This window comes from Amycolatopsis sp. NPDC045836 (assembly GCF_056431745.1).
The window spans coordinates 113,950-229,292 of sequence record NZ_JBWKKF010000012.1 but is presented as its reverse complement, the minus strand read 5'-3'; the positions used below and the strand labels follow the sequence as shown (position 1 = coordinate 229,292).

The 115,343-nt window shown below is 71.4% G+C and carries 76 protein-coding genes and 2 pseudogenes (1 of these 78 running past the window's edge); 37 read left to right on the top strand and 41 right to left on the bottom strand.

Annotation, left to right across the window (positions count from 1 at the left end; genetic code table 11):
- Window positions 1-180 precede the first annotated feature (180 nt).
- On the top strand, window positions 181-2,955 hold the full coding sequence (locus AC07EG_RS23885; protein WP_478255380.1) for a helix-turn-helix transcriptional regulator: 2,775 nt from the start codon (window positions 181-183) through the stop codon (window positions 2,953-2,955).
- Between the two features lie 180 nt (window positions 2,956-3,135).
- On the opposite strand, the gene AC07EG_RS23880 is transcribed toward AC07EG_RS23885, so the two are convergent.
- Genes AC07EG_RS23880 through AC07EG_RS23860 form a run of 5 tightly spaced genes read right to left on the bottom strand, consistent with a single transcriptional unit; the run spans window position 3,136 to window position 8,212 of the window.
- Window positions 3,136-4,350 carry a cytochrome P450 gene (locus AC07EG_RS23880; RefSeq protein WP_478255379.1) on the bottom strand — a complete coding sequence of 405 codons (1,215 nt, stop codon included), beginning with the start codon at window positions 4,348-4,350 and terminating at the stop codon, window positions 3,136-3,138.
- A 16-nt stretch (window positions 4,351-4,366) separates the two neighbouring features.
- Complete coding sequence (locus AC07EG_RS23875; RefSeq protein ID WP_478255378.1) at window positions 4,367-5,122, bottom strand: 2-oxo acid dehydrogenase subunit E2; 756 nt, start codon at window positions 5,120-5,122, stop codon at window positions 4,367-4,369.
- The gene (locus tag AC07EG_RS23870) at window positions 5,119-5,343 is read right to left on the bottom strand and encodes an acyl carrier protein (protein ID WP_478255377.1); all 225 of its coding nucleotides are present in this window, start codon (window positions 5,341-5,343) and stop codon (window positions 5,119-5,121) included. Before AC07EG_RS23870 ends, AC07EG_RS23875 begins: the two co-directional genes overlap by 4 nt.
- Window positions 5,340-7,181: an HAD-IIIC family phosphatase gene (locus AC07EG_RS23865; protein WP_478255376.1), complete on the bottom strand. Its 1,842-nt coding sequence runs from the start codon at window positions 7,179-7,181 to the stop codon at window positions 5,340-5,342. Before AC07EG_RS23865 ends, AC07EG_RS23870 begins: the two co-directional genes overlap by 4 nt.
- Window positions 7,181-8,212 (bottom strand): 3-oxoacyl-ACP synthase III family protein, encoded by a 1,032-nt coding sequence (locus tag AC07EG_RS23860; protein ID WP_478255375.1) that lies wholly within the window; start codon window positions 8,210-8,212, stop codon window positions 7,181-7,183. The genes AC07EG_RS23865 and AC07EG_RS23860 overlap by 1 nt, the downstream gene beginning before the upstream one ends.
- Window positions 8,213-8,360: 148 nt before the next feature.
- Here AC07EG_RS23860 and AC07EG_RS23855 point away from each other — a divergent pair, with 148 nt between their 5' ends.
- The 8 genes from AC07EG_RS23855 to AC07EG_RS23820 all read left to right on the top strand — a co-directional run bounded on the left by AC07EG_RS23855 (window position 8,361) and on the right by AC07EG_RS23820 (window position 15,507).
- The gene (locus AC07EG_RS23855; protein ID WP_478255374.1) at window positions 8,361-9,026 is read left to right on the top strand and encodes a response regulator transcription factor; all 666 of its coding nucleotides are present in this window, start codon (window positions 8,361-8,363) and stop codon (window positions 9,024-9,026) included.
- Window positions 9,019-10,365 (top strand): sensor histidine kinase, encoded by a 1,347-nt coding sequence (locus tag AC07EG_RS23850; protein WP_478255373.1) that lies wholly within the window; start codon window positions 9,019-9,021, stop codon window positions 10,363-10,365. The genes AC07EG_RS23855 and AC07EG_RS23850 overlap by 8 nt, the downstream gene beginning before the upstream one ends.
- Window positions 10,366-10,468: 103 nt before the next feature.
- Entirely contained in the window at window positions 10,469-10,927 is a 459-nt protein-coding gene (locus AC07EG_RS23845; protein ID WP_478255372.1) for a hypothetical protein, read from the top strand.
- 11 nt (window positions 10,928-10,938) lie between these two features.
- On the top strand, window positions 10,939-11,994 hold the full coding sequence (locus tag AC07EG_RS23840; protein ID WP_478255371.1) for a peptidoglycan-binding protein: 1,056 nt from the start codon (window positions 10,939-10,941) through the stop codon (window positions 11,992-11,994).
- Window positions 11,991-12,674: an ABC transporter ATP-binding protein gene (locus AC07EG_RS23835; RefSeq protein ID WP_478255370.1), complete on the top strand. Its 684-nt coding sequence runs from the start codon at window positions 11,991-11,993 to the stop codon at window positions 12,672-12,674. Before AC07EG_RS23840 ends, AC07EG_RS23835 begins: the two co-directional genes overlap by 4 nt.
- On the top strand, window positions 12,671-13,888 hold the full coding sequence (locus tag AC07EG_RS23830; RefSeq protein WP_478255369.1) for an ABC transporter permease: 1,218 nt from the start codon (window positions 12,671-12,673) through the stop codon (window positions 13,886-13,888). Before AC07EG_RS23835 ends, AC07EG_RS23830 begins: the two co-directional genes overlap by 4 nt.
- A gap of 87 nt (window positions 13,889-13,975) precedes the next feature.
- On the top strand, window positions 13,976-14,449 hold the full coding sequence (locus AC07EG_RS23825) for a hypothetical protein (protein WP_478255368.1): 474 nt from the start codon (window positions 13,976-13,978) through the stop codon (window positions 14,447-14,449).
- A gap of 5 nt (window positions 14,450-14,454) precedes the next feature.
- The gene (locus AC07EG_RS23820; protein ID WP_478255367.1) at window positions 14,455-15,507 is read left to right on the top strand and encodes an efflux RND transporter periplasmic adaptor subunit; all 1,053 of its coding nucleotides are present in this window, start codon (window positions 14,455-14,457) and stop codon (window positions 15,505-15,507) included.
- Window positions 15,508-15,540: 33 nt separating this feature from the next.
- Here AC07EG_RS23820 and AC07EG_RS23815 read toward each other — a convergent pair whose 3' ends face one another.
- Window positions 15,541-16,665 carry an allene oxide cyclase barrel-like domain-containing protein gene (locus tag AC07EG_RS23815; RefSeq protein WP_478255366.1) on the bottom strand — a complete coding sequence of 375 codons (1,125 nt, stop codon included), beginning with the start codon at window positions 16,663-16,665 and terminating at the stop codon, window positions 15,541-15,543.
- Between the two features lie 171 nt (window positions 16,666-16,836).
- Here AC07EG_RS23815 and AC07EG_RS23810 point away from each other — a divergent pair, with 171 nt between their 5' ends.
- Window positions 16,837-18,435: an outer membrane protein assembly factor BamB family protein gene (locus tag AC07EG_RS23810; RefSeq protein ID WP_478255365.1), complete on the top strand. Its 1,599-nt coding sequence runs from the start codon at window positions 16,837-16,839 to the stop codon at window positions 18,433-18,435.
- A gap of 48 nt (window positions 18,436-18,483) precedes the next feature.
- Here AC07EG_RS23810 and AC07EG_RS23805 read toward each other — a convergent pair whose 3' ends face one another.
- Window positions 18,484-18,702, bottom strand: coding sequence for a DUF5988 family protein (locus tag AC07EG_RS23805; RefSeq protein WP_478255364.1), 219 nt, complete (start codon window positions 18,700-18,702; stop codon window positions 18,484-18,486).
- 246 nt (window positions 18,703-18,948) lie between these two features.
- Here AC07EG_RS23805 and AC07EG_RS23800 point away from each other — a divergent pair, with 246 nt between their 5' ends.
- Window positions 18,949-19,716 carry an AfsR/SARP family transcriptional regulator gene (locus AC07EG_RS23800; protein ID WP_478255363.1) on the top strand — a complete coding sequence of 256 codons (768 nt, stop codon included), beginning with the start codon at window positions 18,949-18,951 and terminating at the stop codon, window positions 19,714-19,716.
- Here the strand turns inward: AC07EG_RS23800 and AC07EG_RS23795 are convergent.
- Together AC07EG_RS23795 and AC07EG_RS23790 are read right to left on the bottom strand one after the other, a co-directional pair.
- Window positions 19,713-20,888 (bottom strand): cysteine desulfurase-like protein, encoded by a 1,176-nt coding sequence (locus AC07EG_RS23795; RefSeq protein ID WP_478255362.1) that lies wholly within the window; start codon window positions 20,886-20,888, stop codon window positions 19,713-19,715. The two genes, AC07EG_RS23800 and AC07EG_RS23795, sit on opposite strands and share 4 nt — an antisense overlap.
- Window positions 20,885-22,027: a serine hydrolase domain-containing protein gene (locus AC07EG_RS23790; RefSeq protein ID WP_478255361.1), complete on the bottom strand. Its 1,143-nt coding sequence runs from the start codon at window positions 22,025-22,027 to the stop codon at window positions 20,885-20,887. The genes AC07EG_RS23795 and AC07EG_RS23790 overlap by 4 nt, the downstream gene beginning before the upstream one ends.
- Before the next feature lie 900 nt (window positions 22,028-22,927).
- Between AC07EG_RS23790 and AC07EG_RS23785 the strand changes: the two genes are divergently transcribed.
- The gene (locus tag AC07EG_RS23785) at window positions 22,928-23,227 is read left to right on the top strand and encodes a hypothetical protein (RefSeq protein ID WP_478255360.1); all 300 of its coding nucleotides are present in this window, start codon (window positions 22,928-22,930) and stop codon (window positions 23,225-23,227) included.
- On the opposite strand, the pseudogene AC07EG_RS23780 reads toward AC07EG_RS23785, so the two are convergent.
- The 5 genes and pseudogenes from AC07EG_RS23780 to AC07EG_RS23760 all read right to left on the bottom strand — a co-directional run.
- Window positions 23,198-27,076, bottom strand: a pseudogene (locus AC07EG_RS23780) (type I polyketide synthase); the annotation flags it as partial. The gene AC07EG_RS23785 and the pseudogene AC07EG_RS23780 sit on opposite strands and share 30 nt — an antisense overlap.
- A 14-nt stretch (window positions 27,077-27,090) precedes the next feature.
- A pseudogene (locus AC07EG_RS23775) lies at window positions 27,091-32,403 on the bottom strand (SDR family NAD(P)-dependent oxidoreductase); the annotation flags it as partial.
- An 8-nt stretch (window positions 32,404-32,411) separates the two neighbouring features.
- Window positions 32,412-50,099 (bottom strand): SDR family NAD(P)-dependent oxidoreductase, encoded by a 17,688-nt coding sequence (locus AC07EG_RS23770; RefSeq protein ID WP_478255359.1) that lies wholly within the window; start codon window positions 50,097-50,099, stop codon window positions 32,412-32,414.
- Window positions 50,096-51,055 (bottom strand): alpha/beta hydrolase family protein, encoded by a 960-nt coding sequence (locus AC07EG_RS23765; RefSeq protein WP_478255358.1) that lies wholly within the window; start codon window positions 51,053-51,055, stop codon window positions 50,096-50,098. The genes AC07EG_RS23770 and AC07EG_RS23765 overlap by 4 nt, the downstream gene beginning before the upstream one ends.
- Window positions 51,056-51,088: 33 nt before the next feature.
- A complete protein-coding gene (locus AC07EG_RS23760) occupies window positions 51,089-51,787 on the bottom strand; it encodes a TioE family transcriptional regulator (protein ID WP_478255357.1) in 699 nt (232 codons plus the stop codon).
- Between the two features lie 81 nt (window positions 51,788-51,868).
- Between AC07EG_RS23760 and AC07EG_RS23755 the strand changes: the two genes are divergently transcribed.
- Window positions 51,869-52,990, top strand: coding sequence for an erythromycin esterase family protein (locus AC07EG_RS23755; RefSeq protein WP_478255356.1), 1,122 nt, complete (start codon window positions 51,869-51,871; stop codon window positions 52,988-52,990).
- A 67-nt stretch (window positions 52,991-53,057) separates the two neighbouring features.
- Here the strand turns inward: AC07EG_RS23755 and AC07EG_RS23750 are convergent, their stop codons facing one another.
- Together AC07EG_RS23750 and AC07EG_RS23745 are read right to left on the bottom strand one after the other, a co-directional pair.
- Window positions 53,058-53,810: a thioesterase II family protein gene (locus AC07EG_RS23750; RefSeq protein WP_478255355.1), complete on the bottom strand. Its 753-nt coding sequence runs from the start codon at window positions 53,808-53,810 to the stop codon at window positions 53,058-53,060.
- A 22-nt stretch (window positions 53,811-53,832) separates the two neighbouring features.
- Window positions 53,833-55,248, bottom strand: a complete 1,416-nt coding sequence (locus tag AC07EG_RS23745; RefSeq protein ID WP_478255354.1) for an acyl-CoA carboxylase subunit beta — start codon at window positions 55,246-55,248, stop codon at window positions 53,833-53,835.
- Window positions 55,249-55,507: 259 nt separating this feature from the next.
- Here AC07EG_RS23745 and AC07EG_RS23740 point away from each other — a divergent pair, with 259 nt between their 5' ends.
- The 3 genes from AC07EG_RS23740 to AC07EG_RS23730 all read left to right on the top strand — a co-directional run bounded on the left by AC07EG_RS23740 (window position 55,508) and on the right by AC07EG_RS23730 (window position 58,828).
- Window positions 55,508-56,434: a proteasome assembly chaperone family protein gene (locus AC07EG_RS23740; protein WP_478255353.1), complete on the top strand. Its 927-nt coding sequence runs from the start codon at window positions 55,508-55,510 to the stop codon at window positions 56,432-56,434.
- A gap of 84 nt (window positions 56,435-56,518) precedes the next feature.
- The gene (locus AC07EG_RS23735) at window positions 56,519-58,066 is read left to right on the top strand and encodes an alpha/beta hydrolase (protein WP_478255352.1); all 1,548 of its coding nucleotides are present in this window, start codon (window positions 56,519-56,521) and stop codon (window positions 58,064-58,066) included.
- Window positions 58,067-58,084: 18 nt separating this feature from the next.
- Entirely contained in the window at window positions 58,085-58,828 is a 744-nt protein-coding gene (locus AC07EG_RS23730; protein ID WP_478255351.1) for an SDR family NAD(P)-dependent oxidoreductase, read from the top strand.
- Between the two features lie 41 nt (window positions 58,829-58,869).
- On the opposite strand, the gene AC07EG_RS23725 is transcribed toward AC07EG_RS23730, so the two are convergent.
- Window positions 58,870-59,613: a FadR/GntR family transcriptional regulator gene (locus AC07EG_RS23725; protein ID WP_478255350.1), complete on the bottom strand. Its 744-nt coding sequence runs from the start codon at window positions 59,611-59,613 to the stop codon at window positions 58,870-58,872.
- A 164-nt stretch (window positions 59,614-59,777) separates the two neighbouring features.
- Between AC07EG_RS23725 and AC07EG_RS23720 the strand changes: the two genes are divergently transcribed.
- Genes AC07EG_RS23720 through AC07EG_RS23710 form a run of 3 tightly spaced genes read left to right on the top strand, consistent with a single transcriptional unit; the run spans window position 59,778 to window position 64,081 of the window.
- On the top strand, window positions 59,778-60,680 hold the full coding sequence (locus AC07EG_RS23720; protein ID WP_478255349.1) for a M23 family metallopeptidase: 903 nt from the start codon (window positions 59,778-59,780) through the stop codon (window positions 60,678-60,680).
- A gap of 6 nt (window positions 60,681-60,686) precedes the next feature.
- Window positions 60,687-62,555 (top strand): exo-alpha-sialidase, encoded by a 1,869-nt coding sequence (locus AC07EG_RS23715; protein WP_478255348.1) that lies wholly within the window; start codon window positions 60,687-60,689, stop codon window positions 62,553-62,555.
- Window positions 62,556-62,608: 53 nt separating this feature from the next.
- A complete protein-coding gene (locus tag AC07EG_RS23710) occupies window positions 62,609-64,081 on the top strand; it encodes an alpha/beta hydrolase (protein ID WP_478255347.1) in 1,473 nt (490 codons plus the stop codon).
- Between the two features lie 50 nt (window positions 64,082-64,131).
- Here AC07EG_RS23710 and AC07EG_RS23705 read toward each other — a convergent pair whose 3' ends face one another.
- Both AC07EG_RS23705 and AC07EG_RS23700 read right to left on the bottom strand, forming a co-directional pair.
- A complete protein-coding gene (locus AC07EG_RS23705; protein WP_478255346.1) occupies window positions 64,132-65,367 on the bottom strand; it encodes a hypothetical protein in 1,236 nt (411 codons plus the stop codon).
- A gap of 76 nt (window positions 65,368-65,443) precedes the next feature.
- On the bottom strand, window positions 65,444-68,401 hold the full coding sequence (locus AC07EG_RS23700; RefSeq protein WP_478255345.1) for an AfsR/SARP family transcriptional regulator: 2,958 nt from the start codon (window positions 68,399-68,401) through the stop codon (window positions 65,444-65,446).
- 152 nt (window positions 68,402-68,553) lie between these two features.
- Here AC07EG_RS23700 and AC07EG_RS23695 point away from each other — a divergent pair, with 152 nt between their 5' ends.
- On the top strand, window positions 68,554-69,456 hold the full coding sequence (locus AC07EG_RS23695) for a hypothetical protein (protein ID WP_478255344.1): 903 nt from the start codon (window positions 68,554-68,556) through the stop codon (window positions 69,454-69,456).
- Between the two features lies 1 nt (window position 69,457).
- Here AC07EG_RS23695 and AC07EG_RS23690 read toward each other — a convergent pair whose 3' ends face one another.
- The gene (locus AC07EG_RS23690) at window positions 69,458-69,880 is read right to left on the bottom strand and encodes a cold-shock protein (protein ID WP_478255343.1); all 423 of its coding nucleotides are present in this window, start codon (window positions 69,878-69,880) and stop codon (window positions 69,458-69,460) included.
- Window positions 69,881-70,885: 1,005 nt separating this feature from the next.
- The gene (locus AC07EG_RS23685; protein WP_478255342.1) at window positions 70,886-71,830 is read right to left on the bottom strand and encodes a methionyl-tRNA formyltransferase; all 945 of its coding nucleotides are present in this window, start codon (window positions 71,828-71,830) and stop codon (window positions 70,886-70,888) included.
- A 207-nt stretch (window positions 71,831-72,037) separates the two neighbouring features.
- Here AC07EG_RS23685 and AC07EG_RS23680 point away from each other — a divergent pair, with 207 nt between their 5' ends.
- Window positions 72,038-73,381: a lysine N(6)-hydroxylase/L-ornithine N(5)-oxygenase family protein gene (locus AC07EG_RS23680; protein WP_478255341.1), complete on the top strand. Its 1,344-nt coding sequence runs from the start codon at window positions 72,038-72,040 to the stop codon at window positions 73,379-73,381.
- A gap of 19 nt (window positions 73,382-73,400) precedes the next feature.
- Window positions 73,401-73,595: an MbtH family protein gene (locus tag AC07EG_RS23675; protein ID WP_478255340.1), complete on the top strand. Its 195-nt coding sequence runs from the start codon at window positions 73,401-73,403 to the stop codon at window positions 73,593-73,595.
- 66 nt (window positions 73,596-73,661) lie between these two features.
- Here AC07EG_RS23675 and AC07EG_RS23670 read toward each other — a convergent pair whose 3' ends face one another.
- The 3 genes from AC07EG_RS23670 to AC07EG_RS23660 all read right to left on the bottom strand — a co-directional run bounded on the left by AC07EG_RS23670 (window position 73,662) and on the right by AC07EG_RS23660 (window position 78,232).
- Window positions 73,662-74,720 (bottom strand): iron-siderophore ABC transporter substrate-binding protein, encoded by a 1,059-nt coding sequence (locus tag AC07EG_RS23670; RefSeq protein WP_478255339.1) that lies wholly within the window; start codon window positions 74,718-74,720, stop codon window positions 73,662-73,664.
- A gap of 99 nt (window positions 74,721-74,819) precedes the next feature.
- Window positions 74,820-76,577: an ABC transporter ATP-binding protein gene (locus AC07EG_RS23665; protein ID WP_478255338.1), complete on the bottom strand. Its 1,758-nt coding sequence runs from the start codon at window positions 76,575-76,577 to the stop codon at window positions 74,820-74,822.
- Window positions 76,574-78,232 carry an ABC transporter ATP-binding protein gene (locus tag AC07EG_RS23660; protein WP_478255337.1) on the bottom strand — a complete coding sequence of 553 codons (1,659 nt, stop codon included), beginning with the start codon at window positions 78,230-78,232 and terminating at the stop codon, window positions 76,574-76,576. Before AC07EG_RS23660 ends, AC07EG_RS23665 begins: the two co-directional genes overlap by 4 nt.
- A 96-nt stretch (window positions 78,233-78,328) precedes the next feature.
- Here AC07EG_RS23660 and AC07EG_RS23655 point away from each other — a divergent pair, with 96 nt between their 5' ends.
- Both AC07EG_RS23655 and AC07EG_RS23650 read left to right on the top strand, forming a co-directional pair.
- Complete coding sequence (locus tag AC07EG_RS23655) at window positions 78,329-79,372, top strand: FecCD family ABC transporter permease (protein ID WP_478255445.1); 1,044 nt, start codon at window positions 78,329-78,331, stop codon at window positions 79,370-79,372.
- Window positions 79,369-80,424, top strand: coding sequence for a FecCD family ABC transporter permease (locus AC07EG_RS23650; RefSeq protein ID WP_478255336.1), 1,056 nt, complete (start codon window positions 79,369-79,371; stop codon window positions 80,422-80,424). Before AC07EG_RS23655 ends, AC07EG_RS23650 begins: the two co-directional genes overlap by 4 nt.
- A gap of 8 nt (window positions 80,425-80,432) precedes the next feature.
- On the opposite strand, the gene AC07EG_RS23645 is transcribed toward AC07EG_RS23650, so the two are convergent.
- Window positions 80,433-81,290: a COG1361 family protein gene (locus AC07EG_RS23645; protein WP_478255335.1), complete on the bottom strand. Its 858-nt coding sequence runs from the start codon at window positions 81,288-81,290 to the stop codon at window positions 80,433-80,435.
- A 614-nt stretch (window positions 81,291-81,904) separates the two neighbouring features.
- Here AC07EG_RS23645 and AC07EG_RS23640 point away from each other — a divergent pair.
- Entirely contained in the window at window positions 81,905-83,140 is a 1,236-nt protein-coding gene (locus AC07EG_RS23640) for an HNH endonuclease signature motif containing protein (RefSeq protein WP_478255334.1), read from the top strand.
- A 44-nt stretch (window positions 83,141-83,184) separates the two neighbouring features.
- Window positions 83,185-83,931: an SDR family oxidoreductase gene (locus AC07EG_RS23635; RefSeq protein WP_478255333.1), complete on the top strand. Its 747-nt coding sequence runs from the start codon at window positions 83,185-83,187 to the stop codon at window positions 83,929-83,931.
- Window positions 83,932-84,021: 90 nt separating this feature from the next.
- Here AC07EG_RS23635 and AC07EG_RS23630 read toward each other — a convergent pair whose 3' ends face one another.
- Together AC07EG_RS23630 and gltB are read right to left on the bottom strand one after the other, a co-directional pair.
- Window positions 84,022-85,473 carry a glutamate synthase subunit beta gene (locus AC07EG_RS23630; RefSeq protein ID WP_478255332.1) on the bottom strand — a complete coding sequence of 484 codons (1,452 nt, stop codon included), beginning with the start codon at window positions 85,471-85,473 and terminating at the stop codon, window positions 84,022-84,024.
- Window positions 85,466-90,001, bottom strand: a complete 4,536-nt coding sequence (gltB, locus tag AC07EG_RS23625; RefSeq protein WP_478255331.1) for a glutamate synthase large subunit — start codon at window positions 89,999-90,001, stop codon at window positions 85,466-85,468. The genes AC07EG_RS23630 and gltB overlap by 8 nt, the downstream gene beginning before the upstream one ends.
- Window positions 90,002-91,165: 1,164 nt before the next feature.
- Here gltB and AC07EG_RS23620 point away from each other — a divergent pair.
- On the top strand, window positions 91,166-93,925 hold the full coding sequence (locus AC07EG_RS23620) for an FAD-binding and (Fe-S)-binding domain-containing protein (protein ID WP_478255444.1): 2,760 nt from the start codon (window positions 91,166-91,168) through the stop codon (window positions 93,923-93,925).
- Here AC07EG_RS23620 and AC07EG_RS23615 read toward each other — a convergent pair.
- A complete protein-coding gene (locus AC07EG_RS23615) occupies window positions 93,922-94,812 on the bottom strand; it encodes an aminoglycoside phosphotransferase family protein (RefSeq protein ID WP_478255330.1) in 891 nt (296 codons plus the stop codon). The genes AC07EG_RS23620 and AC07EG_RS23615 overlap by 4 nt on opposite strands.
- A 54-nt stretch (window positions 94,813-94,866) precedes the next feature.
- Here AC07EG_RS23615 and AC07EG_RS23610 point away from each other — a divergent pair, with 54 nt between their 5' ends.
- A complete protein-coding gene (locus tag AC07EG_RS23610; RefSeq protein ID WP_478255329.1) occupies window positions 94,867-96,075 on the top strand; it encodes a kynureninase in 1,209 nt (402 codons plus the stop codon).
- Here the strand turns inward: AC07EG_RS23610 and mtnA are convergent.
- Complete coding sequence (gene mtnA / locus AC07EG_RS23605; RefSeq protein ID WP_478255328.1) at window positions 96,053-97,024, bottom strand: S-methyl-5-thioribose-1-phosphate isomerase; 972 nt, start codon at window positions 97,022-97,024, stop codon at window positions 96,053-96,055. The two genes, AC07EG_RS23610 and mtnA, sit on opposite strands and share 23 nt — an antisense overlap.
- A gap of 14 nt (window positions 97,025-97,038) precedes the next feature.
- Window positions 97,039-97,698 (bottom strand): SLC13 family permease, encoded by a 660-nt coding sequence (locus AC07EG_RS23600; protein WP_478255443.1) that lies wholly within the window; start codon window positions 97,696-97,698, stop codon window positions 97,039-97,041.
- Window positions 97,699-97,743: 45 nt separating this feature from the next.
- Here AC07EG_RS23600 and AC07EG_RS23595 point away from each other — a divergent pair, with 45 nt between their 5' ends.
- Both AC07EG_RS23595 and AC07EG_RS23590 read left to right on the top strand, forming a co-directional pair.
- Complete coding sequence (locus AC07EG_RS23595) at window positions 97,744-98,199, top strand: isocitrate/isopropylmalate family dehydrogenase (RefSeq protein WP_478255327.1); 456 nt, start codon at window positions 97,744-97,746, stop codon at window positions 98,197-98,199.
- Between the two features lie 6 nt (window positions 98,200-98,205).
- On the top strand, window positions 98,206-98,619 hold the full coding sequence (locus AC07EG_RS23590) for a RidA family protein (RefSeq protein WP_478255326.1): 414 nt from the start codon (window positions 98,206-98,208) through the stop codon (window positions 98,617-98,619).
- Here the strand turns inward: AC07EG_RS23590 and AC07EG_RS23585 are convergent.
- From AC07EG_RS23585 to AC07EG_RS23550, 8 genes are read right to left on the bottom strand one after another with little or no spacing between them, the layout of a single operon-like run.
- Window positions 98,585-99,688: an acyl-CoA dehydrogenase family protein gene (locus AC07EG_RS23585; protein ID WP_478255325.1), complete on the bottom strand. Its 1,104-nt coding sequence runs from the start codon at window positions 99,686-99,688 to the stop codon at window positions 98,585-98,587. The genes AC07EG_RS23590 and AC07EG_RS23585 overlap by 35 nt on opposite strands.
- Window positions 99,681-100,100: a RidA family protein gene (locus tag AC07EG_RS23580; protein WP_478255324.1), complete on the bottom strand. Its 420-nt coding sequence runs from the start codon at window positions 100,098-100,100 to the stop codon at window positions 99,681-99,683. The genes AC07EG_RS23585 and AC07EG_RS23580 overlap by 8 nt, the downstream gene beginning before the upstream one ends.
- On the bottom strand, window positions 100,085-100,912 hold the full coding sequence (locus AC07EG_RS23575) for an enoyl-CoA hydratase family protein (RefSeq protein WP_478255323.1): 828 nt from the start codon (window positions 100,910-100,912) through the stop codon (window positions 100,085-100,087). Before AC07EG_RS23575 ends, AC07EG_RS23580 begins: the two co-directional genes overlap by 16 nt.
- The gene (locus AC07EG_RS23570) at window positions 100,909-101,601 is read right to left on the bottom strand and encodes an SDR family NAD(P)-dependent oxidoreductase (RefSeq protein ID WP_478255322.1); all 693 of its coding nucleotides are present in this window, start codon (window positions 101,599-101,601) and stop codon (window positions 100,909-100,911) included. The genes AC07EG_RS23575 and AC07EG_RS23570 overlap by 4 nt, the downstream gene beginning before the upstream one ends.
- A complete protein-coding gene (locus tag AC07EG_RS23565; protein ID WP_478255321.1) occupies window positions 101,598-103,097 on the bottom strand; it encodes a benzoate-CoA ligase family protein in 1,500 nt (499 codons plus the stop codon). The genes AC07EG_RS23570 and AC07EG_RS23565 overlap by 4 nt, the downstream gene beginning before the upstream one ends.
- On the bottom strand, window positions 103,097-103,837 hold the full coding sequence (locus tag AC07EG_RS23560) for a creatininase family protein (protein ID WP_478255320.1): 741 nt from the start codon (window positions 103,835-103,837) through the stop codon (window positions 103,097-103,099). The genes AC07EG_RS23565 and AC07EG_RS23560 overlap by 1 nt, the downstream gene beginning before the upstream one ends.
- Window position 103,838: 1 nt before the next feature.
- Window positions 103,839-105,860, bottom strand: coding sequence for an FAD-dependent monooxygenase (locus tag AC07EG_RS23555; RefSeq protein WP_478255319.1), 2,022 nt, complete (start codon window positions 105,858-105,860; stop codon window positions 103,839-103,841).
- The gene (locus AC07EG_RS23550) at window positions 105,857-106,657 is read right to left on the bottom strand and encodes an LLM class flavin-dependent oxidoreductase (RefSeq protein WP_478255318.1); all 801 of its coding nucleotides are present in this window, start codon (window positions 106,655-106,657) and stop codon (window positions 105,857-105,859) included. Before AC07EG_RS23550 ends, AC07EG_RS23555 begins: the two co-directional genes overlap by 4 nt.
- A 48-nt stretch (window positions 106,658-106,705) precedes the next feature.
- Between AC07EG_RS23550 and AC07EG_RS23545 the strand changes: the two genes are divergently transcribed.
- Genes AC07EG_RS23545 through AC07EG_RS23535 form a run of 3 tightly spaced genes read left to right on the top strand, consistent with a single transcriptional unit; the run spans window position 106,706 to window position 109,484 of the window.
- Complete coding sequence (locus AC07EG_RS23545) at window positions 106,706-107,530, top strand: PaaX family transcriptional regulator (protein WP_478255317.1); 825 nt, start codon at window positions 106,706-106,708, stop codon at window positions 107,528-107,530.
- The gene (locus AC07EG_RS23540; protein ID WP_478255316.1) at window positions 107,527-108,318 is read left to right on the top strand and encodes a tryptophan 2,3-dioxygenase; all 792 of its coding nucleotides are present in this window, start codon (window positions 107,527-107,529) and stop codon (window positions 108,316-108,318) included. Before AC07EG_RS23545 ends, AC07EG_RS23540 begins: the two co-directional genes overlap by 4 nt.
- A complete protein-coding gene (locus AC07EG_RS23535; RefSeq protein ID WP_478255315.1) occupies window positions 108,315-109,484 on the top strand; it encodes an aminotransferase class V-fold PLP-dependent enzyme in 1,170 nt (389 codons plus the stop codon). Before AC07EG_RS23540 ends, AC07EG_RS23535 begins: the two co-directional genes overlap by 4 nt.
- Here the strand turns inward: AC07EG_RS23535 and AC07EG_RS23530 are convergent.
- Window positions 109,477-110,067 (bottom strand): GGDEF domain-containing protein, encoded by a 591-nt coding sequence (locus AC07EG_RS23530; RefSeq protein ID WP_478255314.1) that lies wholly within the window; start codon window positions 110,065-110,067, stop codon window positions 109,477-109,479. The two genes, AC07EG_RS23535 and AC07EG_RS23530, sit on opposite strands and share 8 nt — an antisense overlap.
- Before the next feature lie 184 nt (window positions 110,068-110,251).
- Here AC07EG_RS23530 and AC07EG_RS23525 point away from each other — a divergent pair, with 184 nt between their 5' ends.
- From AC07EG_RS23525 to AC07EG_RS23510, 4 genes are read left to right on the top strand one after another with little or no spacing between them, the layout of a single operon-like run.
- On the top strand, window positions 110,252-110,701 hold the full coding sequence (locus tag AC07EG_RS23525; protein ID WP_209664671.1) for a helix-turn-helix domain-containing protein: 450 nt from the start codon (window positions 110,252-110,254) through the stop codon (window positions 110,699-110,701).
- 4 nt (window positions 110,702-110,705) lie between these two features.
- The gene (locus AC07EG_RS23520) at window positions 110,706-111,254 is read left to right on the top strand and encodes a hypothetical protein (RefSeq protein WP_478255313.1); all 549 of its coding nucleotides are present in this window, start codon (window positions 110,706-110,708) and stop codon (window positions 111,252-111,254) included.
- Complete coding sequence (locus tag AC07EG_RS23515) at window positions 111,251-112,381, top strand: MAB_1171c family putative transporter (protein ID WP_478255312.1); 1,131 nt, start codon at window positions 111,251-111,253, stop codon at window positions 112,379-112,381. The genes AC07EG_RS23520 and AC07EG_RS23515 overlap by 4 nt, the downstream gene beginning before the upstream one ends.
- Entirely contained in the window at window positions 112,378-113,583 is a 1,206-nt protein-coding gene (locus AC07EG_RS23510; protein WP_478255311.1) for an FAD-dependent oxidoreductase, read from the top strand. The genes AC07EG_RS23515 and AC07EG_RS23510 overlap by 4 nt, the downstream gene beginning before the upstream one ends.
- Here AC07EG_RS23510 and AC07EG_RS23505 read toward each other — a convergent pair.
- Together AC07EG_RS23505 and AC07EG_RS23500 are read right to left on the bottom strand one after the other, a co-directional pair.
- Complete coding sequence (locus AC07EG_RS23505; protein WP_478255310.1) at window positions 113,580-114,305, bottom strand: alpha/beta fold hydrolase; 726 nt, start codon at window positions 114,303-114,305, stop codon at window positions 113,580-113,582. The two genes, AC07EG_RS23510 and AC07EG_RS23505, sit on opposite strands and share 4 nt — an antisense overlap.
- Window positions 114,306-114,321: 16 nt before the next feature.
- Window positions 114,322-115,343, bottom strand: the 3' portion of a protein-coding gene (locus AC07EG_RS23500; RefSeq protein WP_478255309.1) for an FAD-dependent oxidoreductase. It continues 127 nt past the right edge of the window; only the last 1,022 of its 1,149 coding nucleotides appear in the window; the start codon falls outside the window, past its right edge — the gene reads right to left on this strand; it ends in the stop codon at window positions 114,322-114,324.

Sequence of the window (115,343 nt, the reverse complement as noted above, 5' to 3'; positions counted from 1 at the left end):
ATCCTCATCAGATCGCAGGTCGGCGCCGCTTCGATGTGCGCCGAATTTCCGGCCAATGGGTCGGTTTTCGCGACTTTCCTACGAAAGTTGCTAGTTTGGCCAACAGTGCAACGGGGCGCTGCTGGTCGGCAAGGAAAGCAGCACCGTCGCCACGGTGCCGAGCGATCCGGGGGGATGGCAATGGAACTGGTGGAACGAGGGGAGCAGTTGCGCGCACTCGGCCTGCTGCTCAACGAAACGCTGGTCAGGAAAGGTCAGGTCGCGTTGCTGGACGGTCCGGCGGCGAGCGGCAAAACGGAACTGCTGCGGGTGTTCGCCGAACGCGCGCAGAAATCGGGGGTGCTATTCCTGAGCGCGCTGGGCTCGCGGTCGGAGCGGGCGCTGCCGTTCGGCGTGATCAGCCAGCTGGTGCACAGCGCGGTGCTGCCGCCGGACCTGCAGACCCGGCTGGTGCGGCTGGTCGAGCAGGGGGTGGCGACGGCGCTGGCCGCCCGCTCCCGCGGTGAGCCCGCCGAGCTGGCGCCGGTCTTCCACGGCATCTCGCTGGCGCTGCTGGAACTGGCCGCGCTCGACCCGCTGCTGATCGGCGTGGACGACCTGCGGCACGTGGACACGCTCTCGCTGCAGTGCCTGCTGTACCTGATCCGGCGGCTGCGGTCGGCGCGGATCCTGGCCGTGCTGGTCGACGACGTCGACCCGGCGCCGTCCCAGCGCCCGTTCAGCGGGGAACTGCTGCGCCAGCCGCACTTCCAGCGGATCAGGGTGGCACCGCTGTCCGAGGCCGGGGTGGCCGAACTGCTCGCGCGCGGTGAACTGCCCACCGGGCTGGCGCCGGAGTTCCACGCCGCCACCGGCGGCAACCCGCTGCTGCTGGCGTCGCTGGCCGAAGACCACCGCGAACTGGGGACCGCGCGGCCGGAGGGCTACGGCCTGGCCGTGCTGAGCTGCCTCCACCGCGGGGACCCGGTCCGGGCGCGGGTGGCCAGGGCGGTGGCCGTGCTCGGCGGGCAGGGCTCACCCGAGGCGCTGGCCGCGCTGGCCGGTGCCGATCCGGAGGTGGTGCGGCAGAGCCGTGCCGCGCTGACCGCGGCCGGCCTGCTCGGCGGCGGGGTGTTCCGGCACCCGGTGGGCAGGCGGGCGGTGCTCGACGACCTCGGCCCGGACGACCGGATCGACCTGCACCGGCGGGCGGCGCGCCTGCTGCACGAGGAGGGCGCACTGGCGCTGACCGTGGCCGGTCACCTGATCGAGGCCGCCGACGTGGAGCCCCCGTGGGCGGTGACGGTGCTGCTGGAGGCCGCCGAGCAGGCCCTGCTGTCCGACCGGATGGAGCTGGCCGCCGACTCGCTGCGGCTGGCCCACCGCGCCAGCCTCGGCGACGCCGACCGGGCCGCCATCCGCGCGCGCCTGGCCTACGCCGAATGGCAGGTCAACCCGGCCGCCGCGGCCGAGCACCTCGGGCCGCTCATCGCGGCCGTGCGGGCCGACCAGCTCAACCGGGGCGACTGCATCTTGCTGATCCGGCAGCTGCTCTGGCACGGCCGGGCCGACGAGGCGATGGACCTGCTCGACCGGCTGCGCGGCTCGGTGGCCGAGCAGCACCCCGAGGCGGCGGCCGAACTGCGGCACACCGAGCTGTGGCTGACCAGCGTGCACCCGCCGCTGGCCCGCCGCGGCCGCCCGTTCGTCCGGCAGGTGGAACCGGCACCCGCGCTGGTCACCCCGCAGGCCGACCCCGGGCTCCAGGCCACCGCGATGCTCGCCGACGCGCTCGCACGCGGCCGCAGCCACGAGACCGTCGACCGGGCGGAACGGGTGCTGCGGGACATCGACCTCAACCGCAGCACCTCGTGGGCCGAGGAATCGGCCATGCTGGCGCTGCTGGTGCTGATCAGCGCGGGCCGGGCGAAGAACGCCGCGGAGTGGTGCGACCGGCTGCTCGGGGCCGACGAGACCCGGCGGGCGCCGGTCTGGCGGGCCATGTTCGCCAGCGCCCGCGCCACCATCGCGGTGCGCCAGGGTGAACTGGCCGCCGCGGCCGAGCACGCCGAGCTGGCGCTGACCCAGATGGCGCGCAAGTCGTGGGGTGTGGCGATCGGCCTGCCGCTGGGCAGCCTGATCCTGGCGAAGACCCGGATGGGCCGGTTCGAAGAGGCCGCGCAACTGGTCACCTACACCGTGCCCGACGCCATGTTCGGCAGCCGGTACGGCCTGCCGTACCTGTACGCGCGCGGCAACTACCACCTGGCCACCAACCACCACCACGCCGCGCTGGCGGACTTCCTGTCCTGCGGGGAACTGATGCAGGGCTGGCGGCTGGAGGTCTCCGGCCTGGTGCCGTGGCGGACGTCGGCGGCCGAAGCGTGGCTGCGGCTGGGCAATCTGGAGCAGGCCCGGTTGCTCGTGCACGACCAGCTGGCGCAGCCGGGTACCGACGGCTTCCGCACCCGCGGTGCGTCACTGCGCCTGCTCGCCGCGCTGAGCCCGTTCCCGCGGCGGCTGGCGTTGCTCACCGAAGCACTGGAACTGTTCGAATCGGCCGGTGACTGCTACGAACAGGCGCGGGTGCTGGTGGACCTGAGCCGGGTGCACTACGAGGCCGACGACAAGCGCCGCGCGCGGAAGGTGTTCCGGCGGGCGTGGCACCTGGCGAAGGTGTGCGACGCGCAACCGCTGTGCGCGGAGCTGCTTTCGGCGAGCAGCGATCTGTCCACAGGGGCCAGTGCCGGTGAGGACACCGCCGGCATCACCTCACTGACCAGTTCGGAACGCCGGGTGGCGGCCCTGGCCGTGATCGGCTACACGAACCGGGAGATCGCCGGGAAGCTGCACATCACCGCGAGCACGGTGGAACAGCACCTGACGCGGGTCTACCGCAAGCTCAACGTGAAACGCCGCAACGACCTGCCGCTGGACCTGCGGGCCGAGCCGGCGCCGCGGATCCGCCTGGCATAACAGGGGTTATGGGGACGGGCAGTAGAAAGCCCCCGGCGCTCGAGGGGGAGGTGGCGCCGGGGGCTCGTGGTCGGCCGAGGGGGGTGGCCGACGGGGCAAGCGTACCGCGTGGTCTGGCTCCGTGGGGGGCGAAGGCCGGAATTCTCGATTTCGGCGGCCAGGTTCACCCGGGAGGCGTCCCTACCAGGCCACCGGGAGCGCGTGCAGGCCGTAGACCGCGCCCTGCCGCTTGTACGGCAGGTCCTCCACCGGCGCGGCCAGCCGCAACGTGGGGATTCGCGAGATCAGCTGGGAGAACAGGATTTCCAGTTCCAGCCGGGCGAGGTTCTGCCCGACGCACTGGTGCACCCCGTAACCGAAGGCGATGTGATGCCGCGCACCCCGGTGGACGTCGAACACCTCGGGGCTCGGGAAGACCCCGGGATCCCAGTCCGCGGCCCCGAGCAGGGCGATGATGCCCTCACCCGCCTTGATCACCGTTCCACCGACTTCGAGGTCCTCGGTGGCGATGCGGGCCGGCACGATGTCGCCGATGCTCAGGTACCGCAGCATTTCTTCGACGGCCGGGCCGACCAGCGCGGGATCGGCGCGCACCGCCGCCAGCTGGTCGGGGTTCTCCAGCAGGGCCAGCGTGCCCAGCGAAATCATGTTCGCGGTGGTCTCGTGGCCGGCGTTGAGCAGCAGCAGGATGGTGGCCAGCAGGTTCTCCCCGGTCACCTCCCCCTTCTCCAGGTGGTTGTGCACCAGGCTGCTGACCAGGTCGTCGTCCGGGTGGCGCTGCTTCTCGGTGATCAGGTCCCCGAGGAAGGCCCTGATCTCGGTCATCGCCTTGGCCACCTGCTCCGGTGTGCTGTCGAAGGAGAGCAGGATGCTGGTTTTGTCCTGGAAGAACTCGTGGTCGGTGTAGGGCACGCCGAGGGTGCGGCAGATCACCAGTGACGGCACCGGGAGCGCCAGGTGGGTGACCAGGTCGGCGGGCTGGTCCTGGGCCAGCAGGTGGTCGAGCTGCTCGGCCACGATCCGCTCGATGGCCGGGCGCAGCACCTTCATCCGCCGCACGGTGAACTCCGGGATGAGCATCCGGCGGTAGAGCGTGTGCTCCGGCGGGTCCTGCCGCATGAACGGCGGTTTGTGCCCCTGCTTGACGATGTCCTTCTGGATCGGGATCAGCGGCGGGAAACCGGGTTTGGTGATGTCCGCGCTGACCGTCGGGTGGGCGAGCACGGTACGGGCGTCGGCGTAGCGGGTGAGCAGCCAGGCGGGGGTGCCGTCGGGCAGCTGCGCGCGGACCACCGGTTCGCTCTCCCGCAGCTTCGCGTACTCGGACGGCGGGTCGAACGGGCACCTGCGGGCCATCGGGAACTCCGGGATCTCCGCCGCCGGGTCCTGGGTCATCGGGGTGCTCCTTCATCTAGTGGGGGGAGGGGGTGAACTGCTCCAGCGCCTGCTTGAGGTCGGTGAGGACGTCGGCGGCTTCGGCGCCGTCGATGACGCGGTGGTCGAACGCCAGGTTCAGCCGCATCACCGGGGCCACGGTGACGGCGCCGTCGCGGACCACCGGGCGGTCGGTGATCCGCCCGAGGCCGAGGGTCACCGTGGTGCCGCCGACGGAGTGGAAGCCGTCCACCGGCCGGTGCCCCAGCGAGGTCACGGCGAAGGTGCCGAACCGGGCGGCCCGCACGCCGAGCGGCCGCACCGCCATGGCGAACAGCACCCGCCCGAGCCACGGCGGCAGCCGGTGCAGCTTCCGCGCGCCCTCGAACTCCGGCATGGTGTCGGGGTCGCCGTCGCGGAAGTGGTCCACTCTGGACTGGATCTCGGCGAGACCGGCCTCGTGCACGCCGCCGAGCACGGTGGACAGCACCACCCGCCGTCCGTTGACGTGCTTGTCCAGCGTCACCTTCGCGGCCACCCCGCCGAACCTGGCCACCTTGCCGCCGTTGACCGCCGCGTTCGCCTCGGGGTGCTTGGTGAGCACGCGGGCGGCGGCGTGCACCACGTAGGTGAGCACGGAGTACCGGTGGCCTGCCGCCTTCGCGCGCTCGCGGTGGGCGACCACTTCGGACATGTCGACCTCGGTGTCCAGGAACACCGGGGAGAAGCGGCGGATCTCGCGCAGGAAGTAGAGCGTGTGCCGCCGTTCACGGGGGATCGCCGGGAAGCTCATGCCGCCACCAGCGAGTACACGTCGGCGAGGCTGCCCGCTTCGAGCAGGTCCGGCAGCGAGACCGCCCGCCCGGTGCGCTTCTCCACCGCGGTCAGCAGCCACAGCAGGTGCACCGAATCCCAGCCGGGCAACTCGTCCAGGCTGCGGCCGGCGTCGGCGGTGGTCACCGGCAGGCCCAGTTCGTCGCGGACCAGTGCCAGCAGGTCGTCCACGTTGTTCATCGCAGTGGCCCTTCGAAGTGCAGGTCGACGTGGGTGGGGACCTCGGGCACCCGGCCGAGGTCGTGCCGGAACCGGGTGGCCGGCCCCTCGGGGTCCGGCAGGGGGGTGAAACCGTAGCGGGGGTAGAAGCCGGCGACCTTGCCGTTCTTCGCGGTGGGCCGGTAGCTGCCGAACACCTCGGTGATGCCGTGCTCACGGGCGTGGGCCAGCAGCGCGGCGAGGCAGGCCTGCTCGATGCCGCGGGAGAACACGCGGCAGCTGAGGACGAAGTTCTCCAGGTGCAGCGCGTGGTGGTCCTGCCGGGCGAAGACCACGCCGACCAGGCCGTTCTCGCCGAAGCGGTCGCTGGACCGGATGGCCAGCACGTGCCGCGCCGGGTGTTCGGCCAGTTCCCGCACCTCGGGCAGTTGCAACCGGCGTGTCGTCAGGTTGAACTGGTTGGTGCGCAGGGAAAGCTGTGAAACGCGCGGGAGTTCCTTCTCGGTGGCCGGGGCGAAGCGCACCCGGACTCCGAGCTCGGCGAGGTACTGTTCGATGGAGTCGAAGCTGTCCAGGAAGTCCTTCCTGGACAGGTCTTCGCGGTACTTGTCCACCCGGGCCCGGTCCTCGGTGGTCAGTTCGAGCACGTCGAACCAGCCGTCGGTGAGCAGGGTGCCCACGTGCGACGCCGGGTCCCCGGTCACCGGGAGCACCGCCACCCCGGGCAGCGACTCGCGGACCAGCCCGCATTCCAGCGGGTTGTCGTCGACGAAGGCGAAGGCGTCCACGCCGAGGTCGAGGTCGGCGGCCAATTGCTCCAGGTTGTCGTGCTTGGGCCGCCAATTCGCGATGACCCGCACGAAGTCCTTTTCGCCCAGGGTCATCCGCGGGTTCTCGGTGAGCGCCTTCCGGACCGGTTCGAGATCGTTCTTGCTCACCACCGCGAGCAGCACCCCCTGCGCGCCGATCTGCTTGACCACCCGCTGGAACGCGCCGAACGCCTCACCGCGGTGGGTTTCCGCGACCTCGACGCCGTCGTACCCGTCCTCACCGAGGACGCCGCCCCACACCGTGCCGTCGAGGTCGAGCACCAGGCACTTCTTGGTGCGACCGGCGGTGTTCCGGGCCAGGTGGCCGATTTCACGGGCGTACCGGGCGAGCAGTTCGGCGGACAGGTGCATCTTCGCGTAGACCGACATCCGCGGGTCGGCCACCGGGATTCCTTCGGCCAGCAACGGGTCCAGGTCCACGGTGAGCACACCCGGGTGTTGTTCGCCGAAGCGCAGCAGCCGGGCGTTGGCCTCCCGCCACAGCGCGCCGAGTTCGGCCCGCGAGCGGTGGTCGACCAGTTGCGCGGTGAACCGGTGGGGCAGCGGCAGGGTGTTCAGCACCAGGGTGCCCTTGCTGTTCGCCTCGAAGATCGACGCCAGCTTGCCCAGCACGGCCAGCTTCTCGTCGAGCACCGCACGCACGTCGGCGGGACGCCACGGCACCGGGACCTCGTCGAAGACCACCTCGGCGTCGAGCACGCACAACGTCAGTTCGGCCCCGGCGCGGTAGATGGCACTGTCCGGATCGGACAGTTCGGCCAGGTAACCGCCGAAGTCGCCCACCGTGGGGCGGAGCAGCAAGCCGTGCCGGGCGGTCTCGGCGGTCAGCGACGGAACCAGCGGCGCCAGCGTGCCGTGGCCGGTGATCGCCACCCGCACCACGGTCGCCTCGTCCTCGCCGACCGCCAGCTGCGAGAGCAGCCGCCCGGCCCGCGCGAGTTCGGCCGGACCCAGGCCGGTGAGCAGTTCGGGCACGCGGTGGTAGGCACCGGCGAGCCGGCCGTCGCGGTAGGCGGTGAAGAAGTCCATCAGTTCTTCTCCACCGCGAACCCGGACTTGATCCACTTGCTGGATTCGATGGCGATCCCGGCCACCCGATCGCCCCGCGTCAGCCACGGCAGTACTCTTTCCAGTTGCACGAAGGGCATCGCATTGCCGATGTTGCCGGTTTCGGCCACGCAGCTGACTTCGTGGGCGTCCGGTGCGCCGAGCCGTTCGACGATGTTCGCGGTCATCTTCCCCGACAGCTGCGGCGGCAGCAGGTAGTCGAGTTCGGTGGTGGACCAGTCCAGTTCGCCGAGGATTTCGTCCAGCGCTTCGGCGGCCAAACCGGGCACCGACTCCTCGATCGCCTTGTAGTCCTCCAGCACCGGCGCCCGGTCGTCGTCGCGGTCGGCCACGCCGAACCACTCGACCACCTGCCCCGGCGGGCGGCCGAGCCCCACCAGCCGGACGAACACGTGCCGCAGTTCCACCGCTTCCGGTCCCGGCTCGGTGCTCAGCACGGTCGCACCGGCACCGTCACCGAAAAGGATGAAGTTGACCTGCTGCGCGGGGGTCAGCGCGGTGAAGTCGGTGTCGAAGTCGAGGTGCTTGACGCACACGTCACCGCCGAGCACCAGCGCGTTGCGGTGGCGCCCGGTGGAGAGCAGCTGGCGCGCCAGGTCGAGCGCCTGCACGGCCCCGGTGCAGCCGGACTGCAGCTGGTAGGTGGGCACCTCGTTGATGCCGAGCCGGTCGGCGACCAGGTTCACCGTGGCCGGCATCAGCTGGTCGGGGGTGGCGCTGCCCATCACCACCAGGTCGATCTCACCCGCCGCCAGCCCGGCCCCGGCCAGCGCCTTGCGGCCCGCCTCCTCGCCGAGGTCGGCCAGCGTCGCGTGCGACTTGCCGGTTTCCGGGTCGACCGCCAGGTGGCGGGTCCGGGTGCCGATGAAGGTGTCCACCCACTGCTGCCACGCACCGGTGGTGCCGAACCGGGCGGCCAGCGCCGCGTTGTCCACCAGCGGCCCGGGAAAGGCCGTACCGGCGGCCAGGACGTACGTTTGACGGGCGCCCATCACTTTCCTCTCTGCCGAGAATTCGCTTCATGTTCGGCCGGTTGGCTAAAACCCTGCTTTGCTGGGGCTAGTGCGCCCGGAGACTCAGCCGCTTCTAATCCGGTTGTGCGATCGTGTTTCCATCGGTGATTAGGACAGGGGCGACGCTATGCGGGTTCTGGTGGTCGAGGACGACGTCCGCCTCGCCGAGGTGCTCTCGTCCGGGCTCACGGCCGAAGGGTTCGACGTGGACGTGGTCCACGACGGGTTCGACGGTTACTGGCAGGCCCGCGAAGGGGCGCACGACGTGGTCGTGCTGGACGTGCTGCTGCCCTCGATCAGCGGGTACACCGTCGCCAAGCGGCTGCGGGCCGAGGAGGTCTGGACGCCGGTGCTGATGCTCACCGCGAAGGACGGGGAATACGACGAGGCCGACGGGCTCGACGTCGGCGCCGACGACTACCTCCGCAAACCGTTCTCGTTCGTGGTGCTGGTGGCCCGGCTGCGGGCGCTGGCCCGCCGCGGGGCGACCCCGCGGCCTCGGCTGCTCAGCCACGGCGGGCTCTCGCTCGACCCGGAGTCCGGCGAGTGCATGGTCAACGGCAAGCCGCTGACGCTGCAGCCGAGGGAGCGCGCGCTGCTGGAGGCGCTGCTGCGCAACCGCAACCGGGTGATGTCGAAGGACCGGCTGCTCAACGCGGTCTGGGGGCTGGACTCGGCGGGGGACACGAACCTGGTCGAGGTGTACGTGTCCTACCTGCGCCGCAAGATCGGCGCGGCCCGCATCGAGACGATCCGCAGCCTGGGGTACCGCCTGGTGGACCCGGATGCCTGAGGTGCGGCCGCGCTCGCTGCGGCTGCGGCTGACCCTGGTGGTCACCCTGGCGGTCGGCCTCGCGCTGACCGTCGCCTCGTTCATCCTGGTCAACAGCATGTCCAACACCCTGTTCGGCAGCCTCGCCGACGCCGCCGCGGGGCAGGTGGACAAGGTGGCGGAGGCACTCGAACGCGGGCAGCCGCTGCCGCCGGACGACCCGGCGGCAGCCACCATGATCACCGTCGAGGACGCCTCCGGGAAGGTGGTCGCGTCGGTGCCGGAGACCGGCGCCAAGGCCATCGAAGGCCGCCCGGTGCCCGCCGAGCGCTCGCGCGCGACCGAGGCGCAGACCGGGGGCAAACCGCCGGCGGAGGACTTCGAGATCGTGCCCGCGCGCACGGTGTCCACCCCGCAGGGCGACACGCGCACGGTGCGGGCGATCTCGCGGTCCGGGCAGGTCACCCAGAGCATCGACCTGGTGGTGAACACGCTGCTGGTGGCCGCGCCGGTGCTGACCGCCTTCGTCGGCTGGCTGACCTGGTTCGCGGTGGACCGGGCGCTGCGCCCGATCGAGCTGGTGCGGCGGCGGGCCGAGGCGATCAGCCACTCCACTTTGGACGAGCGGCTGCCGGAGCAGGACACCGGCGACGAGGTCGGCAGGCTGACGGAAACGCTGAACCGGATGCTCGACCGCATCGCCTCCGGCGCCCGGCGGCAACGCGAGTTCGTTTCGGACGCCTCCCACGAACTGCGCACGCCGCTGGCGGCCATGCGGGCGGAGCTGGAGGTCTCGCTGGCGCACCGGGACAGCGCCGATTGGCGGAACGTGGCCACGCGCCTGCTCGACGACCACCGGCGGCTCGAACGGCTGACCGGTGACCTGCTCACGCTCGCCCGCCTGGACGAGGCGGCGGTGTCCCGGCGGGCGGAACCCGTGCGGCTGGACGAGATCGTGGCGGGGGAGATCAACGCCGTGCGGCACGCCGAGGTGCGGCCCGCCCTGACCCCGGTGCGGGTCACCGGCGTGGTCCCCGAACTCGTGCGGCTGGTGCGCAATCTGCTGGACAACGCCGACAAGCACGCCGCCGGGGTGGTCGCCGTCGCGTTGTACCAAGAGAGCGGCCACGTCGTTTTCGCCGTCGACGACGACGGCCCGGGTGTGCCCCCGGACCAGCGAGAACGCGTCTTCGACCGCTTCTTCCGCGTCGACGGCAGCCGGGACCGCGCCAGCGGCGGCGTCGGCCTCGGTCTCGCCCTGGTCCGCCGGATCGCGCGCAGCCACGGCGGCGAGGTCACCGTGACCACCTCGCCCACCCTCCACGGCGCCCGTTTCCAGGTCCACCTCCCCACCGGCTGAAACCCGCGCCCTTCGCGTATCAGCATTCGCTCAGCTCGGCTAAGTCGCGTCCAAGGCCGGATCGGCACAGTGAGTCGCACAACGGAAAGAAGGGGTGCGACGAATGGTCCGGTTGCCGATGGTGGTCCTGGCGCTCGGCGCGGTGGTGGCGGTCAGCGCCTGCTCGCCGGCCGAGCAGCCGCCGCCACCCACCCAGCAGGCGAGCGTGTACCTGCAATACGCCCAGTGCATGCGTGACAACGGCGTCCAGCTCCCCGACCCGCGGGCCGACGACCCCGGCGCGATGTACGAGGGCGTCGACACCGCCTCACCCGCCTTCGAGAACGCCGATCGCACCTGCGGCGCGATCCTGGCGAACGTCGTGCAGGAGCGCCAGGAGCAGGACCCCGAGCAGCTCGAGCACCAGCAGGAGGAACTGCTCGCCCTCGCCGGGTGCCTCCGGGAACACGGCATCGAGGTGCCCGACCCGGTACCGGGACAGGCCGGTGGTGCCTTCGGCCCCGGCCTCGACCGCCACGACCCCGCGACGGCCGAAGCACTCAAAGCCTGCGCTGAAAGGTAAAGGACGAGCCCATGAAAAAGCGCACGATCGCCGTCATCGCGGTCCCGGTGGTGGTCGCCGGGGCGGTGGCCGCGGTGCTGCTGAGCACCACCCGCCCCGCGCCGCCCGCCGGGGCCGGGCAGCAGGCCACCAACACCGCCCAGGTCGCCGTCCGCGACCTCAGCCGGACCGAGACCATGAACGGGGTCATCGCCTACCGCGACGAGCGCGAGTTGCCCGCGGCCAAGGGCGGCATCGCCACCACCCTGCCGAACGCCGGTGACGCGGTGAAGTCCGGCGGGGTGCTGATGCGCGTGGACGAACGGCCGGTGGTCCTGTTCAACGGGACCATCCCCGCCTACCGCGACCTCGGCCCCGGCACCACCGACGGCCCCGACGTCGCCCAGCTCGAAGAGGCGCTGGTGAACCTCGGCTACGGCAAGAAGTCGAGCACCTATCCCGACGCGCACTGGAATTCGGTGACCACCACCGCGTTGAAGGCCTACCAGGAGGACGTCGGCGCGGTGATCGACGGCACCGCCGCCCTCGGCGACATCGTCTTCACCCCCGGCGACGTCCGGATCGCCAAGCGGAACACCACGGTCGGCGCACCGGTGGTGCCGGGGCAGGCCGTGCTCACCGTCTCCAGCACCGAACGCCTGGTCACCGTCGACCTCGATCCGGTGAACCGCGACCTGGTCACCGTCGGTGCCGCGGTCAAGGTCGAACCACCCAGCGGCGACAAGATCGACGGCACCATCGAGGAAGTCGGCACCGCGCTCGAAGCGAACGCCGAAGGCAAGCAGGTCCACCAGCTCAAGGTGAAACTGGCCGACGCCGCGGCGGGGGAGGACTTCGCCCTCGCGCCGGTGACCGTGCGCTACACGACGGTGGTCGCGCAGCAGGCGCTGACCGTGCCGGTGGCCGCGGTGGTCGGGGTGCCCGGCGGGGGTTACGCGGTGGACGTGCTGCCACCGCAGGGCGGCCCCAGCGTCCGCACCCCGGTCGAACTGGGTGCCTGGGGTGACGGCTTCGTGGTGGTCAGCGGTGGCGTGCAGGCGGGCGACAAGGTGGAGGTGCCGAAATGACCAGGCCGGTGCTCGAAATCACCGACGCGGTCCGCGAATACCCCGGCACCCCACCGGTTCGCGCGCTCGACGGGGTCAACCTGACCGTCATGCCCGGGGAATGGGTGGCCATCGTCGGGCCGTCGGGCTCGGGCAAGTCGACCCTGCTGAACCTGATGGGCGCACTGGACAAGCCGACGTCGGGTTCGGTCCGGATCGACGGGCACGAAGTGGGCGAGCTCAACGACGAGAAGCTCTCCGCCCTGCGCGGTCGCTCGCTCGGCTTCGTGTTCCAGTCGTTCCACCTGCTGCAGAGCCTGAGCGCGCTGGACAACGTCGGCACCGCGCTGATGTACCGCGGCGTCCCGGCCGGTGACCGCCGCCGCCGCGCCGAATCGGCGCTGACCAGGGTCGGGCTGGGGCACCGGCTCGGGCACCGCCCGTCGCAGCTGTCGGGTGGGGAGAGCCAGCGGGTGGCGATCGCCAGGGCGCTGGTCGGGGATCCGGCGCTGGTGCTGGCCGACGAGCCGACCGGCAACCTGGATTCCCGCAACGGCGAGGAGATCCTGCGGCTGTTCGGGGAACTGCACGCCGACGGCGCGACGCTGGTGCTGATCACGCACGACGACGAGATCGCCCGCGCCGCTCCCCGCCGGGTGCACATCCGCGACGGCCAGATCACCCAGGGGGCACTGGTATGACCACCACCGAAGAGCCACCGCGGCTGGAGAAGTCCGTGCTGCGCTTCCGGGACGCGATCGCGCTGGGCAAGCTCGGCGTGCTCGGCCGCCGGGGCCGGGCGATGCTGACCGCGGTGGGCATCTCCATCGGCATCGCCGCGATCGTCGCGGTGGTCGGCATCTCCGCCTCCTCGCAGGCGAACCTGCTGCAGGTGCTGGACGACCTCGGCACGAACTACCTGACGGTGAAGCCGGGGCAGTCGTTCAGCAGCGACGAAGAGGTGCAGCTGCCCGCCGAAGCCGCCGGCCGGCTGTCCATCCTGGACCAGGTGCAGGCGGTGGCCACGGTGGCGCAGTTGGACGTCACCGTGCGCCGCACCGACCAGATGCCCGCCACCGACACCCGCGGTGTGGTGGTGCTGGCCGCCGAAGCCGATCTGCTGTCCACGCTGAACGGGAAGCTGGCCTCCGGCAGGTGGCTGGACGCCGGGCTCTCCGGTTACCCGACCGTGGTGCTCGGCACCACCGCCGCGCAACGCCACGGGGTGGACCTCAGCGAAGGCGGGCAGCTGGTCTGGCTGGGGGAGCAGTGGTTCGCCGTGGTCGGGGTCCTGCAGCCGATGCCGCTGGCGCCGGAACTGGACAGCGCGGCGCTCATCGGCACCGGCATCGCCACGCAGAAGTTCGGCTACCAGGGCTCGCCGACCACGGTGTACGTGCGGGCCGAGCCGGACGACATCAACGCCGTCCGCGACGTGGCCGGTGCGACGGCGAACCCGCAGAGCCCGCAGGAGGTGGAGGTGACCCGGCCGTCGGACGCGCTGGAGGCGCGGGCCGCCGCCGACACCGCCTTCACCACGCTGCTGCTCGGCCTCGGCGGGGTCGCGCTGCTGGTCGGCGGGGTGGGCATCGCCAACGTCATGGTGATCTCGGTGCTGGAACGCCGCAACGAGATCGGCGTGCGGCGGGCGCTGGGCGCCACCCGGCGGCACGTGCGCTCGCAGTTCCTGGTCGAAGCCCTGGTCCAGGCCGGGCTCGGCGGCTTCGCCGGGGTGCTGCTCGGAGCCGGCGTGACGATCGTCTACGCGCTGGTGATGGGCTGGCCGGTCGTGCTCCCGGTGACCGGCCTGGCGGGCGGGGTGCTGGCCGCGTTGCTGGTCGGCGGCCTGGCCGGGCTGTACCCGGCGAGCCGGGCGGCCCGGCTCGAACCGGCGGAAGCGGTGCGGCCCGCCTGAGCGGTTCAGCGCCCGCCAAGGCGGGTTAAGGCCGCTCCAAGGCTGGATCGGCACAGTTCTTCCCAAACCCAATGGAGGTGGACGGCCATGTCGAAGCGGTTGCTCAAGGGCGGCGTGCCGGTGCTGGCCCTGCTGTTCGCGTTGACCGCCTGTGGCGGCAGCGACGCGGGGGAACCGGCGCCGGAGAACAAGACCCAGGACAGCCTGCTGCAGTACGCCCAGTGCATGCGGGACAACGGGGTGCAGCTGGCGGACCCGCAGCCGGGCAGCCCCGGCGCGATGTACGAGGGCGTGGACAAGGAGTCGGCCGCGTTCGTCACGGCGAACAAGACCTGCGGGCACTTCCTCGAAGGCGTGGTGCAGGACCGGCAGGACCAGGACTCCGGTGACCAGGCCCAGCAGGACGAGGAGATGCTCGCGCTGGCGAAGTGCCTGCGGGGCAAGGGCATCGACGTGCCGGACCCGGTGCCCGGCTCGGACACCCCGTTCGGCGACAAGCTGGACCGCACCGACCCGGCCACTTCGAAGGCGCTCAAGGAGTGCCAGCAGCCCCAGGGGTGAGGTCGATGAGGAGGAAGGTCGCGGTGCCGGTGGCGCTGGGCTCGGTGCTCGTCGCCGGGGCCGGGGTCTGGTTCGTGCTGGACCGCGGCATCGGCGACGAGCCCGTCCCGGCCGCGAACCCGGGGCAGACCGCCGACGTCGCGGTCCGCGACCTGACCCGGACGGAGAAGCTGAGCGGGGTGGTCGCCTACCAGGACCTGCGGGACCTCTCCACGGCGCAGAGCGGGGTGATCACCGAACTGCCCGCCCCCGGCACGGACCTGACCAGCGGCGACGTGCTGATGCGGGTGAACGACAAGCCGGTGGTGCTGCTCAACGGCGTGGTCCCGGCCTGGCGGGACCTCGGCCCCGCGGTGTCCGACGGCCCGGACGTGCACCAGCTGGAGACGGCGCTGGTGGCGCTGGACCTGGCCGAGGCGGGTGCCGGTTTCCCCGACGACGACTGGAGCCAGAAGACCACGAACGCGGTCAAGCAGCTGCAGAAGAAGGTCGGCGCCGCGGACGACGGGGTGCTGTCGCTGGGCGAGGTGGTGTTCACCGAGGGCGACGTGCACATCGCCAAGCTCAACGCGCACGAAGGCGGGATGACCTCACCGTCGGCACCGGTGCTGACCGTGCAGAGCACCGACCGGGTGGTCAGCGTGGACCTCGACCCGCTCGACCGGGACCTGGTCGAGCTGGGCGAACCGGTCCAGGTCGAACTGCCCAGCGGTGACAAGGCGGCGGGCAAGATCGAGTCGGTCGGCACCACGCTGGAGACGAACTCCGACAACAAGGGCGTCTTCAAGGTGACCATCACGCTCGACGACCCGGGGCAGGTGAGCGGACTGGCGCTGGCGCCGGTGACCGTGCACCACGTGGCGACCGTGGCGCAGCAGGCGCTTTCGGTGCCGGTGTCCTCGGTGATCGGCGTGGCCGGTGGCGGGAACGCCGTCGTGGTGGTCGCGCCGGACGGCACCACGAAGCAGGTGCCGGTCGAACTCGGCGAATGGGGCGACGGCTTCGTGCAGGTCACCGGGGACCTCCCGGTGGGGACCAAGGTCGAGGTGCCGCTCTGACCCCGTGGACGCGGGGTCAGAGCGGGTGGCCTGCTAGGTGGTGGGCGGGTCCCACTCCCAGTGTTCGACCAGGTCCTTGCACATGAACACCTGGCCGTCGAGATCGGCCTGGCCGGTGACCTTGAACAGCCGGCTGCCGATCATCCCGGCGTAGCGGCCGCTCACGCCGTCGGCCCACATCGCGTGCCACTCGTAGACGTTGCTCAGGGTCAGGTTGTAGACACCGGAGGTGCGGATGGTGCCGTCGCGGAAGGTGATCGTCTGCTGCACGAACTTCAGCCCGATGTCGTTCGCCGGGTCCTTGAACGGGGTGTACGAGTACCCCTTCGAAATGGCGACGAGCCTGCCGTCCTTGCGGAACTCGGATTTGTAGTGCATCGACGAACCGGCCCCCGGTGGCCATTCCCCGCCGTCACCCGGCGCGGGCCCGTATTCCTCGGTCAGCACCTCGCGCAGGCCGACGTGCACCTCGCAGTCGTTCGGGGGGACCGGGCTGTCGGCGGGGTCCTTACCGGCCTCCTCGAGCGCGGCCAGTGCGCTGGACTGCTTCTCCGCCAGGGTTTCCTCGGCCTTCGGCTTCTTCGGGTTCCAGTCCCAGTTCTCCTCCAGCCCGCCGCACAGGTACAACCCCGCGTTCAGGCTCAGCCCCAGCTGGGTGATCTGGAAGGTGCGCGCCCCGACCATGCCCGCGTACCGGCCGCTGACGCCTTCCGCCGAGATGTAGTTCCACTCGTTGTAGTTGTTGGGGGTCACGCTGTAGACGCCGGAGGTCCGGATGACCCCGTCGGCCAGTTCGATGGTCTCCTGCGCGTACTGCAGGATCACGTCTTCCTCGTCGTCGCGGTAGGGGACGTAGGAGTAGCCCTTCGAAGTGGCCACCCAGTTGCCCGCCTGGTCGCGCAGCTCGGCCTTGAAGTAGACCTGGTGGCCCACCTGGAGCCTGCTGCCCACCGGCGGATTGCTCGGATCGGGAAAAATCGGGTACTTCTCCACGATCAGTTCACTCAGGTTGTTGTGGTTGACGCAGTTGTGCGGCACGCCGGTGGCACCGGCCGCGCCCGCGGTCGCCGGAACGGCCGGCGAAGCCAGGGCGAACAACGCCACCACCAGCGCGATCGGGCTTCTGCGCCGACGTGCTTTCCTGCGGGAAATGTGCATGGTTCTCCTTTCGGCGGCTAGAGGCTAGGAGCGCGCGCTAAACCGTGCCTTAGGCCGGAATATTCCGGCTCGGCCGGTCCATAGGGGAGTAAGAGGGGGCTTGGGAGCCGGGGGGAACGGCTGGCATGGTCGAGCGGACCCGCACGCGTTCGCGTGAGAGAAAGGGAGACCATGACCCGATCCAGAACGGCTCGATGGCGCCCGGTCGGCTGGGCGATCGCGGTGCTCTGCGTCCTGCTCGCGGTGGCGCCCGTGCCCGCGGTGAGCACCCCGATCGCCGGCGGGGACTGGCCCACGTGGACCAGGGACGCCCGCGGCAGCAGGCACAACGCCACCGAACGCCGGATCAACGCGGCCAATGTGGACGATCTGCAGCTCAAGTGGGCGCACGCCTTCCCGCGTGGTTCGGGGCAGACCCTGCGCAGCCAGCCCGCCGTGGTCGGCGGCCGGATGTACTTCGGTGGCCCGGACGGGCTCTTCTACGCGCTGGACGCGAAAACCGGTAAGACACTGTGGACGTTCGACCTGAGCGCGGTCGATCCGGCGGTGGGCGCGGCGAAGGTGGTGCGCGACAGCCCATCTGTCGCGAATGGACGGATCTACTTCGGTGACGGCCGTGGTTACCTGTACGCGCTGAACCAGCAGACCGGGGCGCTCGACTGGGCCGAGCGGCTCGACCACAACCCCACCGCGCGGCTGACCAGTTCACCGCTCCACTTCGACGGGCGGGTGTACGTCGGGGTCGCCAGCGCCGACAACGCCGGCGGGGTGGATTCGGCGTGCTGCACCTTCCGCGGGCACGTGGACGCGCTCGACGCGGCGACCGGTGCCCTGGTCTGGCGCCACTACACGGTTCCGGCGCCCGAGGCGGTCGGCACCTGGCCCAGCGGCGCCGTCCACTGGGCGCCGTCGGGTGCCGGGGTGTGGAGTTCCCCGGTGATCGACCCGGTCACGCGCACGCTCTACGTCGGCACCGGCCAGAACTACACCGGCACCGAGGGCGACGCCGACTCGGTGCTCGCGCTGGACGCGGGCACGGGTTCCGTTCGCTGGAAGAACCAGCTGACCCACCCCGACACCTGGCGGGTGCTGTGCGCCGATCCGAAGGCCCCACCCGGTTACTGCCCGGGGTTGTCCGACGGCACCGCGCTCGACTTCGACATCGGCACCGCGCCCAACGTGTTCACCGTCAAGGGCCGCACCTACGTCGGCGTCGGGCAGAAGAGCGGGGTCTACCACGTGCTCGACACCGAGACCGGTGCGATCGCCTGGCAGCGGCAGCTCTCCTCCGGCGACACCACCTACGCCGAATCGGGCATCCAGTGGGGCGCCAGTTTCGACGGTGAACACCTCTACGTGGCCACGAACCAGGGCAATCCGGGGGCGCTGCACGCGCTCGACCCGGAAACCGGGGCGCTGGTGTGGAAAACGCCGAACCCGCCCGACGGCTGCGCCTGGGGTGGGGCCGCGCTGGCGCCGGCCAGCTGCCTGCTGGCGCACGCCCCCGCGGTGAGCAGCAGCCCCGGGGTGGTCTACGAAGGCAGTTCCGACGGCAAGATCCGCGCCTACCGGGCCAGGGACGGCAAGGTGCTCTGGCAGTTCGACACGATCCAGGACTTCCAGGGGGTGAACGGGCTGGTCGGCCGCGGTGGCGGGCTGGCGGCGGCCGGTGGTGCGGTGGTGGCCGGCGGAATGCTCTACGTGATGTCGGGGTTCCGCCCGCTCTACCCGAGCGACAAGGGATTCGTGCTGCTGGCATTCGGGCGCTGAACGCGGAAGGGGGCGGTGAGCGCCGTGGCTCACCGCCCCCTCCGCCCGTCATTCGGCGACGTAGGTCCGCCCGGTCCATTCGAAGACCCGCAGTTCCCGCCCGCCGTGCAGTTCGGTCTCGGTGGTCGGGCGGAAGTGCTCATAGCGATTCCCGTTCACCAGCTTCAACGGGAGGTCTTCGTCGGGCACGCGGTGGAAGCGCGCGTTTCCGCCAGGTAACGCGGGCGGTCCGCCACGCAGCACCACGTTGGGGCCGCTATCACTCATGGCACCGTCCTTTCCCCGGATGGTTTCGCTGGGTGACCGATTCATCGTCCGGAAGGCCGCTAAAGCGCACCTCAACCCGGACTTGCCCTTCGCGCGCGGGTGTGCGCAGGGGAGGGCCGGTCGGTGCGTAGGGGCGATTTCGCGGGCCGGTTAGGGGCTTGGGTGAACCTTCGAACAGTGGTTAAGTCGCGTTCACCGGCACCGAAGAGGACCCGGTCGGGGGAAGACGAGTCACCGGAGGGCAAGTTGAGATACGAGATCCTGGGCAGACTCAGAGTGGTCGACGACAACGGCACGACTTCGTTGACCGCTCGCAAGATGGAAACGCTGCTGGCCGTGCTGCTGGGCCGGGCGGACCAGGTGGTGACCACCGATCAGCTCATCGCGGAGATCTGGGGGGACCGTCCGCCGCAGCGGGTGAACGCCGCGTTGCACGTCTACATCTCGCAGTTGCGCAAGTTCCTGGATCGGCCGGGCCGCACGGCCAGCCCGATCGTCACCCGCCAGCAGGGGTACCTGCTGCACCTCGGTGCGGACACGCTGGACGTCAACGACTTCCAGCGCCTGGTGCACCGCGGCCGCGAGGCGGCGCAGCGCGGGCAGTACGAGGAGGCGGCCGTCCAGTTCGAGTCGGCGTTGTCGCTGTGGCGCGGGCGGGCGCTCAACGACGTGCAGGACGGGCCGATCCTGTACTGGTACGTGACCTGGCTGGAGGAAGCCAGGCTGGAGTGCGTGGAGATGCTCAACGAGGCGTACCTGAAGTTGAGCAGGCACCGCGAGGTGGTCGGCAGGCTGTACGTGCTGACCGGGGAGCACCCGCTGCGGGAGTCGTTCTACCGCCAGCTGATGCTCGCGTTGTTCCGCTCGGAACGGCAGGCCGACGCGCTGAAGGTCTACCAGCACGCCCGCGAGCGGCTCAACGCCGAACTGGGCCTGGAGCCGTGCCGTCCGCTGCGGGAGCTGCAGGGCGCGATCCTGCGCGGCGACGAACTGCTCAAGCACACCGTCGCTTAGGTCCGGAGTAGACAGTCGAGGAGCCGGTCCACGTCGGAGTTGTCGTTGTAGTGGACGAGGCTGGCGCGGACCGCGCTGCCGGTGTCGCGGATGCCGAGCGCTCCGGTGAGTTCCCAGGCGTAGTTGTGCCCGTTCCACACGTTGACCTTGGCGGCGGCGAGGCGTTCCGCGGTTTCCCGCGGGGTCTGGCCGTCGATGGTGAAGTAGGCGACCGCGGTCCGGCGCTCGGGCGAGCCGTGGAGGGTGATCCCGTGGATCTGGCGCAGGCCGTCGAGCAGGCGGGTGAACAGCCGCAACTCGTGGGCTTCGGCGGCGGTCATCGAGGCGATGAGGCGTTCGCGGCGGGTGCCGGTGGCGTCGGTGAGCCCGGCGAGGTGGTCGACGGCGGCGGTCACCCCGGCGAGATCGGCGAACGGCAGCGTCCCGGTTTCGAAGCGGTTGGGCACTTCGTCGCTGGAGGAGGCGAGCTTGTCGGGACGCAGCTGCGCCAGCAGGGCCGGGTCGGCGACGACCGCGCCGACGTGCGGGCCGCACCACTTGTAGGCGCTGGTGGCGTAGAAGTCGGCGCCGAGCGCGGTCCGGTCGGTGGGGCCGTGGGGGGTGGCGTGCACGCCGTCGACGTAGGTGAGCGCACCGGCCTGGTGGGCGGCGGCGGTGATCGAGGCGACGTCCGGCCGGGTGCCGAGCACGTTGCTGGCGGCGGTGACGGCGACCAGCCGGGTGCGGTCGCCGAACTCGAACTGCTCGGTGGGCAGTTCACCGGTGGCGCGGTCGACCTCGGCCCACCTGACCGTGGCACCGGCCCGTTCGGCGGCCTGCACCCAGGGGCGGACGTTGGCGTCGTGGTCCAGCCGGGTGACGACGACCTCGTCCCCCGGCTGCCACCCGGCCGCCAGGGTGTTCGCCAGCCGGTAGGTCAGCGTGGTCATGCTGGCCCCGAAGATCACCCCGTCCGGGACACCGCCGACCAGGTCGGCCACCGCGGCGCGGGCGTTGGCCACGATCTCGTCGGCGCGGTGGCTGGCCGGGAAGGCACCGCCGACGTTGCCGATGCCGCGGCGGTAGGTGTCCGCGATCGCGTCGATCACCGAGGTCGGGACCTGCGTGCCGGCGGCGCCGTCGAGGTAGGCGTAGCCGTCTTGGAGCGCGGGGAACCGGTCGCGGGCGTTCATGCCAGCGCCTGGTAGGCCGAGGTCCAGAAGTCCAGGTAGGGCTTGCTGAACTGCGGGAAGTCGGCGCGCTGGGTGAGCAGGACGCCGACGAGGTCCTCGGCCGGGTCGATGGCCAGCGAGGTGCCGAGGCCGCCGTCCCAGCCGAAGCGGCCGGGGGTCTGGTAGATGCTGTCGCGCCGCGTGTCGATGGCGACGCCGAAGCCCCAGCCGAGGTTGTCGAAGTAACCGGGGAAGAAGCCGGATCCGGCCTTCTGCTGCGGGGTCAGGTGGTCCGTGGTCATCGTGGTGATGGTGGCGCGGGAGAGGACCTTGTTGCCGAAGAAGAGGCGTCCGAAGGCGAGCATGTCCTCGGCGGTGGAAACCAGCCCGGCGGCTGCGGACGGGAACACGGGTGGTTTGCTCCAGGCGCCGTCGATTTCGTCGTAGACCTCGAGTTCGCCGGTTTCCTGGTTGGGCAGGTAGCTCACGGTGAAGCGGTCGAGCTTCTCGGCGGGCACGCTGAAGGCGGTGTCGATCATGCCGAGCGGTTCGAAGACGCGTTCGGTGAGGAAGGTTTCGAGGTCCTGGCCCGAGGCGCGGGTGAGCAGGGCGCCGAGGATGTCGGAGCCGGTGTTGTACAGCCAGCGGGTGCCGGGCTGGTGCACGAGCGGGAGTTCGCCGAGCTTGGCCAGCCACCGGTCGATGGGGAGCTCGGTCAACGGCTTGGGCGCCCCCAGCGTGCGCAGTTCGGCGGCGGCTTCGTCGATGGGACGGCCACCGGGGAAGGTGATGCCGAAGCCGTTGCGGAAGGTGAGCAGGTCACGCAGGGTGATCTCGCGGTGGGCGGGCACGGTGTCGTCGAGCGGGCCCGCCGGGTCGGTGAGCACGCGGCGGTTGGCCAGCTCGGGCAGGAAGTCGGCGATGGGGTCGTCGAGGCGGAGCACGCACTCCTCGACCAGCACCATCGCCCCGACCGCGGAGACGGGTTTTGTCATGGAGCTGATGCGGAAGATGGTGCCGGGTTCGGTGGCGTGGGCGTCGATGTGCACTTCGCCGCCGCGGCTGAGCGCGGTGACCGCGAGGGGGAGGGTGCCGGTGTCCACGTGCCTCGAAATGGCGTCGTGGACGCGGGTGAGGCGGTGCTCGACGAACCTGCTCATGGGCGGAGCTTAGGGGGTGCGGGTTTTGTTGGGCCAGTGCTGATTTTCTTCGATCCGGGGTGGCGGAATGTGGTGCCACCCCGCTTTTTCAGTGTGACGATGGCGGGGATGGCTTTGTCAAGGCGGGAAAGATGCCTTGACAAAGCCATCCCCGCCGTGTTTTGGCTGCGGAGCGGGGTGGGGCGGGGGAGTGTGGGTGGTCCCGTTGGGTGCATAGGTTCTGTTGGGCTGGTGTTGTGGGTTTGCTGGTGCTGTTGGCCTCGCTGGTGCTGTGGGTTTGCTGGTGCTGTTGGCCTCGCTGGTGCTGTTGGGTGGGGCGGTGCTGTTGGCTGGTCCGGTGCTGTTGGCTGGGTCGGGCTGTTGGGTGGTCGTTCTGTTGGGTGGTCGGTTCGGTGGTGGGGCCTGTCCGGTGCGGGGGGTTCCGTTGGGTGCATCGGTCCGGTCGGGGCGTCGGTGCTGCTGGGTGCTTCCGCTTCCGGTTGGCCCGCCCGGGCGAACGCGCCGATCCGGATCGGGTGGTGGGGCGGTTCGGGTGGGAGGGGTCCCGGATCGCGGAGTTAACGTCGGTGCATGGGTGACAAGTGGGCGGAGCGGCGGCAGGCCCGCCGCCGCGTTGTGGCGGGTGAGTCACCGGGGGCGGCGGGGCGGGTGGGTCGTCCTGCGGCTGGTGGGGCGGGCCACGCTGCGGCGGGTGAGGTGGGGCGTGTTGCGGCGGGCGAGTCACTAGGGGCGGCGGGCGAGGTGGGGCGTCCCGTGGCGGGTGAAGCCGCCCGTGCCGGGGAGGCGCGGGCGGTGGGGGTGGGCGTGTCCAGGGGTGGAAGGCGCAGGGTGGAGGTGGTGTGGGGGCCCGAGCGGCCGGCCAGTCTTCGGTGGGCGTTCGGGTTGTGGGTGGGGGCGGGGGTGCCGATGGTGCTGGGGGGCATCGGCATCCTGATCCTGCTGGCGGCGTTCAACCTCCGCGCGGGGTTCCACGCGGCGCGCGTGTGGTTGACGGTGTTCGGGGCGTTGGCGACCCTGCATTTCCTCGGCGTCCTCGGGGTGGTGCTGGCGCTCGCCGTCCGGGGGGAGGCCGGCTCCTTCCTGCCCCTGCTCACCCTCATCCCCGCCACCGTGGCGATCGTCGCCACGGTGGCGATGTGGCACCCCGACACCACCGCTTACCTCAACGAGTTACGAGCGCTCCGCAAGCGCGTCGCCTAGGTGGGCGATGACGGCGCCCAGGGTCGGCTGGTCGTAGATCGCGACCGGCGGGATCTGCACCCCCGAAGCCAGCTGCAGCCGGTTGCTCAACTCCAGCGCCGCGAACGACGAGAAGCCGTGCTCCAGCAGGCTGTCCTCCACCCCGATCGCCTCCGGGCCGGTGTGCCCCAGCACGTCCGAAGCGTGGAACCGCACCAGTTCCGTCAGCAGCTGTTCCCGCTCGGCACCGGTCGCCGCCAGCAGCCGGTTGTCCGGTTCCGCGACCACCGCCAGCTCGGCGACGACGTCCGGGGCCGAAGCGCCCTGCCGCAACACCAGCCCGATCGCCGCCGGATCGATTCCCTCCCAGGCGATCGCCACCGAAGGCGCCGGTCGCGAGCGCGCCCACGCCGCCGCATAGGACTGAGCGGGTGAAGGCTTCCGCGTGGTGAGCACGAAGGTGGTGTTCGCCTCGGGTAGCCGGGCGCGTATCGAGGCGACCGTCTCCGCGGGGCCGACGACGACCACGGCGGTGGTCACCTCCGGTCCGGGCTCGCGAACCACCGGCAAGCCTTGGCCTCGGAACCAGTCGGCTGCCCGGGTGCTCAGGGGGTCGTCGCCGGGAATCAGCACTGGGCCGTCCGGGCGCCAGCCCGCCACGGCCAGCTCCGCCCGCTCCAGCCCCTCGGCGAACACCTCCCCGCCGCGAATGGCCAGCCGCGGCTCCGCCACCCCCGAGCCGAGCAGTTCCGCCAGCCGCGTCCACGTCCGGTCGTCCGGGACCGGTGGCAGGTCGACGAAGTGGTCCGCGGGCAACCCCCGGAACTGGGCTTGCTCGGGCGAAGGCGGGCCGTCGACCTCGGTGCCGCCGTAGGTCAGGAGCCAGACCGGCACCGGGTGGTCGCCCCCGGGATCGCCGACGGACAGCACACCGGTCACCGCCTCGGTCAGCTCGTCGACGACGTGGACACCACGCGAACGGAGCAGTTCCCGGACCTCCGCGGAACCGTGCACCACCCAGGTCCCCGGTGCACCACCGGAAATCCTCAGCGGACGCCAGACGGTCCGGTGGGCCCAGGTGTGCCGCTGGTCCCACAGCGCCAGCCGGGCACGCTGCTCAGGGGTGAGGTCGAGCACGCCGAGCAGGTCGTTCGGGGCCGTCGGTGTCGACGGGTCCAGCCAGTACCGCGACCGCTGGAAGGCGTAGGTCGGCAGGTCGACCCGCCGCGCGCCGGTGAACCCGGCGGACCAGGTCACCGGAACACCCCGGACGTGCGCCCTGGCCAGCGCGTTGACGAAGGTGCGCGGCTCCGGGCGGCGGGAGGTCAGCGCCGGGATGATCGCGCTGGAACCGGCCTCCGGCACGCACGCCTGCACCGCGGGCGTCAGCACCGCGTCCGGCCCGATCTCGACGAACGTGCGCACGCCCGCCGCGTGCAGCGTCCGCATGGCGTCGTGGAAGCGCACCGGCTGCCGCACCTGCCGCACCCAGTACTCCGGTGAGGTCAGCTCGTCGGCCGGTTGCCCGGTCACCGTGGAGATCACCGGGATCCGCGGCGGGGAATAGGCCAGGCCACGGGCGACGCGCCGGTATTCGCCGAGCATGGGGTCCAGGTGCGCGGAGTGGAAGGCGTGGCTGACGGAAAGGCGCTTGGTCCGGACCCCGTTCGCCTTGAACTCCGCGGCGATGGCCAGCACCGGCTCCGGGTCACCGGCGAGCACCACCGCGTTCGGGCCGTTCACCGCCGCCAGGCTCACCGAAGCGTCCAGCAGCCCGGCGACCGCCGACTCCGGCGCCTCGATCGCGACCATGGCGCCGTCGTCGCGCACCCCCTCCATCAGCCGGCCGCGGGCCGCCACCAGGGTGCAGGCGTCCTCCAGGGACAGCACCCCGGAAACGTGGGCGGCGGTCAGTTCACCGATCGAATGACCGGCCACAAAGGACGGAACCACACCGTAGGACTCGACCAGCCGGTACAGAGCGGTTTCCAGGGCGAACAACGCGACTTGGGTGTAACCGGTCCGGTCCAGCAGCGCGGCTTCCGGCGTGCGTGGCTCGGCGAACGCGATCGGCAGCAGCGGCCGGTCCAGCAGCCCGTCGAGCAGCGCGCAGACCCGGTCCAGCTCGGCGGTGAACACCGGGTAGGTCTCGTACAGCTGACGCCCCATGCCCGGACGCTGGCTGCCCTGACCGGTGAACAGGAACGCCGTCCGGCCGCCCGCGGCCCGCCCCTGCGCCAGGTTCGTCGCCGGGGTGCCGTGCGCCAGCCCGGCCAGCCCCCTGGCCAATTCCTCCTGCCGGTCGCCGAAAACCACGGCGCGACAGGCGAAATCGGTGCGCGTGGTGGTCAGCGAATGGCCGACGTCGGCGAGGTCGAGGCCCGGGTTCGCGGTGAGGTGGTCCAGCAGGCGCGCGGCCTGCCCCTTGAGCGCGCCGGGTGACTTCGCCGAGAGCACCCACGGCACCGGGCCGGGTGCGGCACACGGTTCACCGGCGGGTTCGACCGGCGGTGCCTGCTCCAGGATGACGTGGGCGTTGGTGCCGCTGATGCCGAACGACGACACCCCGGCCCGGCGCGGGTGCCCGTGCTGCGGCCACTTCGCCGGTTCGGTGAGCAGGGACACCGCCCCCGCCGACCAGTCCACCAGCGGGTTCGGCTGCTCGGCGTGCAGGGTGCGCGGGAGTTCGCCGTGGCGCATGGCCAGCAGCATCTTGATCACCCCGGCCACCCCGGCCGCGGCCTGCGTGTGCCCGAGGTTCGACTTGACCGACCCCAGGTGCAGCGGTTCCCCGCGCGACTTGCCGTAGGTGGCCAGCAGTGCCTGCGCCTCGATCGGGTCCCCGAGGGTGGTCCCCGTGCCGTGCGCCTCCACCGCGTCCACTTCGGACGGTGACACCCGGGCGTTCTCCAGCGCCTGCTTGATCACCCGCTGCTGGGCGCTGCCGTTGGGCGCGGTCAGCCCGTTCGAAGCGCCGTCGGAGTTGACCGCCGTGCCGCGCACCAGGCCGAGCACCGGGTGCCCGTTCCGGCGGGCGTCGGAAAGCCGTTCCAGCAGCAGCAAGCCCGCGCCCTCGGCGAAGCCGGTGCCGTCGGCGGCGGCGGAGAACGACCTGCACCGGCCGTCGGCGGACAGCCCGCGCTGCCGGTCGAACTCGGTGAACACCATCGGCGTGGCCATCACGGTGACCCCGCCGGCCAGCGCCAGCGTGCAGTCGCCGTGGCGCAGGGACTGCACCGCCAGGTGCAGGGCGACCAGCGAGGACGAGCACGCGGTGTCGATGGTGACGGCCGGGCCCTCCAGGCCGAAGGTGTAGGCGACCCGGCCGGACGCGATGCTGCCCGCGCTGCCGTTGCCGAGGAAGCTCTCGTAACCCGCCGGCTCCCGCCCCTGCAACCGGCTGCCGTAGTCGCTGTACATCACGCCGGTGAACACGCCGGTCCCGCTGCCGCGCAACGCTTCCGCGTCGATCCCGGCCCGCTCGAACGCCTCCCAGGCGAGCTCCAGCAGCAACCGCTGCTGCGGGTCGATCGCCGGGGCCTCCCGGGGTGAGATGCCGAAGAAGCCGGGGTCGAAGTCGGCGGCGTCGTAGAGGAAACCGCCGGCGTGCGGCCGGTCCCGCCGCTCCGGGTCGGCGTCGTAGACGTCGGCGGGCCAGCCGCGGTCGTCCGGGAACGCCGAAATGGCGTCCCGGCCGGAAGCGACCAGCTCCCACAGGTCCTCCGGTGACCGCACACCCCCGGGGTAGCGGCAGCTCATCGCCACCACGGCGATCGGCTCGCCGGCCCGCTCCTCCACCTCGAGCAGCTGACCGCGGGTCCGCTCCAGATCGGTGGTCACCCACTTCAGGTAGTCGAGCAGCTTCTGCTCGGTCGGGCCGGTGCTCATGCGGTTTCCACCTTCCTGCCGAGTTTGCGGTCGATGAAGTCGAACAGCTCGTCCGCGCCGGCCGCGCCGAGGCCGGATCCCGTGCCGCCGGCGACCGCGAGCAGTTCCCGCAGCCGGTCGGTGACCCGCGGGTCGGACAACCCGATCAACGCCTCCTCCAGGCCGCCGAGCCGGTCCAGCACGGCGTCGGCTGGATCGGGTTCTTCGGTGCGCGGGGCCAGTTCCGCCCGCATGTACCCGGCCAGCCCGGCCAGCGTCGGGTGGTCGAACACCAGCGTGGCGGGCAGCCGCAGGCCGGTGGCCGCGGTGAGGCGGTTGCGCAGTTCCACCGCGGTCAGCGAGTCGAAACCCAGTTCCTTGAACGCCTTCTCGGTCGGGATGGTGTCCGGGTCGGTGTGCCCGAGCACGGTGGCCACGTGCCCGCGGACCACGTCGATCAGCAGTGCCTGCTGCTCGGACTCGGTCAGGTCGGCCAGCCGCTGCGCCAGGTCGGCCAGCCCGCCACCGGCGCGCTTGGCCGGAGCCTTGACCAGGTTCCGGAACAACCGCGGCAGGGTGCCGGCGGTGGCCTGGTTCCGCAGGGCCGCGGTGTCCAGCTTGGCCGGGACCACCACCGCGCGGCCGGTGGTCAGCGCCGCGTCGAACAGGGCGAACCCCTGTTCGGTGCCCAGCGGCACGATGCCGGCGCGGGCCATCCGGGTGTGGTCGGCGTGGTCGAGGTGACCGGTCATGCCGGTGGTCTCGGCCCAGTACCCCCAGGCCAGGCTGAGCGCGGGCTGCCCGTGTGCACGGCGGTGCTCGGCGAGCGCGTCGAGGTGGGCGTTGGCCGCGGCGTAGTTCGCCTGGCCGGGGGTGCCGATGGTGGCGGCGATCGAGGAGAACAACACGAACGCGCTCAGCTCACCGGTCAGTTCGTGCAGGTTGCGGGCCGCGTCCACCTTGGGGCGCCACACGTTTTCCAGCTGCTCCGGGGTCAACGCGGTGATCGTGGCGTCGTCGAGCACCCCGGCCGCGTGCACCACGGCGGTCAGCGGGCGGGTCACGGTGCCCAGCAGCGACTCCAGCGCGCCGCGGTCCGCCGCGTCGCAGGCCGCGATGCTCACCTCGGCGCCGAGGTCGGCCAGGTCGGCGGCCAGCCCGGTGGCCCCGGGCGCGTCGAGGCCGCGGCGGGAGGTGAGCAGCAGGTGCCGCGCGCCGTGGTGGCGCACCAGGTGCCGGGCGAGGTGGCCGCCGAGCACGCCGGTGCCGCCGGTGATCAGCACGGTGCCCGCCGGGTCGAGCGTGAGCTGCTCCCCCTCGGCGGTGCCGGGCCTGGTGCGGGTGAGCCGGGGGACCAGCGCCTTGCCACCGCGGACGGCGACCTGCGGTTCCCCGGTGGCCAGCGCGGCGGGCACGGACTGCGGGGCATCGGTGTCCACCAGGGTGAACCGGTCGGGGTGCTCGGACTGCGCCGAGCGCACCAGACCCCACACCGCCGCCCCGGCCAGGTCGGTGACGTCCTCGCCGGGCTCGGTGGACACGGCACCACGCGTGACGAACGCCAGCCGCCGGTCCTCCGCGATCGCCGACTGGACCAGCTCCAGCGCCGTCGTGACGTCGTTGACCTCGACCGGTTCCGGCACGGCTTCCGAGGCCGGTTCGGGGTCCCGCAGCGGTGACCATTCGACGTGGAAGAGCATCGAGCGGTGGCCGCCGGAGCCGAGCACCGCCGGATTGACCCGGCGGGCGGTGAGCGCGTCGATCGAGGCGACCGGCGCGCCCACGTTGTCGGCCAGGGTCACGCGGTAGCTGTCGGGGCCCAGCGGGGTCAGGCGCACCCGCAGCGCGGTGGTGCCGCTGGTGCGCAGGCTGACGCCGGTCCAGGAGAACGGCAGGCTGATGCCGTCACCGCCGAGGGATTCGCGGGCGAGCGGGTGCAGGACCGCGTCGAGCAACGCCGGGTGCAGCGCGCACCGCTCGCCGTCGGCGTGCTGTTCCTCCGGCAGCACCACGTGCGCGTAGATCTCCTCACCCAGCTTCCAGACACCACGCAGGCCGCGGAAGGCGGGGCCGTAACCGTAGCCTTCGTCCTGCAGGCGGTCGTAGAACTCGTCCATGGCGACCGGTAGCGCACCCGGTGGCGGCCAGGCGCCGGACAGGTCACCGGACACCCCGGGGGCCGGTGCCCCCAGCGAACCGGTGGCGTGCAGCGTCCACGGCTCGTCCGGTTCGGCGTCCTCGGGTCGCGAGTGGACGGTCAGCGAGCGGTGGCCCCGCTCCAGCGGGCCCGCCGACACCTGCAACCGCAGCGTGCCCTGGTCCGGCAGGACCAGCGGTGCCTGCAGCAGGAGTTCCGCCAGCCGCCCGCACCCGGTCCGCCCGGCGACGAACAAGGCCATGTCGACAAAGGCACTTCCCGGCAGCAACGCGGTGCCCAGCACGGTGTGGTCGGCGAGCCACGGCTGGGCGTGCGGGGACAGGCGCCCGGTGAACACCGTGCTCTCCCCGTCGGCCAGGTCGAGCGCGCCGCTGAGCAGCGGGTGGTCGGCGGCGTCGAGCCCGGCCGCGGTCGGATCGGTGGCCCCGGCGGGGGCGTCGAGCCAGTACCGCTTGCGCTGGAACGGATACGTCGGCAGGTCCACCCGCTTCGGCGTGCCGGGCGCGAACACCGCGGTCCAGTCGAGGCCGACCCCGTTGACGTGGGCCTGCGCGGCGGCGGCGAGGAACTGCTTCCAGTCGCCGTTGTCGCGGCGCAGGGTGCCGGAAACCGTGCTGACGCCCTCTTCGCGCGTTTCGTCGAGGGTCTGCTGGATGCCGATGGTGAGCACCGGGTGCGGGCTGGTCTCCACGAACGACCGGTGGCCGTCGCGGCGCAGGGCCCGCACCGCGCTGTCGAGCTGCACGGTCTCCCGCAGGTTCCGGTACCAGTACGCGGCGTCCAGTTCGGTGGTGTCGATCGGTTCCCCGGTGACGGTGGAGTAGAACGGGATTTCCGCCCGCTGCGGCTTGACTTCGGCGAGCATGTCCAGCAGCGCTTCCCGCAGGGTGTCGACGTGCGGGGAGTGCGAGGCGTAGTCGACCGCGATCCGCCGCGCCCGCACGCCTTCGGCTTCGCAACCGGCGAGCAGTTCGTCGATCGCCTGCTTCGCCCCGGAGACCACGGTGGACTCCGGGCCGTTGATCGCGGCGATGCCGAGCCTGCCGTCCACCAGCGCCGGGTGCTCGCGGATGCGGGACGCGGGCAGCGGCACCGAGGCCATGCCACCGCGGCCGCTGAGCGCGGAAACGGCCTGGCTCCGCCGTGCCACGATCAACGCGGCGTCGTCCAGGGTGAGCGCACCGGCGATGTGCGCGGCGGCGATCTCCCCCTGCGAGTGGCCGATCACCGCGCTCGCCCTGGCACCGATCGACTGCCACAGCCGGGCCAGCGAAACCATCACCGCGAACAACGCGGGCTGCACCACGTCGACCCGCTCCAGCGGCGGTGAGCCGGGGGTGCCCTCCAGCACCTCGCGCAGCGACCAGTCCACGTGCGGGGCGAGCGCGTCCGCGCAGAGCTGGATGTGCTCGCGGAACACCGTGGAGGTGCCGAGCAGCGGCACGGCCATCCTGGCCCACTGCGAACTCTGGCCGGGGAAGACGAAAACCGGCTCGCGGGCGCCGGGCACCGGGTGCTGCGCGCCGTGCGGGGTGGTGATCAGCCCGGTCGCCGATTCGCCCCGCGAAAGCCGGTCGAGGCCGTGCAGGAAGTCCTCGCGGTTGTCGGCGACCACCACGGCGCGGTGGGCGAACGTCGACCGGGTGGTGGCCAGCGAATAACCGATCGTCGCCGGGTCCTCTGTGGACGAAACGATGTGGCGGCGCAGTTGCTGGGCCTGGGCGTGCAGGGCGCGCTCGCTGTGCGCGGAGAGCAGCCACGGCACCGGCCGGTCGTCGGCGGGCACCTCGGCGGGCGGTTCGGCCTCCGGTGCCTCCTCCAGGATCAGGTGCGCGTTGGTGCCGCTGATGCCGAACGAGGAGATCCCGGCGCGGCGCGGGGTGCCGTTGCGCGGCCACGGCACCGGTTCGCCGAGCAGCGAAACCGAACCGGCCGCCCAGTCGATGTGCGGGCTCGGCTGGTCGGCGTGCAGGGTGCGGGGCAGCGTGCCGTGCCGCAGCGCGAGCACCATCTTGATCACCCCGGCCACCCCCGCGGCGGCCTGGGTGTGGCCGATGTTCGACTTGATCGAACCCAGCCACAGCGGGGTGTCCCGGTCGCGGCCGAGCGTTTCGATCAGCGCCTGCGCCTCGATCGGGTCACCGAGCGTGGTACCGGTGCTGTGCGCCTCCACCGCGTCCACTTCGGACGGTTCGAGCCCGGCACCGGCCAGCGCCTGCTGGATGACCCTGGCCTGCGACGGCCCGTTGGGCGCGGAGAGCTGGCTGCTGGCGCCGTCCTGGTTGACCGCGCTGCCCCGGATCACCGCCAGCACCGGGTGCCCGTTGCGCTGGGCGTCCGAGAGCCGCTCCAGCAGGATCAGCCCGGCGCCCTCGGCGAACCCGGTGCCGTCGGCGGAGGCGGAGAACGACTTGCACCGGCCGTCGGGGGACAGCCCGCGCTGGCGGCTGAACTCGACGAACGTGCTGGGCGTGGCCATCACGGTGACCCCGCCGGCCAGCGCGAGCGTGCACTCCGACTGGCGCAGCGACTGCGCCGCCAGGTGGATGGCCACCAGCGAGGACGAGCACGCGGTGTCGATGGTGACGGCCGGGCCCTCCAGCCCGAAGGTGTAGGCGACCCGGCCGGACGCGATGCTGGGTGCGCTGCCGTTGCCGAGGTAGCCCTCGAACCCGGCGGGTGCGCGGTGCAGGCGTGAGGCGTAGTCGTCGTACATCACCCCCGCGAACACGCCGGTCCGGCTGCCGCGCAGGGAAACCGGGTCGAGGCCGGCGTGCTCCAGCGCCTCCCACGCGGTTTCCAGCAGCAGCCGCTGCTGCGGGTCGATGGCCAGCGCCTCGCGCGGGCTGATGCCGAAGAAGTCGGCGTCGAAGTGGTCGGCGTCGGCCAGGAACCCGCCCTGGCGGGTGTAGCTGGTGCCGACGCGCTCGGGATCGGGGTCGTAGAGGTGCTCGACGTCCCAGCCGCGGTCGGCGGGGAAGTCCGAGATGGCGTCGGTGCCCTCGGCGACCAGCCGCCACAGGTCTTCCGGCGACCGCACGTCCCCCGGGTAGCGGCAGCTCATCGCCACGATCGCGATCGGTTCGGTGGCGCGCCCGGAGAGTTCGGCCACGCGCTCGCGAGCCTGGCGGAGTTCGGCCGTCGCGCGCTTGAGGTAGTCCCGCAGCTTGTCTTCGGTCGTCATCTTCTCCCGTTGCCCCTCTGTCCCAGTTCTTCGTCGAGAGCGTCGAAGAGTTCGTCGTCGCTCAGCGAATCGAGGTCGGCCGAGGCACCGTTGCCCGTACCGTTCTTGCCCCACTTCTGCACCAGTTCCGCCAGCCGCGCGGTCACCTCGGCCTGGCGTGCCGGGTCCATCGCGGCCAGTTCCGCCGCCAGCCGGTCGACCTCGTCCGCCGGCGCCAGTTCGGCCCGCAGGTATTCGGCGATCGCGCCGGGGGTCGGGTGGTTGAACACCAGGGTGGACGGCAGCCGCAGCCCGGTTTCGGCGGCGAGGCGGTTGCGGAGCTCCACCGCGGTCAGCGAGTCGAAGCCCATCGCGAGCAGGCCGCGGTCGGCGTCGATGCCGTCCGTTCCGGCGTGCCCGAGCACCTCGGCCACCGTGGTGGTGACCAGGTCCAGCAGCCGCCTGCGCTGTTCGGGCCCGGACAGCCCGGACAGCGCCGGTGCTTCCGCCGCGGCCCGGCGCACCGGCCGGCGCGGCACACCGCGGTAGAGCGGGTGGTCGGCGGTGAAGTCCAGCTTCGCCGCCACCAGCGCCGGGTGCTCACCGCCCAGCGCCGCGTCGAACAAGGCGAGCGCGTCACCGGGCAGCAGGGGCGCGACGCCGAGCTTGGCCAGCCGTGCGACGCCCACCGCGGACAGCGATTCGGTCATGCCGCCGCTGCCCGCCCACAGGCCCCAGGCCAGCGACACCGCGGGCAGCCCGGCCGCCTGCCGGTGGCGGGCCAGTTCGTCGAGGTAGGCGTTCGCCGCGGCGTAGGCGGCCTGGCCCGCGCTGCCCAGCGTGCCCGCGATCGAGGAGAACAACACGAAGGCGTCGAGGCCCAGGCCGCGGGTCAGCTCGTGCAGGTTCGCCGCGGCGGTGATCTTGGGCCGGGCGACCGCGTGCCACTGCGCTTCGGTGAGCGAGGTCAGCACGGCGTCGTCGAGCACCCCGGCGGCGTGGACCACGGCGGTGAGCGGGTGTTCGGCGGGGATGTCCGCGAGCACGCGGGCGAGCGCGTCCCGGTCGGCGGCGTCGCAGGCGACCACCCGCGCGTCCGGCCCGAGGTCGGCCGGTGCCTGCCCACCGCGGCGGCTGACCAGCAGCAGGTGCCGGATCCCGTGGCGGGTCACCAGGTGCCGGGCGAGGTGCTGGCCGAGGGCACCGGTGCCACCGGTGAGCAGGACGGTGCCTTCGGGATCGAGCGCGCGCCCGTTCGCGGTGGCCCGGACCAGGCGGGGCACCTGCACCTCACCCCGGCGCACCCGCAGTTCGGGGGCCCCGCTCGGCGGGGTGGCGGCCGGGTCGTCGGTGTCGATCAGGCAGAACCGGTCGCCGTGCTCGCGCTGGGCGGCCCGGACCAGGCCGCGGACGGCTGCGCCGGCCAGTTCACCCGCGCTGGTGACCACGGTCAGCTTGCGGCCGGTGTCCTCGGCCAGGTGCTGCTGGAGCGCGGTGGCGACCCGCCAGGTGGCCTGGTGCACGTCGGTGCCCTCGGCCCGCAGCACGTCGGTGTCCTCGGTGGGCAGCTGCGGGGCCGGTGCCCAGTCGACCCGGAACAGGTCCAGGCGCTTCGACGTCCGAACCGGACGGGTTTCCAGCGCGCCGACCGTGAGCACCGGCTGCCCGGCCGGGTCGGCCGCGCTGAGCTCGTACGCGCCGTCACCCGTGGGCCGCAGCCGGATGCGCAGTGAGCTCGCCCCGGTCGCGTGCAGGGCGACGTCGCGCCAGGCGAACGGCACCCGGGTTTCCGTGGTGTCCAGCGCCAGCAGGTGGAACGCGGAGTCGAGCAGCGCCGGGTGGATGCCGTGCCCGGCGGGATCGGCGTCGAGGTGCAACTCGGCGAACCGCTCGCCGTCGAATTCCCACACCGGGCCGAGGCACTGGAAGGCCGGGCCGTACTCGTAACCCTGCGCGGCGAGGCGGCCGTAGACGTCGCCGAGCTCGACCTCGGTGGCGCCGGCGGGCATCTCCCACGTCGCCGGTGTGGTGACCGGGGCGCGGAGGGTGCCTTCGGCGTGCTGGGTCCAGTCGCCGGCCGTGCGCGAGTGGATGGTGACGGTCTGGTCGTGCACCGCGACCTGGAGCTGCACGGCACCGGTCTCCGGGAGCACCAGCGGCGCCTGGACGGTCAGTTCCGCCAGTTCGGGCAGGCCCGCTTGCTCACCGGCGTGCAGCGCCAGTTCGACCAGCGCGGTCCCCGGCAGCAGCACGGTGCCGTCGATGGTGTGCTCGGCCAGCCACGACCGGCGGGCCAGCCGCCCGGTGCAGAGCAGGCCCCGGCCGCCGGCCAGGGTGACCGCCGCACCCAGCAGCGGGTGCTCGCTGGTGCCCAGTCCGGCGGCGGTCACGTCAGCGCCGCCGTCCGGCTGGTCCAGCCAGTACCGCTGCCGCTGGAAGGCGTAGGTCGGCAGGTCGACCCGCCGCCCGGTGAACAACGCGCTCCAGTCGACGGCGGTGCCCCGCAGGTGCACCCGGCCGAGTGCGGCCAGGAAGGCGCGTTCCTCGGCGCGGTCGGAGCGCAGGGTGGCGAACAGCTCGCCGTCCGGCACGCAGTCGGCGCCCATCGCGGTGAGCGTGTGCTGCGGTCCCAGTTCGACGAAGGTGCGCACGCCGAGTTCGTGCAGCCGCCGCATGCCGTCGGCGAACCGGACCGCGTGCCGCACGTGCCGCACCCAGTACCCGGGGTCGCGGAGTTCGGCCGCGGCCAGGTCACCGGTGAGGTTCGAGACCACCGGGAGCCGCGGTTCGTGGTAGGTCAGGGTTTCCGCGACCCGCCGGAACTCGTCGAGCATGCCGTCCATGTGGGGCGAGTGGAAGGCGTGGCTCACCCGCAGGCGGGTGCTCCGGCGGCCCTGTGCCTTCCAGGTGGCGGCGAGGTCGAGCACGGCGTCGCGGTCCCCGCTGATCACCGTGGCGGACGGCCCGTTCAGCGCGGCGATCGACACGTTGCCCCGCAGCGACGCGAGCACTTCGGCTTCGGTGGCCTCGATCGCCGCCATGCCGCCGTCGTCCCGGAGCCCCTGCATCAGGCGCCCGCGGGCGGCGACCAGGCGGCAGGCGTCGGCCAGCGACAGCACCCCGGCGACGTGGGCCGCCGCCAGCTCGCCGATGGAGTGGCCCACCACGTGCGACGGCTGGACGCCGAGCGATTCGTACAACCGGTAGAGCGCCACTTCCACGGCGAACAACGCGGGCTGGGTGTAGCCGGTGCGATCCAGTTCGTCGCCGGTGAACATGACCGTCTTCAGTGGACGGCCGAGTTCGGCGTCCAGGTGGGCGCAGGCGGCGTCCAGCGCTTCGGCGAACCGCGGGAAGTGCTCGTACAGGTCGCGGCCCATGCCCGGCCGCTGGGCGCCCTGACCGGTGAACAGGAACGCCATCCCGCCCTCGTCCGCCCTGGCCACGGTCGCGCCGAGCTCGGCCAGGCCGGCTCGCAGTTCCTCGCGGTCGGCGGCCACCACCACGGCACCCCGGTCGAGCCGCGGGCGGGTGGTGAGCAGCGAATGCGCGACGTCGGTGAGCGACTTGCCGTCCAGGTCGCCCGCGAGACGGGCGGCCTGTTCACGCACGGCGGCGTCGGTTCTGGCGGTGACCACGAACGGCAGCGGGCCGTCGTGTTCCGCCGCCGGTGGTTCCGGGGTTTCCGGGGCCTGTTCGAGGATCAGGTGCGCGTTGGTGCCGCTGATGCCGAACGACGACACCCCGGCGCGGCGTGGCCGGTCGCGGTCCCAGCCGACGGGCTCGGTCAGCAGCTCGACGGCTCCGGTGGACCAGTCGACGTGCGGGGACGGTGCGTCCACGTGCAGGGATCGCGGCAGGACGCCGTGGCGCATGGCCTGCACCATCTTGATGATCCCGGCGACCCCGGCGGCGGCCTGGGTGTGGCCGATGTTCGACTTGATCGAGCCGAGCCGCAGCGGTTCCTCCCGGTCCTGCCCGTAGGTCGCGAGCAGGGCTTGCGCTTCGATGGGATCGCCGAGGGTGGTGCCGGTGCCGTGGGCTTCCACGGCGTCCACTTCGGCCGGTTCCAGTCCGGCGTTCGCCAGTGCCTGCCGGATCACGCGTTCCTGGGACGGGCCGTTGGGCGCGGTGAGACCGTTGCTCGTGCCGTCCTGGTTGACCGCGCTGCCCCGGATCACCCCGAGCACCTGGTGCCCGTTGCGCTGGGCGCCGGAGAGCCGTTCGAGCAGGAGCAACCCGGCGCCTTCGCTCCACGCGGCACCGTTCGCGCCCGCGGCGAACGACTTGCACCGGCCGTCGGCCGAGAGCCCGCGCTGGCGGCTGAACTCGACGAACACCGCCGGGGTCGCCATCACGGTCACGCCACCGGCGAGCGCCAGCGAGCATTCGCCGTTGCGCAGCGCCTGCGCCGCGAGGTGGACGGCGACCAGCGACGAGGAGCACGCGGTGTCGACGGTGACCGCCGGACCCTCCAGCCCGAAGGTGTAGGCGACGCGGCCCGATGCCACGCTGCCCGCGCTGCCGCTGACCAGGTAACCCTCGACGTCCTTCGGCGGGTTCTCCAGCAGCCGGGAGGCGTAGTCGTCGTACATGATCCCGGCGAACACCCCCGTGTCGCTGCCCCGCAGCGCGGCCGGGTCGAGGCCGGCGCGTTCGAAGGTCTCCCACGCGGTCTCCAGCAGCAGCCGCTGCTGGGGGTCGGTGGCGGACGCCTCACGCGGGCTGATGCCGAAGAACTCGGGGTCGAACTCGTCGGCGTCGTGCAGGAAGCCGCCGTGCCGCACGTACGAGGTGCCCTGCGCGTCCGGGTCGGGGTCGTACAACCGGTCCAGGTCCCAGCCGCGGTTGACCGGGAACTCGGAGATCGCGTCGGTGCCCGCGTCGACCAGCCGCCACAGGTCCTCGGGGGAACGCACCCCGCCGGGGAAGCGGCAGCCCATCGCGACGATGGCGATCGGCTCGTCGTGGCCGGTGCTCGCCTTGACCCGGGTACGGCCGGCGCGGGTGCCGCCGAGGTGGTCGCGCAGGAATCCGGCGACGGCCTGCGGGGTCGGGTGGTCGAACACCAGCGTCGCGGGCAGGCGCGTGCCCGCCGCCTCGCCGAGCCGGTTGCGGAGTTCGACCGAGGTGAGCGAGTCGAAGCCGAGGTCCTTGAACGCCCGGTCGGCCGGGACCTGCTGGGCACCGGCGTGCCCGAGCACGGCGGCCGCGTGCGTGCGGACCAGTTCGGTCAGCAGCTTGAGCCGCTCGGCGGGCTCGGCCTCGGCCAGGCGCTGGGCCAGTCCGGTGGTGACCCGGCGGGCCGGGGCGCGGACGAGACCGGCGAACAGCGGTGGCAGCGAGCCCGCCGCGGCCCGGCCACGCAGGGCGGCGAGGTCGAGCCGGGCGGGCACCCGCACGCCGTGCCGCACCGAGTCGAACAACGCCAGGCCCTCGGCGGTGGTCATCGGGGCGAAGCCGCTCTGGGCGAGGCGGCGGCGGTCGGCGTCGGTGAGGTGCCCGGTCATGCCGGTCTCCTCGGCCCAGTACCCCCAGGCGAGGCTGCTGCCGGGCAGGCCGAGGTCCCGGCGGTGGGCGGCGAGCGCGTCGAGGAAGGCGTTCGCGGCGGCGTAGGCGGCCTGCCCGGCGGTGCCCGCCACCCCGGCCACCGAGGAGAACAGGACGAACGCCGACAGCTCGCGGTCCTGGGTCAGTTCGTGCAGGTGCCAGGCGGCGTCCACCTTCGGCGGCAACACCGTGAACAGGTGCTCTGAATCGAGAGCAGTGATCACGGAATCGTCCAGCGCGCCCGCCGCGTGCACCACGGCGGTCAGTCCGGGCAGGCCGTCGAGCAGGTCCTCGAGCGCCTGCCGGTCGGCGGCGTCGCAGCGGACGACCTCGACTTCGGCGCCGAGCGCGGTGAGTTCGGCCCGCAGTTCGGCCGCCCCGGGTGCGTCCGGGCCGCGACGGCTGGTCAGCACCAGGTGCCGCACGCCGTGGGTGCTCACCAGGTGCCGGGCGAGCAGGCTGCCGAGCACCCCGGTGCCGCCGGTGAGCAGCACCGTGCTGCCCAGCTCCGGCCGTTCCGGTGGTGCCTTGACCAGCCGCGGCACGTATGCGGTGTCCCCGCGCACGAGGAGCTGGGGTTCCCCGGAGGCGACGGCGGCGTTCAGCGCGTCCGTGGTGGCGTCCTGCACGTCGGCGAGCACGAACCGGCCCGGGTGCTCGGTCTGCGCGGAGCGCACCAGGCCCCACGCCGCTGCGCCCGCCAGGTCCTCCACGGCCTCACCGGGCAGGGTGACCGCACCCCGGGTGCGGACGACCAGCTTCGCGGTGTGCTCGGCGGCCAGCCATTCCCGCAGCTCGACGACCAGGTTCTCCAGGACCTCGTGCGTGTTGGCCGGCACGCCGTGCGCACCGGGCAGGCAGTCGACGACCTCGTACTCGGGTGCGGGCTCGGTGCCCGGCGACAGCCGCGACCACTCGACCGCATACAGCTCCTGCTCGGCGCGCTGGAGCTTGCTCGCGTCGATCGGCCTGGTCACCAGTGCGTCGACGCGGAGCACCGGAATGTCGTCCGGAGTGGACATCCGCAGCGTGAAGGTGTCCCGCTGCCGGGTGACGTGGACCCGCAGCGCGGTGGCGCCGGTGGTGAACCGGGACACACCCGACCACGAGAACGGCAGCATCACCTGTCCCGCCTCGGTGTCGTCGGCGGCCAGCGCGACGGTGTGCAGTGCGGCGTCGAGCAGCGCCGGGTGGAGGCCGAACGCTTGCGCCTGCAGTGCCTCCGGCAGCTGCACCTCGGCGAACAACTCGTCACCGGCGCGCCAGGCGGCGACCACGCCCTGGAAGGCGGGACCGTAGTCGTAACCCCGCAGCGCGAGCTTCTCGTACAGCTCGACGGCCTCGATCGGTTCGGCGTGCTCCGGCGGCCAGGCCGGCAGGGACCCGGGCTCGGCCGGTTCGCCCGCGAGCTGCCCGGAGGCGTGCCGGGTCCACGGCTCGCCGTCTGCCCGCGAGTGGATCTCGACCGCCCGCCCGCCGTCTTCGTCCGGCGAGCCGACGGTGACCCGCAACTGCCGGGCGTGCTCGGTGAGCACCAGCGGCGCGTGCAGGGTCAGTTCGGCGAGCTGCTCGCATTCGGCGAGCCTGCCCGCTTCGAGCGCGAGCTCGGCGAACGCGGCACCCGGCAGCAACACGGTGCCGAACACCCGGTGGTCGGCGAGCCACGGCAGGGACCGCGGGTCCGGCCGCCCGGTGAGCACCAGCGCGCCGTCGGTGAGCTCCACGGTGGCGCCGAGCAGCGGGTGCGCGGTGGCGTCGAGCCCGGCTGCGGTCACGTCGCCGGTGCGGCCGGGGTCGTCCAGCCAGTACCGCTGCCGCTGGAAGGCGTAGGTGGGCACCTCGGCCGGGCGGACGCCGTCGAAGTCCCAGCGCACGGTGGTGCCGCGGACGTGCACGCGGGCAGCCGAGTCCAGGAAGCGGGCCCAGCCCTCGTCCCGGCGCAGCGTGCCGGTCACCACGGCGTCGGTCTCCAGCGCGTCGAGCGTGCCCTGGACACCGACGGTCAGCACCGGGTGCGCGCTCGCTTCGACGAACACGCGGTGGCCGTGCTCGGCGAGCTTGCGGGTCGCCGGTTCGAACAGCACCGGCTGGCGCAGGTTGCGGTACCAGTAGGCGGCGTCCAGTTCGGCGGTGTCGATCGGCTCACCGGTGACGGTCGAGTAGAACGCGATGTCGGCGGTGCGCGGGGTGATGGGCGCCAAGTCGGCGAGCACCTGTTCGCGGATCGCCTCGACGTGCACCGAATGTGAGGCGTAGTCCACCGGGATGCGGCGGGCCCGGATGTTCCGGATGTCCCGGGTGTCCCGGGTGTCCCGGGTGTCACTGCCTTCGCAGTCGGCGAGCAACTGGTCGAGTGCGGCGGCGTCGCCGGAGACCACGGTGGACGACGGGCCGTTGACCGCGGCGATGCCGAGACCGTCGCGGCCCCTCAGCAGCGCTTCGGTGGCGTCGGCGGCCAGCGGCACCGAAACCATGCCGCCCAGTCCGGAGATCTCCCGGATCGCCTTGCTCCGCAGTGCCACGATGCGGGCGGAGTCCTCGAGGGACAGCGCTCCGGCGACGTGGGCGGCGGCGATCTCACCCTGCGAATGCCCGGCGACGGCGTCCGGTTCGACGCCGATCGACCGCCACAGCGCCGCCAGCGAGACCATCACCGCCCACAACACCGGCTGCACCACGTCGACCCGGTCGAAGCCCTCACCCCGAAGCGCTTCTTCGAGGGACCAGTCGATGTGGGGTGCCAGCGCGTCGGCGCAGGCGGTCAGCTGGTCGCGGAACACCGGCGAGCGCTCCAGCAGGCCGAGCGCCATGCCCGCCCACTGCGACCCCTGTCCGGGGAACACGAAGACGGTCTTGCCGGGGGTGGCCGAGCCCAGCGCCGCGTTCGACGCGGGCTCCCCGGCGGCGATCGAATCCAGCCCGAGCAGGAAGTCCTCGCGGTCCGCGGCGAGCACCACCGCCCGGTGCGGCAGCACCGCCCGCCGGGCCAGCGCCGCGCCGATCCCGTTCAGGTCCGGCTCGGCCAGTTCGGCCACGTGCGCCCGCACCTGCCGCACCTGCTCGCGCAACGACTGCTCGTTGACCGCCGACACCGCCCACGGCACCAGGCCCGGCGGCGCGGGGGTGTGGTCGTCGGCCGGGGCCTGTTCGAGGATGACGTGCGCGTTGGTGCCGCTGATGCCGAACGCGGACACCGCCGCCCGGCGTGGCCGGTCGCGGTCCCAGCCGACGGGCTCGGTCAGCAGCTCGACGGCGCCCGCCGACCAGTCGACGTGCGGGGACGGTGCGTCCACGTGCAGGGATCGCGGCAGGACGCCGTGGCGCATGGCCTGCACCATCTTGATGACCCCGGCGACCCCGGCGGCGGCCTGGGTGTGGCCGATGTTCGACTTGATCGAGCCGAGCCGCAGCGGTTCCTCCCGGTCCTGCCCGTAGGTCGCGAGCAGGGCTTGCGCCTCGATCGGGTCGCCGAGGGTGGTGCCGGTGCCGTGGGCTTCCACGGCGTCCACCTCGGCCGGTTCGAGCCCGGCGTTGGCCAGCGCCTGCCGGATGACCCGCTGCTGCGACGGCCCGTTCGGCGAGGTCAGCCCGTTCGACGCACCGTCCTGGTTGACCGCCGAGCCCCGCAGCACACCGAGGATGCGGCGGCCGTGGCGCCGGGCGTCGGAGAGGCGTTCGAGCAGGACCAGCCCGGCGCCTTCGGACCACCCCGTGCCGTCGGCGGCCGCGGCGAACGGCTTGCACCGGCCGTCGGCGGACAGCCCGCGCTGGCGGCTGAACTCGACGAAGACGTTCGGCGTGGCCATCACGGTGACCCCGCCGGCCAGCGCCAGCGAGCACTCGCCGCTGCGCAGGGCCTGGCTCGCCAGGTGCATGGCCACCAGCGAGGAGGAGCAGGCGGTGTCGATGGTGACCGCCGGGCCCTCCAGCCCGAAGGTGTAGGCGATGCGGCCGGACGCCACGCTGGTGGTGTTGCCGGTGAGCAGGTGACCTTCGTAACCGTCGGGCGCACTGCCCAGCCGGGTGCCGTAGTCGTCGTACATCACCCCGGCGAACACGCCGGTGTCACTGCCGCGGAGTGCTTCCGGCGAGATCCCGGCCCGTTCGAACGCTTCCCACGCGGTCTCCAGCAGCAGGCGCTGCTGCGGATCGGTCGCGGTCGCCTCGCGCGGGCTGATGCCGAAGAACTCGGCGTCGAACTCGGCGGCGTCGTAGAGGAAGCCGCCGTGCTCGGCGTACGTGGTGCCGTGGTGCTCGGGGTCGGGGTGGTGGAGGTGGTCGAGGTCCCAGCCGCGGTCGGCGGGGAACTCGGCGATCGCGTCCACGCCGTCGGCGACCAGCCGCCACAGGTCCTCGGGGGTGCGCACGCCGCCGGGGTAGCGGCAGGCCATCGCGACGATGGCGATCGGCTCACCGGTGTCCGCCGTGGTGCCCGCGGGTGCTCCGGTCTTCGCCGGGCCGCCGAACCCGGTGTGCAGGAACTCGATCAGCGCCGCCGGGCTGGGGTGGTCGAAGACCATCGTGGTCGGCAGGCGCAGCCCGGTCGCGGTGTTGAGGCGGTTGCGCAGTTCGACCGCGGTGAGCGAGTCGAAGCCCAGTTCCTTGAACGCCCGTCCGGGTTCGATGGTGGCGTTCGCGTCCAGCCCGAGCACCACGGCGACCTGCGTGCGGACCAGTTCGGTCACCGCGCGGGTGCGTTCGGCGGCCGGGAGGGCCCGCATGCGCTCGGTCCACGAGCCACCGGTCTCCGGCTGGTCCTCGACACGACGGCGCACGGGACGGCGGAGGCCGTGGAACAGCGGCGGCAGGGTGGTGGAACTCAGGTCCAGCTTCGCCGGGACGAGGGCGGGGCGGTCGCTGCCGAGCGCGGCGTCGAGCAGCGCCAGCCCCTCTTCGGTGGGCAGCGGCGCGATGCCGGTGCGGGCCATCCTGGCGCGGTCGCCGGCGCTCATCGCGCTGGTCAGGCCGCTGCTCTCGGCCCACAGGCCCCAGGCGAGGCTGGTCGCGGGCAGGCCGCGGGCGTGGCGGTGGTGAGCCAGGCCGTCGAGGAAGGCGTTGGCCGCGGCGTAGTTCGCCTGACCGGGGCTGCCGATGGTGGCGGTGACCGAGGAGAACAACACGAACGCGTCCAGGTCCCCGGTCAGTTCGTGCAGGTGGAGCGCGGCGTCCACCTTGGGCCGCAACACCGAGGACAGGTGCTCCGGATCGAGAGCGGTGATCACGGAATCGTCCAGCACGCCCGCCGCGTGGAAGACCGCGGTGAGCGACGGGATGCCGTCGAGCAACTCCTCCAGCGCCTCCCGATCGGCGGCGTCGCAGGCGGTGACGGTCACGTCGGCACCGGCCGCGCGGAGTTCGTCCTGCAGCTCGGGGGCGTGCCCGCGGCGGCTGGTCAGCACCAGGCGGCGCACCCCGTGCCGGTGCACCAGGTGCCGGGCGACCAGGGCGCCGAGCACCCCGGTCCCGCCGGTGATCAGCACCGTGCCGTCCGGGTCGAGCACCCGGTCCGCCGGCGCGGCCCCGGTGCGGGCGAGCCGGGGCGCGAACACGCGACCACCGCGCACGGCGACCTGCGGCTCACCGGTGACCAGCACCGGCCCGTCCGTGTCCACCAGCACGAAGCGGCCGGGGTGCTCGGTCTGGGCGGACCGGACCAGGCCCCACACCGCGGCCGCGCCCAGGTCGTCGACGCCCTCACCGGGCCGGGTCGAGACGGCCCCGCTGGTCGCGATCACCAGCGGGTCGCCGGTGTCCGCCCGCAGGTGCGCCTGGACCGCCGCCAGGGCAGCCGCGGTCACGGTGTGCACGTCGGCACCGCCGAAGGTGACCGCCTCCGCGGGCCGTCCACCGGTGACCTCCACCCAGTCCACCGCGTACAGCGAGTCGAGGTGGGTGGCACCCGCACTGGCGAGCAGCTCGGCCGGCACCGGCCGCAGCAGCAGGGAATCGGCCGACGCCACCGGGAGTCCCGAGGAGTCCGCCAGTGCGAGTGCCACCCGGTCCGCGCCGTGGGGGGCGACGCGGACACGCAGCGCGGCGGCTCCCGCCGCGCCGAGCCGGACACCGTCCCAGGAGAAGGGGAGCGGGATCTCCCCGTCGCCGTGGGACAGCGGCACCAGCCCGACCACCGCGTGCAGCGCGGCGTCGAGCAGGGCCGGGTGGAGGCCGAAGCCGGCCGCGCCCGCGGGGTCGGGCAGCCGGACCTCGGCGTAGACCTCGGTACCGAGCCGCCAGGCCGACCGCAGGCCGCGGAAGGCCGGGCCGTAGTCGTAACCGCGTTCGGCGAGCCGGTCGTAGCTGCCGCCGAGGTCGACCGGCTCCGCCCCGGCGGGCGGCCACGGCCCGGTCAGCTCGGCGACCCCGTCCGCCTCCGCACCGAGCACCCCGGTCGCGTGCAGGGTCCACCGCGCACCGGTGCGGGAGAAGATCCGGACCTCCTCGCCGTGCACCACCACCTGGACCCGGACGCCGTCTTCTGCGGGCAGAAGCAGGGGCGCGCGCAGGGTCAGTTCGGTCAGCGAGGGGTATCCGGCCTGCTCACCGGCGTGCAGGGCGAGTTCGACGAAGGCGGTGCCCGGCAGCACGACGGTGCCGCGCACGGCGTGGTCGGCCAGCCACGGGTGGGTGCGCAGCGACAGCCGCCCGGTCAGCACCAGCCGGTCCTCCTCGGCGAACGCGACCGCGGCGCCGAGCAGCGGGTGCCCGGCCGGGTCCAGTCCGGCGGCGGCCGGGTCGGCGGTGGTGGCCGGGGTGTCCAGCCAGTACCGCTGCCGCTGGAAGGCGTAGGTGGGCAGCTCGATGGTGCGGGTCCCGGGGTCGAACACCGCGGCCCAGTCGATCCGGGCGCCCGCCACGTGCAGGTGCGCGGCCGACTTGAGGAAGCGGTCCCAGCCGCCGTCGTCGCGGCGGAGGGTGCCGGTGACCGTGCCGGTGTCGTCGAGCGTCTCGCCGATGCCGTTGGTCAGCACCGGGTGCGCGCTCGATTCGACGAACACCCGGTGGCCGTCGGCGGCGAGCCGCCGGATCGCCGGTTCGAACAGCACCGGGCGGCGCAGGTTGCGGTACCAGTAGGCGGCGTCCAGTTCGGCGGTGTCGATCGGCTCACCGGTGACGGTCGAGTAGAACGCGATGTCGGCGGTGCGCGGGGTGATCCCGGCGAGCGCGTCGAGCAGCTCCTCGCGGATGGCTTCGACGTGCGGGGTGTGGGAGGCGTAGTCCACCGGGATGCGGCGGGCGCGCACGCCCTCGTCGGCGAGCAGTTCGCCGAGCGCGGCCGGTTCCCCGGCGACCACCGTCGAGCCGGGCCCGTTGATCGCGGCCACGTGGATGCGGTCCGGCCAGCGGCGCAGCAGCCGTTCGGTGTCGGCGGCGGGCAGTGGCACCGAGACCATGCCGCCGGTCCCGGCCAGCGCGACGATCGCCTTGCTGCGCAGCGCGGCGATGCGGGCCGAGTCCTGGAGGGACAGCGCCCCGGCGACGTGGGCGGCGGCGATCTCACCCTGCGAATGGCCGACCACCGCGTCCGGCTCGACGCCGATCGAGCGCCAGAGCGCGGCCAGCGAGATCATCACCGCCCAGAGCACGGGCTGGACCAGGTCCACGCGGTCGATGGGCGCGCCCCCACGCAGGACGTCCAGCAGGGAGAAGCCGGTGTGCGGGGCCAGTGCCTCGGCGCAGGCTTCCAGCTGGGTGCGGAACACCGGGGAGGTGTCGAGCAACGCGGTGGCCATGCCGGCCCACTGCGAGCCCTGACCCGGGAAGACGAACACCGTGCGCCCGGCCGGCCGGGTGCTCCCGAGCACCGTCAGCGGGTTCTCGGTCCCGTTCGCCAGTGCCGTCAGGTTCGCCCTCAGTTCCTGCTCACCGTCGCCGAGCACCACGGCGCGGTGGTCGAACGACGGCCGGGTGGTGGCCAGTGAGAAGCCGAGCTCGGCGGGGCCGCCGGGGTGCTCGGCCAGCCGCGCGGCCTGCTCCCGGAGCGCACCTTCGGTCTTGGCCGAGAGCAGCCACGGAATCGTGCGAGCCACCGGTGCGGGCTCGGCGGGGGCGGTCTCGGGGGCCTGTTCGAGGATGAGGTGGGCGTTCGTGCCGCTGATGCCGAACGACGACACCCCGGCGCGGCGCGGGCGGTCCCGCTGCCACTCGACCGGCTCGGTCAGCAGCTCCACGGCCCCCGACGACCAGTTCACGTGCGGCGAAGGCGCGTCGACGTGCAGGGTTTTCGGCAGCACCCCGTGCCGCATGGCCATGACCATCTTGATCACACCGCCGACCCCGGCCGCCGCCTGGGTGTGGCCGATGTTCGACTTGAACGAGCCCAGTTGCAGCGGTTCCGCCCGGTCCTGCCCGTAGGTGGCGAGCAGCGCGTCGGCTTCGATCGGGTCACCGAGGGTGGTGCCGGTGCCGTGGGCTTCCACGGCGTCCACCTCGGCCGGTTCCAGTCCGGCCACGGCCAGCGCCGCCCGGATGACGCGTTCCTGCGACGGGCCGTTGGGCGCGGTCAGCCCGTTGGACGCGCCGTCCTGGTTGATCGCCGAGCCGCGGATCAGGCCGAGCACCGGGTGCCCGTTCCGCCGCGCGTCCGAAAGGCGTTCGAGCAGCAGCACCCCGGCGCCCTCGGCCCAGCCCGTGCCGTCCGCGCCCGCGGCGAACGCCTTGCACCGGCCGTCGGCGGACAGCCCGCGCTGACGGCTGAACTCGACGAACATGCCCGGCGTCGCCATCACCGCCGCGCCGCCGGCCAGCGCCAGCGAGCACTCGCCGTGCCGCAGCGCCTGCGCCGCCAGGTGCAGTGCCACCAGTGACGAAGAGCACGCGGTGTCCACGGTGACCGCCGGGCCACCGAAGCCGAAGGTGTAGGCGATGCGCCCGGACGCGACGCTGGTGGTGTTCCCGGTGAGCAGGTAACCGCCGCCCTCGGTGCCTTCGTGCAGCCGCGGCCCGTAGTCCTGCGCCATCGCGCCGATGAACACCCCGGTGCCGCTGCCGTGCAGCGAAGCCGGGTCGATGCCCGCGCGCTCGATCGCCTCCCACGAGGTCTCCAGCAGCAGCCGCTGCTGCGGGTCCATCGCGGCGGCCTCGCGGGCGTTGATGCCGAAGAACGCCGGGTCGAAGGCGTCGGCGTCGTGCAGGAAACCGCCGTGCCGGGTGTAGGAGCGGCCGGGCTGGTCGGGGTCCGGGTCGTACAGACCGCCGAGGTCCCAGCCGCGGTTGCCGGGGAACTCGGTGATCGCGTCCACGCCGTCGGCGACCAGCCGCCACAGCTCGTCGGGTGTGGTGATGCCGCCGGGGTAGCGGCAGCCCATCGCGACGATGGCGATCGGCTCGCCGGACACCGCGGCCGGGACCTCCTCCACCGGCTCCGGCGCGTCCTGCGCCGCCGTCCGCAGGTGGCGGGCGAGCGCGGCCGGGGTGGGGTGGTGGTAGATCAACGCGGCGGGCAGGTCCAGGCCGGTCGCGGTGCTGAGGTGGTCACGCAGTTCGACGGCGGTCAGCGAATCGAAGCCGAGTTCCTTGAAGGTGTGGCCGGCCTCGACCGAGTCCGTCGTGCTGTGCCCGAGAACGGCGGCGATGGCGGTGCGGACCAGGTCGAGCGGATCCTGCTCGGCCGAGGTCTCGGCACGCTCGATCGCCGGCCGGGTGGTCTCGCCGAACCAGTGGCGTTCCCGCTGGAAGGCGTAGGTGGGCAGGCTGATGCGACGGGCGTTGCCGAACGCCTGCGACCAGTCGACCGCGGCCCCCGAATTGTGCGCGGAAGCGAGCGCGTTGAGGAAGGTGCGCTCCTCGCGGCGACCGTCACGCAGCATCGACGCCGTGGTGATCCGGGAATCGGTGTCCCGGGCCATGCCGCACAGCACCGGGTCCGGGCCCAGTTCGACAAAATTGGTGACCCCGGCGCCGGCCAGGAACCGCACGCCGTCGGCGAAGCGCACGGCGTGCCGGATGTGGTCGGCCCAGTAACCGGGTGAGCACAACTGCTCGTCGGTGGCGAGTTCACCGGTCAGATTGGAAACGATCGGCAGCCGGGACGACGCGAAACTGAGTCCGCCCGCCAATTCGCGGAATTCGTCCAGCACAGCTTCCATCTGCGGCGAGTGGAACGCGTGGCTCACCCGCAGTTGCTTGGCTTTCCGGCCGCCGGCCCGCCAGGTGCGGGCCAGTTCGAGCAGGGTGTCGTGGTCGCCGGACAGGACCACCGAATCGGGGCCGTTGATCGCCGCGACGTCCACCCCGCCGGTGAGCAGCGCCCGCACCTCGGCTTCGGTGCCCTTGAACGAAACCATCGCGCCGCGGGCGGACACCGACTGCATCAGCCGGCCGCGGGCGGCGACCAGCGAGCACGCGCCCGGCAGGGTGAGCACCCCGGCGGCGTGGGCCGCGGCCAGTTCGCCGATCGAATGCCCGAGCAGCAGCTCCGGGCGCAGTCCCCAGGACTCCGCCAGCCGGAACAACGCGACACCGAGGGTGAACAACGCGGGCTGCGTGTACCGGGTCTGCCCGAGCGCCGCCGCGTCGGTGAACATGATGTCCCGCAGCGGCCGATCCAGGTGGTGGTCGAACCGCGCGCAGATCTCGTCGACGGCCGTCGCGAACACCGGATACCGGTCGTAGAGTTCCCGTCCGGCACCCGCCCGCTGGCTGCCCTGGCCGGGGAAGAGGAACGCGACTTTCGCTTCCCCGGCCACACCCGGCCGCAGCACCTTCAGGTTCTCGCGCAATTCCTCGACGGATTCCGCGAGCACCACAGCCCGGTGTTCGTGGTGCGTACGAGTGTGTGCCAGCGAGAAACCGAGATCCGCGATGTTCTGGTCGTCGACGAAATCACCGAGCCGATCCGCCTGCGCCCGCAGCGCCGGAGCGGATTTTGCCGAAAGCAACACCGGAACCACACCGGTGGCGGGCGAAGAAGCCGCCACGCGCTCCGGTCCTTCGGAAAGCACCAGGTGGCAGTTGGTGCCGCCCATGCCGAACGAACTCACCCCGGCCACGCGCGGCCCGTGCCACGGCTCGAGTTCCTGTTGCACGGCGAGGCGGTCGAAGTCGATCGCCGGATTGGGTTCGGCGAAGTTCAAGCTCGGCGGCAACGCCCGGTGGTGGATGCTCAACGCCACCTTGAGCAGGCCGACGATGCCCGCCGCGCCCTCCAGGTGCCCGACGTTGGTCTTGGCCGAACCCACCCGCAGCCGGTGCTCCCCGAACGCGGCGGTCAGCGCCCGCGCCTCGATCGGATCACCGACCCGGGTGCCGGTGCCGTGCAGCTCGATGTAGGACGGCAGCCCCGCCGACACCTGGTACGCCTTGCGCAGCAACGCTTCCTGGGCGAGCGCGTTCGGCACGGTGAGGCCGTCGGTGGCACCGTCGTTGTTGACCGCGCCACCGCGGATGACCGCGTAGACCCGGTCGCCGTCCTCGATGGCCCGCGCCAGCGGCTTGAGCACCACCAGCCCGCCGCCCTCACCGCGGACGTAACCGTCGGCACGGGCGTCGAAGGTGTAAGCCCGGCCACTCGGGGAGAGCCCGCCGAACTGGGCCGCGGTCAGCGTGCTCTCCGGTGCCAGGTTCAGGTTCACCCCACCGGCGAGCGCGAGCGTGGCTTCGCCGTTGCGCAGGCTCTCGACCGCCAGGTGCACGGCGACCAGCGAAGACGACTGCGCGGAGTCGACGGTCACCGAAGGCCCGCGCAGGCCGAGGGTGTAGGAGACGCGGTTGGCGATGATGCCCCGGTTCGTGCCGGTCAGGGTGTGCTGGTTGATCAGCCCCGCGCGCTGCATGAGCGTGCCGTAGTCACCGCCGATGGCACCGAGGAACACGCTCGCGTCGGTGCCGCGCACGTCGCCGGGCACGATGCCGGCGTCCTCCAGCGCCTCCCACGCCAGCTCCAGCACCAGCCGCTGCTGCGGGTCCATGATCGCCGCTTCGCGGGGGGAGATGCCGAAGAAGGCGGCGTCGAAATCGGCCACCCCGTCCAGGAACCCGCCGCGGTCGGCCCCCGGCGGCACCGGGGTGCCCTGGTCCCAGCGATCGGCGGGCACGGTGGTGATCGCGTCCACGCCGTCCCGCAGCAGCGCCCAGAAGCGCTGGGGGTCCGGCGCCTGCGGCAGGCGGCAGGAAAGTCCGACGATCGCGATCTCGTTCACGGACGCCCTTTCAGTCATTTGGCGGTCATCGCCCGGAGGGACCGGGTCAGCCACGCCCCGGTCTGCGCGGTGTGGGCGGGGGAGCCGTGCACGTCGTCGTGCTCCAGCAGGCCGAACCGCCGCACGTGCGTGGAAAGCAGCTCGATGTCCCGCGGCGGGATGATTTCGTCGCGCTTGCTGGCGACGTAGGCGACCGGCACGTCGATCGAGGCGAGTTCGCCGGGCGTCAGCGCCCAGTCGGCCAGGCCCTCGGGCTTCTCGCCGGTCAGGTGCACGATCGTGTCGACGGTGACGCGCGGCAGCGCCTGCTGCCAGGCGGTGTCGGTGAAGAACCCGTGCACCGGGGCACCGACGGTGAGGATGCCCGCGATGCGCGGGTCGTGCGCCGCGCAGCGCAGGGCGAGGTGACCGCTGAAGCTCATCATCATCGCGTACGCCTCGTCCGCGCCGAGCGCGTCGAGGATCGCCGGGATCATCCGCCAGCTGCCGTCGTCGTAGGGCAGCGAGTTGCCGCCGGTCCGGGGGAGTTCGGTGACCACCCCGGACAACCCGGCCTGGATCAGCTGGAGCAGCAGGCCCGCCCACTGCTCCTTGATGCTGACGATGCCCCCGGAGATCAGCACGAGCGGCCCGATGCCGCCGCGCCAGCAGCGGATCACCCCGGCTGGGGTGTCCACTTGGAACGGTTCGAGGCCGTGGCCGGACCGGGCGAAGGTGTCCACGGCCCGGTCGAGCGCCTGCTGCCGCGCGGGCCCGTCGACGAACGGGAACCGCGCCATCGTGTAGAGCCGGCTCGCTTCGGTCAGCGATTCGCTGGCTTCGGCCGCACGGGACCATTCTCCGGTCCACGAACCGGGAGCGTCCCCGTCGTCACTGGTGATCCGGCCGAGCACCGCTTCGGTCAGCTCGGGCGCGATGCCCTGCGTCCTGGCGTGCACGAGGGCGAACTGCTTCAGCTCCTCGACATCGTTCATGCCAACATGGTTGGGTCTTCACCCAAAGCTGCCCTAAACCGCTGCTAGCCGCAGGTAGCCGTGCACCCGCGTGGCGGCCTCCAGCATCGCGACGCCCTGCGCGGTCAGCTTCCGCTGCCAGTCCGCCAGTGCGCGGGAAAGCTCGTCCGTGCCACCGGCCGTCCGGATCTGCCGCACCACGGCGGCGATGTGCTCCAGCGGATAACCCCCGCGCCGCAACAGGTGCGCGAGTTCGGCGTCGCGCAGGTCGCCCGCGCGGTAGACGCGGTAGCCGGTGGCCGGGTCCCGGACGGGGGTGAGGATGCCGGCCTGCTCCCAGTTGCGCAGGGTCGCCCGGGTGACGCGGAGCCGGTGCGCGAGTTCGCCGATGTTCCACGTACCGGTTCGCGGCGGGACCCCGGCATCGGTGAGGTGGCCGATGGCCGTGCTGACCGCGTCGAGGGTTTCGCGGTCCTTCAGCAGCTGGGCGTGCCCGCGGTCGATGGCGGTGAGCGCGTCGTCGAGGGCGCCGCGGTGCAGTGCCCGCATGATCTCGCCGGCGGTCGCGTGCCCGTGGGCGCGGATGAGCGCGAGGTAGGCGCGGAGCGCGGCGGCGTGCACCTCGGTGTAGACGCGGTAGCCGCTGGCGGTGCGTTCGGCGGGCGGGAGGCAGCCGTCCTGCTCGTAGTTGCGCACCGCCTGGGTCGAAAGGCCGTGCTCGCGGGCTAGGTCGGCGGGTCGCAGGTTTCTCACTGGTTTGAGACTTTACCCCGATTTCGTCGGCTGTTCTGTCTTGGAGTCTCAACTGAGTTTTCAGCGATACGCTTGACGCTCATGACTCAGCAGATCCACAACTTCCTCACCCCGTCCTGCCGCCTGCTCGCCTTCGGGGAACCGACGCACCAGGAACCGGCGTTCGGCCGGGTCCGCAACGAACTGCTCGCCCAGCTGACCGGGCACGGTTTCCGGTCGATCGCCGTCGAGTCCGACCGGGTCGCCGGGCTCCTGGTGAACGACTACGTCCAAGGCGGAGAAGGCGACCTCGACGCGGTGCTGCGCGACGGCTTCTCGCACGGGCTGGGAGAACTCGAACCCAATCGGCAGCTGGTCACGTGGATGCGCGAGTACAACGCGGACCGGTCACCGGCCGACCGCCTGACCTTCCACGGTTTCGACGCCCCGACCGAGATGATGAGCGCGCCCAGCCCGCGGACCTACCTCGAACACGCCCGCGACTACCTCGGGCTCGACCTCGACCTGACGAGCCTGGCCGGGGACGACGACCGGTGGAGCCGCACCGAAGCGATCCTGGACCCGGCCGAGTCGGTCGGCGCCACCGCCGAAGCCGCCCGGCTGACCACCATCGCCGACGACCTGCTCACCGCGCTCCACGCGCGGGCACCGGAACTCATCACCACCACGTCCCGCGACGCGTGGAACCGCGCCAGGACCCACCTCACCGCGGGACTCGCGCTGCTGCGCTACCACCGGGAGTCCGCCCGGCCGAACCCCGACCAGGGCGACCGGATCTCGCGGCTGTCGGGTGTCCGGGACGCCATCATGGCCCAGAACCTGCTCGACGTGCGTGACCTCGAAACCGGCCGCGGCGGGACCCTGGTGTTCGCGCACAACCAGCACCTGCAGCGGAACCAGAGCATCTGGCAGCTGGCGGAGATGGCGGTGAGCTGGTCGTGCGCCGGTGCGGTGGTGTCGGCGCTGCTCGGTGCGGAGTACACCTTCGTCGCCGGCAGCCTGGGCCGCAGCGACGCCATCGGCTTGGGCGACCCCGCCGCGGACACCTACGAAGGCACCCTGCGGTTCACGGAGTGGGGCCTGCTCCCGGCCACCTCCGTCGCCCCGGCCCGCACCCGCACCGACACCACTCCGCCGCAGGGCTACTTCCCACTGGACCAGGCACTGGTGGACAGCGCGGACGCCATCCTGCACATCCCCTGAGTTCCCGGCTCCGGCGCAGGACAGCGCCAACGCTGTCCTGCGCTTTCCCCGAACGCGGACGCAGCCGCTAGATGCGGCTCGAACTCAGCTGCTTCGAGATGGTGTCGATGACCGCCGGGGAGTGCTCGTTCAGGTAGAAGTGGCCACCGGGGAAGACCTTCAGCTCGAACGGCCCACTGGTGTGCCGTTCCCACCCGGCGGCCTCCTCCACCGTCGCCTTGGGGTCGTCGTCGCCGACCATGGCGAACACCGGGCAGCTCAGGTCCGGGCCCTCGGCGTAGCGGTAGGTCTCGGCGGCGCGGTAGTCGGCGCGGATGGCGGGCAGCACCATCTTCACGATCTCGTCGTCCCCGAGCAGCGCCTGCTCCGTGCCCGCCAGGCTGCGCACGTTGGCCAGCAGCTCGGCGTCCGAACCCTCGTGGAACCGCTCGTCCCGGTGGGTGGACGGGGCGCGGCGCCCCGAGGCGAACAACGCCGACGGCACCACACCGCGCTTCTCCAGCCGCCGCGCCACCTCGAAGCCGAGCGTGGCGCCCATGCTGTGGCCGAAGATGGCCAGCGGCCGGTCGGTCCAGCCGTCGATCGCCTCGGTCACCCGGTCGGCGAGCACCTCGATGCGGTCGATCAGCGGTTCCGTGCGCCGGTCCTGCCTGCCGGGGTACTGCACGGCGAGCACCTCGATGCCCGGTGACAGCGATCGCGAGACCGGGAAGAAGTAGCTGGCCGAGCCACCCGCGTGCGGCAGGCACAGCAGCCGTTGCGGGGCGGCAGGCGCGGGGTGGAACCGGCGTACCCAGTCCTCGGCGGCACTCGCGGTCATGCTCCGTCCCTTCGGTCGAGTCTCAGAGCGGGATGTTCCCGTGGTGTCCCCGTCCGGCGGGCGCGGCGGCCAGCGCCTGGACGAGCCTGGCTCGAGTATTCGACGGATCGATGACTTCGTCCACCACCCCGATCGCCATCGCCCGGCCCACGCCACCGGCGATCCGCTGCTGTTCGGCCACCAGCCCGGCCTTCAGCTCCTCGCGTTCGTGCTCGGCCGCGGCGGCCAGCTTCTTGCGGTGCAGGATGCCCACCGCGGCCTCCGCGCCCATCACCGCCACTTCGGCATCCGGCCAGGCGAACACCGCCGTGGCACCGAGAGAGCGCGAGTTCATCGCGATGTAGGCACCGCCGTAGGACTTCCGCGTGATGAGCGTGACGCGCGGGATGACGGCCTCGGCGAAGGCGTGCAGCAGCTTCGCGCCACGCCGCACGACGCCGTCCCACTCCTGCCCGACACCCGGCAGGTAACCGGGGACGTCGACGAGCACGATTAGGGGAATCCCTAGGGCGTCACACAGCCGCACGAACCGCGAAGCCTTCTCCGCGGACAGCGAATCGAGACAGCCGCCCTTGCGCAGCGGGTTGTTCGCGATGACCCCGATCGACCGCCCGCCGAGGCGCCCGAAGCCGATCACCACGTTCGGCGCCCACTTCGCCTGCAACTCGGTGAAGTCGTTGTCGTCGAGCAGCCCGCGGATCAGCGGGTGCACCGGGTACGCCCGCCGCGGCGACTCCGGCAGGAACGCCTTGAGGTCGCGTGGTTCCTGAACCTTGGCCAGGTCGAACAACCCGGGCCGGGTGAAGTAACCGGTGAGCTTGCGCGCGCTGGCATAGGCGTCCTCCTCGGTGGGCACGGTCACGTGCACCACCCCGGAGCGCTTGCCGTGGGCCTCCGGACCGCCGAGCCCCGCCATGTCGATCTGCTCGCCGGTGACGCTGCGCACCACGTCCGGCCCGGTCACGAAGACCCGCCCGGATTCGGCCATCACGATCACGTCGGTCAGCGCCGGCCCGTAGGCGGCGGCTCCGGCGGCGGGCCCGAGCACCACGGACAGCTGCGGGACCTTGCCCGACGCCCTGGTCATCGCGGCGAACATGCGCCCGACGCCGTCCATCGACTCCACGCCGTCGGCCAGCTTCGCGCCACCGGAGTGCCACAGCCCGAGCACCGGCCGCCGTTCGCGCACCGCGGTCTCGATGGCGGCGATGATGTGGTCCGCGCCCGCCGCCCCCAGCGAACCGCCCATCCGGGTCGCGTCGGTGCAGTAGACGATCACCGTGGCGCCGTCGATGCGCCCGCGCACGGAGAACACGCCGCTGTCGTCGGCGGGCTGCAACGGGGTGATCGAGTCCTCGTCCAGCAGCTTCGCCAGGCGGACGGTGGGGTGCCGGTGGTCGGTGGTTGCGGTTTCGCCGGGTGTGGCCGTCAGTGACATCGGTGTTTTCTCCGCCCGCGAAATCGGTGGACTGGCTGGCCAAGGGGGATACTGTGACCAGGCTTCAAAGTGGCAGGCGGGGTCGAGGCGGACAACCCCCTACCCACGCCGTGCGGGCGGCGTAGGGGCCGGTTCGGGGGGTGCGGGCGACCTGGCAGGCTGGACGCCGCCGGGTGCGGTTGGAGCCCGGGTGGGATGAACCGGCCACCGTTCGGCGTTGTAGCCGGAACGGGCGGCAGACGAGTTGCAGGAGGCGGTAGTGGCGCTGGATCCGGACGAACTGTACGAGGTGGACTCCGATGTCCCGGACCTGTCCGGGACCGTGCTCCTGCACCACTTCGACGGGTTCGTCGACGCCGGCTCGGCCGGCGGGCTGGTGGCCGAGCAGCTGCTGGGCGAGTTCGCGCACCGGGTGGTCGCGCGGTTCGACGTGGACCGCCTGATCGACTACCGCGCCCGCCGCCCGCCGATGATCTACGTCACCGACCACTGGGCGGAGTACCGGGCGCCGGAACTGGTGGTCAACCTGCTGCACGACCACGACGGCACCCCGTTCCTGCTGCTCACCGGCCCCGAACCGGACCGGGAGTGGGAGCTGTTCTGCACCGCGGTGCGCCGGCTGGTGCAGCGCTGGGGCGTGCGGCTGAGCGTGGGCTTCCACGGCATCCCGATGGGCGTGCCGCACACCCGGCCGCTCGGGCTGACCGCGCACGCGACCCGGCCGGAACTGGTCGGCGGGTACCAGCCGCTCTCGGACCGGCTCAAGGTGCCGGGCAGCATCGCCGGGCTGCTGGAGCTGCGCCTCGGTGAGCACGGTCACGACGCGATGGGTTTCGCCGCGCACGTGCCGCACTACCTCGCGCAAGCCTCCTACGCCGCCGCCGGGCTCACCCTGCTCGAAGCCGTCGCCGACGCGACCGGGCTGGCGCTGCCCGCGGACGCCATGCGCGAATCGGCCCGCACCACCGACGCCGAGATCGACCGCCAGGTCCAGGAGTCCGAAGAGGTGGCCGACGTGGTGCGCGCGCTGGAACGCCAGTACGACACCTTCGCCGACGCGGAAGCCGAGAAGGACAGCCTGCTCGCCGAGACCGTGGAGCACATGCCCACCGCCGACGAACTGGGCTCGGCCTTCGAGCAGTTCCTCGCCGACCAGCAGGGCCCGCCGCGCCCGGAATCCCCCTAGCTTTCAGCCCTCCGTTAAACCCCCGACGGATGCCCGCGCGCTGGTTAGCATCCGGCTGTTCGGCTGATGAATTTTGGGGGTTCGATGAGGAAGCTGCGCACCGTCGTGCTGACGGTGGCGTTGACGGCCGGGGTGGTGACCGGGTTCGCCGCACCCGCCGGTGCCAAGCCGGGGCTGGCCTTCGGGGCCTGCCCGGCCGACCTGGCCACCGCCTACCCGGCGATGACCTGCACCACGGTGCAGGTGCCGCTGGACTACGGCAAGCCGTTCGGGCAGCAGGTGTCGCTGCTGGTGTCGAAGGTCCCGGCCAAGGACCCGGCGAAGCGGCGGGGTTCGCTGTTCGTCAACCCGGGCGGTCCCGGTGGTGGCGCGGCGGAGTACGTCGGCAGGCTGGCCAAACCGGACGCCGCGGGAGCCACGCGGCTGCCGCGGGAGGTGCTCGAGACCTACGACCTGATCGGCATGGACCCGCGCGGGGTCGAGCACAGCTCGCCGATCAGCTGCGTGCCACCGGACTACTTCCAGGCCCCGCAGCCCGATCCGGACGCCGCCGCCTCGCGCACGGAGTACTGGAAGGTGTGGGGCGGGTACGCGCGGGAGTGCGGCGAGCAGCTGAAGAACGTGCTGCCGCACCTGGGCACCCGGAACGTGGCCAGGGACATGGACCGCGTGCGCGCCGGGCTCGGTGAGGAGCAGATCTCGTTCCTCGGCTTCTCCTACGGTTCCTACCTCGGCCCGGTCTACGGCGAGCTGTTCCCCGGCCGCATCGACCGGATCGTGCTCGACGGCCTGATGAACCCGGAACCGGAGCAGCTGTTCTACGAGGCCGGTTTCGCGCAGTCGCCCGCCATGCAGCAGCGCGTCGAGGACTGGCTGGCCTGGATCGCGAAGTACGACCAGGTGTTCGGGCTCGGCGGCACCGTCGAGCAGACGCGGGCGGCGTGGAACCGGACGCTGGCCGAGTTCCGCGCGAACCCGCACGGCCAGGTGGGTGCGTCCGAACTGCTCGGCGCCGTGTTCGGCACGATGTACGCCGAAGCGGGCTGGGAAGGGCTCGCGCACGCGCTGAGCGACTACGTCAACGACGGCGACGACCGGGCCCTGCTCGACTGGGCCACACCGGTGCCGTCCGAAGCCGGTGAACAGGCCACCGCCATCTTCAACGCGGTCAGCTGCGTCGACTCGCCGTGGCCCGCCGACCGGGCGGTGTGGGAGGCGCGGGCCGCCGAGGTCGCCAAGACCTCGCAGTTCGCCTGGTACAACATGTGGTCGAGCACCGCGTGCCAGAGCTGGCCGGCGCCCGCCGAGCCGCGGGTGAAGATCACCGGCAAGGGGCTGCCGAAGGCGCTGCTGTTCCAGACCGAGAAGGACCCGGCCACGCCGTACGCCGGGGCGCTGAAGCTGCACCAGGCCCTGCCGGGCTCGGTGCTGGTGACCGAACGGGACTCCGGCAAGCACTGCGTGTTCGCCAACCCGCTCTCAGCCACCAACGCCGACGCGCAGCGGATCGGCGCGGACTACCTGGTGCGCGGCATCCTGCCGGGTGCGGACACCAGCATCCCCGGGCACGCGCTGCCGGTGCCGACCGGCACCCCGGCGCTGACCACCGCGCCCGTGGCCGCCGTCGCCTGATCCGGCACACTGCTCCGCGTGAGCGGAACAGTGGTGGTCCTCGGCGGGCGCAGTGAGATCGGCCTCGCGGTCGCCGAACGGCTGGTCGCGGGCGGCGCCCGCACGGTGGTACTGGCGGCGCGGCGCAGTGCGGACCTCGATGAGCAGGAGGCCGCGCTGCGCCGTGCCGGTGCCACCACCGTCGACCGCGTCGAGTTCGACGCCGACGACGTGGCCCGGCACCGCGAAGTGCTCGACGGCATCGTCGAACGGCACGGCGAACTGGACGTGGTGGTCACCGCCTTCGGCGTCCTCGGCGACCAGGCCCGCGCGGAGGCTCAAGCCGAGCACGCGCTCGCCGTGCTCCACACCGACTACGTGGCTCACGTCTCGGTGCTGACCGAACTGGCGAACCTGCTGCGGGCGCAGCGCAGCGGCAGCCTGGTGGTGTTCTCCTCGGTGGCCGGGGTGCGCGTGCGCCGGGCGAACTACGTCTACGGCTCGGCGAAGGCCGGTCTCGACGGCTTCGCGAGCGGCTTGGCCGATGCGCTGACCGGCAGCGGGGTGCGGTTGCTGCTGGTGCGGCCGGGTTTTGTGATCGGCAGGATGACCGAGGGCATGAGCCCGGCACCGTTCTCGAGCACGCCGGATCAGGTGGCCGATGCGACGGTCCGGGCCCTGCGCCGTGGTCGTGGTGAGGTGTGGGTGCCCGGTGTGCTGCGCCCGATCTTCGCGATCATGCGTCACCTGCCGCGAGCCGTCTGGCGCCGGCTGCCCAGGTAGGCCGCGCGCGCAGCGCTCCTTTGCCGGCGGTGGCGGGTGGGCTAGGCGAGTCGGCGCCGCAAGGAGATCAGGCGGGCGATGCCCAGGTTCACGTGTGCTTCGGCACGTGAGCGCGCCACATTCCCCTCACCGTTTTCGATGGCGGTCAGGATGCCGCTGTGCTGCTCGACCGACGCGCCGAGGTCGGGGCTGTCACCGCACGCCGGCAGCCACAGCAGCTCACCGACCTCACCCTGCAGCGCGATCTCGTCCCGGGTCAGCCGGTTCGACTGCGCCGCCGCCGCGATGCCGACGTGGAACCGGGCGTCCGCCCGCCGCCGCTCCCCGATGGTCCTGGCCCCCGCCAGGTGCCCGACCAGCTTCCCGAGCAGCTGCAGCTGATCGGGACCCGCCCGTTCCGCGGCCAGCCGGGCCGCCGCACCCGACACCGCCGCGTGGTGGTCACCGATCTCCCGCAGGTCGCGCGGTCCCAGTTCCCCGAGCAGGGCCCGCATCCGCGCCGCCGACGGCTCCACCGGGGTGCGCACGAAACTGCCGCCGCCGCGCCCGCGCCGCGTCTCCAGCAACCCCTGCTCCCGCAGCGACGACAACGCCTCGCGCAGCGTCACCGTGGACACCTTCAGCGAGCAGGCCAGCGCCGACTCGCTGGGCAGCTGCTCGCCGTCGGTGATCAGGCCGAGGCCGATCGCCCGGCTGATCCGCTGCGCCACCACGTCCACCCGGCCGCCCTCGCGCAGCGGCCCGAAGATCGCCTGCCGCGGTGCCCCGGTCAACCCTCCGCTCACCCGCCTGTCTCCTTCCCGGCCGGGCCGAAGGTAACCAGCCGGGCTTAGAAACACCTTGGGCGCGCTCCACCGGCGGCAAAACCCCAGCTCCACGGCTTGTACGCGATTTATGCGCCGGTCGAAGAAGCTGAGCGGGCAGGTAGCCGCCGGAGAAGGGACCCTCGATGAGAGCCAGACGCGTGCTCGCCGCCGGTTTCGGGTTGCTGGCGGGACTGGCGGGCGTGGTCGCCACCGCGTCGCCGGCCGCGGCCGCCGGACCCCAGCCCGGCTTCCAGCTGCCCTTCCCGTGCAACCAGTCCTGGAACGGCGACAACGACAACTCCAGCGCGCACCGCGCCCACGAGATCGACTTCAACCGCGGCAGCACCCCCAACGCCGACCTCGGCGACACCGTCGTGGCCGCCGCCGCGGGCAAGGTGGTCACCTCCGCGCACCAGGGCTCGGCCAACGGCTACGGCAACCTGGTCAAGATCGACCACGGTGGCGGCTGGTCCACCTACTACGCGCACCTGCAGACCCGTTCGGTCAGCGCCGGCGCGCAGGTGGCCCAGGGCCAGAAGATCGGCACCCTCGGCAACACCAGCAAGCCGGGCAACAACATCAGCCCCCACCTGCACTACGAGGTCCGCACCACCGACAGCGCCTACCCGGCCAACATCAAGAAGGCCTACTTCGACGGCGTCGCCTTCGGTTACCCGAACCAGACGCTGACCTCGAAGAACACCTGCAGCGGCGGCGGGAACCCCAACCCGTACGAGCCGGCCGAGGTCTGCGGCAGCGGGTACCGGGTGATCGACCAGGCGGAACTGGGCAGCGCGGGCACCGCCTACCTGCTCTACAACGGCACCTCGAACTGCGTCACCACGATCAAGAAGACCGGCGTCGGCACCGCCGGCGCGACCTCGGCCTTCCTGGAGGTCGAGGGCTCGGCACGCAAGTCCGACAGCGGCGGTTTCGAGTACTACGCCGGACCGGTCACCGCTTCGGCGCCGGGCCAGTGCGTCAAGTGGGGCGGTTCCGCCGGGACCGCGTCCTACGAGAGCCCGTTCGAGCACTGCGGAGCCTGAGCCGCCATGTCCGTGCAGAAGACCCGCTCCGCGTTGCTGACCGAGCTGACGTTGTTGCCGGCGCTCATCATGGGTTCGCTGGTGGCCACCCCGGCGAGCACCGCTTCGGCGGAGGCCCAGGTGGCCAGCACGCCGGTGTACCAGGAGCGGTCCGAGGGCTACGACTGCTTCCGGATCCCGGCGGTGGTGCGGGCGGGCAACGGCGACCTGCTCGCCTTCGCCGAGGGCCGCAACGGCGGCGCGGAGTTCTGCGACGACTCCGGCGACATCGACCTGGTGTACAAGCGCTCGGCCGACGGCGGGAAGACGTGGGGCCCGCTGACCGTGGTGATCGAGGGCCACGGCGACACCAAGGGCAACCCGGTGCCGATCGCCGTTCCCGGCACCGGCCGGATCGTGCTGCTGTCCACCCACGAATGCGTGAAGGCACCCGCCTGCGGCCGCAAACCCCGGGTGTCGATCAGCGACGACAACGGCGTCCACTGGTCAAATCCCCGCGAAATCACCCAGGAACTGGGGTTCAGCGCGCCACCGGCGTGGCTGGCGACCGGACCTTCGCACGGCATCGTGCTCACCCGGGGGGAGCACGAGGGCAGGCTGGTCGCCGGGCTGAACTACTCGATCGGTTCCGCGCATTCGGGCGCCCTGGTCTACAGCGACGACCAGGGCGCCACGTGGCGGCGGGGCGCGGTGGACACCCCGGCCGCTTCGCGGGAGCTGAAACCGCAGGAGATCAGCCCGGTGGAGCTGGCGGACGGCCGCCTCTACGCCGCCGCCCGCAACGACTGGAACAGCGACGGCGACCGGTGCGCCAACCAGGGCAGGGACAACCGGGCGTACGCGATCAGCTCCGACGGCGGCGGCAGCTTCTCGAAGGGGTTCACCTTCGAACCGGACCTGGTCACCCCACCGGTGCAGGGCGCCACGGTGCGCCTGCGTGCGGCCGACCAGGGTTCGCGGTACAACCGCATCCTCTTCGCCGGGCCGTCGACCTGCGACCGCCGCAAGGAACTGCGGGTCCGCACCAGCTACGACGAGGGCGCGAACTGGCAGGCGCCCGGGGTGCTGGTGTGGGGCCAGGACGCGGCGTACACCGACCTGGTGCCGTTGAGCGCGACCAGCACCGGCCTGCTGTTCGAAGCCGGGCCGGAGATGAACGCCAACGCCTCCATCCGCTGGGCCGTGCTGCCGGAGGCTTCGCTCGGCCTGCCGGACGGCGACACCGCCGGCCTCCCGACCACCCCCGACCAGGCCGGGACCAACGACGCCTACCTGCGGGGCGGCGCGGCTCCGGGCCCCGGGCGGTTCGGCAGGGCGCTGACGCTGGACGGCAAGGACGACTACCTGCAACTGCCGTTCGCCGAGGCGCTGGCCACCGGTGCCGGCGACTTCACCTGGTCCGGCTGGTTCAGCTACGGCACTTCGGCGGCGAGCCAATCCCTGTTGTGGGCCTACAACCTCGGTGAGGGCTTCAGCCAGGTGTGGTTGCGGGCCGAACCCGGCAGCAACCGCATCCGCGCGCACCTGGAGAACGGGCCGACCGGGCACGTCAACCTGGACGCACCGGCCGCGCTGAACGACAAGGAGTGGCACCACTTCGCGTTGACGCGCACCGGGGGCACGGCATCGCTGCACCTCGACGGAAAGCTCGTCGCCTCGGCGTCCGGGCTGACCGGTTCGGTGAGCCCCGGCCGCCCGTTCTCGATCCACCTCGGGCAGCGGCTGGACGGCCGGTTCCGGCTGCAGGGCTCGCTCGACGAGATCCGGCTGTACGGCCGCGCGCTGACGACCGCGGAAATCGCTGCGCTGGCAACGGGTTCCGGTCCGGCTTCGGGACTGCGGCTGCATCTGCCGCTCGAGGTGACCGGGCGATAAGCTGCTCCCAGACGTTCACGGCGCTCCCCGGAAAGCGCCGTCTGGGAGGAACTTTGCGTAGTGCAGTCAAAATCGGTGTGCTCGCCGGGGTGCTGGCGCTGCTGCCGATGGCGGGCGTGGCCACCGCGGCACCGCCGGTCGAATGGGAAACCTGCGCCGGTGCGGTCACCGGCGAATGCGCCACGCTGGAAGTGCCGATCGACTGGGCCGACCCCGCGGACGGCACCTTCGGCCTGGCCATCGGCCGGCTGCCCGCGCGGGACCGGGCCAACCGCATCGGCGTGCTGTTCGTCGCCCCCGGCGGCCCCGGTTCCTCCGGCATCGACCGGTACACGCTCAACCCGGGCATCCCGGAGAACAGCGTGCTCCGCGACCGGTTCGACATCGTCACCTTCGACCAGCGCGGGGTCAAGCGCAGCAACGAGATCCGCTGCACGCAGGAGCTGCTCGACCAGCGACCGGCGGAATACCCGGACACCGAAGCCGAATACCAGCAGCTGCTCGACTACAACCGCCGCCTCGGCGAGGACTGCCGCGAGCTGACCGGCGCGGTGTTCGACCACGTGGACACCGAAAGCGTGGTCCGCGACATCGACGCCATCCGCGTCGCGCTCGGGGAGCAGAAGCTCAGCTTCTACGGCGCCTCCTACGGCACGCAGGTCGGCCAGCAGTACGCCGAACTGTTCGGCGAGCACGTCCGCGCGATGACCATCGATTCCAACATGGACCACAGCATCACCTCCGGCGCCCGGTACATCGAAACGGCCAGCGCCGACCTCGAAGGCTCGTTCCTCGCCTTCGCCGACTGGTGCGCCAGGACACCGGACTGCGCGCTGCACGGCCAGAACGTGCGCAAGGTGTGGGACCAGCTGCACACCAGGGCCGAGGCCGGGCAGTTGCCGGTGACCGCGGAGCAGCTGCGCGGTGAGCTGATGGGCAGCATGTACTCACCGGCGGTCCAGTGGTTCCCGCTGGCCACCCGGCTCCGCGAACTGGCCGGGGGCACCGGAGCCGCGGCCGGGCCGGGCGAGCCGAAGGGGGAGACCGGGCAGAACTCCTACCAGGCCATCTGGTGCCAGGACTGGCGGTGGAACGTCAGCGGCGCCGGTGAACTGGCCCGCTACGCCGAGCGCGCGGCCAGGGTCGCACCGCACACCCGCCTCTCCCCGTTCTGGAGCGACGTCACCAACTGCCTCGGCTGGCCGTCGGAGGTGCGCAACCCGCAGCACCGCCTCGAAGTCCGCGACGCACCCCGCATCCTGATCACCAAGGCGAAGTTCGACGTGGCCACGCCCCGCGCGTGGAACTACGAGGTGGCGCGGCAGCTGCGGAACTCCGCGCTGCTGGAGTACGACGGCATCGGGCACGGGCAGTTCGGGCGGAGCACCTGCGTCCGCGAGCACGTGGAGACCTACCTGGTGTCGCTGAGGACCCCGGCCTTCGGCACGCGCTGCGCCGCGGTCTGGCCGAAGACCTCGGAAGCGGCGGAAACCTCGGCCGTGCCGGATCCGCGTCCCACCCACTAGAAAAGTGCGCAGGGCCGCCACCGCGGCGGCCCTGCGCACTTTTCGTCGGCTCAAGCACACTTCGGGGCGACGGGGTTGTCGGACCCGGTGTAGACGTAGGTGTCGGAGAGGTAGTGGCCGGGGCCGATGCGGTTCCAGATGTTGCTGGTGCCGTAGGTCCCGGTGACCGTCTCACCCTCGACGTAGCATTCGATGAGCACCTTGGCGCGGTTCGCCGCGAGCCCCTTGACCGCGGCCGTGGTGCTGCCGCCCGCCCGCACGTTCATCGGGTCACCCGCGGTCTTCACCGTGCCGCTGGGCCCGGACCCGGTCCACAGGTACGAGACGTTGACCCAGGAGTTGTCGGTCAGCTTGAGCCCGTCCCAGAAGGTGCCGTCGGCCAGGTCGATGCCCGCCGGATTGGCCGGCTTGCGGCCGAACTCGTCCTTGCCGCCGTGGTAGCCGTCCTGGTAGGCGGCCTGCGCTTCGGGTTTGCCCTGCGGCAGGTCCTTCCACATCTGCCGCTGCGACGACGGGTTCCAGTAGTCGTCCATGGTGTTCCACGGGCCGACGTCCCACACCGGCGCGTACTCGCAGCGGCTGCCGTCGGTCTTGCACACGCGCACGGTGTAGTCGCCGGCGTTCTCCGGCGCCAGTCCCCGGCGGGACGGCAGCGCGACGAAGTGGTCGCGCGACTTGATCACGTGCCCGTTGGCCGTGGTCCCGCCGACCAGGCCCTCCCGGGTGGCGAACACCCGGTAGGTCCGGGGAGCGGCCAGTTCGGCCCGCACCCGCGGTACCTCGTCCGCGGTCAGCTCGACGCTCGACACCGACGGCGCCGCGGCGGAATCCCTGGTGTAGAGGCCGATCCGGACCTGGACGGTGGTCACCGGCTCGCTCAGCACCGCCGGCTCGGCCGCGGCGGGAGTCCACTCGGTCCAGTCCTCCCCGCCGAGGTGCCCGCGCACGTCCACGTCGACCGCCGCCCCCGCGGGCACGTGCGCCGCCAGCTCGGCGGTGACCCGGTTCGCCGGCTTCGCCAGCACGTGCTCGCCGACGACCAGGTAGCCCTCGCTGATCGGCAGGTCCGGGGTGCGCTTCCAAGCCGGGTCGGCCAGCGCCAGCGCGTCACCGGCGTACCGCACGTTCAGGTCGTTGTCATCCACAGTGGACAGCGGAACGGCCCACCGGCCGGCGGGCGGCTCCGCCGCGTGCAGCGGGGTGGCCGCCAGCACCAGCGCGACCGGAGCGGCCAGCGCCACCGCGATCCGCGTCCCGCGGCCGCCGATTCTCGAGGTCCGGACCATGCCGGCCTCCCTTCCACCAGGTGGTTTCGGTCACCCGGAGTCTGCGGAGGGCTCGTACACGATCGATACAAAGAAATCACGCGGAAGCGATGTGCCTGCGCTTGCGCGCAGCCGGTCCGCCGGGCAGCTCCCGCATCCGCGCGGTCACCGCGGCCGCCTCGGTTCCAGCGGACAACTCGTGCCAGATGAACAGCGAGCGCTCGAAGTAGGCCCTGGCCCGTTCCGGCTGCCCGAGCGAGCGGTGCAGGCGGCCGAGCAGATCGGTGACCTCCGCCTCGGACCGGCGGTCGCCGTTGCGCCGGTGCACGCTCCACGAGTTCACCAGCAGCAGCTGCGCGTAGGCCAGGTCGCCGCTCTGCAGGCACAGTTCGCCGAGGTTCTGGTTCGCGTACCCGACGCAGTGGTCGTCCCCGAGCTCCTCGAAGATCGCGATCGCCCTGGTCACCTGCTCCCGGGCGGCGGAGAGGTCACCGCGCCGCTGGTGCAGCATCGCGATCCGCTTGAGCGCGTGCGCCTCGCGGTGCCGGTCCCCGATGAGCGCCGAGAGCTCGTACGCCTCACCGAACCAGCGCTCGGCTTCGTCGAACGCGTCCACCGCCAGCCAGCAGGCACCGATGGCGATCTTCGCCACCGCCTCGCCGTGCGGATCACCGGCGCGCTGGAACAACCGCAACGCCTCCACGCTGGGGTTCAACGCCTGCTCGCGCTGCCCGCTGATGCGCAGCGCACTGCCCAGCCCGGCCAGCGCGATCGCCGCGCCCCGGTCGTCCGGCACCTGGCGGCAGAGCCGGTAGGACTCCTGGAACCCGGCCACCGCTTCGGCGTAGCTGTCCTGGTACAGGTGGATCTGCCCGAGGTTGCGGTGCACGATGGCCTGCCCGAGCAGGTCACCGGTGCGCCGCGCGGCGGCCAGCGCGATGGCGTGCGTGTGCTGCCAGTCCGCCTGGTGCCCGCGCATGTCGAAGTACGGGGTGAAGGCCGCGGTCAGCCGCCACGCCAGGTCGTCCAGTCCCCACTCCGCGGCCAGCGCCACCGCCGCCACCCCGGTGCGCCGCTCGGCTTCGAACCAGGCGAGCGGTTCCCCGAGCACCGCCCCCGGATCCGGCACGCGCCAGCCATCGGGACCGCTCACCGTGTGCAGGCCGAGGAAGTGCAGCGGCAGCCGCTCGACCGCGCTGGTCGCCAGCGACAGGTAACCCTCCAGCACCCGCCGCACCACGGCCCGCCGATCCGGTTCGCTGTCGTCCACCTCGCCCTGCCTGGCCGCGTACACCCGCAGCAGGTCGTGCAGCCGGTAGTGCGGCTGGCCGTTGGTGTCGGAGCTGACCAGCTCCACCAGGTGCGCGTCGACCAGCACGTCGAGCACCCCGTCGGCCTCCTCGCGGTCGAGCACCGCGGCCACCGCCCAGCCGGGGAACAGCACCGGGCCCAGCAGGCCGAGCCCGCGGAACGCCTGCGCCGCACCCCGCTGCAGCATGTCGTAGCTCAGGGTCACGCTCGCGTGCACGGCGAGATCACCCACCTGCAGTTCGTCCAGCCTGCGCCGTTCGTTGCGCAACCGGTCGGCGAGCATCCGCAGCGTCCACGACGGCCGGTGGGTCAGCTTCGCCCCGACGATCCGGATCGCCAGCGGCAGGTAACCGCAGGCCTTGAGGATCGCCGCCGCGCTGTTCGGCTCGGCCCGCACCCGGTCGCCACCGATGATGCCGGCGAGCAACCGGATCGCGTCCTCCTCGGAGAGCACCTCGACGTCGATCGGCCGCGCCCCGTCCAGGTCCGGCAACCGCACGCGGCTGGTGACCAGCACCGCGCACGCCCCCGCCCCCGGCAGCAGCGGCCGGAGCTGCGCGGCACTGCCGGCGTCGTCGAGCACCAGGCACATCCGCCGCCGCGACAACCGCGAACGCAGCAACGCCGAGCGTTCCGCCAGCGTGCGCGGCATCACCGGATCCGGCACCCCCAGCGCCCGCAGCAACTCCGGCAGCACCTCCATCGGGGTGCGCGGCGACGGCGACGTGCCACCGAGGTCGAGGTGCAACTGCCCGTCGGGGAAGTCACCGCGGACCTCGTGCGCCACCCGCACGGCCATGCTCGACTTGCCCACCCCCGGCGCCCCCGAGAGCACCACCACGGTCGGGTCACCACCGGCCCGCTGGCGCCGCAGCAGGTCGACCAGCTCACCGATCACCTCGTCGCGGCCGGTGAAGTCGGGCAGGTCCAGCGGCAGCTGGCAGATCGGGAACGCACCGGGGGCGGGGGCCGCCGGTCTGGTCCCGGGCCTGGCACCGTGCCGGTTGGCCGCGACCAGCTTGCTGTGCAGGCCCTGCAGCCGCGGCCCCGGCTCGGTGTCGAGTTCGTCCAGCAGCACCTGCTCGACCTGGGCGTAGGCCTGGAACGCCTCGGCGTTGCGGCCGTCGGCGTCCAGCGCGATGATCAACTGCTCCCACAGCTCCTCGCGCAGCGGGTGGTCGGCGAGCAGGCCCCGCAGCTCCACGATCGCCTCGGTGTGCTGCCCCAGCTCGACCCGGGTCTTCAGCCGCTGCTCCTGGGTGGACAACCGCAGTTCGTTGAGCCGCGCCACGGTCGACCCCCAGGTGTGGCTGTGCGGCAGGTCCTCGAGCACCGCACCACGCCAGAGCGAATCGGCCTCGGTCAGCAGCGCCAGCGCCTGCTCGGGAGGCAGCTTCTGGGCACGGGCGGCGAGTTCCTGGAACCGGGTGGCGTCCAGCTCACCCGCGTCGGCGGTGAGGGTGTAGCCCGCCGACCGGCTCTGGATGCGTTCCGCGACATCCGGGGAACCCTCGGCCAGCCGCCGCCGCAACGCGTGCACGTAGGTGCGGATGTTCGCAGCCGCCGACCGCGGCGCCTTCTCCGGCCACAGCACGCCGATCAGCGCGTCCGCGGAAACCGCCACGTTCGGCTGGAGCAGCAGGGTGGCCAGCAGCAGGCGCGGCTTCGGCCCGCCCAGCGGCAGCACCTGCCCGGACACGGCGACCTCGAGCGGCCCCAGTACGCGAAACGAGATCGCAGTCAACAGCACCGCCCGCCTGGAGTAGAACAAACCGGATCGTATGGCGGTCCGTGATCTGTTGACTAGTGCCATTTGCGGGTATTTGCACCGGCGCCCGGAGTAGTGCGCTGCGAGCTTTGTACGGATCGTGTACAACCCGCTCGCTCGCTGAGCCGATGACCCCGTCCTCGATCCGCAGATCGGCGGCCGTGCTCACCGCCGCCACCGCGTTGACGCTGGTCGGTGCGGTCCCGGCGCTGGCGGCGGCACCCGGCACCGTGCAGACCGCGGGCGACCCGCTCAACGTCCGGCGCGCCCCCACCACCGCCGCCACCGTGGTCCGCACCGTGGCCAACGGCACCGCGGTCAGCATCGACTGCCAGACCACCGGCCCCCCGGTCACCGGCCCGCTCGGCACCTCCACCCTGTGGGACTACGTCCCGGCACTCGGCGGCTACCTCTCCGACACCTACGTGAAAACCGGCTCGGACGGGCGCGTCGCCCCCGACTGCGGGGTCGGCAGCGGCAGCGCCGAATGCTCCACCGGCAGCTGCGCCGCCGAAGCCCTCTTCCGCTCGTCGGACGCCCGCTTCTCGGTCTGGGACCGCGACGCCGACGGCAAGTCCGCGGTGGTGGCCTACTGGCTCAAGGGCGGCGCCGGCCCGTTCTACATCTGGAACTCCGGCGGCAACGGCACCCGGGTGGACAAGGTGGTCGGCGTGCCGGACGGCGGCTGGGTCCACTACCAGACCTGCGTCGCGGACCACTCGGCCACCGCCCCCGAGCTGGAGGCCTGCAGCGACGGCCTCACGGACTTCTCCGAACTGGTGACCACCTCGGTGACCAGCAACAGCGTCGGCTCCACCCCGCCGAGTTCGACGTGGCTGTCGCACAACCCGCACGTGAAGTACTGCCTCGGCGAACGCGGCTACGTGCGGGTGAGCACCACCCCGGCGCAACTGCGAGCCGACTTCATGCGGGTGCCCAGCGCACTGGAACTCGACCCGGCGAAGGTGCAGATCACCGCGGACCGCAGTTACGCGGTGCCGGCCGGAAGCCGGGGACTGCAGCGGGTGTGAGCTAGCGTTCCACCCAGTTGTGCGCCTGGGCCAGCTGCACCAGCTTGCGGCGGAGCAGCACGATCTGCGAGCCGGTGAGGGTGGGCGCGGTCTCCAGCATGGCCTCGGTCAGCTCCTGGCGGAACTCGGTCTGCGTGAGCAGGTCGGCCAGCCCGTCTTCGACCACCCGCGGAGCGCGGACGAGCTGGTCACCGTGGCGCGTGACGGCCGCGGCGGCATCGCGGTCGGCGAGGTGCACGTTGGACGCCTTGAGCCCGCGCCCCCCGTCCTCGACTTCGAAGGTGACCGTCATTCCAGGCTGGAACAGATGTTTTTCATCGCGAAGGTCATTCGCATGCATGAATACATCCTCGCCACCGTCATCCGGCGCGATGAAGCCGTAGCCACGCACTTCGTCGAACCGGAGGATCTTCCCTGACGTCACCCAGACCACCTCAACCCCATGCAGCGGTATGCCCTGTTCTCGAGCCGAGAACGCGGGGAAGCATACCGTCGCCGGATCACCGCGGCCATCGGAACGACCCCACCGAGTAAACGTCAGAATTAGTGCCCGGTTATGCAACATGCAATCCGAAATTTCATCGATTCGCCGGTGCCGGAAGGCTGGCGCACCAATAGAACCGCCGATGCCCTCAGTGCCGAACGGCTGCCGCGCTCACTCAACCGCCGAACTCAACCGGCCGCCACAACCGCCACACAACCAACGGCAACGGCCATCCCGCAACGGCTGCCACGCAGTCAACCGGGCCGCCACACGCAAACGGCCGCTGCACACTCAACCGGGTCGCTACACGCAACGGCTGCTACACACACTCAACCCAGCCGTCGCGCTCAACCGGCTGCCACGCCGCAACCGGCCGCCGCGCCGTAACCGGCTGCCACGCCGCAACCGCCCGCCACGCCCACACAGCGATCCCGCAATGGACTGCCGCCCTCAACCGACGAAACGCCCTCCGACCATCGCGCCCAACCACCCGCCGACTCAACCGGCCGCCCCAACCACGCAATCGAGCGCTCGACCGGCCGCCGCCTTCAATCGACTACCGCACGAACCAGCTACCGCATCCACCCGCCGACCGCGCCGAACCAGCTACCGCACCAAATTCGCTACCGCGTCGAACCGGCATCCGCACCCAGCAGGCCACCTCGCCCCGTCCTCAGGGCAGACCAGCACGCTCAATCAGCTGCCGCGCCAACGAAGCCATCAAACCAAGGCGACTCAACCACCCAAACAGCGCCACCGCCCCAATCCAAGCCGCCCAACCCCGACCGCCAACACAGGCGCCCAATCCAAGCCACCCAATTCAAGACGGCCCCCCACCCTCCCTGGGGGCGGCCCCTGCAACCACTCTACCCCGCCCCGTCCCCGGAAACGCAGGTCAAAGGCATTCTGTGGACAACCGATGCACCTGTGGACAACCCCCCGCGATCAAGGTTGCCCGGTGAGGTATCCGCCCATCGTCCGGAAGTAGTCCGTGGCCGCGAGTTCCCGATCGTCTTCGGTGCGCACCCGCTCGACCAGCAGCCCGTGGTTCCGCCCCGTCCGCGCATCCGCCCCGGCGACGATCACCACGCCATCGCCCTCCGGGATGAAGATGCGCCCCGGCGTGCCCCCGTACCGCCCCGCCGAAACCGAAGCCCGCACGATCCGCAGCCGCTCCCCGCGGTGGTAGGTGAACGCGTTCGGGTACGGGTCCGACTGGGCCCGCACCAGGCGCTCGATGTCCGCCGCCGGCCACGTCCAGTCGATCCGGCTGTCCTCGATCGCGCGCTTGTGGAAGAAGCTCGCCTTCGACCGGTCCTGCTTGACCGGCTGCACGGTCCCCGCCTCGATCTGCGCCAGCGCCTCGGTGACGATCGGGCCGATCAGGTCCACCGTGCGGTGGAACAGGTCCGTCGTGGTGTCCTTCGGCCCCACCGGGATCGCCCGCTGCAGCACGATCTCCCCGGCGTCCAGGTCCGCGTCCATCATGTGCGCGGTCACCCCGACCTCCGGCTCACCGTTGATCAACGCCCAGATCAGCGGCGAGAAACCGGCGTACGCGGGCAACAGCGAGTCGTGCACGTTGAGCGTGCCGTGCCGCGGCAGGTCGAAGATCTCCGGCGGCAGCCAGGTGCGCCAGTTGTTCGCCACGATCAGGTCCGGCGCGGCCTCGGTCAGCCTGCGCACGACCTCCTCGTCCGGCCGGTTCCGCAGGATCGTCGGGATGCCGTTCGCCTCGGCGAGATCGGCCACCGAGTCGGACCAGATCTTCTCGTAGGCGTGCTCGCTCTTCGGATGCGTCACCACCAGCACCACCTCGTGCCCGCCGTCGAGCAGGGCTTCGAGGGTGCGATGCCCCCAGGTCTGGTACCCGAACATCGCTACACGCATGAGGCTCCTCAGGGTGGACGGCTGCGCAAACCGGGGCAGTTAAGCAAGCCTTGCCTAAAGCGGGCAAGCTTGTCGAGCGGAGAGGTACATCACCCACGAACGTACTAGTAGAGGGTCGCCTAAGTTAGGTTAGGGTCCCCTGGGTAAGCGCAGGACCACGTCACCAACCCGAGGTCGCGGCCACCCCGCCGCCGGAAGAGGACAGGTATGTCAGAGACGGGAACTACGCAAGCCGAACCGCAGATCCCGGTCTACGACCTCGTCGGGGTCGGCTTCGGCCCGTCGAACCTCGCGCTCGCGATCGCCCTCGCCGAGTACAACGCGGGGCCGGGGGAGCCGGTGACGGCGCAGTTCCTCGAACGCCAGCCCCGCTTCGGCTGGCACCGCGGCATGCTCATCGAGGACGCGACCATGCAGGTCTCCTTCCTCAAGGACCTGGCCACCATGCGCAATCCGACCAGCGAGTTCAGCTTCCTCAACTACCTGCACGCCAAGGGCAGGCTGGTCGACTTCATCAACCACAAGAACCTGTTCCCGCTGCGGATCGAGTTCCACGACTACTTCGAGTGGTGCGCGGCGAAGGTCGACGACCTGGTCGCCTACGACCACGACGTGGTCGCCATCGAACCGGTCACCACCGGCGGCGACATCGACCACTTCGACGTGCGCGTGCACACCCCGTCCGGTGAGGAATCCGTATTCCGCGCCAGGAACCTGGCCATCGGCACCGGCCTGCGGCCCAACCTGCCCGAGGGCGTGGTGCCGAGCGAGCGGATCTGGCACAACCACGAACTGCTGTACCGGGTGGAGAAGCTCGAAGCCGCCGATCCCACGCGGTTCGTCGTGGTCGGCGCCGGGCAGAGCGCCGCCGAAGTGACCGCCTTCCTGCACGAACGCTTCCCGCGCGCCGAGGTGTGCTCGGTGTTCGCGCGCTACGGCTACAGCCCGGCCGACGACAGCTCGTTCGCCAACCGCATCTTCGACCCCGAGGCGGTCGACCACTTCTACGACTCGCCGGAGGCGTTCAAGCAGCGCCTCGTCGGCTACCACGCCAACACCAACTACTCCGCCGTCGACCTGGACCTGATCGACGCGCTGTACCGCCGGGTGTACCGGGAGAAGGTGCTCGGCATCGAGCGCCTGCGCATGTTCAACGTGTCCCGCCCGATCGAGGTGATCGAGACCCCGGACGGCGTGCGCGCCACGATCGCCAACCTGACCACCGGCGAGCAGACCGTGCTCGACGCGGACGCGGTCGTCTACTCCACCGGTTACCAGCCCGCCGACCCGTCGCCGCTGCTCGGGGAACTGGCCGTGTTCTGCCGCCGGGACCAGGAGGGCAGGCTGCTCATCGAGCGCGACTACCGGCTGTGCACCGGCGACGAGGTCCGTGGCGGCATCTACGTGCAGGGCGGCACCGAGCACTCGCACGGCATCACTTCGTCCCTGCTGTCCAACACCGCCATTCGCGTTGGCGAGATCCTGGACTCGCTGCTCGCGCGCCGGACGGCCAAGCCGCAGCCGGCTTACGCGGCGGCCGGGACCAGGTGAACCCCGTCAAGGAGAAACGATGAGCAACCCCTTCGACAACCCCGACGGCACGTTCTCGGTGCTGGTCAACCACGAGCAGCAGCACAGCCTGTGGCCGGAGTTCGCCGAGGTGCCGTCCGGCTGGACCGTCGCGTTTGGACCCGCCTCGCGGCAGGAGTGCCTGGACTACGTCGAGACCAACTGGACCGACCTGCGCCCGGCCTCCCTGCGCTGACCTTCCGGCACGACGAAGCGGGGCACCACACGCGTGGTGCCCCGCTTCACTCTGCCGCGCCCGGGCTCAGGAAGTGACCGGCTTGACCTCGGTGGCCGGGTTGCCGTCCACCGCCGCGGTCAGCTGCGGCACCAGCCGCTCGACCACCCACGGCACCGACAGCGGCGACACGAAGGAGATGCCGGCGCCGTACTCACTGCCCTCGTCGATCAGCACCTCGCGCTTCTCCTGCGCCACCCGCATACCCGAGTAGAGCGTGTCCTTGCTCAAGGTCGCCTGTCCCTCGGCCACCCCGGCGACGATCCACGAAAGCACGTCCACGTTGAGCAGATCGGTGCGCTCCGGGCTGATGTTCGCGCCGAACTTGTCCCCGATGACCTGGTCGAGGTTCGGCGGCAGCACAAAGCCGAGCGAAGTCAGCACCCGCGAACGCGGGTCCTCGCTGCCGTAGATGAAGTAACCCTGGTAGGTGGTCGCCATCAGGGCGCTCTTGCCCGCGAACTCCGGGTGCTCCTGCTTCACCCGGCTGAGCGTCGCCTCGACACTGGAGATGACCTCCTCACCCGCGGGGCCCCGCCCGACGGCCTTGGTGATCCGGCGGGTGCTCTCCTGCCACGGCACGCCGTAGTCCTTGTACTCCTTGGGCTGCGCCACGGTCGGCGCGATCTGCGCCAGCTTGTCGTAGTGCTCCTGGGTCAGTCCGGAGTAGAGACCGAGGATGAGGTCGGGCCGCAGCGAGGCGATCTTCTCGAACTGCGGGTCGGCGGTGCCCTTCATCACCTCGGGCAGCGGCGCGCCGTTCAGCTTCGCCGACGCCCACGGCCCGATCGCACCGGGGAACTCGCCGACGAACTCGCTGGTGGCCACCGGAACCACCCCGACCGCGAGCAGCGCGTCCTGATCGGTGTACCCGACCGTGACGATGCGCTTCGGCTCCGCCTTGATCTCCGTGGACCCGTACTTGTGCTCGATCGTCACCGGGAAGGCGGCGGCTTCGACCGGGGCGGCACCCGGGATGGTGGGCGCCGAGGGGGCTTCCTCGCTGCCGCAACCGGCGAGCGTGGCGGCGGCCACCAGCGCCGTGGTCAGCAACCCGGCGAAGCGCCGGGCCGGGGATCGATCCATCATCAGGTCCTTAGCGGTCGAACGGGCTGAGCAACTCAGGTTTGCCTAACCAAATATGTACGTCAAGCTTCGAGTGGCACCCCTCGCAGCACAGCTTGATCACTGTCGCTGGCCGGACCACGCCGCCCACAGGCGCGCATACCGCCCGCCGGCCGCGACCAGTTCCTCGTGCGTGCCCGACTCGGCGACCCGCCCGTCGTCGAGCACCACGATCCGGTCGGCGGCCGCCGCCTGGCTGAGCCGGTGCGCCACCACCAACCCGGTCCGGTCCCGCAACGCCGCGGCCGCCGACGCCTCCAGCACGCGTGCCCCCGCGCTACCCGCCTCCGCGGTCGCCTCGTCGAGGATGACGATCGGCGGATCGGCGAGGACCAGCCGCGCCAAGGCCAACTGCTGCGCCTGCGTGACGGTGAGCCGGTGCCCGCCGTCGCCGACCACGGTCGCCAACCCGTTCGGCAGCGCCATCGCCCAGTCCAGGGCTCCGACGTCGGTGAGCGCCGCGTGCAGCTCCTCCTCGGTGGCCGACGGTTTCGCCAGGCGCAGGTCGTCGGCCAGTGGGCCGGCGAACACGTGCACTTCCTGGCTGATCAACGCGACCGTGCGCCGCGTCGCGGACGGCCCCAACTCCGCGAGTGGCACGCCGCCCAGCGAAATCGAGCCGCTCGACGGCGGGTGGATCCCGGCGATCAGCTTGGCCAACGTGGTCTTGCCCGCCCCGCTGGCACCGACGAGCGCGACCCGCTCCCCGCTGGCGATCTGCACGCTCACCTCGTGCAGCACGTCGTGCCCGGATACGTAGGCGTGCCCCACCTCGGCGGTCTTCACCGAGGCGTCCACCGGAACCGGGGAGCGCTCGGGCTCCGGAGTGGACGGCAGGTCGGCGACCCCGACCAGGCGGGAGAGGCTCGCGGTCGCGGCCTGGGCGTCGTCGACCAACGCCAGCGCGGTCATGATCGGCCCGAAGAGGTTGTGGAAGTACAGCGCCGCGGCCGTCGCCGTGCCGAGCGTCACGCCACCGCCGCGCACCAGCAGGAACCCGGCGACCAGCACGGTGGCCAGCCCGATGAACTCGGCGTAGTTCAGCCGGGCGAAGAACGTGGTGACCAGCCGGATCCCCCGCAGGGACAGGGTGACCGCCGCATCGGAACGCTCGCGCACCCGCCGGACGTGCTCGTCCGCGAGCCGGAACTCCCGGACCGTGCGCGCGCCGCCGACCGTGTCGAGCAACTGCTGGTGCTGGGCGCCCGCCGCCACGCGCTGCTCCGCGTACAACGGAACGGCGCGGCGCGTGTACCGCCGGACGGCGAACACCTGGATCGGCGCCGCGAGCACCGCCGCGAGCAGGAACCGCCAGTCCAGGAACGCGAGCGCCCCGAAGGTGAGCACGATGGTCAGCGTCGCTCTGGCCAACTCCGGAAGCGCCTCCCGGACGGCTTTCGCGATCACCGACACGTCGCTGGTCACCCGGGAGGTGAGGTCGCCGGAACCCGCGTGCTCCACTTCGGACAACGGCAGGTTCAGCGCTCGCTCGACGAAGCTCTCCCGCAACGACGCGAGCATGGTCTCGCCCAGCTTCGCCACCATGGAGATCCCGAGCGCCATCGCGGCCCCCTGGGCCAGGGCAACGACCACGAGCGCGACCACCGGCACCGTCAACGCGTCGGCGGACTCCTTGTCCACCACGAGGTCGACGATCGTGCCGAGCAGCGGTGCGATCGCCAGCCCGATCGAGGTCGCCGCGAACAGCAGGGCGAACGTGCCCAGCGCCCGCCCACGCTGTGCGCGCAACAACCCGGCGACCACCGCCCAGGTCCGCGAGCCGGAGGCGATCGGCAGCAGCGGTCGATCCGTGCTCACGAAAGCACCGCCGCACGGTAGGCAGCCAGGTCGCGGACCAACTCGGCGTGCTGCCCGGCGGCGCTGACCACGCCGGCCTCGAGCAGCACCACCCGATCCGCCTCGGCGAGCAACGCGGGACTGGTCGTGACCAGCACCGTCGTGCGTCCCCGCCGGAACCGCGCCAGCCCAGCGGCGATCCGCGCTTCGGTGACCGTGTCGACGGCCGTCGTCGGATCGTGGACCACCAGCACCGGAGCCTCCGCCGCGAGCGCACGAGCCAGCGCGACCCGCTGCCGCTGACCTCCGGACAGTGAATGCCCGCGTTCGGTGATGGCGGTGTGCACACCGTCAGGCAGCGCCCTGGCCACCTCGTCCGCGGCAGCCGCGGCCAGCACCTCTTCGGCTCCGACGTTCTCCAGCAAGCTGCCTTCGAACAGATCGGCGTCATGCGCCGCGACCAGGACTGCTCGGCGAACCTCATCCGGTTCCAGCGACGACAACGGCGTCCCGTCCAGGAACACCGCGCCCTCCGCCGGATCCACGTCACGCCCGAGGCACGCCAGCAAACTCGTTGCCGCAGCCGGATCCGCTGTCACCACACCCACCAGTTCCCCGGGCTCGATCTCCAGGTCCACACCGTCGAGCGCGCCATGCCGAACCCCAGCGAGCCGCACCCCGCCGGCCACCTCCTCGAGCCGAACCGCCCCAGCGCCCCCTTCGACCGCCCGCGGTGCAGCCAGCACTTCAGCCACCCGAGCCGCTGATGCCCGCCCCTGCGCCAGCTCCGCGTTCACCCAGCCGAGCACGCTCAACGGTCCGAGCAGGTACTGCGCCAGCCCGACCGCGGCGACCAGGTCGCCCACGCTGATCTCCCCGTTGATCGCCAGATTCCCGCCGACCAGTGCGATCAGGGCGATGAAGATGCCGGTCAGCGTGAGCACCGCACCGCTGTGCCAGGCCTGCGCCCGGGCCGCCCGCAGCGTCGCGCCCAGCGAGTCCTGACTGGTCCGGCGATACCGATCGATCGCCGCGGGCTCGGCGCCGATGCCCTTGAGCACACGCAGCCCAGCCACCAGGTCCGCGGCGATGCCCGACGCATGCGCCGCGCGCTCCTGCTCCACCCCGCTGCGCCGCTCCAGCGGCTTGCCGATCAAGTGCCCCAGCCACAGCAGCGGCGGAATGCCCAGCAGCACCAGCAAGCCGAGCGGCACGCTGACCACCAGCAGGAACACGGCGCTGACCACGATCCCGGCCGCGGATGCGATGCCGAACGGCAGCATCCCGTTCACCGCCCCCACGCGCCGAGCGTCCTCGGTAGCGATGTTGACCAGCGCACCCGGCAGATGCCCCGCTTCCGCGCCACCACGCGGATGCAGGATCCGCTCGCTCAGCTCCAACCGGATCCGGTGCGCGGTGTACTCGGCGGCACGCTCGGCCAGCCGCAACGCGTGCCGATAGCTGTTCGACAGCGCAGCGAACAACGCCAGCAGCACGCCCAGCCAGATCAACAGGCCGCTCGCCGACCCGGGCGCGATCGCCTGGTCGACCACCACCCCGATCAACACCGGCACCAGCGCCTCACAAGCCTGGTGCCCGGCGGCGAGTACGGAAGCCGCGGTGAGGCGCCCCCTGTGCCCGCCGATCGCGCGTCGGAGCACGTCCCGGCCGGTCAACGTCGCCTCCCTGACTCACCTGGGGGATTAGCTAGGTAAGGCTACCCTATAAGCTGCCGACGACATGCTCATCAGAGGCTGGAGGCCGGGTTGGTAGTGGCACCTGCCGAGGAAGCCGGGCAGCTCAAGCCGGCCGGCGCCCGCACGAACCTGCTCCGCCTCGTCGGAATCCTGGCCGTCTTCGGCGTGCTCGGTTTTGTCTTCGTGCTCAGCATCGCGATCGGCACCAAGGACATTCCACTCGCGACCGCGTGGCACGTGCTGTGGCACAACGACGGCTCCAGCGAGGCCGTGATCATCCACGAGCTGCGCATCCCGCGCACCCTGCTCGGCATCGTCATGGGCGCCGCGATCGGCCTGGCCGGCTCGCTCATGCAGGCCCTGACCCGCAACCCGCTCGCCGACCCCGGCCTGTTCGGCGTCAATCTCGGCGCCGCGGCCTCGATCGTCATCGGCATCGCGTTCCTCGGCGTCACCTCGATCTTCGGCTACGTCTGGTTCGCCTTCGCCGGCGCCGCGGTTGCTTCGGTGGTCGTCTACGTGCTCGGCTCGGCCGGCCGCAGTGGCTCCTCGCCCGACCGCTTGGTGCTCGCCGGCGCGGCCGTGACCGCCATCCTGTTCGCGTTCATCAGCGCCGTGGTGCTGCTCAACGTCGAGGTGTTCAACAAGTTCCGCTTCTGGAACGTCGGCTCGCTGGTCGGCCGCGGCACCGACACCCTGCTCCAAGTGCTGCCGTTCATCGTCCTCGGCGTGGTGGTCGCCCTCGTGCTCGCCCGGCCCCTGAACGCGCTGGCCCTCGGCGACCAGGCGGCCAGCGCACTCGGCGCGCACGTCACCGCGACCCGCGTGGCGGGCGCCATCGCGGTCACCCTGCTGTGCGGCGGCGCCACCGCGGCGATCGGCCCGATCGGCTTCGTCGGCCTCGCCGTGCCACACGCCGCCCGCCTGATCGTCGGCCCCGATCACCGCTGGGGCCTGCCGTATTCGATGGTGCTCGCGGCCATCCTCCTCCTCGGTGCCGACGTGCTCGGCCGGACCTTCGACGACACGGAAGAGGTGCAGGTCGGAATCATGACCGCGATCGTGGGCGCACCGGTGTTCATCGCGCTGTGCCGCCGCCGGAAGCCGGCGCGACTGTGAACGCCACCAAGACCACCGGCGCCAGCCGGGTACTGCGCGGCCCCGGGGGCCACATCTCGCTGCGGGTTCCTGCCCGAGCGATCGTCGTCTGCGTTGTACTGACGATTGCCGTCATCGTGGTTTCGGTAGTCAGCCTGACCACCGGCGACTACAAGCTCTCCGTGCCGGAGGTGGTGGCCACCCTCTTCGGCCAAGGTCCCCCCGGCGCCGACTTCATCGTCACCACCCTGCGCCTGCCCCGCCTGCTGGCCGCCCTGCTGGTCGGCGCGGCATTGGCGGTGAGTGGCGCGATCCTGCAAAGCCTCTCCGGCAACGCGCTCGGCAGCCCCGACATCATCGGCTTCACCCACGGCTCCGCTACCGGTGCGCTGATCGTCATCATCACCACCACGGGCGGCATGTTGCAAACCGCCCTGGGGGCCCTGCTCGGCGGCATGATCACCGCGGTCGTGGTCTACCTGCTGGCCCTCAAACGGGGCATGCACGGCCTGCGCATGGTCCTCATCGGCGTCGGTGTGAGCTCGATGCTGCTTTCCGCGAACTCCTACCTGATCACCAGAGCCAGCCTGCAGGACGCTGTTTCCGCACAAGCGTGGCAGGTCGGCGGCCTGAACGGCCGCGGGTGGGAACACGTCCAGCCGGTCGCCATCGCGCTGGCCGTGCTGCTCCCGATCGCCGCCTACTACGGCCGGCGACTCTCCATGCTCGAGATGGGCGACGACGCCGCCAAGGGCCTGGGCGTGCCGGTGGAACGCAGCAGACTGGTCCTGTTCGGCGTCAGCGTGACTCTCTGCGCAGTGGCGACTGCCGCCGCCGGTCCGATCACCTTCCTCGCCTTGGCCGGCCCGCAACTCGCCCGCAAGCTAACCCGAGCCGCAGGCCCCGGCCTGCTGGCTTCGGCCCTGATGGGAGCCTTCCTCCTGGTCACCAGCGACCTCGCCATCCAGCGTCTTTTCCCTTCCCAGCAACTCCCCGTCGGAATCGCCACCGGCATCCTCGGCGGTGGATACTTGGCCTGGTTGCTAGCCGTGCGCTGGCGCTCCCGCAGCTGAACGGTCAACTACCCGCAATTCGCCAACAGTGGCGTGATCACCGTGCAAGTGACCGACGACCTGTCGTTCGCGGCATTGAGATCCTCGGGCACCGCATCGGTCCGATTCGCGGTGAAGCTGAACGGCAGGCCGATGGTCAGCAGACCATAAGGCACCGAGAACGCGGCGGTGCCTTCGGCGCCGTTCGCCAACGCGCCCACAGAACAAGTCACTTCGCCACCCGAAGACGAGCACCCGGCTCCAGGATTCACCTTCAATCCCGTCGGCAGAGTGGTGGTGACCGTCGTACTCGTAGCCGGATCGGGCCCCTTGTTCGTGACACGTACCGTGAAGTCAACCCGTCCGCCCAGCAACCCGGGCTTCGGCGTGCCGGTGAGCTTGATCGTCCGGTCAGCCGTCGCGTCCACGGCGACGACCGGCCCGGCAATCAGCTCACTCCCGTAGTTGCTCCCGAACAGCTGTCCCTGCAGGGTGTGCGTGAAGTCGGGTGCGTCAGCCGCAATCTTCAGGGTGAAGCTGACTTCCGCGGACTCGCCCGCGGACAGGGCCTCAGGCAGAGTGCCCTGGTATCCGATCGGACCACCCGGCCCGTTCACAGTGGAGCAGACAACTCCTGAGCATCCGACCAGCGTCGCGTAGGAAGTGAGAACCACCGGCGTACTGAACAGCCGAGCAGCTGGCTGCAGAACGGTGAAGCCGTTGGTGCTCCTGACCTTCTCCGTGACGACCACCGTACCGCCAGGGTGAACGGTGGCCGCCGAGACGGAGAGCTGAACTTCAGCTGACTCGGCGCTCGCCGGAGTGCCCGCCAAGGCCGCGGCTGCACTCAGGAGCACCACAGCGAGCATTCGTCGGTTTCGGCGCATGGTCGCACCCTCTCGCCAGGGCAAGCCAGGACTGGCCAGCCGCTACCCATGATTCGTACTGCCGACCGAAGCCGTTACACCATCTGCCAGATACTCGGTCCACACTGCCCGGCCACCTGCGGGCATGAGCTTGCCGCGCAGAGGCACCACCGAGGTCGAAGTCGATCTGTTGAGCATCGGCTGCCTGAATAGATCGACACAGCCCGTGGCGTACTTCGACCTTGTCGTCGGCGTGTCGATACAGGCGCCCGCCAGGGTTCGCTCGAGTCGACCTTGTCTGATTCGTTTAGGGTACTTCGGCGACCCGAATTCAACCTGCCTGTACATCGAACGTCGCAACTTGGAGCGCGACCGAAGTGCCAACTACAGCCTAGGCTGATGCGCAGGTCCAACCAATCTACGTGGCGCGCCGAGTGAGGCTGTCCAGGTGACTTTCGCGAGGCGCTGGGCAGAAGCGCATCGACCAACCCTTCATACACGAGGGGCGATCAGCCGTCGAATCTCAACTACGCGAACGGACACTTTCCAGGCTTAAACCGTTGATCTGCTCCGTTCGATCGCCTATTTCGGCCCCGCGGTCGACAGGCGCCAGTCTCGGTGCTTACCGTGAATGCGTGTCCGATCACTCCGGGAAACTCTCCGACCAAGAACTCACGGCGAGCCACCTCGACGCTGTGCGTAGGCTCGACATGGCCTACGCGGAGTTGCTCCGTGGCATCGCTGAGATGCAGAGCCGTGGACTTTGCCACGGCTTCAGCAGCTTCACCCGCTTCCAGACGGAGACCGACCACATCACCAAAGGTGAAGCATTGGCGCGAGAGCGGGCGGCTGAGTTGCTCTACCGGCAACGAGGTTCGGATCCGCCGACATTGGCCGCAGTGGGCGAGGCCTTGGCCAAGGGTGAGATCAACAGAGAACACGTCGCAGAGATCTGCAAGGTTACGAATGTACTGTCGGACAAAGTATCCGCTGATGACATGGCGACGCATCAGCGGACCTTGCTCGCCCTGGCCCAGCAGGCACGGCCGCACGAGGTGCGACGAGTCGGCAGGCGGATCGTGGACTTCGTCGAGCAGAGCGGCAAGGCTCCTGAAGACGACGATCGCGAACAAACTCGTCCTGGCTGTTCACTGCACATGTGGCAGGGGAAGAACGACCGCTGGCAGTTCCGGGGCGTTCTGGACGGGATGACCGCACAGACTCTGCAGGGGCTACTGGGTGTGCTGGCGAAACCGAAGCCCAAGGATCCGGCGACCGGCGCCTTCGATCCGCGCTCTACGGAGGAACGACAGGGCGACGCGCTGGTTGAGATCCTTGAGTTGGCCGCTCGCTGTGACGACCTGCCGGTGCAAGGCGGCGAGTCGGCAACCTTGACGTTGAACGTCAATCTGGACGAGATGACAACGAACCAGCCGGTCCTGGTCAACGACTCGACCTATGTCTCGATGAACACTGCTCGTCGGATCTGCTGCAGTGGCGCAGCTGTCACGCCGGCCATCTTCCAGGGCGACGGTGAGGACCTGGTGCTCGGCAGAACGACTCGCACGGCTACCAGAGCCCAACGGAAGGCACTGGCCGTTCGAGACCACGGCTGCGCCTTCCCGGGCTGCACCCGGTCTCCCAAGTGGACCGAGCCGCACCACGTCGTCTACTGGACGCACAGTGGGAAGACCGACCTGAACAACCTGGTCCTGCTGTGTGCCCACCACCATCGGGTCATCCACCACACGGAGTGGCACATCCGCATGATCGGCGGTCGTCCGGCCTTCTACGCTCCGCGATGGCTCGATCCAGCGCAGACACCGCAGTACAACCTCGCCCACCAAACTCCGACACGGGCTACCGCGTAGATTCTCGGGTGGCTCGATGATCGGCCTGGGAAGGAGACGGCGGAATGGTTTCGACGGAGAAGGTCGCGGTGGTGACCGGTGCGGGTTCCGGCATCGGCAAGGTGGTGGCACAGGCGTTGCTGGAGGACGGGTACCAGGTCGCGCTGGCCGGGCGACGGCCAGGTCCGCTGGCCGAGACCGCTGCCGGGTTCGACGGGGCCGAGGTGATCCCGACCGACGTGGCGTCGGCGGATTCCGTGGCCGCACTGTTCGACGCCGTCCAGAGCAAGTGGGGGCGGGTAGACCTGCTCTTCAACAACGCCGGGACGTCGGGGCCTGCGGGAGATGTCGACGAAATCTCGCCCGAGGACTGGGCGAGCACGGTGGCGATCAACCTGACCGGTTCGTTCCTTTGTGCGCATCACGCTGTGCGCCTGATGAAGGAACAACGGCCACGCGGTGGTCGGATCATCAACAACGGTTCGATCTCGGCGCACTCACCGCGTCCGCAGCGGGCGGCCTACACCGCCACGAAGCATGCGATCACCGGGTTGACCAAGCAGATCTCTCTGGACGGGCGTGCCTACGACATCGCATGCGGGCAGATCGACATCGGCAACGCCGCCACCGACCTTGCTTCGGCGTTCGCGGACGGAGTGCCGCAGGCCAACGGGACGATCATGGCGGAGCCGACTTTCGACCCCGTACACGTGGCGAGTGCCGTGCTCTACATGGCGAACTTGCCGCTCAACACGAATGTCCAGTTCATGACCATCGCCGCGACGAACATGCCGTTCATCGGTCGAGGTTGAGCAGCCCCGGGCGTCCGGGCGACTTTGGGACTAGGTGGAGAAGCGGAGGAGACCCGGCGACGACGCTGGCACCGGGACTCCTCCGCTGGCTCAGGAGATCGGCCGGTCCGTTGGCGCGATCGGGGCTGGGAGGATGGCCCGGCCGGTGAGCTGGGCGTCCACCGCGGCGGCGGCGGAACGGCCCTCGGCGATCGCCCATACGATGAGCGACTGCCCACGACCCATGTCGCCGGCGACGAAGACGTCGTCGAGGCTGGTCCGGAACTGCTTGTTGCGGGCGACGTTGCCACGCTGGTCCAGTTCGACGCCGAGGTTCTCGAGCAGGCCGGTGCGTTCCGGGCCGACGAAGCCCATGGCAAGCAGCACCAATTCGGCGGGGAGTTCCCGCTCGGTGCCTTCCACCGGCACGAACTTACCGCTCTCGGAGCGCACCTCTACCAGGCTCAGCGCGCGGACCCGGCCGGAACCGTCGTCGAGGAACTCCTGCGTGTTGACCGAGTAGAGCCGCTCGCCGCCCTCCTCGTGGGCCGAGGAGACGCGGTAGATCATCGGGTAGGTCGGCCACGGGTGCGCGTCGGAGCGGATCTCCGGTGGGCGGGGCATGATCTCCACCTGGGTCACCGAAGCGGCGCCCTGGCGGTGCGCGGTGCCGACGCAGTCCGCGCCGGTGTCGCCGCCGCCGATCACCACGACGTTCTTGCCCTTGGCGTTGATCGGCGACTCCGTGAGCTGTCCGGCGGCGACTCGGTTCGCCGGGGGCAGGTACTCCATCGCCTGGTGGATACCGTCCAGTTCACGTCCCGGGATGGGGAGGTCGCGCCAGGCCGTCGCGCCGCCTGCGAGTACCACGGCGTCGTGGTTGGCTCGCAGGTCTTCGACCGACAGGTCCTTGCCGACGTTCACGCCGGTGCGGAACTCGGTGCCCTCGGCGCGCATCTGGTCCAGGCGCCGGTCCAGGCGGTGCTTTTCCATCTTGAACTCGGGGATGCCGTAGCGGAGGAGGCCGCCGATGGCGTCGGCGCGTTCGTAGACCACCACGGTGTGGCCGGCGCGGGTGAGTTGTTGTGCCGCGGCGAGGCCGGACGGGCCGGAGCCGACCACGGCGACCTTCTTCCCGGTTCGCTTCTCCGGGGGTCGCGGGGTGACCCAGCCTTCTTCGAAGGCACGGTCGATGATGGAGATTTCCACGCGCTTGATGGTGACCGGGTCGTTGTTGATCCCGAGCACGCAGGCGGTTTCGCACGGCGCCGGGCACAGGGTGCCGGTGAACTCCGGGAAGTTGTTGGTCGCGTGCAGGCGTTCGCTCGCAGCGCGCCAGTCCTCCTTCCACACCAGGGTGTTCCACTCCGGGATGAGGTTTCCGAGTGGGCAGCCCTGGTGGCAGAACGGGATGCCGCAGTCCATACAGCGGCCCGCCTGCTTCTCCAGCTTGGTGGTCGCGAAGTCCTCGTAGACCTCCCGCCAGTCCAGCAGCCGCAGGTCGACCGGACGCCGTTGCGGCAGTTCGCGTTCGGTGGTCAGAAAGCCCTTGGGGTCAGCCATGTGCGGCCTCCATGATCGCCTCGTTCACGTCGCGGCCGTCGCGCTCGGCGGCGGCCTGCGCGAGCAGCACTCGCTTGTAGTCCTTCGGCATCACCTTGCCGAACCTGGTGACCGCGGTGTCCCAGTCGGCGAGCAGCTCGTGCGCGACGGCCGATTCGGTTTCGGCGTAGTGCCGTTCGACCGCGTCGCGGAGCAGTTCGGTGTCCTCGTCGTCGAGCGGTTCCAGCTCCACCATCTCGGTGTTGAGCCGCTTGGTGTTCACGTCGAGCAGGTACGCGATGCCGCCGGACATGCCGGCCGCGAAGTTGCGGCCGACCGTGCCGAGCACGATCACCCGGCCGCCGGTCATGTACTCGCACCCGTGGTCGCCGACGCCCTCCACCACGGCCAGGGCGCCCGAGTTCCGCACGCAGAACCGTTCGCCGACACGCCCGCGGATGAAGATTTCACCGCTGGTCGCGCCGTAGCCGATAACATTGCCGGAGATGATGTGGTCCTCGGCGGCGTACTGAGCCTCGCGCGGCGGGCGGACGACGATCCGGCCACCGGAAAGACCCTTGGCCACGTAGTCGTTGCCGTCGCCGATGAGCCGCAGGGTGATGCCCTTCGGGACGAAGGCGCCGAACGACTGGCCGGCGGTGCCGGTGAAGGTGACGTCGATCGTGCCGTCCGGCAGGCCTTCGCCGCCCCAGCGCTTGGTCAGCTCCGAGCCGAGCATGGTGCCCACGGTCCGGTTGACGTTGCGCACGGGCAGTTCGAGCCGCACCTTGTCGCCCGAGTTCAGGGCGCCTTCGGCCAGCTGGATCAGCGTGTTGTCGAGCGCCTTGTCCAGGCCGTGGTCCTGCGCGACGACCTGGTGCCGGGAAGCCCGCGGCTCCAGATCGGGCACGTGGAAGATCGGCGAGAGGTCGAGGCCGGAGGCCTTCCAGTGCTCCACGGCCTTGCGGGTGTCGAGCAGCTCGGCGTGGCCGACCGCCTCGGCGATGGACCGGAAGCCCAGCTGCGCCAGGTACTCCCGCACCTCCTGCGCGATGAACTCGAAGAAGTTCACCACGTACTCGGCCTTACCGCTGAACTTCTCACGCAGCACCGGGTTCTGCGTGGCGACGCCGACCGGGCAGGTGTCCAGGTGGCACACCCGCATCATGATGCAGCCGGAAACCACCAGCGGCGCGGTGGCGAAGCCGAACTCCTCCGCACCGAGTAGCGCGGCGATGATCACGTCCCGGCCGGACTTGAGCTGACCGTCGGTCTGCACCACGATCCGGTCGCGCAGCCGGTTCGCCAGCAGCGTCTGCTGCGTTTCGGCGAGACCCAGCTCCCACGGGCCGCCGGCGTGCTTGATCGACGACAGCGGCGAGGCGCCGGTGCCGCCGTCGTGCCCGGAGATCAGCACCACATCGGCGTGCGCCTTCGACACACCCGCGGCGACCGTGCCGACGCCGACCTCCGACACCAGCTTCACGTGGATGCGGGCGTTCGGGTTGGCGTTCTTCAGGTCGTGGATCAGCTGCGCCAGGTCCTCGATGGAATAGATGTCGTGGTGCGGTGGCGGTGAAATCAGGCCGACACCCGGCGTGGAGAACCGCGTCTTCGCGATCCACGGGTAGACCTTCGCGCCGGGCAGCTGACCGCCCTCGCCGGGCTTCGCGCCCTGCGCCATCTTGATCTGGATGTCGTCGGCGTTGACCAGGTACTCGCTGGTGACGCCGAACCGCCCGCTCGCGACCTGCTTGACCGCCGAGCGGCGTTCCGGGTCATAGAGCCGGTCGGGGTCCTCGCCGCCCTCACCGGTGTTCGACTTGCCGCCGAGGCGGTTCATCGCGATCGCCAGCGTCTGGTGCATCTCCTTCGAGATCGAGCCGTAGGAGATGGCGCCGGTGGCGAACCGCTTGACGATCTCGGACACCGGCTCGACCTCTTCGATCGGCACCGGCGGCCGGGCGCCCTCCTTGAACCCGAACAGGCCCCGCAACGTCAGCAGGCGCTCGGCCTGGTCGTCGACGTACTTGGTGTACTCCTTGAAGATCTCGTACTTGCCGGACCTCGTGGAGTGCTGGAGCTTGAACACCGTCTGCGGATTGAACAGGTGCGGCTCACCCTCGCGGCGCCACTGGTAGTCGGCGCCGGTCTCGAGTTCGCGGTGGCTCGGCCGCACGCCGTCCACCGGGAAGGCCCGGCGGTGCCGCTGCGCGACCTCCTCGGCGATGGTCTCGAAACCGATGCCGCCGAGTCGCGAGGTGGTACCGGTGAAGCAGGTGCTGATCACCTCTTCGCCGAGGCCGATCGCCTCGAAGATCTGCGCGCCGGTGTAGGAGGCCACCGTGGACACACCCATCTTCGACATCGTCTTGCGCACGCCCTTGCCCAGCGCCTTGATCAGGTTCCGGGTGGCCTGCTTCGCGTCGGTGCCCCTGATGTGCCCGCCGGAGGCCAGTTCCTCCACGGTCGCCATCGCGAGGTACGGGTTCACCGCCGCCGCGCCGTAGCCGATGAGCAGCGCGATGTGGTGCACCTCGCGGGCGTCGCCGGCTTCCACCAGCAGGCCGACCTGCGTCCTGGTCTTCTCGCGGACCAGGTGGTGGTGCACCGCGCCGGTGAGCAGCAGCGACGGGATCGGCGCGTGCTTCTCGTCGACACCGCGGTCGGACAGCACGATCAGCCGCGCGCCGTCGGCGATGGCCTGCGACACCTCGGCCCGGATCTCGTCCAGCCGCCGGGTGAGCGCGTCGGCCCCACCGTCCACTTCGTACTTGCCGTACACGGTGACCGCGCTGAACTCCGGCAGGTTGCCGTCGTCGTTGATGTGCACCAGCTTGGCCAGCTCGTCGTTGTCGACCACCGGGAACGGCAGCACGATGCGGCGGCAGGAAGCGGCGTCGGCGGTGAGCAGGTTCGGCTCGGCGCCGAGTTGCGTGCCCAGCGCGGTGACCAGCTCCTCGCGGATCGCGTCCAGCGGCGGATTGGTGACCTGCGCGAACAGCTGGGTGAAGTAGTCGAACAGCTGCCGCGAACCGCTCGAAAGCGGGGCCAGCGGCGAGTCGTTGCCCATCGACCCGATCGGCTCCGCGCCGGTGCGGGCCATCGGCTCGAGCAGGACCTCGAGTTCCTCCTCGGTGTACCCGAACGCCTGCTGGCGGCGAACCAGCGCGGCGTGCGGCGGCACTTCGCGCTCGCGCTCCGGCAGGTCCTCCAGCTGCAGCAGACCCCGCTCGAGCCACTCCTGGTACGGGTGCTCGGCGGCGAGCCCGCCCTTGATCTCGTCGTCGTCGATGATGCGGCCTTCGGCGGTGTCCACCAGGAACATCCGGCCCGGCTCCAGCCGTCCCTTGCGAATGATCGTGGCCTGGTCGATGTCCAGCACGCCGACCTCGCTGGCCAGCACGACCAGCCCGTCCTCGGTGACCCAGTAGCGGGCGGGCCGCAGGCCGTTGCGGTCGAGCACGGCACCGATCTGGGTGCCGTCGGTGAACGCGACCAGCGCGGGTCCGTCCCACGGCTCCATCAGCGTGGAGTGGAACTCGTAGAAGGCCCGGCGGGCCGGGTCCATCTCCTCGTGGTTCTCCCACGCTTCCGGGATCATCATCAGCACCGCGTGCGGCAGCGGCCGGCCGCCGAGGTGGAGCAGCTCCAGCACCTCGTCGAAGGAGGCCGAGTCGCTCGCGTCCCTGGTGATCACCGGGTAGAGGCGCTCCAGGTCACCGGGGATCAGCTCGCTGGCGAGCATCGACTCCCTGGCGTCCATCCAGTTGCGGTTGCCGCGGAGCGTGTTGATCTCACCGTTGTGCGCCACGTACCGGTACGGGTGGGCCAGCGGCCACGACGGGAAGGTGTTGGTGGAGAAGCGCGAGTGCACCAGGCCGATGGCACTGGTGACGCGCTCGTCCGAGAGGTCCGGGAAGAAGCTCTCCACCTGAGCCTCGGTGAGCATTCCCTTGTAGACGATGGTGCGCGTGGACAGGCTGGGGAAGTAGACCTCGTCCGCGGCCAGTTCGTGCTCGGCGCGCTTGCGCACGCAGAACGCGGCCCGTTCCAGCGCGAGCCCGGTCAGATCCGGGGAGCGCGGGCCGAGGAAGAGCTGGCTGAAGTGCGGCATCGTGGCGGCCGCGGTCGGTCCGGTGTGCTCGGTGCGCACGGGCAGTTCGCGCCAGCCGAGCACCTGGGTGCCCTCTTCGGCGGCGATCCGCTCGATGGCGCTCATCGCGCGGCCGCGGGCGGTTTCGTCGACCGGCAGGAACGCGGTGCCCACGGCGTATTCGCCGGGATCGGGCAGGTCGAACCCGGTCACCGCGCGGAAGAACTCGTCCGGCACCTGGATCAGCAGGCCCGCGCCGTCCCCGGTCTCGGGTTCGGCGCCGCGGGCACCGCGGTGCTCCAGGTTCCGCAGTGCGACCAGTGCCTGGCGAACGATCCGGTGGTCTCGTCTCCCGGTGAGATCCGCGACAAAGGCGACCCCGCAGGCGTCGTGCTCGAACTGCGGGTCGTACAGGCCGCCTGGCCTGCGGTCGTGCTGATCATGGCGGGTCACGGCTGGCCGCCTCCTCGGGCGTAGGCAGGACCGGGCGTCACCCGATCAGGGCCGGTCTGGCGGACTCGGCTAACGGGTGGACTCCGGACTGCGATGGTCAGTCGAGAGCGAAGACGCGTAAGCCCGGAGATCTCGGGCACGCTGATCGACATGAGCCACACGGCACTGGGTGGCCTCGTGCACCGCACTGTGCACGACGTCGGTGTGCGCTGGGCACACGTGGGTAAGCGCGGTGGCCGAGATCCGCGTGGTGGTGGTCTGCTCGGCGTGCGCTACCTACTCCCGGGTTCGCCGGGTCTTATGACAGTAGTGTGAAATTTCCATTATCGGGACACGTCGCGGTCACGGCGTGGGAAATGCCACGCCACGGTTGACGGGCAGGTAACAACGGCGTTAAACGCGATCGGAGGCTCAGGCGGGGCCCTGACCTGCGTGAATAGGGTGCGCTGGGGCTACTTGATCGGTCCGGTGCTCCACATGGTGCGGTCGGGCGCCGGAGCGGGCGCCCCGGGAATCACCCGCGAAGCCGAGTGCCCGGCGCGATCGCGAAGGCAGTCCGAAGGGGTCAACCGGGGTCACCGCGGCTCGGGCAAACGGTGGTTGTGGGCCATATCGGGCACTGGTTCGCTGGCCCGGTCGGAGTTCCCTATTGCGCACGCGTCGGGTGAAGATCCCCGGCGCGGACGCGGGCCGGCCGAGTGGTCCTGTTCGCCGGTGCCCTCGCCCGATCCAGCCTCGCTGATCCCGAACCCGCTGCGGGGGAGAACGGCTGGCTCGGGGCGGACTGGGACCTGCCGGTCCCGTCGATCGTGGTGGACCCCGCTGGAGGATGCGGCGGTACGATCCCGCGCTGGAGACCGAGTCCTACCGGATGGGCAGCGAGCAGCTGGCACGTGTGGCGCACCGGGGGACACCGGTACCGAGGTCAGCCGGGAAGGCGTTCCACCCACGCGCCGGAAGCGGACATTTCGCGCAAATCGCCCGCCATGGTGAATCGCCAACTAACTACAGCTGGAGATCGTGGACAGGAGCGGCACGCGCTCGAGCTACGGCGGCACCGCCGAGTCCACTTTGACCGATCCGGCGGGCAACTTCTTCCAGTTGCTGAAGAACCAGGGTCGCGACGCCGCTCGATCTTGTCTTCAATGGGTCCCCATGGAGGAGATGCGGGCGGCGTTGCGGCGGGAACTGGGCGCGAGGGTGGCCGTGGACCCGGCCACCCTCGCGCTGTACGGCACGGACGCGTCGAACTACCGGCACGAACCGGTCGGCGTGGTGTGGCCGCGCACGGCCGAGGAGACCGAGGAGGTGGTCGCGGCCTGCCGGGTGGCCGGGGCGCCGATCGTCGCCCGCGGTGGGGGTACGAGTGTGGCGGGCAACGCGTGCGGGCCCGGGGTGGTGCTGGACTTCTCCCGGCACCTGAACCGCTTCGGCGAAGTCGATCCGGTGAACCGGACGGTGTGGACGGAACCGGGCGTGGTGCTGGACCGGTTGCAGGCGGCGGCCGCCCCGCACGGCCTGCGGATCGGGCCCGACCCGTCCACGCACAGCCGGTGCACGCTCGGCGGCATGATCGGCAACAACGCCTGCGGCTCGCATTCGGTGGCCTGGGGCCGGACCGCGGACGCCGTGCGCAGCTTGGACGTGCTGCGTTACGACGGCACGAGGACGACGGTCGGCCGTGACGTCGGGGTGCCCGACGAGGTGCGCAAGCTGGTCCTCGACCACCTTTCCCTGCTGCGCACCGAGCTTTCGCCGTGGTCCCGCCGGGTTTCCGGCTACGGGCTGGAGCACCTGCTGCCGGAGAACGGGTTCGACCTGGCCAAAGCGCTCGTCGGCAGCGAGGGCACCTGCGTGACGGTGCTCGGGGCCGAACTGGCGCTGGCGGAGTTGCCCAGGGCGCGGGTGCTGGCGGTGCTCGGCTTCGATTCCGACATCGCGGCGGCCGACGCGGTGCCGTCGATCCTGCCGTGGTCGCCGTTGACGGTCGAAGGCGTGGACGCGGAACTGGTGTCCCTCTTGGACTCCTCGCGCAGCACCGGACTGCCGCGTGGCCGGGCGTGGCTGTTCGTCGAAATGGCCGGGGACACCGAGGCCGAGGCGGTGAGCCGGGCGCGGGCGCTGACCCGCGACCTCGCCGGGCACCTCACCGGTGAGGTGGTGCTCACCGATCCCAAGGCCCAGCGGGAACTGTGGCGCATCCGGGAGGAGGGCGCCGGCCTGGCGACGCGGCTCGCGGACGGTTCGGAGGCGTGGCCCGGCTGGGAGGACGCGGCGGTCCCGCCCGACCGGCTCGGCGCCTACCTGCGCGAGTTCAAGCAGCTGATGGCCGAGCACGGCAGGCAGAGCGTGGTCTACGGCCACTACGGCGAAGGCTGCCTGCACCTGCGGCTCGACTTCGACCTGCTGTCCACGCCGGGACGGGCCGGCTTCCGGAAGTTCCTCGAAGAGGCGGCGGACCTGGTTGCCGCGCACGGTGGCTCGCTCTCCGGTGAGCACGGGGACGGCCAGGCGCGCTCGGAGCTGCTGCCGCGGATGTACAGCCCGCAGGTGCTGGCGCTGTTCCGGCGGTTCAAGGGCATCTTCGATCCGGACGGCATGATGAACCCGGGTGTGCTGGTCGAGCCGCGGGCGCTCGACGCCGACCTCCGGGTGCGGACCGCGCCCGCGTCGATCGACTCGGTGACCTTCCTCGGTTACCCGGAGGACCGCGGCAGCTTCGGGCAGGCGGTGCGGCGTTGCGTCGGAGTCGCGAAGTGCCGTAACACCCGGAGCGGCGGCGTGATGTGCCCGAGCTATCGCGTCACGCTCGACGAGAAGCATTCGACCCGCGGCCGGGCGCGGCTGCTCGCCGAGATGATCAACGGCGAGGTGATCCGCGACGGCTGGCGGTCCGAGGAGGTCCGCGAGGCGCTGGACCTGTGCCTGTCCTGCAAGGGCTGCCTGTCGGACTGCCCGGTGGAGGTGGACATGGCTACCTACAAGGCCGAGTTCTACCACCAGCACTACCGCGGCCGGGTGCGCCCGGCGGCGCACTACTCGATGGGCTGGCTGCCGTTGTGGCTGCGCCTGGCGGGACGCGTGCCCCGGCTGGCGAACACGCTGCTCGAACGACCGCGGCTGGCGCGCCTGCTCAAGCGGCTGGGTGGCATCGCGCCGGAACGGGACCTGCCGGCGTTCGCCCGGCCGTTCACCTCGCGGAAGCTCGACTCCGGTGGCGGGCGCGATGTGGTGTTGTGGCCGGATTCCTTCAACAACTACTTCACCCCGGACGTGCTCGCCGCGGCGGCCGAGGTGCTCACCGCGGCCGGGTACCACGTCGTGCTGCCGGACAAGGGTGTCTGCTGTGGACTGACCTGGGTGTCGACCGGGCAGCTGGGGGTGGCTCGAAAAGTGTTGCAGCGCACACTTTCGGTGCTCAAGCCCTACCTCGACGCCGGATATCTGGTGGCAGGCGTGGAACCGAGCTGCACGGCGTTGTTCCGTGGCGACCTCAAGGCGTTGCTGCCGGACGAGCCGGTCGCCGCGGTGCTCGCGGAACGCACGCGCACCTTCGCCGAACTGGTCGCCGACTCACCGCTGGAGTTCCGGGCGCTGGACGAGGAGGCGGTCAGCCAGGTGCACTGCCACCAGCACGCCGTGCTCGGCTTCGAGGCCGACGAGCGGGTGCTCGCCGGCGCCGGGGTGCGCAATTCCACGCTTGACTCCGGTTGCTGCGGACTGGCTGGGAACTTCGGTTTCGAGCGCGGGCACTACGAGGTGTCGGTCGCCTGCGCCGAGGACGGGCTGCTGCCCGCGCTCCGTGCCACCGATCCGGGCACACTGGTTATTTCGGACGGGTTCAGCTGCCGCACGCAGATCGCGCAGGAGTCGGACCGGACGGCGGTGCACCTCGCCGAAGTGCTGCGGCGAGCCCTGCCCTAAGCGCCGAACCAGCGCTGGGCCAGCGAATCGAGGGTCGGCTGCTCGGGTTCCGGCATTACCTTCAGGTACCAGGGCAGGTTGCTGTAGACGTGCAGCAGCGTGTACGCCAGGCAACGGCGGGCGAAGTCGGCGTCCAGTTGCTCCGGGGTGTAGCCGTAGGCGAGCAGCAGGTGCCGGAACAGCGCCAGGTCCCCACCCGCGACGAACACCCCGGCGCCGACCAGTTCGTACTCCGGGGCACCCCGCATCGCAGGCTCGAAGTCGAACAGCCCGGTCAGCGCCCAGCCGCCGGCCTCCCGCCGCACCAGCAGGTGGTCGCGCATGAACTCGGTGTGCAGCAACACCGGCTCCGGCGTGCCGAGGTCGACGCGGGCCAGGAAGCCGGGGATCTGCGCGAGCCACTCGTCGGCGAGCCCGGCCCGTCGCTGCTGCTGGACGGCGTTCGCGCGCTGGGTCGCGATGAACTCGGACCAGTCGGGCGGACCCAGGTCCGGGGCGGGGGTGCGGTGCAGCACGGCCAGCGCCTCACCGAGCCGCTGCGCCAGTGACACCTTGTCCTCGCCGGTGAGCCGCGGCCAGGCACCGCTGAGCAACTCACCCGGGAGGCGGGTCATCAGCACGTAACCCCAGCCGTCGAACTCGCCGGTCGCTTCGAGACGCGGGGTCGGGATCGGGAGCTCGCCGTGGAGCTGGCGCAGCACTGCGGCCTCGGTGCCGGTTTCGTCCCGGTGGACCGGGGGAAACAGCTTGAGCACCAGGTCGCCGCCCACCGCGTAGACCGGCAGCGAGCCGCCTTCGAAGCGCTCGACCGCCTGATCGGCCAGGCCGAGTTCGGTCAGCAGGGCGGAGACCCCGGGTTCCTCGGGTTCCTCGGGGGAGAACGGCATGCGCGGAAGGTAGAGCAGCGCGGGCGCTGATCGCGACGGATTTATGGTGGCCGGGTGACCCTGCAGCGTGCGCGTGCCCTCGACCGGACCGATCCGCTCTCCGCCTTCCGCGACCGGTTCCTGCCCGCCGACGAGAAGGTGGTGGCCTACCTCGACGGCAATTCGCTCGGCCGCCCACCCCGCTCGGCGCTCGACCGGCTCGAGGCACTGGTGCGGGAGCACTGGGGGGAACGGCTGATCCGGGGCTGGGCCGACGGCTGGACCGAACTGCCGACCCGGCTCGGCGATCGGCTGGGCGAGGTGGTGCTGGGCGCCGCACCCGGTCAGGTGGTGCTGGGCGAGTCGACCTCGGTCTGGTTGTACAAGCTGCTGCGGGCCGCGCTGGCGTTGCGGCCGGGGCGCCGCGAGATCGTCACCGACCGGCACAACTTCCCGACCGACCGGTACCTGGTCGAGGGCATCGCCGGGGAGCTCGGCTGCCGGATCCGCTGGGTGGAAGCCGAACTCGGGAGCGGGCCGTCGGCCGGGCAGGTGGCCGCGTTGCTCGGGCCGGAGACCGCGGTCGTGACCCTGAGCCACATCGACTACTGGTCGGCTCAGGTGGCCGACCTGCCCGCGATCACCCGCCTCGCGCACGAGGCCGGGGCGCTGGTCGTTTGGGACCTTTGTCACAGCGTGGGTTCACTGCCGCTGTCGCTCGACGCCGACGAGGTGGACTTCGCGGTCGGCTGCACCTACAAGTTCCTGTGCGGCGGACCCGGTTCGCCCGCCTTCGCCTACGTGCGCCGGGACCTGGCCGACGAGGTGCGCCAGCCGATCTGGGGCTGGTTCGGCCGCCGCGACCTGTTCGAGATGGGGCCGGGGTACGAACCGGCGGACGGGGTGCGCCGGTTGCTGTCCGGCACGCCGCCGGTGGTCGGCCTGGCCGGGGTGGAGGCCGGGGTCGAGCTGATCGCCGAGGCGGGCATGCCGCGCATCCGGGAGAAGGCGGTGGCGCTCACCGAGTTCGCCGTCGAGCGGTTCGACGAGGTGCTGGCGCCGCTCGGCTTCGACCTCGGCTCACCCCGCAACCCGGCGTCGCGCGGGGCTCACGTGACGATCCGACGTGCCGACGCCAGGGAGCTCTCGGCCGCGCTGATCGACGCCGGCGTGCTGATCGACTTCCGCGCACCCGACGGCATCCGCCTCGGGCTCTCACCGCTGACCACGGGGTTCGAAGAACTGCACCGGGCGGTGGAGGTCATCCGGGACCTCGCTCGGTGACCACCGCGGTGATCAGCTCCGCCGGGGTCACGTCGAAGGCCGGGTTGAACACCGGGGCACCGGCCGGCGCGGTCGGCACGCCACCCCAGCCGGTCACCTCGCCGGCACCGCGTTCCTCGATCTCGATCAGGTCGCCGCTGGGGGTCTGTTCGTCCAGTGTGGACGACGGGGCCACCACCACGAACGGGATCCGGTGGCGGGCGGCGGCCAGCGCGAGCCCGTAGGTGCCGACTTTGTTGGCGACGTCACCGTTGGCCGCGACGCGGTCCGCGCCGACCACCACGCAGTCCACCAGACCGCGGGCGATCGCCGAAGCCGCCGCCACGTCGGGCAGCACCCGGTACGGCACACCGGCGTCGGCCAGCTCCCACGCGGTCAGCCGGGCACCCTGCAGCAACGGCCGGGTCTCGTCGACCAGCACGTACTCCACCCGGCCCTCGGCGTGGAGGTGCCAGACGACGCCGAGCGCGGTGCCCCAGCTGACCGTCGCGAGGCGACCGGCGTTGCAGTGGGTGAGCAGGCGCAGGGGGCGCCGCGGGCACAACCGGCGGATCAGTTCGGCGGCCTCACCCGACGCCGCGCGGCACAGCTGCTCGTCTTCGTCGAGCACCGCCAACGCCTCGGCGAGCACCGCGTCCGGTCCTTCGGGCAGCTTCGCCAGCGCTCGGCGGACACCCCAGGCCAGGTTGACCGCGGTCGGCCGGGCCTGCTCCAGCCGCCGGGCCTCACCCTCGACGTCCACCCCGCGCCGCGCGGCGAGCGCGACCCCGAGCGCACCGGCCGCCCCCAGCGCCGGGGCACCGCGGATCGCGAGCCGCTGAATTGCGCCGATCAAATCGGAGACTGTCTCCAGTTGCAGCAACTGGAATCGGGCGGGCAGGGCGCACTGGTCGACGATCACCACCGCGCCGTCGTTCCAGTCGATGGTGCGTTGGTCGACGGACCCCATGGTCCGAGCTTAGTTCAGCCGAGGCCCACCAAAGCCACCGTCAGCGGCAGCACCGCGACGATGAGGAGCGCCCCGCAGACGTCGAAGCTGATGCCGGAGCGGATCATCCGCGTGATCGGCACCGTGCCCGAGCCGTAGACGATCGCGTTCTGCGGCGTGGCCACCGGCAGCATGAAGCCGAAGGAAGCGGCGAAGGTGGCGGCCAGCGCCGGCATCAGCGGATCGACCCCGGCGGCCACCGCGATCGGGATGACGATCGGCACCACCACCGACGCGGCGGCGGTGTTGCTGGTCGTCTCCGACACCAGGATCGCCAGCGGCACCCCGAACAGCGTGATCGGCAGTGAACTGGCCAGGCCCAGCGCCCCGGAGGTGGACTCGCCGATCGTCTTCGCCAAGCCCGACGAGGCGAGCAGCGAGCCGAAGATGATGCCCGCGCCGAACAGCATGATCGTGCCCCAGTCGATGCGCGCGGCGTCCGGCCAGGACAGCGTGAACGCCCGGCGCTGCCACGCCACCGGCAGCAGGAACAGCAGCGACGCGCCCAGCACCGCGACGATGCCCTCGTCGAGGCGGTCGCTGACGGTCTTGTACACCGCCGAGTCGTTGCCCGCGACCAGGCCGACGATGGCGGGCACGATCCACAGCGTCACGGTGAAGCCGAACGCGACCAGCGTGTTCTTCTCCGCCCGCGAAAGTGAACCGAGCTCTGGGACGACGTGTTCCGCCGGGTCGCCGCCGACTACCCGCAGGTCGAAAGCGACAGCTGCCTGGTCGACGCCATGGCCGCGCGGTTCGTGCTGCGGCCGGAGGACCTGTCCGTCGTGGTCGCCTCCAACCTCCACGCGGACACCCTGTCCGACCTCGGCAGCGCGCTGGTGGGCAGCCTCGGCGTGGCGGCCAGCGCGAACCTCAACCCGGAACGCCGCTTCCCGAGCATGTTCGAGCCGGTGCACGGGTCCACGCCGGACATCGCCGGGCAGGGGGTGGCGAACCCGATCGGCGCCATCGGCAGCGCGGCGCTGATGCTCGACCACCTCGGCCTGCCCGCTGAAGCCGCGCGGCTGGACCGGGCCGTCGAAGCCACCACGGCCGCTGGGGTGCTGCCGCGCGACCTCGGCGGCACGGCGAGCACGAAGGAAATCGCGTTGTCAGTGCTCGACCACCTGGGATAGGAACGAATGGTGATCATTCGGACGAATCCCCCCACCCTGCACGTGCCGCCCGGCTACCACCACGTCACCGTCACCGAACCCGCCCGCCTGGTGTTCCTCGCCGGGCAGTGCCCACTGGACGCCGAGGGGGCCACGGTGGCGGGTGGCCTGCTCGCGCAGGTGGACCAAGTGGTGGCGAACACGCTGACCGCACTGGAGTCCGCCGGTGCCGGGCCCGCCGACGTGGTGCGCACGGTGATCTACGTGGCCACCACCTCGGCCGACGAGCTGTCCGCGGTCTGGGACCGGCTCAACGCCTCCGCCCTGGCCGAGGCGTTCACCAGCGCCAGCACCCTCACCGGGGTCACCGTGCTCGGTTACCCGGGCCAGCTGGTCGAACTGGACGTCACCGCCGCTTTGGGAACAGCCCCCGGGCGATGATTTCGCGCTGCACCTCGGAGGCGCCTTCGTAGATCCGGGGTGCGCGCACTTCGCGGTAGAGGTGTTCCAGCAGGTGCCCGCGCTCCAGGGCGCGGGCACCGTGGACCTGGATCGCGGCGTCCACCGCGTGCTGTGCGGTCTCGGTGGCGAACAACTTCGCCATGGCCGCCGCCGACGCGACTCCGGAGCGCCCTTCGTCATAGGCGGCGGCCGCGTCGTGCACCAGCAGCCTGGCCGCCTGCACCCGCGTGGCCACCTCGGCCAGCGTGTGCGACACCGCCTGGAAATCGTTCAGGTGCTTGCCGAACGCCTCGCGCGCACCGGCGTAGGCCACGGCGGCGTCGAGCGCGGCCTGGCCCATGCCCACCGCGAAGGCGCCGACGCTCGGCCGGAACAGGTTCAGCGTGCCCATGGCCACGCGCATGCCCCCGCCGACCTCCCCGAGCACGTGGCTGCCCGGCACGTAGACCTGGTCGAAGACCAGCCGTCCGATCGGGTGCGGCGACAGCAGCGGGATCGGCTCCCCGGACAGCCCCGGCGACTTCCCCGGCACGCAGAACGCGGTGATACCCCGTGAACCCGGCTCGCCGGTGCGGGCGAACACCGAATAGACGTCGGCCTCCGGTGCGTTGGAAATGTAAACCTTCTCACCTGTGAGCCGGTAGCCGCTGCCATCGGGGGTAGCGCACAAGGAGAGCGAAGCCACGTCGGAACCCGCCCCGGGCTCGGTCAACGCGAACGCGGCCACGGCCTCGCCGGCGGCCACCCGCGGGATCCACTCGTCGACCACGTCCGCCCGGCCCGCCGAGAGAATGGGGTAGGAACCGAGCCCCTGCACCGCGAACGCGGTTTCCGCCTCGGTGCAGTGCCGGGCCAGGCCCTCGCGCAGCAGGCACAGCGTCATCGCGGTCACCGGCCGGTAGCCGGCGCCGTCCCGCACGAACACCTGGTCCAGCAGGCCGTGCTCGGCCAGCGCCCGCACCAGCGGCCGGTTGACCCGGCCGTCCTCCCGAGCCAGCGTCCGCAGTTCCTCGCCGATCTGCTCGGCCTTCGCCAGCAGGTCACCCATCCGCGATCACCGCCGTGCCGACCAGCTCCAGCTTCGCCGCGGGGTCGAACAGCTCGGCCACGCCGAGCAGCGCGATCGCGGGGTAGTGCCGTCCGAAGTGCTTGCGGTAGAGGGGCGCCAGTTCCTTGAGCGCCGCGCGGTAGGCGGGCACGTCGGTCACGTAGAACAGCAGCGACACCAGGTCGCTCGGCTGCCCGCCGGCTGCCCGCAGCGCGGCGACCACGTTGCCGGCGGCCACGTCGAACTGCTCGGCGATCGTCTCGCCGACGATCTCGCCGTCGCGTCCCTGCGCGGTCTGCCCGCCGAGGTAGACCGCGCGGCCGGGTGCGGCCACCACGGCGTGCGCGAAGCCGACCGGCTCGGCCAGCTCCGGTGCCACCACGATCCGGTGCGCGCTCACCGCCCCGTCCACCGCGGACTCCTCCCCGCCGTCCACGCGCGGTAGAACTCGCCGTGGTCGGCGCTGGTCATCAGCAACGCCTGGGTCATCGCCTCCAGCTCGATGGAGCTGCCGAGGTCCATGTCGAGTTCCCTGGTCAGCAGCACCTTCGTGGTCGAATACGCCAGCGCGGGACCGTCGGCCAGCCGCCGGGCCAGCGCGGTGGCCGCCGACGGCAGCTCCTCGTCGTCGACCACCTGCGAGGCCAGGCCGATCTGCTCGGCCTTCTCCGCGCGGATCTTGTCCCCCAGCATCAGCAGCTCGGTCGCGCGGCCGAGGCCGACCACCCGCGGCAGCAGGTACGCCGAGCCCATGTCCGCACCGGCCAGCCCCACCTTGGTGAACAGGAAGGCGAACGCGGCCGAGCGCGCCATCAGCCGGAAGTCGCTGGCCAGTGCGATCACCGAACCGGCACCGGCGGCGATCCCGTTGATCGCGGCGATCACCGGCAGCGGGCACTCGCGCAGCGCCTTGACCACGGCGCCGGTCATCCGGGTGAACTCCAGCAACCGCGCCGTTTCGAACTTCTGCAGCTCGCCGATGATCTCCTCGACGTCACCGCCCGAGCAGAAGCCGCGGCCCTGACCGGCGATCACCAGCACCTTCGCGTCACCGCGGTGCGGCAGTTCGGCCAGCAGGTCGCGCAGGTCGGCGTAGACGTCGAAGGTGAGCGCGTTCAGCTTTTCCGGCCGGTTCAGCGTGACGGTGGCCACGCCGTCGGCCACCTCGAAGTCGAAGTGCGCCCACTTCCCGGTGAAACCGGGTGACGCGCGGAACGGGCTCATGACTGGATGCCACCTCCATCGAGAACGATCGTCTGCCCGTTGACCGCGGCGGCCTCCGGAGCGGCGAGGAAGGCGACCGCGAAGGCCACCTCCTCGGGCTCGAGCAACCGCCCGAGCGGGGACGCGGCGGCCAGCGCCGCTTCGGCTTCGGCCTCGTCACGCCCGGTCGAGCCGCTGATGCGCGCGATCGAGGTGCGGGTCATGCCGGTGCGCACGAACGCCGGGCAGACCGCGTTCGCGGTGACCCCGGTGCCGGCGACCTCGGCGGCGACCGCCCTGGTCAGCCCCAGCGCGGCGTGCTTCGAGGCGGTGTACCCGGCGGTGTAGCGGTAACCGGCGTGCGCGGCGGTCGAGGCCACGGTGACGATCCGACCGGAGTTCCGTTCACGCATGCCCGGCAGCACGGCCCGCGTGCACAGGAACGCACCGGTCGCGTTGACCTCGTGCTGCGCCTGCCAGTCCGCCAGCGAGGTGCGGGCCAGCGGCGCGCTCGTCGAGATGCCCGCGTTGTTCACCAGCACGTCGACCGGGCCCAGGTCGGCGAAGAAGGTGGTCACCGCCTTTTCGTTGGTCACGTCACAGTCGGCGCGACCCGGTGCGACGACGCGGTCCCCGGCGTCGGTGAACCGCGCGGCGATGGCGGCCCCGATGCCGCGGGTGCCGCCGGTGACCACCACGAGCCTGTTCATCGGGCCTCCGTTCGCAGTGCACGGCGGTCGAGTTTTCCGTTGGCTGTTCGCGGAAGTGTGTCGACGAACACGATTTCTCGGGGGTACTTGTGTCCCGCCAGTCGTGCTCGTCCGTATTCGCGCAGTTCGTCCTCGCCGACCGTGCCGTTCCGCACCACGAACGCGCGGATGCGGGTGAGTCCGTCCTGTTCGTACCCGAGCGCCGCGCATTCGACCACTTCGGGATGACCGAGCAGGCAGTTCTCGATTTCGCTGGGCGCCACGAAGATGCCGCCGACCTTGAGCAGGTCGTCGGCCCGGCCGTGGTGGGTGAAGTACCCGTCGGCGTCGCGGCTGAAGAGGTCACCGGAACGCAGGGTGTCGCCGTCGAAGGTGCTGGCCGACTTCTCGGGGTCACCCCAGTACTCCCCGGCGATGGTGGGGCCGGTCACCTCCAGCGTGCCGATTTCACCGTCCGGCAGCGCGGTTCCGGTTTCGTCGATCACCCGTGCTGAATACCCCGGCACTTCGCGGCCGAGGCTGCCGCGTTTCGCCGCACCCGGTCTGTTCGACAAAAAGATGTGGTACGCCTCCGAAGAACCGATTCCGTCGACCACCTCGACGCCGAAGGTCTCGTCCCATTTCCGGTGCACTTCGGCGGGCAGCGCCTCACCGGCCGAGGTGCACAACCGCAGGCAACTGAGGTCCTGCTCGGCGGCAGCCGGATGGGCCAGCATCGCGCTCATCATCGTCGGCACGTTCACCAGGATCGTCGGCCGTTGCTCGGCGATCAGCTGGAAGAGCAGGTTCGGCGTGGTGCGCTCGGGAAAGACGATTCCGGCGCCGCCGACCCCGAACGGGAACATCGCGACCAGGTCGCGGGCATAACCGAAGAACAACTTCGGCACGCCGAGCACCCTGTCCTCGGCGTTGATACCGAGAATCTCTTTCGCATACAGCTCGAAACTGCGGATCGGACTGCGGCGGGTGTGCGTGCACGCCTTCGGCGCGCCGGTGCTGCCGGTGGTGAACTTCCAGATGGCGACCTCGTCATCCGGGACCTCCACCGGGTCGAGCTGGTCGGAAGCCTGCGCCAGGAGCGTGCTCAGCGAATGCTCGCCGGCCCGCAGTTCACCCTCGTCCACACCCGCGACCACCAGGTTGCGCGCCCCGGCCTCACGCAGCGGACCCAGGGTGGTGGCGTCGGCGACCACCACGGCCGCTTCGGTGTAGCCGAGGAAATACGCGTAGTCCTTCGGCTGCAGGAAGGTGTACACCTCGGCGGTGACCGCGCCGATTTTCTGTGCGCCGTACCACGCTGCGACGAACTCGACGCCGTCGTTCAACGCCAGCAGCACGCGCTGCCCGGTGCCGACGTGCAGGGCGCGCAGCATGTTCCCGGCGCGATTGCTCAACGCGCTGAGTTCGCCGTAGGTGACCGCCCGGTCCGGGGTGAACAATGCCGTTCGCGAAGGTTCGTTGCGGTCCAGGAAGTACGAGGTGATGTTCGAGTACATCACGCCTCCTTCGCGGTCGCGCGAATGGTTTCGACGAGCATTTCCGCCAGCGTGCCGAAGGTTTCTTCGCCTTCTTCGGCGGTGGCTTCGGCGGGGGCACCGCAGTAGGCCGCGGTCATGCCCATCTCCCGGAAGTCCGACTGACCGGCCCGCATCGCCGACGGCAGGTCGACCGGCACGGCGGGCAACTCCAGCATGGCCGCGGTGTCGACCAGGTCCGGGCGGTCGGCCAGCACCAGCGAGGTCTCGTACCGGCCGGCGTGGCACGAACCGCTGCGGAACTCGTCGGTGAGCCGTTCGGCGTTGCGCCGCCGCACCAGGTCGAGATAACCCGCGCCCGCCGACTCGGCCGCACGGCGCAGCGTGGTCACGTGCTCGGGTTCGAAGTGGTTGTTCACGATCACCACCCGGGGCAGCCCCTGCTCCGCCAGCGCCCGGCACACCTCGGTGACCAGCGCGAACAGGGTGTCCGCCGCGATGTGCACGCCACCGGCGAAGCCGCGTGCGAACCGGGTGACGCCGTAGGGGAGCGCGGGCAGGATCAGCACGCGCACCTCCGGGTCGTGCGCCAGCGACCGTGCCGCGCGTTCGCACATGCCCTGCGAAATCAGGGGATCGGTGCCCAGCGGTGCGTGCGGACCGTGTGGTTCCACGGCACCGACCGGCAGCAGCAGCACCGGGGTGCGCGGACCGGACCGCAGCGCGTCGACTTCCGGGGAGGTCAGGTCGGCGAAGTACATCTCACGCCTCCAGATCGAGCAGGCACAGATCAGCCCGCCCGGCCGCGAGCACGGTGTTGACCTCGTCGGTGGTGGTCAGATGTCCGCCAACAAGCGTTGGCACACCGGCCTCAGCACGCACGCGGTCGCTGATCGTGGTGAGGAAACCCCGCCGGTAGACCGGTTTGCCCTCGGCCACGGTTTGCCCGGCTTCGACGTGGATCATCGAGGCGCCGGCTTCCGCGAAGGCCCGTGCGTACGCCACCCCGTCGTCGATCGTGGCTCCTCGCGAAGCCCAGTCGGTGACGGTCAGCCGGACCACGAGCGGCCGTTCCGCCGGCCACGCTTCCCGGCAGGCGGTCAGCACTTCGAGCGGGAACCGCAGCCGGTCGTCGGCGGGATTGGTCAACGGTGAGAGGAAGCTCGCGAGCAACCTGCCCTGCGCGAAGTCCAGCTCCAGCAGGTCGAACCCGGCACCCGCCGCTTCCGCCGCCGCCGACGCGAACTGGTCGCGAACGCGCGCCAAGTCCTGCTCGCCGGCGGCTTTCGGCACCTGGCTCAACGGTCCATACGGCACCGCCGACGCCGACAACAACGGCCACGCTTCGCCCGGCGGCAACGGCACATCGACGCCGTACCGCGCGGGCCGCGTCGCACCCCGGCGACCGGCGTGCGTGAGGCACGCCATCGCCAGCGCCCCGGCCTCGTGCACCGCGGCCACCGGCCAGGAAGCCGGGCCGACCGGGGTTTCCGGCGTGATCCGCCCGTCGTCGGACACCGCGATCGGTGCGGTGCGCACCAGTCCGGCACCTCGCGGCTCGCCGGTCACCACCAGCCGGTTGGGGATGAGCGCCTTCCCCAGCGGCAACGGCGTGAGGAACGGTGGCGGGGCGAACAGCCGCTCCGGCTCGCCGGCGAAGTCGAGGTCGGCCCGCCGCACGAACTCCGGGTCCCGCAGCGCCAGGTTCGCGTGGCTGATGCGCCCGCTGCGGGTGAGCAGGTTGACCGCGAACTGCCGCGGTGGCAGCCCGGTGTGGTGCCGGACGCGTTCGAAGTACCCGGCGCTGTCGGCGGCGGCCTGCTGGAAGCGGTCCACCACCGGGCGGCGCTCCAGTTCGTAGTCCACCAGGGCGGCCCGGACCGCCGCCCGGTCGTGGTGCCCGCGCCGGACGAACGCGTTGGCCAGCGCGACGGCGTCCTCCATGGCGAGCTTCGTGCCCGAGCCGATGGAGAAGTGCGCGGTGTGCGCGGAATCGCCGAGCAGCACCACGTTGCCGTCGCTCCAGCGCCGGTTGCGGATGCGCGGGAAGCTGAGCCACGCCGACTTGTTCGACAGCAGGTGGTGCCCGTCGAGGTCGTGCGCGAAAAGGTTTTCGCAAAACGCGATGCTTTCCTCTTCGCTCATCCGGTCCAGCCCCGCCGCCCGCCAGGTCGGCTCCGGGCACTCCACGATCACCGTGCTGGTGTGCTCGTCGAACGGGTAGGAGTGCGTCTGGACCAGGCCGTGCTCGGTTTCGGCGAAGCTGAACCGGAACGCGTCGAGCACCAGGTCCGTGCCGTACCAGATGTACTTGCAGCCCTGCGGGGTCGAGCGCGTGCCGAAATCACGGGAGCGCCGCAGCACGCTGTTGACCCCGTCCGCGGCGACCACCAGATCGGCGTCGGGCAGCTGTGCCGGATCGTCGACGGGGGTTTCGAAGTGCAGCACCACGCCGAGTTCGCGGCAGCGTTCCTGCAGGATGGCGAGCAGCTTCTTGCGGGCGATCGCGGAGAAACCGTGTCCGCGCGAGCGCAGTTTCTCACCGCGGTAGTGGATGTCGATGGCGTCCCAGCGCGCGAAGGTGTCGGTGATCCGCAGGAAGGTGGCGTAGTCGGCGTCGCGCAGTTCGCCGAGCGTCTCTTCGGAGAACACCACGCCCCAGCCGAAGGTCGCGCCCGGTGCGTTGCGTTCGAAGATCTCGATCTCGTGCGCCGGATCGGCCCGCTTGAGCAGGATCGACAGGTACAGCCCGGCCGGCCCGGCACCCAGCACGCTGACCTTCATGCCAGCACCTCGGCGAGCCGGTCGAGTTCGTCCAGGTCCGAGACGGTCGGGTGCAGGATCAGCTCGTCGCAGCCCTCAGCCGCGTATCCGCGCACGAAGTCCTTGACGGCGCGGGCGCTGGTCAGGTTGGCGGCGGCGATGGTCTCGGCGAACGGCCCGGTGAAGGCGTAGTAGTCGCGCAGGTAGGCGGAGCCGCGGTCGGGGTCGCCGAGGGCGAAGTAACCCTGGCCCCACAGCTTCGGCCTGCCGGGACGGCCGAGGTCGTGCCAGGCGGCGCGGGCCCTGGTCGCCGCGGAGGCGAAGGCGCGGGGCGGGCCGCCGCCGTGGGCGAAGCCGTCGGCGTAACGCGCCATCCTGGCGAACGCCGCGCCGCTGCTGCCGCCGACCAGCAGCTCGATGCCGGTGTTCTCGGCCCGAAGGTGCGCGAGCTGAGTGGAAAGTCTTTCACCTCTGGTGCGGTGGTCGGCTTCGGCGGCGGTGTAGTCGTCGCGGCGGGCGCCGACGCCCAGGCCGAGGGTGAACCGGCCGTCGCTCAGCCGCGCCACCGAGTCCGCCTGCTTGGCCAGCATCGCGGCGCTGCGCAGCGGCCCGATGGCGATGTTGGTGGCCAGCCGCACCCGTTCGGTGACCGCGGCCGCCGCGGCCAGCGCGGTGAATGGCTCGACGCTGTCGTAGACCAGCCGGTCCAGCACCGCGACGGTGGAGAACGGGCCCGCGTCGGCCCGCCGCGCCCACTCGGCCAGCAGCCGCCCGGTCGCGCCCGGCGTGGTGTTCGGCAGCCCGATTCCGACCTTCATCCAAATCAACCTACATCTGAGCCGGGTGAGGTGTATAGAGTCAGCGGGGTGACCACCCCGTTCGAACCGGCTCCCCAGGAACTGGTGCTGACCCTGCTCGGCGGCTACGCCGAACCCCGGCGCACCCGCCGGGTCTGGTCCGGCGGGCTGGTCGCGCTGCTGGCCGAGCTCGGTTTCTCCGAAGGCGCGGCCCGGATCGCGCTGACCCGTGTGGTCCGCCGCGACCTGCTCGAGCGGCACCGCGACGGCAGGCTCGTCTACTACCGGCTGACCCGGCGCACGCTGTCCGTGCTGGAGGACGGCGACCGGCGGATCTTCTCCCTCGGCCGCACCCCGGTGCTCGACGGCGACTGGACCGTGCTGTGGCACCAGATCCCCGACGACCGCCGTGTCGCCAGGGAGCGGCTGGTGCGGCGGCTGCGGTTCCTCGGCTTCGGCTCGGTCCAGGACGGCACGTGGCTCGCGCCGCACGACCGTGAGCAGGAGGTGCTGGACCTGCTGCGGGAGCTGGACGTGGCGGCGCACGCCGGGCTCATGCTCGGCAGGCCGTCGAAGGAACTGGACATCGGCGGGTTCGCCGCCCGTGCCTGGGACCTCGACGACCTGGCCACCCGTTACCGCGCCTTCGTCGCCGAGTTCGAGCCCTACGCCGACGAGACCGCCCGCGCGGTGCTCGACGACGCGGCCGCGTTCGCCCTGCGCACGCGGCTGCTCCACCTCTTCCGGGAGTTCCCGGCCAGGGACCCGGAGCTGCCCGGGGAGATCGTGCCGGCACCCGCCGCGCGCGACCGGGCGGTGGCGTTGTTCCACGACCTGCAGGCGGCACTGGCGCCGGCCGCGCAACGACACTTCGACGAGGTGACCACCCCATGACCGAAACCGGCACCACCGCCAACGCGGCGCTGACCTACACCTCCTACCTGGCACTGGACGAGGTGCTGGGCGCGCAGCGCCCGCGTTCGGAGGAACACGACGAACTGCTGTTCATCGTCATCCACCAGGTCTACGAGCTGTGGTTCAAGCAGATCCTGCACGAGCTGGCCGAGCTGCAGCGGCAGCTGGAGGCGGGCGCGACCGCGCACGCGGTGCGTTCGCTGCGCCGGGTGCTCACCATCTTCAAGGTGATCGTCGCGCAGATCGACGTGCTGGAGACGATGACGCCGAGCCAGTTCACCGGGTTCCGGGAACGGCTGGACGCTTCCAGCGGGTTCCAGTCGGCGCAGTTCCGCGAGCTGGAGTCGGTGCTCGGCCGCCGTGACGAGCGCGTGGTCCGGCACCACCCGGAGGGGCGGGCGCGGGACCGGGTCACCGACGCCATGACGCGGCCGTCGGTCTTCGACTCCTTCGTCACCTACCTGGCCAAGTGCGGGTACGACGTGCCGTCGGGGCGGGACGTCACCCGGCCGCTGGAGCCGTCGCCGGAACTGCAGGACGTGCTGCTGAAGGTGTACCAGGACGACGCCGGGCCATCGACCATCGCCGAGCACCTGGTCGACCTGGACGAAGGGGTGCAGGAGTGGCGGTACCGGCACGTGAAGATGGTCGAGCGGACCATCGGCGACAAAACCGGCACGGGGGGTTCCTCGGGGGCGCACTACCTGCGGAAGACGCTGTTCCAGCCGATGTTCCCGGACCTGTGGGCCGTGCGGAGCCGGCTGTGAACTCGGGGAACCCGCTGGCGGCGCACTACCGGCGCTTCCGGGTCGCCGAGCGGCCGCTGCTCTCCGCGCATTCGCACCAGGCTTGGCCGGACGTGGCGCTGGAGGGGCAGGTCGAGGCGTTCGAGGACGCCGCGCTGGAGGCCGACGCGAAGTGGGACCGCGCGTTCGCGAAGGCGAACGAGGTGCGGGCCGCGTTCCGTGGCTGGCTGGGCGATCCGGCCGCCGAACTCGCGCTCGGGGCGAACACGCACGAGCTGGTGATTCGCCTGCTGTCCGCCCTCGACCTGCGGGCACGGCCGCGGCTGGTGACCACCGACGGCGAGTTCCACACGTTGCGCCGACAGCTCGCGAGGCTGGAGGAGGCGGGCATCGAGGTGGTGCGCGTGCCGGTTGCGCCGGTGGACTCGCTTGCCGAGCGCCTTGCCGCTGAAGTCGACGACCGGACGTGCGCGGTGTTCGTCTCGAAGGTGCTCTTCGAGACATCGCTCATCGTATACGATACACAACCGCTCGCCGAGCGATGCGCCGCTCGAGGTGCCGAGTTGGTGGTCGACGCCTACCACGCACTGGGCGCGGTGCCGTTTTCGATGGACGGCCTGGAAGAGGCGTGGATCGTCGGCGGCGGGTACAAGTACCTCCAGTTCGGCGAAGGCAACTGCTTCCTGCGCGTACCGCCGCACGCCGCCGAGTTGCGGCCCGTGGTGACGGGGTGGTTCGCCGAGTTCGGGGCCATCGCGGATGCCCGTCGCCCTGGCGGGGTGACCTACGCCCCGGGCGGCGACCGGTTCGCCGGTGCCACCTACGACCCGACCAGCCACTACCGGGCGGCCCGCGTCGCCGCCTTCTTCGCCGAGCAGGGTCTGACCGCGGCGCGGTTGCGGGAGATTTCGCTCCGGCAAAACACCCGATTGGCCGAGCGGTTCGACGCACTCGACCTGCCGCCGTCGCTGATCAGCCGTGAGCAACTGCCCAGGGAGGCGTTCGGCGGCTTCCTCGCGCTGCGCAGCCCGCGTGCCGGGGAGTTCTGCGCCGAACTGGAGAAACGCGGGGTCCGGACGGACAGCCGCGGCGAGTACCTGCGCTTCGGTCCCGCGCCCTACCTGGCCGACGCCCAGTTGGACGCCGCCATGGCCGCGCTCGGCGAGGTGTGCGCGGTGGTCAGGTGACCGGCGGCAGGGAGATCCGGTCGCGCCCGCTGCGCTTGGCGACCTGCAGCGCCAGGCTCGCCTCGCCGACCAGTTCCCGCAGTCCGGTGCCCAGTTCGGGGTGGTGCACGCCGACGCCGATCGAGCTGGTCAGCTCCTCGATGACCACCGTGTGGCCGATCGCGGATCGCACGGTGACCACGATGGTCCTTATCCTGGTGCGTATGTCCCGCGCGATCGAGAGCCCCTGCTCGAGGCGGGTGGCTGGCAGCAGCACGAGGAACTCGTCCCCGTCGTGCCCGCCGAACCGGCCGAGGATGTCGCCGTCGCGCACGGTGTTCCGCAGAGCCAGGGCCACCGACGTCAGCACCGTGTCGCCGGCGAGCTGACCGTGGGCGTCGTTGATGGCCTGGAAGCGGTCCAGGTCGACCAGCAGCATCACCCCGGGCCGGTGGGCCAGCTGCTGCAGGGCGTGCCCGGCCTGGTGGTCCCACTCCCAGCGGCCCGGCAGGCCGGTGAGCCGGTCCATCGCGCGGTAACCCAGCGGTTCACCGCACAGTTCGCAGCACAGACCCCGGTCGGCGGTGTGCACGGCGCCGGGCACGGTGGCAGCGGAACGATCTCGCCCGCTTGTACTCACATACAGTGTCCGGCTGCTACCCTCTTTCGCATCAGTCAATCCGGTCACGCTTCGGAGACTAATGGGCGCGGACCGTGGTTTCAACTGAAGCGAAGAAAACCGACAGGATCGACATCTTCTTCAGTGGAAATTCGGAGAGGTGGACACGGTGGATCGGGGTAGCCGGAGCCTGGCGGACAAGCTCAACCACTTGTTCGCCAACCAGACACCGCGTGACGGGCAGGAATACAGCAACGAGCACGTCGCGGCGACCATCTGCGCCGAGGGCGAGGTCAAGATCTCGCAGAGCTACATCTGGCAGCTGCGCAAGGGCAAGAAGGACAACCCGACCTTCAAGCACCTGCAGGCGCTGGCCGGATTCTTCGGGGTGCCCGCCAGCTACTTCTTCGACGACGCGGTCACCGATAGGGTCGACAGGCAACTGGCGGAACTGAAGTCCGAGCAGGCGCGGCTCAACGAAATCGCGGGCAGCAGCGACGCGCAGCTCATGGCCATGCGGGCGGGTGAACTGTCGCCGGAACGCCGCCGGCTGGTGATGGAGCTGCTCAACGTCGTCTACCGCGAGGAGCAGGCCGCCCGGGCCGACACGGAGGAGTGATCCGGTGCGCGAGCGAGCGTTACGCCGGCAGTGCAGGCAACTGCTGAACGAGCTGGACATCCGCCCGCCGCTCGACGTGACCGAGCTGTGCCGGAAGGTCGGCGAGCGCCGCGGCAAACCGATCCGGCTGATCGCGCACGCCATCCCGGTGCCCGGTCCGTTCGGCGTCTGGATCACCACCAGGACCGCCGACTACATCCTCTACCAGCAGGAAACCAGCAAGGCCCACCAGGGCCACATCATCCTGCACGAACTCGGCCACATCCTGGCCGGGCACCACAGCGACGAAGGTGACGACGCGCTGCTCGCCGAGCTCTACCCGGACGTCGAGCCGAACGCGCTGCGCGAGCGCTACCCCGACCTGGAGTCCGACGCGGTGCGCCGCGCGCTGCGCCGCACCTCCTACGACACCGAGCACGAGCGCGAGGCGGAAACCGTCGCCACGATCATCCTGGAATGGGCTTCGGTGCTCGACCGGGTCGCGCCCGGGGCGCACGCGCCGTCCACCCGCCGGATGGAGGCCGCCCTGTCCGACCGGCTGGGGTGGTTGTGAGCGCCGGACTGCTCGCCTACGGCGTCGTCGCGGTCGCCGCGCTGACCTGGCTGCTGATCCGGCTGGTCCGCTCGCCGCGCTCGGCCCCGCTGTGGTGCGTCACGATCGCCGTCGGCTGCCTGGCCATCGCCTACCCGTTCGGCTTGATCGCCGGTGAGAACCAGGTGTTCCTCGGCCTGCCGCCGATGGTGTCGCGGCTGATCCAGCACGGCATCCTGCTGGTCGCGGTCAACTGCCTGATCTCGTTCTTCCTGTTCTCCGCGCTCGACCAGCGCCAGGCGCTGCGCAAGACCACGCGGTACCTGATCCCGCTGGCCGTGGCCGAGGTGGTGCTGGTCGTGGCCGCGGTGATCACCCCGGCCGGGGTCGCCACGAACGACCACTCGGTGACCGGTGTGGCGTTGTTCTTCGTCACCGCCGACGCCTACATGGGGCTGGGCTTCGGGCTGGCCGCGCGCTGGGCGTTCAAGTCCGCGAAGGGCACCGAGCGCAACGTCCGGCGCGGCCTGCGGATGGCCGGGGTGGGCATGTCGATGATCGTGGTGGCGGACTGCCTGTTCATCCCGGCGGTGGTGCTGCGCTGGCTGGGCATGGCCGCCGCGCCGGGAGCCGACGGCACCGCCCAGACCACGATCGGCTCGATCGGCGCCATCTTCTTCCTGCTGCCCGGCATCGTGATCTTCCTGATCGGCTTCACCTACCCGGCGGCCGCGCGCCGGTTCGCCGCGGCCGGGGTGTGGCTGCACCACCGCCGGATGTACCGGCGGCTCGGCCCGCTGTGGACCGTGCTGCACCGCGAGTTCCCCGAGGACGCGCTCAGCCGGGTGCCGGCCAGCCGCTGGCGCGACCTGCTCAGCGTCACCGGTGTGCACCGGCGCTACTACCGGCGCGTGATCGAGTGCCGGGACGGGCTGGTGCGGATCAGCCCGTACCTGGCGGACGTGCGGGAGCAGCCGGTGACCCACGAGAACCTGGCGGACAAGTTGAAGGAAGCGCTGCGCGCCCGCTCCACCGGCGACGAAGTGCCGAAGCAGGCGGTGCCGGTGGCCGTGCCGGCGGGTGAGGGGCTGGACGCGGACGTCCGCGAGCTGGTGGCCCTGTCCAGGGCGCTGCAGGCGAGCCGATGACCCACGCGCTGATCATCGGTGGCGGCATCGCCGGTCCGGTGGCCGCGATCGCCCTGCGGAAGGCGGGCATCGGCTCGGTGGTCTACGAGGCCCACCCGACCGGGGCCGACGACGTCGGCGCGTTCCTCACGCTGATGAGCAACGGCCAGGACGCCCTGCGGGCGATCGGCGTGCACGAGCGGGTCGCCGACGAATCGTTCGCCGCGTCGAAGGTGGAGTTCCTCAGCGGGGCCGGGAAGTTCCTCGGTGAGGTGCCGCTGCGCCGCGAGGGTGTGCTCGGCCCGCGCACGCTCAAGCGCGCCACGCTGTACCGGGTGCTGCAGGACGAACTGGCCGAGCGCGGCATCCGGATCGAGCACGGCAAGCGGCTGACCGGCGCGCGCAACACCTCCGACGGCGGGGTGGTGGCCACCTTCGCCGACGGTGACCAGGCCAAGGGCGACCTGCTGATCGGCGCCGACGGCATCCACTCGGCCACGCGCGCGATCATCGACGAGACCGCGCCGCGGCCGGAGCACACCGGCCACACCACCATCTGCGGTTACGCGCCGGACGCGCCGTCGCCCGCGCCGCCCGGCGCCTACCGGATGGTCTACGGCAAGCGCGCCTTCTTCGGTTACGTCACCGCACCGGACGGCGAGACCTGGTGGTTCACCAACGCGCCGGGGGTGGAGCGGAGCAAGGCGGAACTCGCGGCCATCGGCGCCGGTGAGTGGAAGGACCGGGTGCTGGAGCTGTTCGCCAGGGACCACACGCCCGCCGCCGACATCGTGCGGGCCACCGGTGACGAGGTGGTGGCGAGCAACTCGTACCACATCCCGTCCGCCCCGGTCTGGCACGCGGGCTCGATGGTGATCGTCGGGGACGCCGCGCACGTGGCCGCGCCGAACGCCGGGCAGGGCGCCTCACTGGCCGTCGAGGACGGGGTGACGCTGGCGCGCTGCCTGCGGGACGTGGCGGACATCGGCAACGCCTTCCGCGCCTATGAAGGGCTCCGGCGCGAGCGGGTGGAACGCGTGGGGGCGACCAGCGCGCGGATGGGCAGCACCGCGGTGCCGGGTCCGCTCAAGCGCATGGTGCGCGACGCGATGCTGCCGTACCTGCTGAAGAAGGGGCCGCGCAACAACGCCGACTGGCTCACCAAGCACCACATCGACTGGGAAGCCCGGGTCTCCCTCGACGACGCCCTCGCCACGAACTAACGCAGCAGCGCGAGCACCGCCTCGGGGTTCTCGACGTGGGCGTTGTGGCCGAGGCCCGGCAGCACGACCGGGTCCGGCACCAGTTCACGCAGGTGGTCGGCGGGGCACATCGGGTCGTGTTCACCCGCCGCCAGCACCACCGCACCGCGGGCGGCGGCGAGCAGGCCCGGCAGGTCGGGGGCACCGACGCCGAACGCACGCTGGTCCAGTGCCACCCGCCAGCCGTCGCCGTCCTGGACCACGCCCGCGCTCACCGCCTCCAGCGGTACGAGGCCCACCAGGCCGGACACCTTGAGCCAGCGGTCCGCGGCCTCCTCCCGGGTGGCGAACACCCGGGCGGGCTTCGCCGCCACCGCCGCGGCCTTCTCCAGTTCTTCCGCGGTCCAGCGCACCTTGATGCCGAGCCCGCACGCCGCGCGGACCGGCACGCCGAACCAGCCGCTGGCCAGCGTCAGCGCCAGGACGCCGCCGAGCGAATGCCCCAGCACGGTCACCTCGCCGCTGACCGACTCCGCGACCCCCGCGGTCAGCCCGCCGAACGAGTAGGCGGGTGCGGCGGGGGAGCGGCCGTGCCCCGGCAGGTCCGGCACCACCCAGTTCCACTCGCCGGAAAGCCGGTCGGTCAGCCCCTGCCACACCTCGCCGGTCGCGCCGAGCCCGTGCAGCAGCAGGAGCGTCCGGTCCCCGGAACCACCACGACGAACGAACAAGTCACCGGTCATGTCCGGAATCCTGCCATCAACGATCCGCCAGGCCGGCCAGTCGCTTGGTCAGCACCACCCGGAAAGCGGGCACCTTCGCCAGTGCCGAGAGCGCCGTGTTGCGCACCGGGCGCGCCAGCGGGCTCGCGGTGGCCAGCCGGGTCAGCCGCCCGGCGAACTTCACCACCTCCTGCGCCTTCGGCCGCTGGGCCGCTGCGTACTCGTCGAGCAGGGTGTCCGGGCCGCCCCTGACCACCGCGCCCAGTGCCTCACCCAGCGCGATCGCGTCCCGCAGGCCCAGGTTCATGCCCTGGCCACCGGCCGGGCTGTGCACGTGGGCGGCGTCGCCGGCCAGCAGGGCACGCCCCTCGCGGAAGCGGTCGGCGACCCGGTGGTGCACGCGGAACCGCGAACCCCAGACCACCTCGCTGATCCGCGCGACCCCGGCGGCGGGGCCTCGGCGGTCCAGCAGGTCCTGCACGAACGCCAGGCCGGGGTGCTCCGGCGGGTCCCCGACCTCGGCCACGATGCGGAACGAGCCATCGGGCAGCGGTGCCGACACGACCATGCCGCCGGTCGAGAAGAACAGCACGACCTCGTCCCGGGGCAGGCCGCCGTCGCGCAACCGCACGTCGGCGAGCGTGAACGTCTCGCCCGCGCTGTCCCGCCCGAAGCCGATCCCGGTCATCGTGCGCACCGCGCTCTTCATGCCGTCGGCACCGACCACGTAGCGCGCGCGGATCTTGTGCTCATCATCGACCGTAGCGGTCACGCCGTCCTCGTCCTGGTGGAGCGCGGTGAGCCGGTGCGGGCGCAGGACCCCGCCACCGAGTTCGACGAGCCGGTCGAGCAGCACCTGTTCGGTGGTCGGCTGCGGAACCATGAACAGCGTCCGGTACGGACTGGGCACCTGCCCGAACTCCAGCGGCACCAGCACCCGATCGCTGTCGCGGATGGTGAACCGGCGGGCTGGCAGCGACAGCTCGGCGAGCCGGTCCGCCACGCCGATCCGCTCCAGCGCCTCCATGGTGCGCGGGTGCACCACGGCGGCCCGTGAGG

Bases quoted from the DNA above. Each gene is read 5' to 3' on its own strand.
- AC07EG_RS23685 (WP_478255342.1), bottom strand. From the start codon at position 71,830: ATGCGTGTAGCGATGTTCGGGTACCAGACCTGGGGGCATCGCACCCTC.
- AC07EG_RS23570 (WP_478255322.1), bottom strand. From the start codon at position 101,601: ATGAACAGGCTCGTGGTGGTCACCGGCGGCACCCGCGGCATCGGGGCC.
- AC07EG_RS23855 (WP_478255374.1), top strand. From the start codon at position 8,361: ATGCGGGTTCTGGTGGTCGAGGACGACGTCCGCCTCGCCGAGGTGCTC.
- AC07EG_RS23635 (WP_478255333.1), top strand. From the start codon at position 83,185: ATGGTTTCGACGGAGAAGGTCGCGGTGGTGACCGGTGCGGGTTCCGGC.
- mtnA (WP_478255328.1), bottom strand. From the start codon at position 97,024: ATGGGGTCCGTCGACCAACGCACCATCGACTGGAACGACGGCGCGGTG.
- AC07EG_RS23795 (WP_478255362.1), bottom strand. From the start codon at position 20,888: ATGAACGCCCGCGACCGGTTCCCCGCGCTCCAAGACGGCTACGCCTAC.
- AC07EG_RS23735 (WP_478255352.1), top strand. From the start codon at position 56,519: ATGAGGAAGCTGCGCACCGTCGTGCTGACGGTGGCGTTGACGGCCGGG.
- AC07EG_RS23845 (WP_478255372.1), top strand. From the start codon at position 10,469: ATGGTCCGGTTGCCGATGGTGGTCCTGGCGCTCGGCGCGGTGGTGGCG.
- AC07EG_RS23835 (WP_478255370.1), top strand. From the start codon at position 11,991: ATGACCAGGCCGGTGCTCGAAATCACCGACGCGGTCCGCGAATACCCC.
- AC07EG_RS23865 (WP_478255376.1), bottom strand. From the start codon at position 7,181: ATGGACTTCTTCACCGCCTACCGCGACGGCCGGCTCGCCGGTGCCTAC.
- AC07EG_RS23850 (WP_478255373.1), top strand. From the start codon at position 9,019: ATGCCTGAGGTGCGGCCGCGCTCGCTGCGGCTGCGGCTGACCCTGGTG.
- AC07EG_RS23770 (WP_478255359.1), bottom strand. From the start codon at position 50,099: ATGACTGAAAGGGCGTCCGTGAACGAGATCGCGATCGTCGGACTTTCC.
- AC07EG_RS23585 (WP_478255325.1), bottom strand. From the start codon at position 99,688: ATGGGTGACCTGCTGGCGAAGGCCGAGCAGATCGGCGAGGAACTGCGG.
- AC07EG_RS23680 (WP_478255341.1), top strand. From the start codon at position 72,038: ATGTCAGAGACGGGAACTACGCAAGCCGAACCGCAGATCCCGGTCTAC.
- AC07EG_RS23820 (WP_478255367.1), top strand. From the start codon at position 14,455: ATGAGGAGGAAGGTCGCGGTGCCGGTGGCGCTGGGCTCGGTGCTCGTC.
- AC07EG_RS23590 (WP_478255326.1), top strand. From the start codon at position 98,206: ATGGTGATCATTCGGACGAATCCCCCCACCCTGCACGTGCCGCCCGGC.
- AC07EG_RS23715 (WP_478255348.1), top strand. From the start codon at position 60,687: ATGTCCGTGCAGAAGACCCGCTCCGCGTTGCTGACCGAGCTGACGTTG.
- AC07EG_RS23875 (WP_478255378.1), bottom strand. From the start codon at position 5,122: ATGAGCTTCCCGGCGATCCCCCGTGAACGGCGGCACACGCTCTACTTC.
- AC07EG_RS23810 (WP_478255365.1), top strand. From the start codon at position 16,837: ATGACCCGATCCAGAACGGCTCGATGGCGCCCGGTCGGCTGGGCGATC.
- AC07EG_RS23870 (WP_478255377.1), bottom strand. From the start codon at position 5,343: ATGAACAACGTGGACGACCTGCTGGCACTGGTCCGCGACGAACTGGGC.
- AC07EG_RS23880 (WP_478255379.1), bottom strand. From the start codon at position 4,350: ATGACCCAGGACCCGGCGGCGGAGATCCCGGAGTTCCCGATGGCCCGC.
- AC07EG_RS23745 (WP_478255354.1), bottom strand. From the start codon at position 55,248: ATGTCACTGACGGCCACACCCGGCGAAACCGCAACCACCGACCACCGG.
- AC07EG_RS23675 (WP_478255340.1), top strand. From the start codon at position 73,401: ATGAGCAACCCCTTCGACAACCCCGACGGCACGTTCTCGGTGCTGGTC.
- AC07EG_RS23555 (WP_478255319.1), bottom strand. From the start codon at position 105,860: ATGAAGGTCAGCGTGCTGGGTGCCGGGCCGGCCGGGCTGTACCTGTCG.
- AC07EG_RS23825 (WP_478255368.1), top strand. From the start codon at position 13,976: ATGTCGAAGCGGTTGCTCAAGGGCGGCGTGCCGGTGCTGGCCCTGCTG.
- AC07EG_RS23620 (WP_478255444.1), top strand. From the start codon at position 91,166: ATGCGGGCGGCGTTGCGGCGGGAACTGGGCGCGAGGGTGGCCGTGGAC.
- AC07EG_RS23755 (WP_478255356.1), top strand. From the start codon at position 51,869: ATGACTCAGCAGATCCACAACTTCCTCACCCCGTCCTGCCGCCTGCTC.
- AC07EG_RS23750 (WP_478255355.1), bottom strand. From the start codon at position 53,810: ATGACCGCGAGTGCCGCCGAGGACTGGGTACGCCGGTTCCACCCCGCG.
- AC07EG_RS23860 (WP_478255375.1), bottom strand. From the start codon at position 8,212: ATGGGCGCCCGTCAAACGTACGTCCTGGCCGCCGGTACGGCCTTTCCC.
- AC07EG_RS23790 (WP_478255361.1), bottom strand. From the start codon at position 22,027: ATGAGCAGGTTCGTCGAGCACCGCCTCACCCGCGTCCACGACGCCATT.
- AC07EG_RS23645 (WP_478255335.1), bottom strand. From the start codon at position 81,290: ATGCGCCGAAACCGACGAATGCTCGCTGTGGTGCTCCTGAGTGCAGCC.
- AC07EG_RS23670 (WP_478255339.1), bottom strand. From the start codon at position 74,720: ATGGATCGATCCCCGGCCCGGCGCTTCGCCGGGTTGCTGACCACGGCG.
- AC07EG_RS23540 (WP_478255316.1), top strand. From the start codon at position 107,527: ATGACCGAAACCGGCACCACCGCCAACGCGGCGCTGACCTACACCTCC.
- AC07EG_RS23705 (WP_478255346.1), bottom strand. From the start codon at position 65,367: ATGGTCCGGACCTCGAGAATCGGCGGCCGCGGGACGCGGATCGCGGTG.
- AC07EG_RS23510 (WP_478255311.1), top strand. From the start codon at position 112,378: ATGACCCACGCGCTGATCATCGGTGGCGGCATCGCCGGTCCGGTGGCC.
- AC07EG_RS23765 (WP_478255358.1), bottom strand. From the start codon at position 51,055: ATGAACGATGTCGAGGAGCTGAAGCAGTTCGCCCTCGTGCACGCCAGG.
- AC07EG_RS23815 (WP_478255366.1), bottom strand. From the start codon at position 16,665: ATGCACATTTCCCGCAGGAAAGCACGTCGGCGCAGAAGCCCGATCGCG.
- AC07EG_RS23630 (WP_478255332.1), bottom strand. From the start codon at position 85,473: ATGGCTGACCCCAAGGGCTTTCTGACCACCGAACGCGAACTGCCGCAA.
- AC07EG_RS23695 (WP_478255344.1), top strand. From the start codon at position 68,554: ATGACCCCGTCCTCGATCCGCAGATCGGCGGCCGTGCTCACCGCCGCC.
- AC07EG_RS23565 (WP_478255321.1), bottom strand. From the start codon at position 103,097: ATGTACTCGAACATCACCTCGTACTTCCTGGACCGCAACGAACCTTCG.
- AC07EG_RS23575 (WP_478255323.1), bottom strand. From the start codon at position 100,912: ATGAGCCCGTTCCGCGCGTCACCCGGTTTCACCGGGAAGTGGGCGCAC.
- AC07EG_RS23505 (WP_478255310.1), bottom strand. From the start codon at position 114,305: ATGACCGGTGACTTGTTCGTTCGTCGTGGTGGTTCCGGGGACCGGACG.
- AC07EG_RS23560 (WP_478255320.1), bottom strand. From the start codon at position 103,837: ATGTACTTCGCCGACCTGACCTCCCCGGAAGTCGACGCGCTGCGGTCC.
- AC07EG_RS23720 (WP_478255349.1), top strand. From the start codon at position 59,778: ATGAGAGCCAGACGCGTGCTCGCCGCCGGTTTCGGGTTGCTGGCGGGA.
- AC07EG_RS23805 (WP_478255364.1), bottom strand. From the start codon at position 18,702: ATGAGTGATAGCGGCCCCAACGTGGTGCTGCGTGGCGGACCGCCCGCG.
- AC07EG_RS23840 (WP_478255371.1), top strand. From the start codon at position 10,939: ATGAAAAAGCGCACGATCGCCGTCATCGCGGTCCCGGTGGTGGTCGCC.
- AC07EG_RS23885 (WP_478255380.1), top strand. From the start codon at position 181: ATGGAACTGGTGGAACGAGGGGAGCAGTTGCGCGCACTCGGCCTGCTG.
- AC07EG_RS23550 (WP_478255318.1), bottom strand. From the start codon at position 106,657: ATGAAGGTCGGAATCGGGCTGCCGAACACCACGCCGGGCGCGACCGGG.
- AC07EG_RS23830 (WP_478255369.1), top strand. From the start codon at position 12,671: ATGACCACCACCGAAGAGCCACCGCGGCTGGAGAAGTCCGTGCTGCGC.
- AC07EG_RS23615 (WP_478255330.1), bottom strand. From the start codon at position 94,812: ATGCCGTTCTCCCCCGAGGAACCCGAGGAACCCGGGGTCTCCGCCCTG.